102 protein-coding genes (1 of these 102 only partly in view) are annotated in these 112,782 nt (G+C 68.3%); 61 read left to right on the top strand and 41 right to left on the bottom strand.

The genetic code is table 11. From position 1 onward, the window contains the following. The 8 genes from ACE3SG_RS23420 to ACE3SG_RS23385 form a co-directional block, all read right to left on the bottom strand. On the bottom strand, positions 1–1,841 hold the 5' portion of the coding sequence (locus tag ACE3SG_RS23420; protein ID WP_374568643.1) for a PAS domain S-box protein. The gene continues 913 nt to the left of window position 1, outside the view; only the first 1,841 of its 2,754 coding nucleotides appear in the window; its start codon is at positions 1,839–1,841; its stop codon lies off the left edge, out of view. A 112-nt stretch (positions 1,842–1,953) separates the two neighbouring features. Further along, positions 1,954–2,757: a TenA family transcriptional regulator gene (locus ACE3SG_RS23415; protein ID WP_374568642.1), complete on the bottom strand. Its 804-nt coding sequence runs from the start codon at positions 2,755–2,757 to the stop codon at positions 1,954–1,956. Between the two features lie 146 nt (positions 2,758–2,903). Next, complete coding sequence (locus ACE3SG_RS23410) at positions 2,904–3,785, bottom strand: 3-keto-5-aminohexanoate cleavage protein (RefSeq protein ID WP_374568641.1); 882 nt, start codon at positions 3,783–3,785, stop codon at positions 2,904–2,906. 31 nt (positions 3,786–3,816) lie between these two features. Beyond that, positions 3,817–5,829 carry a biotin carboxylase N-terminal domain-containing protein gene (locus ACE3SG_RS23405; protein WP_374568640.1) on the bottom strand — a complete coding sequence of 671 codons (2,013 nt, stop codon included), beginning with the start codon at positions 5,827–5,829 and terminating at the stop codon, positions 3,817–3,819. Continuing rightward, a complete protein-coding gene (locus tag ACE3SG_RS23400) occupies positions 5,826–6,629 on the bottom strand; it encodes an enoyl-CoA hydratase/isomerase family protein (RefSeq protein WP_374568639.1) in 804 nt (267 codons plus the stop codon). The genes ACE3SG_RS23405 and ACE3SG_RS23400 overlap by 4 nt, the downstream gene beginning before the upstream one ends. Beyond that, entirely contained in the window at positions 6,629–7,786 is a 1,158-nt protein-coding gene (locus tag ACE3SG_RS23395; RefSeq protein WP_374568638.1) for an acyl-CoA dehydrogenase family protein, read from the bottom strand. The genes ACE3SG_RS23400 and ACE3SG_RS23395 overlap by 1 nt, the downstream gene beginning before the upstream one ends. A 29-nt stretch (positions 7,787–7,815) precedes the next feature. Further along, complete coding sequence (locus ACE3SG_RS23390; RefSeq protein WP_374568637.1) at positions 7,816–9,426, bottom strand: acyl-CoA carboxylase subunit beta; 1,611 nt, start codon at positions 9,424–9,426, stop codon at positions 7,816–7,818. A gap of 318 nt (positions 9,427–9,744) precedes the next feature. Beyond that, the gene (locus ACE3SG_RS23385; RefSeq protein ID WP_374568636.1) at positions 9,745–10,644 is read right to left on the bottom strand and encodes an SDR family oxidoreductase; all 900 of its coding nucleotides are present in this window, start codon (positions 10,642–10,644) and stop codon (positions 9,745–9,747) included. 139 nt (positions 10,645–10,783) lie between these two features. On the opposite strand from ACE3SG_RS23385, the gene ACE3SG_RS23380 reads away from it, so the two are divergent. The 3 genes from ACE3SG_RS23380 to ACE3SG_RS23370 all read left to right on the top strand — a co-directional run bounded on the left by ACE3SG_RS23380 (position 10,784) and on the right by ACE3SG_RS23370 (position 12,826). Beyond that, on the top strand, positions 10,784–11,080 hold the full coding sequence (locus ACE3SG_RS23380; RefSeq protein ID WP_374568635.1) for an SCP2 sterol-binding domain-containing protein: 297 nt from the start codon (positions 10,784–10,786) through the stop codon (positions 11,078–11,080). A gap of 14 nt (positions 11,081–11,094) precedes the next feature. Continuing rightward, positions 11,095–11,538, top strand: a complete 444-nt coding sequence (locus ACE3SG_RS23375; RefSeq protein ID WP_374568634.1) for a MerR family DNA-binding transcriptional regulator — start codon at positions 11,095–11,097, stop codon at positions 11,536–11,538. Positions 11,539–11,671: 133 nt separating this feature from the next. Beyond that, on the top strand, positions 11,672–12,826 hold the full coding sequence (locus ACE3SG_RS23370) for an acyl-CoA dehydrogenase family protein (RefSeq protein ID WP_374568633.1): 1,155 nt from the start codon (positions 11,672–11,674) through the stop codon (positions 12,824–12,826). Between the two features lie 146 nt (positions 12,827–12,972). On the opposite strand, the gene ACE3SG_RS23365 is transcribed toward ACE3SG_RS23370, so the two are convergent. Then, complete coding sequence (locus tag ACE3SG_RS23365; RefSeq protein WP_374568632.1) at positions 12,973–13,653, bottom strand: choice-of-anchor R domain-containing protein; 681 nt, start codon at positions 13,651–13,653, stop codon at positions 12,973–12,975. A gap of 404 nt (positions 13,654–14,057) precedes the next feature. Here ACE3SG_RS23365 and ACE3SG_RS23360 point away from each other — a divergent pair, with 404 nt between their 5' ends. The 3 genes from ACE3SG_RS23360 to ACE3SG_RS23350 are packed head-to-tail and all read left to right on the top strand — an operon-like array spanning position 14,058 to position 17,681. Then, positions 14,058–14,306, top strand: a complete 249-nt coding sequence (locus ACE3SG_RS23360) for a hypothetical protein (RefSeq protein ID WP_374568631.1) — start codon at positions 14,058–14,060, stop codon at positions 14,304–14,306. A gap of 5 nt (positions 14,307–14,311) precedes the next feature. Then, positions 14,312–15,517 (top strand): acetyl-CoA C-acetyltransferase, encoded by a 1,206-nt coding sequence (locus tag ACE3SG_RS23355; RefSeq protein WP_374568630.1) that lies wholly within the window; start codon positions 14,312–14,314, stop codon positions 15,515–15,517. A 52-nt stretch (positions 15,518–15,569) separates the two neighbouring features. Next, positions 15,570–17,681, top strand: coding sequence for a 3-hydroxyacyl-CoA dehydrogenase NAD-binding domain-containing protein (locus ACE3SG_RS23350; RefSeq protein ID WP_374568656.1), 2,112 nt, complete (start codon positions 15,570–15,572; stop codon positions 17,679–17,681). Positions 17,682–17,699: 18 nt separating this feature from the next. Here the strand turns inward: ACE3SG_RS23350 and ACE3SG_RS23345 are convergent, their stop codons facing one another. The 3 genes from ACE3SG_RS23345 to ACE3SG_RS23335 form a co-directional block, all read right to left on the bottom strand. Further along, positions 17,700–18,434, bottom strand: a complete 735-nt coding sequence (locus ACE3SG_RS23345; RefSeq protein ID WP_374568629.1) for a site-2 protease family protein — start codon at positions 18,432–18,434, stop codon at positions 17,700–17,702. A gap of 10 nt (positions 18,435–18,444) precedes the next feature. Beyond that, entirely contained in the window at positions 18,445–19,341 is an 897-nt protein-coding gene (locus tag ACE3SG_RS23340; RefSeq protein WP_374568628.1) for a DUF2167 domain-containing protein, read from the bottom strand. Positions 19,342–19,450: 109 nt separating this feature from the next. Further along, positions 19,451–21,373 carry a cellulase family glycosylhydrolase gene (locus tag ACE3SG_RS23335; protein ID WP_374568627.1) on the bottom strand — a complete coding sequence of 641 codons (1,923 nt, stop codon included), beginning with the start codon at positions 21,371–21,373 and terminating at the stop codon, positions 19,451–19,453. Positions 21,374–21,610: 237 nt separating this feature from the next. Between ACE3SG_RS23335 and ACE3SG_RS23330 the strand changes: the two genes are divergently transcribed. From ACE3SG_RS23330 to ACE3SG_RS23315, 4 genes are all read left to right on the top strand, one after another. Next, positions 21,611–22,387, top strand: coding sequence for a DUF1624 domain-containing protein (locus ACE3SG_RS23330; RefSeq protein WP_374568626.1), 777 nt, complete (start codon positions 21,611–21,613; stop codon positions 22,385–22,387). Between the two features lie 146 nt (positions 22,388–22,533). Further along, complete coding sequence (locus ACE3SG_RS23325) at positions 22,534–24,243, top strand: serine hydrolase domain-containing protein (RefSeq protein WP_374568625.1); 1,710 nt, start codon at positions 22,534–22,536, stop codon at positions 24,241–24,243. Positions 24,244–24,305: 62 nt separating this feature from the next. Continuing rightward, entirely contained in the window at positions 24,306–25,058 is a 753-nt protein-coding gene (gene rlmB / locus ACE3SG_RS23320) for a 23S rRNA (guanosine(2251)-2'-O)-methyltransferase RlmB (RefSeq protein WP_374568624.1), read from the top strand. Between the two features lie 7 nt (positions 25,059–25,065). After that, positions 25,066–25,827, top strand: a complete 762-nt coding sequence (locus ACE3SG_RS23315) for an NAD-dependent protein deacylase (RefSeq protein ID WP_374568623.1) — start codon at positions 25,066–25,068, stop codon at positions 25,825–25,827. 13 nt (positions 25,828–25,840) lie between these two features. Here the strand turns inward: ACE3SG_RS23315 and ACE3SG_RS23310 are convergent, their stop codons facing one another. Further along, entirely contained in the window at positions 25,841–26,329 is a 489-nt protein-coding gene (locus ACE3SG_RS23310; RefSeq protein WP_374568622.1) for a YfbM family protein, read from the bottom strand. A 224-nt stretch (positions 26,330–26,553) separates the two neighbouring features. On the opposite strand from ACE3SG_RS23310, the gene ACE3SG_RS23305 reads away from it, so the two are divergent. Further along, the gene (locus tag ACE3SG_RS23305) at positions 26,554–28,545 is read left to right on the top strand and encodes a calcium-binding protein (protein WP_374568621.1); all 1,992 of its coding nucleotides are present in this window, start codon (positions 26,554–26,556) and stop codon (positions 28,543–28,545) included. 16 nt (positions 28,546–28,561) lie between these two features. Here ACE3SG_RS23305 and ACE3SG_RS23300 read toward each other — a convergent pair whose 3' ends face one another. Further along, positions 28,562–29,833, bottom strand: a complete 1,272-nt coding sequence (locus ACE3SG_RS23300; RefSeq protein WP_374568620.1) for a serine hydrolase domain-containing protein — start codon at positions 29,831–29,833, stop codon at positions 28,562–28,564. Positions 29,834–30,065: 232 nt separating this feature from the next. Here ACE3SG_RS23300 and upp point away from each other — a divergent pair, with 232 nt between their 5' ends. The 28 genes from upp (at position 30,066) to ACE3SG_RS23160 (ending at position 59,346) form a co-directional block, all read left to right on the top strand. Further along, complete coding sequence (gene upp / locus ACE3SG_RS23295) at positions 30,066–30,707, top strand: uracil phosphoribosyltransferase (RefSeq protein ID WP_374568619.1); 642 nt, start codon at positions 30,066–30,068, stop codon at positions 30,705–30,707. 47 nt (positions 30,708–30,754) lie between these two features. Further along, complete coding sequence (locus tag ACE3SG_RS23290; RefSeq protein ID WP_374568618.1) at positions 30,755–31,165, top strand: low affinity iron permease family protein; 411 nt, start codon at positions 30,755–30,757, stop codon at positions 31,163–31,165. 95 nt (positions 31,166–31,260) lie between these two features. Continuing rightward, complete coding sequence (locus ACE3SG_RS23285) at positions 31,261–32,025, top strand: response regulator (RefSeq protein WP_374568655.1); 765 nt, start codon at positions 31,261–31,263, stop codon at positions 32,023–32,025. Between the two features lie 25 nt (positions 32,026–32,050). Further along, positions 32,051–33,904, top strand: a complete 1,854-nt coding sequence (locus ACE3SG_RS23280; protein ID WP_374568617.1) for an ATP-binding protein — start codon at positions 32,051–32,053, stop codon at positions 33,902–33,904. A gap of 116 nt (positions 33,905–34,020) precedes the next feature. Next, the gene (tssA, locus tag ACE3SG_RS23275) at positions 34,021–35,028 is read left to right on the top strand and encodes a type VI secretion system protein TssA (RefSeq protein WP_374568616.1); all 1,008 of its coding nucleotides are present in this window, start codon (positions 34,021–34,023) and stop codon (positions 35,026–35,028) included. A gap of 36 nt (positions 35,029–35,064) precedes the next feature. Beyond that, positions 35,065–35,574: a type VI secretion system contractile sheath small subunit gene (gene tssB, locus ACE3SG_RS23270; RefSeq protein WP_374568615.1), complete on the top strand. Its 510-nt coding sequence runs from the start codon at positions 35,065–35,067 to the stop codon at positions 35,572–35,574. A 28-nt stretch (positions 35,575–35,602) separates the two neighbouring features. Then, positions 35,603–37,099: a type VI secretion system contractile sheath large subunit gene (tssC, locus tag ACE3SG_RS23265; RefSeq protein WP_374568614.1), complete on the top strand. Its 1,497-nt coding sequence runs from the start codon at positions 35,603–35,605 to the stop codon at positions 37,097–37,099. 95 nt (positions 37,100–37,194) lie between these two features. Beyond that, complete coding sequence (locus ACE3SG_RS23260) at positions 37,195–37,674, top strand: Hcp family type VI secretion system effector (protein ID WP_374568613.1); 480 nt, start codon at positions 37,195–37,197, stop codon at positions 37,672–37,674. Positions 37,675–37,690: 16 nt separating this feature from the next. After that, a complete protein-coding gene (locus tag ACE3SG_RS23255; RefSeq protein WP_374568612.1) occupies positions 37,691–38,203 on the top strand; it encodes an Hcp family type VI secretion system effector in 513 nt (170 codons plus the stop codon). Between the two features lie 42 nt (positions 38,204–38,245). Then, complete coding sequence (locus ACE3SG_RS23250) at positions 38,246–39,040, top strand: type VI secretion system accessory protein TagJ (protein ID WP_374568611.1); 795 nt, start codon at positions 38,246–38,248, stop codon at positions 39,038–39,040. Then, positions 39,037–39,531: a type VI secretion system baseplate subunit TssE gene (gene tssE, locus ACE3SG_RS23245; RefSeq protein WP_374568610.1), complete on the top strand. Its 495-nt coding sequence runs from the start codon at positions 39,037–39,039 to the stop codon at positions 39,529–39,531. Before ACE3SG_RS23250 ends, tssE begins: the two co-directional genes overlap by 4 nt. Before the next feature lie 32 nt (positions 39,532–39,563). Beyond that, entirely contained in the window at positions 39,564–40,067 is a 504-nt protein-coding gene (locus ACE3SG_RS23240) for an F-box protein (protein ID WP_374568609.1), read from the top strand. An 11-nt stretch (positions 40,068–40,078) separates the two neighbouring features. Beyond that, entirely contained in the window at positions 40,079–40,714 is a 636-nt protein-coding gene (locus ACE3SG_RS23235) for a hypothetical protein (protein ID WP_374568608.1), read from the top strand. A gap of 175 nt (positions 40,715–40,889) precedes the next feature. Next, positions 40,890–42,782 carry a type VI secretion system baseplate subunit TssF gene (gene tssF, locus ACE3SG_RS23230; RefSeq protein ID WP_374568607.1) on the top strand — a complete coding sequence of 631 codons (1,893 nt, stop codon included), beginning with the start codon at positions 40,890–40,892 and terminating at the stop codon, positions 42,780–42,782. After that, positions 42,779–43,879, top strand: a complete 1,101-nt coding sequence (tssG, locus tag ACE3SG_RS23225; RefSeq protein WP_374568606.1) for a type VI secretion system baseplate subunit TssG — start codon at positions 42,779–42,781, stop codon at positions 43,877–43,879. Before tssF ends, tssG begins: the two co-directional genes overlap by 4 nt. Further along, positions 43,876–46,530 (top strand): type VI secretion system ATPase TssH, encoded by a 2,655-nt coding sequence (tssH, locus tag ACE3SG_RS23220; RefSeq protein WP_374568605.1) that lies wholly within the window; start codon positions 43,876–43,878, stop codon positions 46,528–46,530. The genes tssG and tssH overlap by 4 nt, the downstream gene beginning before the upstream one ends. Before the next feature lie 27 nt (positions 46,531–46,557). Further along, positions 46,558–47,139: a hypothetical protein gene (locus ACE3SG_RS23215; protein ID WP_374568604.1), complete on the top strand. Its 582-nt coding sequence runs from the start codon at positions 46,558–46,560 to the stop codon at positions 47,137–47,139. Between the two features lie 70 nt (positions 47,140–47,209). Beyond that, the gene (locus ACE3SG_RS23210; RefSeq protein ID WP_374568603.1) at positions 47,210–47,713 is read left to right on the top strand and encodes a hypothetical protein; all 504 of its coding nucleotides are present in this window, start codon (positions 47,210–47,212) and stop codon (positions 47,711–47,713) included. Between the two features lie 173 nt (positions 47,714–47,886). Beyond that, on the top strand, positions 47,887–50,193 hold the full coding sequence (locus ACE3SG_RS23205) for a type VI secretion system Vgr family protein (protein WP_374568602.1): 2,307 nt from the start codon (positions 47,887–47,889) through the stop codon (positions 50,191–50,193). A gap of 68 nt (positions 50,194–50,261) precedes the next feature. Further along, positions 50,262–50,849, top strand: coding sequence for a DUF6484 domain-containing protein (locus tag ACE3SG_RS23200; protein ID WP_374568601.1), 588 nt, complete (start codon positions 50,262–50,264; stop codon positions 50,847–50,849). A 23-nt stretch (positions 50,850–50,872) separates the two neighbouring features. Next, positions 50,873–51,922 carry a DUF2169 domain-containing protein gene (locus ACE3SG_RS23195; protein WP_374568600.1) on the top strand — a complete coding sequence of 350 codons (1,050 nt, stop codon included), beginning with the start codon at positions 50,873–50,875 and terminating at the stop codon, positions 51,920–51,922. After that, the gene (locus tag ACE3SG_RS23190; protein ID WP_374568599.1) at positions 51,909–52,982 is read left to right on the top strand and encodes a beta-ketoacyl synthase N-terminal-like domain-containing protein; all 1,074 of its coding nucleotides are present in this window, start codon (positions 51,909–51,911) and stop codon (positions 52,980–52,982) included. The genes ACE3SG_RS23195 and ACE3SG_RS23190 overlap by 14 nt, the downstream gene beginning before the upstream one ends. A 14-nt stretch (positions 52,983–52,996) precedes the next feature. Beyond that, positions 52,997–53,854, top strand: a complete 858-nt coding sequence (locus ACE3SG_RS23185) for a DUF4150 domain-containing protein (RefSeq protein WP_374568598.1) — start codon at positions 52,997–52,999, stop codon at positions 53,852–53,854. A 23-nt stretch (positions 53,855–53,877) separates the two neighbouring features. Continuing rightward, positions 53,878–54,396: a hypothetical protein gene (locus tag ACE3SG_RS23180; protein WP_374568597.1), complete on the top strand. Its 519-nt coding sequence runs from the start codon at positions 53,878–53,880 to the stop codon at positions 54,394–54,396. A 62-nt stretch (positions 54,397–54,458) separates the two neighbouring features. Further along, a complete protein-coding gene (locus ACE3SG_RS23175; RefSeq protein ID WP_374568596.1) occupies positions 54,459–55,502 on the top strand; it encodes a hypothetical protein in 1,044 nt (347 codons plus the stop codon). Positions 55,503–55,641: 139 nt separating this feature from the next. Next, a complete protein-coding gene (locus ACE3SG_RS23170; protein WP_374568595.1) occupies positions 55,642–57,585 on the top strand; it encodes a protein kinase in 1,944 nt (647 codons plus the stop codon). 67 nt (positions 57,586–57,652) lie between these two features. Further along, complete coding sequence (locus ACE3SG_RS23165) at positions 57,653–58,687, top strand: polysaccharide deacetylase family protein (protein WP_374568594.1); 1,035 nt, start codon at positions 57,653–57,655, stop codon at positions 58,685–58,687. Beyond that, complete coding sequence (locus tag ACE3SG_RS23160; protein ID WP_374568593.1) at positions 58,684–59,346, top strand: hypothetical protein; 663 nt, start codon at positions 58,684–58,686, stop codon at positions 59,344–59,346. Before ACE3SG_RS23165 ends, ACE3SG_RS23160 begins: the two co-directional genes overlap by 4 nt. A 66-nt stretch (positions 59,347–59,412) precedes the next feature. Here the strand turns inward: ACE3SG_RS23160 and ACE3SG_RS23155 are convergent, their stop codons facing one another. After that, the gene (locus ACE3SG_RS23155; RefSeq protein ID WP_374568592.1) at positions 59,413–60,156 is read right to left on the bottom strand and encodes a LysM peptidoglycan-binding domain-containing protein; all 744 of its coding nucleotides are present in this window, start codon (positions 60,154–60,156) and stop codon (positions 59,413–59,415) included. Between the two features lie 324 nt (positions 60,157–60,480). Here ACE3SG_RS23155 and ACE3SG_RS23150 point away from each other — a divergent pair, with 324 nt between their 5' ends. The 3 genes from ACE3SG_RS23150 (at position 60,481) to ACE3SG_RS23140 (ending at position 64,181) form a co-directional block, all read left to right on the top strand. After that, on the top strand, positions 60,481–61,782 hold the full coding sequence (locus ACE3SG_RS23150; RefSeq protein WP_374568591.1) for a TIGR02270 family protein: 1,302 nt from the start codon (positions 60,481–60,483) through the stop codon (positions 61,780–61,782). 82 nt (positions 61,783–61,864) lie between these two features. Next, on the top strand, positions 61,865–63,406 hold the full coding sequence (gene tagH, locus ACE3SG_RS23145; RefSeq protein WP_374568590.1) for a type VI secretion system-associated FHA domain protein TagH: 1,542 nt from the start codon (positions 61,865–61,867) through the stop codon (positions 63,404–63,406). Then, on the top strand, positions 63,396–64,181 hold the full coding sequence (locus ACE3SG_RS23140; RefSeq protein WP_374568589.1) for a PP2C family serine/threonine-protein phosphatase: 786 nt from the start codon (positions 63,396–63,398) through the stop codon (positions 64,179–64,181). The genes tagH and ACE3SG_RS23140 overlap by 11 nt, the downstream gene beginning before the upstream one ends. A gap of 6 nt (positions 64,182–64,187) precedes the next feature. On the opposite strand, the gene ACE3SG_RS23135 is transcribed toward ACE3SG_RS23140, so the two are convergent. Both ACE3SG_RS23135 and ACE3SG_RS23130 read right to left on the bottom strand, forming a co-directional pair. Continuing rightward, positions 64,188–64,931 (bottom strand): AAA family ATPase, encoded by a 744-nt coding sequence (locus ACE3SG_RS23135; protein WP_374568588.1) that lies wholly within the window; start codon positions 64,929–64,931, stop codon positions 64,188–64,190. Between the two features lie 66 nt (positions 64,932–64,997). Then, positions 64,998–65,639: an N-methyl-D-aspartate receptor NMDAR2C subunit gene (locus ACE3SG_RS23130; protein WP_374568587.1), complete on the bottom strand. Its 642-nt coding sequence runs from the start codon at positions 65,637–65,639 to the stop codon at positions 64,998–65,000. A gap of 339 nt (positions 65,640–65,978) precedes the next feature. On the opposite strand from ACE3SG_RS23130, the gene ACE3SG_RS23125 reads away from it, so the two are divergent. Next, the gene (locus tag ACE3SG_RS23125) at positions 65,979–66,473 is read left to right on the top strand and encodes a hypothetical protein (RefSeq protein WP_374568586.1); all 495 of its coding nucleotides are present in this window, start codon (positions 65,979–65,981) and stop codon (positions 66,471–66,473) included. 35 nt (positions 66,474–66,508) lie between these two features. Here ACE3SG_RS23125 and ACE3SG_RS23120 read toward each other — a convergent pair whose 3' ends face one another. Further along, the gene (locus tag ACE3SG_RS23120; protein WP_374568585.1) at positions 66,509–66,901 is read right to left on the bottom strand and encodes an SgcJ/EcaC family oxidoreductase; all 393 of its coding nucleotides are present in this window, start codon (positions 66,899–66,901) and stop codon (positions 66,509–66,511) included. 260 nt (positions 66,902–67,161) lie between these two features. Between ACE3SG_RS23120 and ACE3SG_RS23115 the strand changes: the two genes are divergently transcribed. The 7 genes from ACE3SG_RS23115 (at position 67,162) to ACE3SG_RS23085 (ending at position 78,921) form a co-directional block, all read left to right on the top strand. Next, positions 67,162–68,301, top strand: a complete 1,140-nt coding sequence (locus ACE3SG_RS23115) for a WD40/YVTN/BNR-like repeat-containing protein (RefSeq protein ID WP_374568584.1) — start codon at positions 67,162–67,164, stop codon at positions 68,299–68,301. Then, positions 68,298–68,555, top strand: a complete 258-nt coding sequence (locus ACE3SG_RS23110; RefSeq protein ID WP_374568583.1) for a MoaD/ThiS family protein — start codon at positions 68,298–68,300, stop codon at positions 68,553–68,555. Before ACE3SG_RS23115 ends, ACE3SG_RS23110 begins: the two co-directional genes overlap by 4 nt. Continuing rightward, positions 68,552–69,676, top strand: coding sequence for a hypothetical protein (locus ACE3SG_RS23105; RefSeq protein ID WP_374568582.1), 1,125 nt, complete (start codon positions 68,552–68,554; stop codon positions 69,674–69,676). The genes ACE3SG_RS23110 and ACE3SG_RS23105 overlap by 4 nt, the downstream gene beginning before the upstream one ends. Before the next feature lie 432 nt (positions 69,677–70,108). Next, positions 70,109–71,344 carry a hypothetical protein gene (locus tag ACE3SG_RS23100; RefSeq protein WP_374568581.1) on the top strand — a complete coding sequence of 412 codons (1,236 nt, stop codon included), beginning with the start codon at positions 70,109–70,111 and terminating at the stop codon, positions 71,342–71,344. Then, positions 71,341–73,596, top strand: a complete 2,256-nt coding sequence (locus ACE3SG_RS23095; RefSeq protein ID WP_374568580.1) for a hypothetical protein — start codon at positions 71,341–71,343, stop codon at positions 73,594–73,596. The genes ACE3SG_RS23100 and ACE3SG_RS23095 overlap by 4 nt, the downstream gene beginning before the upstream one ends. A gap of 28 nt (positions 73,597–73,624) precedes the next feature. Beyond that, positions 73,625–77,836 (top strand): radical SAM protein, encoded by a 4,212-nt coding sequence (locus ACE3SG_RS23090; protein ID WP_374568579.1) that lies wholly within the window; start codon positions 73,625–73,627, stop codon positions 77,834–77,836. A 683-nt stretch (positions 77,837–78,519) separates the two neighbouring features. After that, on the top strand, positions 78,520–78,921 hold the full coding sequence (locus ACE3SG_RS23085) for a hypothetical protein (protein WP_374568578.1): 402 nt from the start codon (positions 78,520–78,522) through the stop codon (positions 78,919–78,921). 174 nt (positions 78,922–79,095) lie between these two features. Here the strand turns inward: ACE3SG_RS23085 and tagF are convergent, their stop codons facing one another. The 8 genes from tagF to ACE3SG_RS23045 form a co-directional block, all read right to left on the bottom strand. Next, entirely contained in the window at positions 79,096–79,785 is a 690-nt protein-coding gene (tagF, locus tag ACE3SG_RS23080) for a type VI secretion system-associated protein TagF (RefSeq protein WP_374568577.1), read from the bottom strand. A gap of 23 nt (positions 79,786–79,808) precedes the next feature. Beyond that, positions 79,809–83,384, bottom strand: coding sequence for a type VI secretion system membrane subunit TssM (gene tssM, locus ACE3SG_RS23075; protein ID WP_374568576.1), 3,576 nt, complete (start codon positions 83,382–83,384; stop codon positions 79,809–79,811). Beyond that, positions 83,381–84,736 (bottom strand): DotU family type VI secretion system protein, encoded by a 1,356-nt coding sequence (locus tag ACE3SG_RS23070; RefSeq protein ID WP_374568575.1) that lies wholly within the window; start codon positions 84,734–84,736, stop codon positions 83,381–83,383. The genes tssM and ACE3SG_RS23070 overlap by 4 nt, the downstream gene beginning before the upstream one ends. 26 nt (positions 84,737–84,762) lie before the next feature. Further along, complete coding sequence (gene tssK / locus ACE3SG_RS23065; protein ID WP_374568574.1) at positions 84,763–86,097, bottom strand: type VI secretion system baseplate subunit TssK; 1,335 nt, start codon at positions 86,095–86,097, stop codon at positions 84,763–84,765. A 75-nt stretch (positions 86,098–86,172) separates the two neighbouring features. Beyond that, on the bottom strand, positions 86,173–86,649 hold the full coding sequence (tssJ, locus tag ACE3SG_RS23060; protein ID WP_374568573.1) for a type VI secretion system lipoprotein TssJ: 477 nt from the start codon (positions 86,647–86,649) through the stop codon (positions 86,173–86,175). A 98-nt stretch (positions 86,650–86,747) separates the two neighbouring features. Then, complete coding sequence (locus ACE3SG_RS23055; protein ID WP_374568572.1) at positions 86,748–87,755, bottom strand: D-2-hydroxyacid dehydrogenase family protein; 1,008 nt, start codon at positions 87,753–87,755, stop codon at positions 86,748–86,750. 48 nt (positions 87,756–87,803) lie between these two features. Next, positions 87,804–88,211, bottom strand: a complete 408-nt coding sequence (locus tag ACE3SG_RS23050) for a hypothetical protein (protein ID WP_374568571.1) — start codon at positions 88,209–88,211, stop codon at positions 87,804–87,806. Between the two features lie 7 nt (positions 88,212–88,218). Then, the gene (locus ACE3SG_RS23045; protein ID WP_374568570.1) at positions 88,219–88,698 is read right to left on the bottom strand and encodes a hypothetical protein; all 480 of its coding nucleotides are present in this window, start codon (positions 88,696–88,698) and stop codon (positions 88,219–88,221) included. A 252-nt stretch (positions 88,699–88,950) separates the two neighbouring features. On the opposite strand from ACE3SG_RS23045, the gene ACE3SG_RS23040 reads away from it, so the two are divergent. From ACE3SG_RS23040 to ACE3SG_RS23000, 9 genes are all read left to right on the top strand, one after another. Further along, positions 88,951–89,823 (top strand): MlaE family ABC transporter permease, encoded by an 873-nt coding sequence (locus ACE3SG_RS23040; protein ID WP_374568569.1) that lies wholly within the window; start codon positions 88,951–88,953, stop codon positions 89,821–89,823. After that, positions 89,823–90,614 (top strand): ABC transporter ATP-binding protein, encoded by a 792-nt coding sequence (locus ACE3SG_RS23035; RefSeq protein ID WP_374568568.1) that lies wholly within the window; start codon positions 89,823–89,825, stop codon positions 90,612–90,614. The genes ACE3SG_RS23040 and ACE3SG_RS23035 overlap by 1 nt, the downstream gene beginning before the upstream one ends. Continuing rightward, positions 90,611–91,684: an MlaD family protein gene (locus ACE3SG_RS23030; RefSeq protein WP_374568567.1), complete on the top strand. Its 1,074-nt coding sequence runs from the start codon at positions 90,611–90,613 to the stop codon at positions 91,682–91,684. The genes ACE3SG_RS23035 and ACE3SG_RS23030 overlap by 4 nt, the downstream gene beginning before the upstream one ends. After that, positions 91,681–92,319 carry a membrane integrity-associated transporter subunit PqiC gene (locus ACE3SG_RS23025; RefSeq protein WP_374568566.1) on the top strand — a complete coding sequence of 213 codons (639 nt, stop codon included), beginning with the start codon at positions 91,681–91,683 and terminating at the stop codon, positions 92,317–92,319. The genes ACE3SG_RS23030 and ACE3SG_RS23025 overlap by 4 nt, the downstream gene beginning before the upstream one ends. Positions 92,320–92,553: 234 nt before the next feature. Continuing rightward, positions 92,554–93,000 carry a DUF4148 domain-containing protein gene (locus tag ACE3SG_RS23020; protein WP_374568565.1) on the top strand — a complete coding sequence of 149 codons (447 nt, stop codon included), beginning with the start codon at positions 92,554–92,556 and terminating at the stop codon, positions 92,998–93,000. 179 nt (positions 93,001–93,179) lie between these two features. Continuing rightward, positions 93,180–93,569, top strand: a complete 390-nt coding sequence (locus ACE3SG_RS23015) for a hypothetical protein (protein WP_374568564.1) — start codon at positions 93,180–93,182, stop codon at positions 93,567–93,569. Positions 93,570–93,688: 119 nt separating this feature from the next. Beyond that, on the top strand, positions 93,689–94,435 hold the full coding sequence (locus tag ACE3SG_RS23010; RefSeq protein WP_374568563.1) for a hypothetical protein: 747 nt from the start codon (positions 93,689–93,691) through the stop codon (positions 94,433–94,435). Beyond that, positions 94,422–94,730 carry a hypothetical protein gene (locus ACE3SG_RS23005; protein ID WP_374568562.1) on the top strand — a complete coding sequence of 103 codons (309 nt, stop codon included), beginning with the start codon at positions 94,422–94,424 and terminating at the stop codon, positions 94,728–94,730. The genes ACE3SG_RS23010 and ACE3SG_RS23005 overlap by 14 nt, the downstream gene beginning before the upstream one ends. Positions 94,731–94,734: 4 nt before the next feature. Beyond that, positions 94,735–95,190, top strand: coding sequence for a hypothetical protein (locus tag ACE3SG_RS23000; protein WP_374568561.1), 456 nt, complete (start codon positions 94,735–94,737; stop codon positions 95,188–95,190). A gap of 6 nt (positions 95,191–95,196) precedes the next feature. On the opposite strand, the gene ACE3SG_RS22995 is transcribed toward ACE3SG_RS23000, so the two are convergent. The 13 genes from ACE3SG_RS22995 to ACE3SG_RS22935 form a co-directional block, all read right to left on the bottom strand. Further along, on the bottom strand, positions 95,197–96,630 hold the full coding sequence (locus tag ACE3SG_RS22995) for a wax ester/triacylglycerol synthase family O-acyltransferase (protein ID WP_374568560.1): 1,434 nt from the start codon (positions 96,628–96,630) through the stop codon (positions 95,197–95,199). Between the two features lie 211 nt (positions 96,631–96,841). After that, positions 96,842–97,978 carry a hypothetical protein gene (locus tag ACE3SG_RS22990; RefSeq protein ID WP_374568559.1) on the bottom strand — a complete coding sequence of 379 codons (1,137 nt, stop codon included), beginning with the start codon at positions 97,976–97,978 and terminating at the stop codon, positions 96,842–96,844. A 32-nt stretch (positions 97,979–98,010) separates the two neighbouring features. Further along, positions 98,011–98,859: a cobalamin-binding protein gene (locus tag ACE3SG_RS22985; RefSeq protein ID WP_374568558.1), complete on the bottom strand. Its 849-nt coding sequence runs from the start codon at positions 98,857–98,859 to the stop codon at positions 98,011–98,013. Positions 98,860–98,870: 11 nt separating this feature from the next. Continuing rightward, positions 98,871–99,509: an endonuclease III gene (gene nth / locus ACE3SG_RS22980; protein WP_374568557.1), complete on the bottom strand. Its 639-nt coding sequence runs from the start codon at positions 99,507–99,509 to the stop codon at positions 98,871–98,873. Further along, the gene (gene rsxB / locus ACE3SG_RS22975; RefSeq protein ID WP_374568556.1) at positions 99,506–100,258 is read right to left on the bottom strand and encodes an electron transport complex subunit RsxB; all 753 of its coding nucleotides are present in this window, start codon (positions 100,256–100,258) and stop codon (positions 99,506–99,508) included. The genes nth and rsxB overlap by 4 nt, the downstream gene beginning before the upstream one ends. Positions 100,259–100,286: 28 nt before the next feature. Next, entirely contained in the window at positions 100,287–101,039 is a 753-nt protein-coding gene (locus ACE3SG_RS22970) for a substrate-binding periplasmic protein (RefSeq protein ID WP_374568555.1), read from the bottom strand. 21 nt (positions 101,040–101,060) lie between these two features. Further along, a complete protein-coding gene (locus ACE3SG_RS22965; RefSeq protein WP_374568554.1) occupies positions 101,061–102,416 on the bottom strand; it encodes a GGDEF domain-containing protein in 1,356 nt (451 codons plus the stop codon). A 21-nt stretch (positions 102,417–102,437) separates the two neighbouring features. Then, a complete protein-coding gene (locus tag ACE3SG_RS22960; protein ID WP_374568553.1) occupies positions 102,438–103,211 on the bottom strand; it encodes a substrate-binding periplasmic protein in 774 nt (257 codons plus the stop codon). A 162-nt stretch (positions 103,212–103,373) separates the two neighbouring features. Continuing rightward, complete coding sequence (locus ACE3SG_RS22955) at positions 103,374–104,726, bottom strand: polyhydroxyalkanoate depolymerase (RefSeq protein WP_374568552.1); 1,353 nt, start codon at positions 104,724–104,726, stop codon at positions 103,374–103,376. A 296-nt stretch (positions 104,727–105,022) separates the two neighbouring features. After that, positions 105,023–105,733: a DUF6445 family protein gene (locus ACE3SG_RS22950; protein ID WP_374568551.1), complete on the bottom strand. Its 711-nt coding sequence runs from the start codon at positions 105,731–105,733 to the stop codon at positions 105,023–105,025. Between the two features lie 26 nt (positions 105,734–105,759). After that, positions 105,760–106,383, bottom strand: a complete 624-nt coding sequence (locus ACE3SG_RS22945) for a helix-turn-helix transcriptional regulator (protein ID WP_374568550.1) — start codon at positions 106,381–106,383, stop codon at positions 105,760–105,762. Positions 106,384–106,388: 5 nt separating this feature from the next. After that, positions 106,389–107,642, bottom strand: coding sequence for an MFS transporter (locus tag ACE3SG_RS22940; protein WP_374568549.1), 1,254 nt, complete (start codon positions 107,640–107,642; stop codon positions 106,389–106,391). Further along, the gene (locus tag ACE3SG_RS22935) at positions 107,639–108,646 is read right to left on the bottom strand and encodes a questin oxidase family protein (protein ID WP_374568548.1); all 1,008 of its coding nucleotides are present in this window, start codon (positions 108,644–108,646) and stop codon (positions 107,639–107,641) included. The genes ACE3SG_RS22940 and ACE3SG_RS22935 overlap by 4 nt, the downstream gene beginning before the upstream one ends. A 290-nt stretch (positions 108,647–108,936) precedes the next feature. On the opposite strand from ACE3SG_RS22935, the gene ACE3SG_RS22930 reads away from it, so the two are divergent. Beyond that, a complete protein-coding gene (locus ACE3SG_RS22930; protein WP_374568547.1) occupies positions 108,937–110,418 on the top strand; it encodes a glycosyl hydrolase in 1,482 nt (493 codons plus the stop codon). Between the two features lie 21 nt (positions 110,419–110,439). On the opposite strand, the gene ACE3SG_RS22925 is transcribed toward ACE3SG_RS22930, so the two are convergent. Together ACE3SG_RS22925 and ACE3SG_RS22920 are read right to left on the bottom strand one after the other, a co-directional pair. Beyond that, entirely contained in the window at positions 110,440–110,868 is a 429-nt protein-coding gene (locus ACE3SG_RS22925) for a VOC family protein (protein WP_374568546.1), read from the bottom strand. A 123-nt stretch (positions 110,869–110,991) separates the two neighbouring features. After that, positions 110,992–112,188, bottom strand: a complete 1,197-nt coding sequence (locus ACE3SG_RS22920) for an amino acid aminotransferase (RefSeq protein WP_374568545.1) — start codon at positions 112,186–112,188, stop codon at positions 110,992–110,994. A gap of 149 nt (positions 112,189–112,337) precedes the next feature. Between ACE3SG_RS22920 and ACE3SG_RS22915 the strand changes: the two genes are divergently transcribed. Further along, a partial coding sequence (locus ACE3SG_RS22915) for a DEAD/DEAH box helicase family protein (protein ID WP_374568544.1) occupies positions 112,338–112,782 on the top strand: 445 nt, incomplete at its 3' end.

The following is a 112,782-nucleotide window of genomic DNA, read 5'->3' as shown; positions in this document are numbered from 1 at the left end:
TGCGTGAGCAGGGTTTCGAGCGTGATGCCGTTGTCGCGCGCCAGCGGCGCGACAACGGTCAACGCCTCTTCGGCCACCAGGCGGGCGTCCACCGTTTCGAGCGACAGCGACAGCCGGCCCGACTCGACCATCGACAGGTCGAGCACGTCGTTGACCAGCGCCAGCAGGTGGCTGCCGGCTTTCTCGATGTGCTTGACGCGGGACCGGTTCTCGGTGTCGAGCGTGCGGCTGGTGTCAATGCTCATCAGCTGGGCGAATCCGAGCACCGCGTTCAGCGGCGTGCGCAGCTCGTGGCTCATGCGCGAGAGGAAATGGGTCTTCGCGCGGCTGGAGTTTTCCAGCGCTTCGCGCGCCTCGCGCTCGCGCCGGGCGGCCAGCTGCTCGCTCACATCGCGCAGCACGATCGTCACCAACACGCCCTGGTCGATCTCGATCTTGGACACGGTGGCCTCGGCGGGAAACTCTTCGCCGTCCGACCGGATGCAGGTCAGCTCTTGCACCGCGCCGGGCGCCACGCCGCTGGCGCCCACCGGGCGCACCAGGTCTTGCATCAGCGTGGCCAGCTTCGCGCCCGAGGCCGGCGCAGTCAACACGTTGAAGGGCAGGCCGACGGTGTCGGCCAGCGCACGGCGGAAGATGCGCTCGGCCGAGCGGTTGAAGAAGACGATGTCGCCCGAGCCGTCCATCGACACCACCGCATCGGCCACCGTGTCGATCAGCTTGGCCAGGCGCACCTCGCTCTTGCGCAGCGCCTCTTGGGTGCGCAGCCGCTCGCTGATGTCGAAGAAGGTGACCACCACGCCGTTGGGCCGGCCGTCTTCGGACATCGGGTACGACCAGTACTCGACCGAGAACGCATGCCCGTCGCGGTGGCGGAAGCTGTCGCCCAGCTCGTGCGTGGCCTCGCGCAGCAAGAACGCGTCGTGAAGCCGGCAGGCCGAGCTGGCGCGCACCCCATCGGCCGCGCAACCGGGGTGGATCAGCGCATGCATCGGGCGGCCCACCAGCTCGGCGGCCGATGAGTAGCCGAGCAGGCTCAGGGCCGACCGGTTGATGAAGGTGCAGCGGCCCTCGGTGTCGACGCCGAACAGGCCCTCGGCCGCCGAGTCGAGCAGCTGTTGCAGCAGGTGCTGGCGGCGGCGGATCTCGAGGTCAGCCGACTCGCGCTCGTGCAGGCTCTGGCGGATGATCCACAGGCCCACCAGCGCCAGCAGCGCGGCCACGGCGATGTTCATGCCGATGACCCAGCGCTGCGCGTCGCGCGCCGCGGTGGCGAGCTGGGCCGAGAAGCGCCGCTCGAGCTCGGTCAGGCGCAGGTTGATGCGGGCCGACTGGGCGCGCAGCTGCGCCGCCTGCTCGGCGCTGGGCGCCCGGCCTTGCAGCGCGGTGTGGGTCGATTCGGCCAGCGCCAGCATCTCGGTGATGGCCTGGTCGCCTTCTTTCCAGCTGGCGATCGCGTCGGCCATCAGCGACGAGTCATGGAACCAGCGGTAGAGCCAGACCAGGCCGTCGATGTCGCTCGGGTGGTTGCCGCCGGCCAGAAACCCTGCGCGCGCGGCCGCCACGTCGGGCTGCGGCTGGTCGAGCGCTTCGCGCGCGGCGCGGTCGCCCAGCGGCGCCGCCAGTGCGCGCAGAAAGCTGCGGTAGTCTTCTTCGCGCGAGAACTCGACATAGTCGAGCAGGTGGATCTGCGCGTCTTTCTGGCCCTTGGAGTACAGGCTTTCGCCGACCACGTAAGAGCGCACCGCCGACATCAGCTCGATGCTGAAGATCGCCAGCGCAACCTGCAGGACGATCACCGTGCCCAGCGAGACGACGACCGGCCACGATCGACGGCGCATGGGTGAAGGGGCTTGCATGGCATGACCCGTCGGTCGGACGGGCGTCCTTCAAAAGGCGTGACGGCGGATGCAGATCATCTTCAGGGTCCGTTCGTGGGCGCGTGCGCCGGGCTCAATGGCGCAGGCGCTCGGTGGTGTCGGGCCGGGGGATCTCTGGCGGCAGCGCGTGCAGCGAGCCGGTGCCCAGGCACTTGTCGAGCGCCATCTTCATGTAGCCGTAGCTGGTCATCACGCGCGAGCGGATCAGCTCGAAGTAGCGGCGGTTGGGGTTGGGGCCGACCAGCGTGCAGATGATCTCGAGCGCCTCCCACGGGTGGGTGTCGTCGTACTTGGCATGCAGCTTCAGCCATTTCATCGCCTTGGCCCGCACCTCGGGGTCGAGCGTGCGTTCGTAGGCGTCGTCTGAGCAGACGAGGCTCGACCAATCGCCGGTGGCGCCTTCGATCGCGTAGTTGGTGGCCGCCATGCCCGCTGCGAGCGAATCGCGCTCGCAGGTGTGCCAGCACCAGTGCGACAGCGCATGGGTTTCGGGCGGCATCTGGGCGTAGAGCAGGTCGTCGCGCCCCACGCCCACCGCGTGGGCCCAATGCAGCCAGTGGTCGGCATGGTTCTGCTCGACCCGGATGTTGCGGATCAGGTAGCGGCGGGCTTCTTCGTGGCCGTGCGCGCGGCCGAAGCCGACCTTGAGCAGGTTCAGCGCCATGTACTGCGGAAACTGCTCGATCACCGGCCAGATGCCGACGAGGAAGCTGCGGCACTGGTCGGCCTGCAGGTCACCGGTGCGCATCAGCTGGAACAGCTCATGCTGCGTCACGCCGTGCCGGGCTTCGGCACAGTCGTCGACAAGGTCTTGCGCCCAGCGCGGGTAGCTGCCGATATCGGTCAGCTCACCGTTTCGGGTGAACGTGTCATTCATTTTTCGACCCCCTGTGGCCGACGAAAACGATATGACAGCGAGGCCACTGCCGTTGACTCTACTCAAACGGGGTCGACGATGCAATCATGCCCGGTTCGAACCGCAGGCCTCGCAGGCCCTTGCGGTTGACGGCCGTCAAACCCGCGTCAAGCGGCGTGCCGAAGTTCGAGCAGGGTGCGGGCCTCGTCGGGCGTGGCGATGCTGCGGCCGGCGCGCTGCGCGCAGGCGGCGAGCTGCTCGATCAGCGCGCCGTTGCCGCTGGCGCGCGAGCCGTCGGGCAGGTAGAAGGTGTCTTCGAGCCCGGTGCGCAGCATGCCGCCCAGCTCGGCCGTGCGCTGGTGCACCGGCCAGATCTCGGCGCGGCCGATCAGCGTGGTCTGCCAGACGGCGCCCGGCGCCAGCCAGCGCGGCAACAGGGCCAGCAGGTCGGCATCACAAGGCATACCCGAGGCCACGCCCATTACAAAGTTGCATTCGGGTCGTCCCATCTCGGGCGTGAGCATGCCGGCCTTCAGGTACATCGCCACCGAGCGCACGATGCCGACATCGAAGCACTCGAACTCGGGGTGCGTGCCGCACTCGGCCATCACGTCGAGAAACTGCTGCACCTTGGCGACGGGGTTGTCGAACACCATCGGCGGCCAGGCCCATTGGCCGTTGTCCTTGATCTTCAGGTAGTTCAGGCTGCCGGCGTTGCAGGCCGCGATCTCGGGCTTGACGCGGCGGATGCAGGCGGCGGGGCCCGAGATGTCCTTGCCGATCACGCCGGTGGTCAGGTTGATGATCACGCCGGGGCAGGCGGCGCGGATCGCCTGGGTCACCGCTTCGGCCACGTCGGGGTCCCAGCTGGGCAAGTGGCCCTGGCCGGGCTCTTGCGAGCGGATGTGGACGTGCATGACCGAGGCGCCGGCGTTGAACGCGTCGCGCGCCTCGGCCGCCATCTGCGCCGGTGTCACCGGCACGGGGTGCTGCTTCGGGTCGGTCAGCACGCCGGTCAGCGCGCAGGTGAGGATGGCCTTGTCCGTCATGTTTGCCCTTTGTGTGTCGCGTCGGGTCGCGTCAGATCACGGTCGAGACCGTGTCGATGTCCAGTTCCACCACCAGCGCGCCGGCCGAGACGGCCTCGCGCTCGCGGATGTGCACGGCACGCACGGTGCCGCCGGCCTGGGCGTTGAGCCACATCTCCATCTTCATCGCCTCGACGCACACCAGCGGCTGGCCGGCGCTGACCGCGTCACCCGGCTTGACCAGCACCTGCGCCACCACGCCGGCCACCGGCGCATGGGCGCGGCCCGGGTCGGCCTGGCGGCGCTGGTCGGGCGCGGCCGAGGGCTCGGTGAAGACGAAGCCGGCGCCCTGGTGCGCCAGGTGCCAACCGCCGGCGTGGCGCAGCGCCACCAGCTCACGCGTGACGCCGTCGATGGCCAGGCGCCAGCGATGGCCCTCCTGGCCCAGCAGCTGCACCGATGGCCCGCCATCGAACTCGACCAGGTCGCCGGCCAGCCGCACACGCCAGCGGCGTGTGTCGCTGCCGCATTGCAGCGCGATCGTCTGCCAGGCCACGCTGGCCGGGCGCAGGCCGGCGGGGGCACTGGTGGGAACATCACCGCGCGCGGCCAGCGCCGCGGCGGCCAGCCAGCAGGCGTCGTCGGGCGCAGGGCGCTGCAGCAGGGGCGCCCCCGCGGCGGCCCACTCGTCCAGGCGGGTGGTCGTCAGCCGGGCGGCGGCGAAGTCGGGGTGCTGCAGCAGGTCGCGCAGAAAACGGCCGTTGTTGGCCACGCCCAGCAGCGGCGAGTCTTCGATCGCGGCCACCAGCCGGCGCACCGCGTCGGCCCGGTCGCGGCCGTGCACGATCAGCTTGGCGACCATCGCGTCGTACCAGGGCGTCACGCTGCCGCCTTCGGCGATGCCATCGTCGATGCGCACCGACGACGCGGCGGCGCCCGGTGCCCGGCCGGCCTGGGTGGCATGCGCCGGCTGCCAGTGCAGGATGCGGCCGGTCTGCGGCTTGAAGCCGTCGTACGGGTCTTCGGCGTACAGCCGCGCTTCGATCGCGTGGCCGCTGAAGCGGATGTCGGCTTGCCCGTTCGGCAACCAGGCCGACAGCGGTTCGCCGGCGGCCACGCGCAGCTGCCACTCGACCAGGTCGAAGCCGGTGATGCACTCGGTGACCGGGTGTTCCACCTGCAGCCGCGTGTTCATCTCGAGAAAGTAGTGCGTCAGCCCGGCATCGACGATGAACTCGACCGTGCCGGCGCCCACGTAGCCCACCGCCAGCGCGGCGGCCACCGCATCGGCGCCCATGCGCTCGCGCATCGCGGCGCTGACGACCGGCGAGGGCGCTTCTTCGATCACCTTCTGGCGCCGGCGCTGCGCGGTGCAGTCGCGCTCGCCCAGGTGCACGGCATGGCCGTGCGCGTCGGCAAAGACCTGGATCTCGATGTGGCGGCCGTGCTCGATCAACCGCTCGAGCATCAGGCGGCCGTCGCCGAACGCGCTCTCGGCCTCCCGCCGCGCGCCGGCGATCGCGCCGGCCAGCTCGTGAGTGCCATGTACCAGCCGCATGCCGCGCCCGCCGCCGCCGGCCACGGCCTTGACCAGCAGCGGGTAGCCCAGGCGCTCGGCCTCGGCCAGCAGGCGCTCGTCGCTGTCGTCGTCACTGCCCAGGTAACCCGGCGCGCAGGGCACGCCGGCGGCCAGCATGCGGCGCTTGGCGCCGGCCTTGTCGCCCATCGCCTCGATCGCGCTTGCGGGCGGGCCGATGAAGACGAGGCCGGCCTCGGCGCATGCGGCGGCAAAGTCGGCCCGCTCGGAGAGAAAGCCGTAGCCGGGGTGCACCGCGTCAGCGCCGGTGCGGCGCGCCGCGTCGAGCAGGGCGGGGATGCTCAGGTAGCTCTGCGCCGCGGGCGGTGGGCCGATGCACACGGCCTCGTCGGCCAGCCGGGCGTGCGGGGCCTGGGCATCTGCGTCGCTGTAGACCGCCACGGTGCGGTAGCCCAGCGCCCGGGCGGTTCGAACGACCCGAGTGGCGATCTCACCTCGGTTGGCCACGAGGATCTTGCGAAAGCTCATTGCGGTGCCCAGGCTGGTGCGCGCTTTTGCAGGAACGCGGTGGTGCCCTCGGTGCCCTCGGGGCCGAGCACCGCCTGCGCGAACACGGCGGCGGCTTCGCCAACCAGGTTTGCCGCCGGTTGCAGGCGCGCACGGGCGATCAGCGCCTTGCTGGCGGCCACCGCGTGCGGCGCGCAACGCAACACCTCGCCCACCACGCGGGCGACGGCCGCGTCCAGCGCGTCAGCCGCATGCACCTCGTGCACCAGGCGCAGCATCAGGGCTTCGTGCGCGTCGAGCCGGCCACCGGTCACGGCCAGCCGGCGGGCCTCGGCATAACCCAGGCGTTCGACCAGGAACGGCGCGATCTGCGCCGGCACCACGCCGAGCGAGGTTTCGGGCAGGCGGAACTGCGCCGTCTCGCTGGCCAGCACCACGTCGGCCACGCAGGCCAGGCCGAAGCCGCCACCCATTACCGTGCCTTCGACCACCGCGATCACCGCGATGCCGGTGCGGGCAAAGGCCACGCACAGCTCACCGAAGCGGGCGTTGACCGCGGCCATCGCGTTGGCGCCGTCGGGCGACATGCGGGCGGCTGCCATGTCCTTCAGGTCGCCGCCGGCACAGAAGTGGCCGCCGCTGCCGCGCAGCACGATGGCACGCACGTCGCCGGCCTCTTCGGCCGCGCTCAGCGCCGCGCGCAGCTCGCCCACCATCGCCAGCGACATCGCATTGCGCGCCTCTGGGCGGTTGAGCGTCAGGTGCAAGACCCGGCCGGTGGCACCGCCGGGGGCTTGTTCGTAGCGCACCAGCAGCACCATCAATGGGCTCCCTTGGGGAGCGTGCCTTCGAGCTTGCAAATGATGCCGAGCATCACCTCGTCGGCGCCGGCACCGATCGACACCAGCCGGTTGTCGCGCCAGGCTTGCGAGATCGGGTTGTCCTTGGTGTAGCCCATGCCGCCCCAGTACTGCAGGCAGCTGTCGGCCACCTCGCGGCCGAGGCGGCCGCATTTCAGCTTGGCCATCGACGCGAGGCGCGTCACGTCCTTGCCCGAGATGTATTGCTCGACGGCCGAGTAGGTGAGTGCGCGCAGCGCCTCGACCTCGGTGCGCAACTCGGCCAGCCGAAAGTGCACCACCTGGTTGTCGAGGATGCTCTTGCCAAAGGCCTGGCGCTGGCGCGTGTAGTCGATCGTCAGGTCGATCAGCCGGTCCAGCCCGCGCAGCGAGGTGGCGGCGCCCCACAGCCGCTCTTCCTGAAACTGCATCATCTGGAACATGAAGCCCAGGCCCTCTTGGCCGATCAGGTGGCGCTGGGGCACGCGCACGTTGTCGAAGAACAGCTGCGCGGTGTCCGACGAATCCATGCCGACCTTGTGGATCTTCTGCTTGGTGATGCCGGGCGCATCCATCGGCACGACGATCAGGCTCTTGTTCTTGTGCGGGCCGCCTTGCTCGCTGGTGTTGGCCAGCAGGCAGCACCAGTCGGCCTTAAGGCCGTTGGTGATCCACATCTTGCTGCCGTTGATGACGTAGTCGCTGCCCTCTTTGCGCGCGGTGGTCTTCACGGCGGCCACGTCCGAGCCGCCACCGGGCTCGCTGACGCCCAGGCAGCCCACGTAGTCGCCGGCGATCGTCGGCGCGAGGTATTCGCGGCGCAGTTCGTCGGTGCCGAAGCGGGCCAGCGCGGGGGTGCACATGTCGGTCTGCACGCCGATGGCCATCGGCACGCCGCCGCAGTTGCATTCGCCCAGCGCTTCGGCCATCACCATCGAGTAGCTGAAGTCGAGCCCGGCGCCGCCGAATTCTTCGGGGTACTTCAGGCCCAGCAGGCCCAGGTCGCCCAGCTTCTTGAACAGCGCATGGCTGGGAAACTCCTCGGCCTTTTCCCATTCGGCGACGAACGGGTTGATCTCTTCGCGCACGAAGCGAACGACGGTGTCTTGCAGCGCGCGGTGTTCCTGGGTCAGCTTCATCGGGGTCTCCTGTTGTCTTGTGGTCTTGATCAGAGGCGTGCCACGCCAAACGTATTCGGGCGCAGCGCTCGTTGTTCTGCTTCCGCAGCGAGTTGAAGGCACAGCGTGAGGATGCGGCGCGTGTCGCGCGGGTCGATCACGCCGTCGTCCCACAGCCGCGCGGTGCCGAACAGCACGCTGGATTCACGGTCGATGCGCAGGCGGAGCTGGTCGCTCATCGCCTTGAGAGCGTCGGGGTTGGGCGTGTGGCCTTCGCGCACGAGCTTGGCGGCGCTCACGATCTCCATCACCTGCGCGGCCTGTGCGCCGCCCATCACCGCGGTGCGCGCGCTCGGCCAGCTGAAGATGAAGCGCGGGTCGAACCCGCGGCCGCACATGCCGTAGTTGCCGGCGCCGAACGAGCCGCCGAGCACGATGGTGAACTTGGGCACGCGGGCATTGGCCACGGCCTGGATCATCTTGCTGCCATGCTTGATGGCGCCGCCGCGCTCGGCCGCGCGGCCGACCATGTAGCCGGTGGTGTTCTGCAGAAAGACGAGCGGTGTGCCGCTCTGGTCGCACAGCTGGATGAACTGCGCCGCCTTGGTCGAGCCGGTGGGCTGGATCGGGCCGTTGTTGCCGATGATGCCGATGCGGTGGCCGCCCAGCCGCGCGTGGCCGCAAACGGTGTCGGTGGCGTAGGGCGCCTTGAATTCGAGGAAGTCGGAGCCATCGACCAGCCGGGCGATGACCTCGCGCACGTCGTAGGGCTCGCGGTCGTCGGCGGGCACGACGCCCATCAACTCGTCGGCCGGGTAGAGCGGCTCGGGCGCTGGCGGCGCAGGGGGCACGTCGTCCCACGGCAGGGCGCCCAGCAGCTCGCGCGTCAGGGCGATCGCATGGGCGTCGTTCTCGGCCAGGTACTCGCCCAGGCCGGTGATCTCGGCGTGGGTGCTGGCGCCGCCCAGCTCTTCGTCGGTGGCGTCTTCGCCGATCGCGGCCTTCACCAGCGGTGGGCCGGCCAGGTAGATGCTGGAGCGGTCGCGCACCAGCACCACGTAGTCCGCCAAGCCTGGCAGGTAGGCCCCACCGGCCGTCGAGGAGCCGTGCACCACGGCCACCTGCGGAATGCCCGCAGCCGACAGCCGCGCCTGGTTGGCAAAGCTGCGCCCGCCTTCGACGAACATCTCGCTCTGGTACATCAGGTTGGCGCCACCCGACTCGACCAGGTAGACCAGCGGCAGCTTGTTTTCGCGCGCAATCTCTTGCGCCCGCAGCGCCTTCTTCAGCCCCATCGGCGGCACGGTGCCACCTTTGATCGCCGAATCGCTCGCCGAGACCAGCACGCGCCGACCCGCCACCACGCCGATGCCGACGACCGAGCCACCGCCCATCACGGCTTTCTTGCCGTCGTCGTCGTGCATGCCCAGGCCGGCGAGTGGTGACAGTTCGAGGAAGACGGTGCCACGGTCCAGCAAGCGAGCCACGCGCTCGCGCGGCAGCAACTGACCGCGTTGCTCGAACTTGGCGGCCTTGCCGGCCGACTCGGCGATGACCTTGTCCTGCAGCGCCAGCACCTCGGCCAGACGCTCTTGCATGCGGGCTGTGTTGGCAGCGAAGCGGTCTGAGCGTGGTTCGATCTGGCTGGTCAGTGTGGGCATGTCGAAGGCCTTCTTGTGGTGGTTTTGGGGGCCGCGCGTGATCGGGGCGACGGGGCGCTCTGCTCCGCTCGTGTCCCCCGCCGCCAGCCTGCGGCTGCCGGCTCCTCCTTTACCTCGCTGCGCAGAGCGCCCCGCCGCCCCGATCGGTCACCGTTCTGCCACTTCAACGCAAACCAACCCACCGTGATTGCCAAGAGCGCCGGGTGAGCGGCGCAACGAAGTAAAGGAGGAGGGCGGGGCGCAGCCCGGCCCGGGGGACATGAGTGGAGCCGGTCGCCCGGTGCTCTTGGCGCGCGCCAACGCGCTGCCCGGCGTTGTTCATGCATTCGCATCACCTTGCGAATCGGCCGCCTGTGTCAACACCGCCGGCGTCACCGCCCGATGAAAGCCGTTGTAGGTGGGCGAACCTGCGTGATCGATGCTCGGGTAGATCGCACTGCCGAGTGACGCGCCCCCATCGATCTGCAACGTCACGCCAGTGATGAACGACGCACCGGGCGATAGCAAGAAAACGATTGCTGACGCGATCTCGGCCTCGGTCGCCAAGCGCCGCAGTGGCACATGGTTGCGCAGCTTGGGGATCATCGCTTTCACCGCGCCGCCGTAGGTGTCCATGCCGCTGCTGGCCACCCAGCCCGGCGCCACCGCATTGACCCGCACATGGGCGTGGGCCCATTCGTAGGCGGCTGTCTGCGTCAGGTTGGCCATGCCGGCGCGCGCGGCACCCGAGTGGGCCATGCCCGGCATGCCGTTGCGAAAGTCGGCCGTCATGTTGACGATCGCGCCGCCGTGCTGCTGCATGCTCTGCGTGAACACCTCGCGCATCATCAGGAAGCCGCCGGTCAGGTTGTTGGCCACCACCGCATCGAAGCCGCGCTTGCTGATCGCCAGCATCGGCGACGGGAACTGGCCGCCGGCGTTGTTGACCAGCCCCGCAATGGGGCCGTGCTTGGCCACTTCGGCAACCTGGGTTTTGACAGCCTCCTCATCGCGGATGTCGAATGCGCGCCATTCGCACTGGCCACCGTCTTCGGCGATCTCGGCGGCCACGCGTTGGAGCTTGTCTTCCGAGCGGCCGCTGATGATGACCTGCGCGCCGAGCGCGGCCAGCTCGTGGGCGACGCAGCGGCCGATGCCGGAGCCGCCGCCGGTCACCCACAGGCGCTGCCCGGTGAACAGGCCGGGGCGGAAAACGCTGTCGTAGTGCGCAGCGGGCATGCAGGCGTCTCCTCGGTTTTCGGAACTTGGCCGGCAGGGTAACGTTAACGTCACCTCGATGGCTAATAGGGAATTTCGCTAATACCGCCGGCAGCCCGGCAGCCTAAAGTGCGGCGAACCGATCAACCCGGAGACAAGCATGGACCTGAACGCCGCCACCAAGGTGCTGCGCGAAAAAGTGGGCAGCGACAGCGGCCTGGGCACGACCCTGAAGTTCGACTGCGGCAGCGAGGGCGTGGTGCTGATCGACGGCAACGCCGTGCCCAACTCGGTCACCAACGACGACGGCGACGCCGCCTGCACGATTGCGCTGAGCCTGGACACGCTCAACCGCCTGATCCTGCGCGAGCTGGAGCCGACGACCGCCTTCATGATGGGCAAGCTCAAGGTCAGCGGCGACATGAGCGTCGCGATGAAGCTGCAGCACCTGCTCTGAGCCCTGCCGCCACCATGGCCCGGCAGGACGAGATGGCCGCCCTGTCACCGCAAGACGCGGTGGCGGCCCACCGCGACGACACCACGAGCGATCTGTTCGGCATCACCGAGCTGTGCCGCGAATTCGGCATCTCGCTGCGGGCCATCCGCTTTTATGAAGACAAGGGCATGCTGCACCCGCGGCGTGTCAACGGCACGCGCGTCTACACGCGGCGCGACCGGGCCCGGCTGGCACTGATCTTGCGCGCCAAGGCCATCGGCTCGTCGCTGGCCGAGATCAAGCACTACCTCGACCTCTACGGTTCGCACGGCGAAGGCCGCGTGCAGCAGATGCGCTACGTGCTGTCGCGCACCGACGAGGCCATTGCCGAGCTGCAGCAGAAGCGTGACCACATCGACGCGACGCTGGCCGAGTTGCGGGTTATCAACGATGCGGTGCGCAAGGGGTTGAATCGTTAGCCCCCACGCCCCCTCCGGGGGCTGCCCCCCGAGGGGGCTCGCGCAGCGGACCGGCCAAGCCGGATCCGCGCACGCCACTTGGGGTGGGCGGCGCTGCGCGCGCCCGTGAACACAAGGGACTTTGAGGACTCCGATGTCATTGCCACTTTTTCCGTCGGTCTGGATGACTGATGAGCACCGCATGCAGCAGGACAGCGTGCGGCGGTTCATGAACGATCGCTGGGTGCCGCGGGCGGCAGAGTTTCGCGAGGCTGGTCTGATGGGGCCGGACACTTGGCGGGATGCAGGTGCGAACGGGCTGCTGTGCGTGGGCTTGCCTGAGGAATACGGCGGGGGTGGTGGTGACTTTGGTCACGAGGCGGTGATCCTGCTCGAGCAGGGGCGTGCCAATTTGAGTGGCTGGGGTGGTGGCCTGCACTCGGCCATCGTCGGGCCTTACATCCTGCACTACGGCAGTGAAGAGCAGAAGCAGCGCTGGTTGCCGAAGATGGCCACCGGCGAGCTGATCGGCGCGATCGCGATGACCGAGCCCGGCACTGGCAGCGATCTGCAGAACGTGCGCACCAACGCGCGGCGCGATGGCGACCACTATGTGCTGAACGGCGCCAAGACCTTCATCACCAACGGGCAGAACGCCAATCTGATCATCGTCGTCTGCCGCACCGGCCCCGAGTCGGGTGCCAAGGGCATGTCGCTGCTGGTGGTCGAGACAGACAAGGCCGAAGGCTTCCGCCGTGGTCGCAACCTCGACAAGGTCGGCATGAAGGCGCAGGACACGTCGGAGCTGTTCTTCGACGACGTGCGCGTGCCGGTGGCCAACCGCTTGGGCGCCGACGAGGGCGCCGGCTTCACACAGCTGATGCAGCAGCTGCCGCAAGAGCGCCTGATCATCGCCGTCAGCGCGATCGGTGCGATGGAGCGGGCGCTCGACGAGACCGTTGCCTACGTGAAGCAGCGCCAGGCTTTCGGCAAGACGGTGTGGGACTTCCAGAACACCCGCTTCAAGCTGGCCGAGGTGCAGGCCACCGTGCTGGCCACCCGCGCCTTTGTCGACGCCTGCCTGGCCGCGCACCTGAAGGGCGAGCTCGACCCGGCGCGCGCCGCGCTGGCCAAGGCCTGGGTCACCGAGCAGCAATGCCAGGTGATGGACGAGTGCCTGCAGCTGTTCGGCGGCTACGGCTACATGATGGAGTACCCGATCGCCGAGCTGTATGCCGATGCCCGCGTGCAGCGCATCTACGGCGGCACCAACGAAATCATGAAGGAGCTGGCGTCACGCTTCATGTGACGCCGATAGCGCCATGAGCGACAGCGGCCAAGACAACGGCGAGCCCCGTGTCGAAAGCGCGTGAGGGGCGGCTGCCCCGCCGGGCTGCGGGCGACATGCGCATCGCCCGCGAGCACCTCGAGGAAGCCGCCCTGGTCAAGGCCTGGTTACTTGGAGACGCCCAGCAACTCGAACATCTGGTCTCCCGGCATCGGGCCCACGCAGTCCTTGATGGGGGTCCAGTTGGGGCAGCCGATCCCGTAGCCATCGCCCGGGTTCTGGATGACGGCCCTGCTGCCCGAGAAGCCCTTCGACGCGTTCCACATCCAAACCGTGCCGACTTCCTTCGTCTTGCCTTGCACCGACAACCAGTAATGGCCGGCCTTCAGCTTCACCGGCGTGGAGAGCTTGACGGCAAAGTTGCCGTCGACGTTCTTGGCGATCGGGGCCGCCAGCAGTTCGGCGACGACCTTGCCGGGCATGCCGTTCTGGTCCTTGAAGAAGGTGAGGTTGGCGCTGGCCAATTCACCGCCGGCCGAGCCCATGCCGCCGTAGGCGTGAACCTCGGAGATCTTCCACGTGGCGCCTTCGGGCACGGTGAAGTCGTCCGCGATGCGGATGTCCATCTCGTCGTAGTCGCTGTCCCAGTCGGTGGACACGACGCCCGCCAGCCAGTTGCCGGTATGGCCATACAGCACCTCTTTGGCCGTCAGCGACGGTGCCGGCGTTTCGATGCGCTGGTCCGCGGCGGAGCGGGTTTGCATCAGCTCGGGCGCCGCCATGGTGGCACCGGTTGCGGCCAGGCAGGCAGCCGCGGTCAATACGCGAAGTTGAACCAGGTTTTTCATGCTGATCTCCAACAAAGTTTATGTGTTCAAGCCCGACCCGCGGACTGCGGGCCTGGCAGGGATCTCAAGCGAATTGCCGGCGGAGGTGATCGTAGCCACCGGTCCGCGAGGCAATCAAGGGCCTGGAGTGTTTCCCGCAATCGCGGACGGAAGGCAGGGTTCGCGACGGCTTCGCAGTGCACCCTGATGTCTCGCATCTCACGCGTTATGCAGGCGGCATCCGTGTGCCTCGAATTGCATCCGATCGCGTCTCACCGAGCCGCATTCATGGCCGCTGTTCCGATGGGCGACGGCACCCTATCGGCGCATGCGGGGCATGATGGCTGCGCTGTTCAGCGCCGGCACCTTTGCCCCTGATGAAAGGAAAGGACGAGCGTTGTACTTTTTGTGACAACGCCACCCGCATGCAAGACGATTCCGACGACACTGGCGACCTGGGCTTCACCTGGCAACGCATGAAAAATGGCGATGTGCGGGTGCTGCACCACGGCAAGCTGGCCAGCACGCTGCGCGGCCGCGATGCCGACGAGTTCCTGGCCGAGGCTGACGGCGCCGACGATGCGGCCATGCAGCAATCGATGGCCCGCCTGACCGGCAACTACAAGCACGGCAACGAACGCACCGCTGCCGACCATCCACGCAATCGGCGTTGACCAACATGACAGAAGCCTTCATCTACGACCACGTGCGCACACCGCGTGGCAAGGGCAAGAAAGACGGCGGCCTGCACCAGGCCAGCCCCGTGTGGCTGCTGCGCGGCCTGCTGCAGGCGCTGCGCCAGCGCAACCACCTGGACACCGCGTTGGTCGACGACGTGGTGCTGGGCTGCGTGACGCCGGTGGGCGAGCAGGGCGCCGACATCGCCCGCACGGCGGTGCTCGACGCCGACTGGGCGCAGACGGTGGCCGGCGTCACGCTGAGCCGCTTCTGCGCCTCGGGCCTCGAGGCCATCAACCTGGCCGCGGCCAAGGTGCGCGGCGGGCTGGAAGACTTGGTCGTGGCCGGCGGCGTCGAGAGCATGAGCCGCTGGCCGATGGGCAGTGACGGCGGCGCCTGGGTGATGGACCCGCGCGTCAACCAGCACCTGGGCTTCGTGCCGCAAGGCATCGGGGCCGATCTGATCGCCACGCTCGAGGGTTGGGGCCGCGCCGACGTGGATGCCTTCGCCGTGCGCTCGCACAAGCTGGCCGCCGCGGCGCGCCAGCGCGGCGCGTTCAAGAAGTCGATCGTGCCGGTGGCCGACATCGCCGGCCTGCCGCTGCTGGCCGAAGACGAAACCGTCCGCCCCGGCACGACCGCCGAGACACTGGCCAAGCTGCAGCCCAGCTTCGCGATGATGGGCCAGATGGGGTTCGACGCGACGGCGCTGCGCAAGTACACGACGATCGAGCAGATCGACCATGTGCACCACGCCGGCAACTCGTCCGGCATCGTCGACGGCGCCGCGCTGATGCTGATCGGCTCGGCCGAGGCCGGCCAGCGGGCCGGCCTGAAGGCACGCGCGCGCATCCGCAGCATGGCGGTGATCGGCTCCGAGCCGACCATCATGCTGACCGGCCCCGCGCCCGCCTGCCGCAAGGCGCTGGGCAAGGCCGGTATGGCCGCGGCCGACATCGACCTGTGGGAGATCAACGAGGCCTTTGCCGCGGTGCCGCTGAAGTGTGCGCGCGAGTTGGCGATCGACATCGAGCGCGTCAACGTCAACGGCGGCGCGATCGCCATGGGCCACCCGCTCGGCGCCACCGGCTGCATCATCCTCGGCACGATGCTCGACGAGCTCGAGCGCCGCAACCAGAGCACCGGCTGCGCCACCTTGTGTGTCGGCGGCGGCATGGGCATTGCCACCATCATCGAAAGGGTTTGAAGTGGCAGCGATAGCAATCGACAAGAGCGCCGACGGCGTCGTGCTGGCCACGATGGACCTGGCCGGCAAACCGATGAACGTGATCGACGCCGAGATGGCCGCGGCGCTGGCCGGGCTGGTCGAAGCGCTGGAGAGCGATGCCTCGATCACCGGCCTGATCCTCGCCTCGGGCAAGAAAGACTTCTTCGCCGGTGCCGACGTGGACCACCTGTGGGAGATCGACACGGCCGAGCAGGCCTTCGAAGAGTCGATGCACTTCAAGTCCTGGCTGCGCCGGCTCGAGCAGGCCGGCAAGCCGGTGGTCGCGGCCATCCACGGCCGCTGCCTCGGGGGCGGGCTGGAGATCGCGCTGGCCTGCCACCACCGCATCGTGCTGGACGACGGCAAGGCGCGCCTGGGCCTGCCCGAGGTGAAGCTGGGCCTGTTGCCCGGTGGCGGCGGCACCCAGCGCCTGCCGCGCCTGGTGGGCATGCAGCAGGCGCTGCAGTGGATGAGCGAGGGCACCGAGGTGCGCGCCGCGCAGGCGCTGAGCAGCGGCCTGGTGCATGCGCTGGCGAAGACGCCGGAAGACATGCTGGCCCAGGCGCGCGCCTGGATCGCCGCCCACCCGAAGCCGCAGCAGCCGTGGGACGCACCGAAGTTTCGCTACCCCGGCGGTGACTCGCGCTCGCCGGCGATCGCGCAGCTGCTGGCGATCGGCCCGTCGATGGCGAGCGCCAAGAGCTGGGGCAACTATCCGGCGCTGACGCACATCATGAGCAGCGTGTTCGAAGGCGGCCTGGTCGACTTCGACAACGCGCTGGCCATCGAGAGCCGCTACTTCGCGGCCTGCGTCGTCAGCCCCGAAAGCCGCAACCTCATCGGCACGCTGTGGTACCAGCTGAACGCGATCAAGAAGGGCGCTTCACGGCCGAGCGGGCCGGCGCCGTCGAAGGTCAAGAAGCTGGGCATTCTGGGCGCCGGCATGATGGGCGCGGGCATCGCCTACGTCAGCGCCAAGGCCGGCATCGAGGTGGTGCTGCTGGACACCACGCAGGCCAACGCCGACAAGGGCAAGGCCTACAGCCAGGCCCTGCTCGACAAGGCGGTGAAGAAGGGCGGCCGCACGGCCGAGCAGCGCGACGCCACCTTGGCGCGCATCACGCCGACCACCGACTACGCCGCGCTGAAAGACTGCCAGCTGGTCATCGAGGCGGTGTTCGAAGACCGCGCGGTGAAGGCCGAGGTCACCAAGCTGGCCGAGGCGCAGTTGAGCGCGAAGGCGGTGTTCGCGTCGAACACCTCGACCTTGCCGATCACCGGCCTGGCCCAGGCCAGCGAACGGCCCGCCAACTTCATCGGCCTGCACTTCTTCTCGCCGGTCGACAAGATGCCGCTGGTCGAGATCATCGTCGGCGAGCAGACCAGCGACGAGACGCTGGCCAAGGGCTTCGACTTCGTGCAGCAGATCGGCCAGACGCCGATCGTCGTCAACGACAGCCGCGGCTTCTACACCAGCCGCGTGTTCGCCACCTACGTGATGGAAGGGCTGGCGATGCTGAAAGAGGGGGTGCACCCGCGCAGCATCGAAGTGGCCGGCCTGCAGGCGGGCATGCCGATGCCGCCGCTGGCGCTGCAGGACGAGGTCAGCCTCTCGCTCGGCGTGCACGTGGCCGACCAGACCCGCAAAGACCTGGCGGCCGAAGGCAAGCCCTACGAGGCCCACCCGGGCGAGGCGGTGTTGCGCCAGCTGTGCGAGATCGGCCGCATCGGCAAGAAGGCCGGCCAGGGCTTCTACGACTGGCCGGCCGAAGGCGAGCGGGGCGAAAAGCGCCTCTGGCCGGGGCTGAAAGAGATGTTCCCTGTGGCGGCCGAGCAGCCGACGCAAGAGCAGATGATCGAACGCCTGCTCTACGCCCAGGCCAACGAAGCCGCGCGCTGCCTGGAAGAAGGCGTGCTGCGCTCGGTGGCCGACGGCAACGTCGGCTCGATCCTGGGCTGGGGCTTTGCGCCGTTCTTCGGCGGCGCGCTGCAGTTCATCAACACAGTGGGGCCAGCGCACTTCGTGGCCCGCTCGCGCGAGCTGGCGGCGGCGCACGGCAAGCGCTTCAAGCCGGCCAAGCTGGTGATCGAGCTGGCGAAGAAGGGTGAACTGCTGGAGGTGGGCGGCCCGGCTTCAGCCTGAGGCCGCCCTGGTTGAAGATCAGGCGCCGCCGGTGACGGCCGCGGCGCCCTTCAGCATCTCGTGCACGTCGTTGACCATCACTGCCAGGAAGCCCAGCAGCGCGACGTAGTAGATGCCGTATTCCCACTTCACCTTGGCCGACACGTTGTAGTAGGTGGCGGCCTCGGGGCTGTCCTTGCGGTAGGTGATGGCCTTCCAGACCTGCGGCGCGGCCAGCACCGCGATCAGGATCAGCATCGGGCTGGGGCGGTAGTAGAACAGCGCGCCCAGCACCGGCACCCCGAGCAGCCAGATCCGCGGTGACAGCACCGCGGTGATGCGGCCACCGTCGAACGGCGACAGCGGGATCAGGTTGAACAGGTTCAGGAAGAAGCCCGAGTACGCGACCGCCAGCAGCCAGTTGCTGCCCTCGTTGCGCGCCAGGAAGTAGCAGCCGATCGCCCCCATCGTGCCCAGCAGCGGGCCGCCCAGGCCGACATAGGCCTCGGTCTCGGCGTCGTGCGGCATGTCTTTCAGCTCGACCCAGGCGCCGACGAACGGGATAAAGGTCGGCGCGCCCACCTTCAGGCCGCGCTGGCGGGCTGCGATGTAGTGGCCCATCTCGTGCACGAACAGCAGCGCGACGAAACCCACCGCATACCGCCAGCCGTAGACGAAGGCGTAGAGCACCACCGACAGCAGCATCGTGCCGCCGGTGGTCAGCAGCTTGCCCAGCTTGACGCCGGACAGCAGCAGCAAGAGCAGCTTGATCATGGCGCGGTCGTCAGGCCTGCTTCTTGCGCCCGAAGAGCTTGCCGATGGCGGCCAGGCCGCCGATGCCGCCCAGGATGATCAGCTTGGCGAACTTGGCGAAGAACAGGCCGGCCGCGGCCAGCAAGCCCAGCTTCTTGGCGCCCACACCCAGCACCAGCGCGGCCAGGCCGTACTCGGCCAGGTGGTCGGTCTTCTCGTTGAAGTCGCCGTAGCGCTGGCCTTCGTTGAAGTTCAGCGCCGCCAGCATCGCCTGGCCATCGGGCTTGTGCGCCGGCAGGTCTTTCAGGCCGGTCACCAGGTTCATGCTGAAGTAGCCTTCGCGGCCCAGCAGGTAGGTGTTGTAGTTGACGCCCTGGTCGTCGGTGTCGGTCGAGCCCTTCTCGCGCGACGACATGGCCCACACCAGGCGGTGCGTGCTGGCCTCGTAGGCCGGCTTCTCGGCCCAGCCGATGATCTCGAGCGCCGGCACGCCCATCTTGGCGCGCTCTTCGTTCGATTCTTCGGTGCCTTCCTTGAAGCTCTTCAGCAGGTCGTCGGCGTTCCATTCCTTGGCGTCGTCGTCCTTGATGTGGCCCGAGTCTTCGTAGCGCACCGTCATGAACCAGCCTTGCTCTTCGCCCTTGGGGAAGACCAGGCCCTGCAGGCGCGGGTCTTCGCCCGGGTTGCCCATGGCCTGCAACAGTTTGGTGGCTTGCGGATTCGGGATGAAGACGCGGCCTTCGGGCAGCTTCAGCACCGCCTTGTCGAGCAGCTTGATGTCGGTGGGGCCGGACTGGGCGACCTTGGCCGCTTCGTCCCAGGCTTTCTGCCCATCGGGCGGTGCATCGGCCAAGGCGGCGGTGCCGCCGGCGAGCAAGGTGAGTTTGAGTGCCAGGCGCAGCAGCGCGGCGGCGAACGATCGCGTCATGGATCCCTCCCGAGAACCGTCGTTGTTAGAGGCGCGATTTTCCCACGCCGGCCTGTGCCGGCGGCGGGCCGGCCGGGTTTCTACCTGCGTTGCCGCCTCAAGCTGCCAACTACTGAACGACCTGGACCCACCACGCCTGGTTGGCCTGGGCCGGGCTGGCGCAGGGCCATTGCTGCAGCCAGGCGCCGTTGCCGGTGGACCAGTTGTTGTCGTCCAGGCAGGCGTTGCTGTGGGTGAAGACCAGGTGGAAGGTGTTGCCGCCCAGGTGGTCGAGGCGGATGCGCTGGCTGGGGTGTGTGTCGCTGCAGGGTGACTGGATGATGCCGCGGCCCTTGCCAAGGCCGTCGCCGCGCACGCTCAGGCACAGGCCGCTGTTGACCGACACGAAGCTCCAGGTGCCCTGGCCTCGGGCGACCGCTTTCCACTGCTGGTTGGCGCCGCCGACGTATTCCCACTGGTGCACCGAGTCGCCGGGGTTCTTCGACCAGTTCGCCACGTCGGCCACCAGGCCGGTGTGCTGGTTGGTCAGCCGGTAGACCACGCCGTCGACCAGCGGTTGCGCCAGCGCGAAGTCGACCGAGCTGCGCGCCGCTTCGGGCCCGCTGCAGCGCAGGATCTGCTGGTCCAGCGGGCGTTCCACCCGGCAGGTCAGCGACGAGGGCGTTGTGGTGACGATGGCCTGGCTCACGTCGTAGCCGGCCGGGATGAAGACCTCGGTGCTGCCGCTTCGCGGGTCGTGGGCCCAGGTGTACGAGAACGACGTGGCCTGGGTGCGAAAGGCGATCGGCGTGCCGGCCGTGGCGCGGGGAAAGTAGCGCGGGTGGTACAGCTGCGACCGCAGCCGGCCCTCGGCCACGACGCTGAAGTCTTCGGTGTCCCAGCCGTCGAGCTTGGCCGCCGTCCACAGCGGGGTGTAGCCCCACTGCGCGCCGGACATGAAGCGGGCGTCCATGGTGTCGTAGATCGACTCCATGTACCCGTTCACGTGCGCGGTGTTGGCCCATTCGCCCATCTCGCCGAGGAAATGGCCCGAGCCGTTGGCGGCGGCCTGCGCCTGCTGGGCCGCGAAGGTGCCGTCGGGCGAGGCGCCCATCCAGTTCTTCAGCACGTTGGCCGAGAACTCGTAATAGTGCGGTGCCCAGACCGTGTTGTCGTAGCGGTGGGGCTGGCCGTTGGCGTCGGTCCATTGCGGCGCGGCCACCACGGCGGCGTCGGCCGAGGGCTCGTAGAACAGGATCGCGCCCGGGTGACGCTCGCGGATGACGGCCGACGCGCGGTTGTAGACATCCGCCATCTCGTGGTCGTAGCCCCAGGGCTCGTTCATCAGGTCGTAGCCGATCACGTTGCCGTGCTGGGCCATCGCCTCGGCGACCGAGGCGACCATCTCGATGAAGCGGCTCTTGATGCCTTGCGCATCGGCGTGAAAGGCGTGCCAGGTGGCGTGGTAGTTCGCGTCGAGGAACGCGCTGACGCCCCACCAGCCCGGGATCAGGAACTGGCAGCTCGGCCCGTTGTCGGGCTGGTAGCGGGTGAGGTCGGCGGCGATCGCCCACGACGGGAAGCCGTCGCCGCAGCCGTGGTTGGCGTAGCGCGAATACGTGTCCTGGTGAAAGTCGACCAGCACGTAGATGCCGGCGGCCTCGGCCCAGCGGGCGATGGTTTCGTAGGCGCCGAGGTAGCCCGCGTCGTATTGGCAGCGCGTGGGCTCGTAGGCCTCCCAGTTGAACGTCAGCCGGATGATGTTGACGCCCCAGGTCTTCAGCTGCGTCATCTGCGCCGCATCCGACAACAGCGTGAACGGCGGCACCTTGCCGGTGCCGCTGACGTTCATGCCCCTGAGCAGCACGACGCGGTTCTGCGCGTCCTTGAAGTACGGGCCGTCGACATGCAACGGGGCCGGCGCGGCCGGCATGGCCGCATGCGGCGGGGCCGCGCATTGCGCGTGCAACGGCGGGTGGGCCAGGCATAGGCCGGCCGCGGCGAACAGCGCGCGTTGGCGCCACCAAGAGCAGGGCTTGGACGAGCGAGGCATGCAGGGGTCTCCCAAGCCGCCAGACACGCGCCACACGGGCGCCGGCGGCAGGCACCACAGCGGGCAGAACCGGGAACGGGCAGGGCGCGAGCCGTCGGTGGTTCGCGCCTCGGTCTTCCCTCGATATTCTTTTGGTAGCGGCGACTATCTGGTAGTCATCACTACCGTTGCATCGGGACTTACCCATGGCCACCCGCCGGGCCGGGGCGCCGCGGGCCGTGAGGTATCGTCGCCGCCGTGTCACCGCCGCCCCTGTCTGCCACCCCCTCACTGCCCGCGCAACGTTTCGATCGGCTGGACGCCTTGCGCGGCCTGGCCATCGTCTGGATGGCGGTCTTCCACTTCTGTTTCGACCTCAACTACTACGGCTACTTCCAGCCGCGCCAGCGTTTCCAGTTCGACCCGTTCTGGACGGTGCAGCGCACCTGCATCGTCACGCTGTTCCTGCTGTGCGCGGGCATGGGCCAGGCGGTGGCGATCGAGGCGGGCCAGCGCTGGTCGCGCTTCTGGCGCCGCTGGGCCCAGGTGGCCGGCTGCGCGGCGCTGGTGTCGATCGGCTCGGCGCAGATGTTCCCGAACACCTGGATCAGCTTCGGCGTGCTGCACGGCATTGCGGTGATGCTGGTCGTCGTGCGCCTGGTGGCGCCGCGCCTGCTGGCACAAGGCGCGCTGGGTAGCGGCGCGCTGCTGGGCCTGGCGCTGGCGGCGCTGGTGCTGCCGCGGGTGTGGCATGACCCGCTGTTCGACAGCCGCTGGACCAACTGGGTGGGGCTGGTGACGCGCCTGCCGCGCGCCGAAGACTACGTGCCGGTGCTGCCCTGGCTGGGCGTGATGCTGCCCGGCGTGGTGCTCGGCACCTGGCTGCTGAGGCACCGGCGGCACTGGCTGGCCGGCGACGTGCCGGCGGCACTGCGGCCGCTGGCCGTGCTGGGCACCTGGTCGCTGACCTTCTACATGCTGCACCAGCCGGTGCTGATCGGCGCGATCCAGGCCTGGCGCTTCGTCGCAGGCTGAGGGATGTTGGGGGGAGGCGTTGTGGGGGGATGAGGCCCCTAGGCTTCGGGCTACGCGCGGGGTGAGGGCGCTTCTACGATCACGCTCCTTCGCTGCAGCTGCCCCACCGGCCTGCCGCCACCCCAACAAACCCCAGGAGACCCGCTTTGGCTTCACGCAATTCTTCGACCTCGTCGCTGCGCACCCGCGCCGTTCGCCTCGTTGCCGCATTGGCGATGGGGGGCTTCGCCAGCCTCGCGCTGGCCCAAGCGGGGCCATTGCCGCCGGGGGTGGAAGAGCTCGCGCGCTCGCTCGAATCGGCCAAGATCTACCGCGCGCCGAAGGACAGCACGCCGCCCACCACCGCCATCGACCTGACCGCACCCTCGGCCCGGCTGCCGGCGCAGATCGACCAGCTGACGCGCCTGCTGAAGACCTCGGCGCCGAACGTGAAGCCGTCCGTGCGGCTGGCGCTGGCGAATGTGCGGCAGGCCTGGGCTGCTTTCTATGGCGGCGCGCCGGACGAAAGCCTGTCGCACCTGAACGCCTGCCTGGCCGCGCTGCAACCCGCCGAGCAAGCGCTCGACGACGCGGTGGCCGCGGCCGACAGCAGCGCCGACGTGGCGTTGATCGAAGTCCAGCGCCAGCTGAGCCTGACGGCGCAGCGCATCGCCGACGACGTGTACGGCCAGGCCAAGCTGGCCGGTGTCTCGAAAGAGCGGCTGAAGCCCGCCAAGACCGAGCTGGACGCCGGTGACCGCCTGCTCGACGCCGGCTCGCACACCGGCGCCGTCGGCCGCTTTGCCAGCGGCCTGGGCCTGGCGGCGAACACCATCGTGTTCAGCCTCGACCGCTTCGAAAGCAACATCCACGCGACGTTCGACCCGATGTCGGTCGGCAACGCCTACGCCGTGTCGCTGGGCGGCGTGCTGAAGAAGTTCGGCCACCACGGCCAGGCCCGCACCGCGGCCGACGCGCCGGTGCTGGACCAGTCCGACACCAAGCCGATGCACATCGCCAGCGCCAGCAAGCTGCTGACGGCGATCGTGACGATGCGGCTGCTGGCCGACAAGGGCCTGTCGCCGGACACGCCGATCGCCGGCTACCTGCCGAGCAACTGGGTGCTGGGCGACGGTGTCGATCAGCTGACCTTTGCCGACGTGATGACCCACAAGACCGGCTTTGCGCAGAAGAAAGACCAGGTCAAGGGCGAAGACTACGCGCCGCTGCGCGACCGCATCGCGCTGCCGGTGGGCGACCATGGCGCGAAGTACAGCAACGCCAACTTCGCGCTGCTGCGGGTGCTGTCGTCGCGGCTGCAGGGCGCCGACCCGGTGGACTACGCCGAGTTCGATGCCGGTGCCTTCACGACCGCGATGTTCCTGATCAAGGCGCAGTCGCTGTTCGCCTCGGTCGGCGCCTCGGCCTCGTGCCACAGCGAAGACCCCACGCCCACCGTGCAGTACCGCTTCCCGGACACCGGCGCGGCCGGCTACCAGGAGCCGGCCCGCGACCTGAGCTGCGGCGGCTACGGCTGGCAGATCAGCGCGCGCGACTACACCCGCGTGCTGGCCAACCTGCGCTACACCGGCAACCTGATGCCGCCGGCGTCGCTGGCCGAAATGCGCAGCCGCTACCTGGGGCTGATGAGCCCGACGATGTTCTCGGCCTATGTCAACGGCAAGTTCGGCGTCTACCACGGCCACGGTGGCGACTGGAGCCACGGCGAGGGCGGGCTGGACACCTGCGCCTACATGTTCCCGATCGTCGTGGAGGCCGCCGTCTGGGCCAACTCGAATTCGGGCAACTACGGCGGCGTGGGCCACCAGTGCAAGGCCCTGATCAAGGCATTCGACGACGCCTGGGTGCCGAACTGAGCGGTTGAGCCCGCGGGCGGGGCGGCGCGGGCCGCGTGGCGTTGGGGCATGATGCGCGCACCATGACCCAGCGAATCCTCTTCGGCTTCCATGCCGTCACCGTGCGCCTGAAAACCGCGCCGGGCTCCATCACTGAAATCCACGTCGACGCGACCCGCCGCGACGCCCGCATGCGCGGCTTCGTCGAGCGGGCGCGCGAAGCCGGCATGCGCCTCATCGACAGCGACGACGCCCGGCTGTCCAAGCTCGCCGGCAACAGCCGCCACCAGGGCGTGGTGGCGCGCGTCGAGCCGCTGGCGCCCACCCACTCGCTGGACGAGGTGCTCGAAGGCGTCGAAGCTGCCAAGGAAGACCCGCCGCTCGTGCTGGTGCTGGACGGCGTGACCGACCCGCACAACCTGGGCGCCTGCCTGCGCGTGGCCGACGGTGCCGGCACGCACGCGGTGGTCGCGCCGAAGGACCACGCGGTCGGCCTGAACGCGACGGTGGCCAAGGTCGCCTCTGGCGCTGCCGAGACCGTGCCCTACCTGATGGTGACCAACCTCGCGCGGAGCCTGAACGAGATGAAGGAGCGCGGCGTCCGCATCATCGGCACCAGCGACGACGCGACGCAGACGCTGTACGACGTCGACCTGAGCGGCCCGGTGGCGCTGGTGCTGGGCGCCGAAGGCGCGGGCATGCGCCAGCTGACGCGCAAGACCTGCGACGAGCTGGTCAGCATCCCGATGGCTGGTGCGGTGGAAAGCCTGAACGTGTCGGTGGCCGCCGGCGTGTGTCTGTACGAGGCACGGCGCCAACGGCGGGCCAAGGGCTGAAGCAACCATGGGCGCAGCCGCTGACCTGGCCCCGCTGCGCCAGCGCATTCAGCGGGCCGGCCGCATCGCCGTGATGACCGGCGCCGGCATGTCGGCCGAGAGCGGCATCCCGACCTTTCGCGATGCGCGCACCGGCTACTGGGCGCGCTTCGACCCGATGCAGCTGGCCAGCGAGCAGGGCTTTCGGGCCGACCCCGGCCGTGTCTGGCGCTGGTATGCCGAGCGCCGCGAGGGCGTGCGTGCCGCGCAGCCGAACGCGGGCCACCTGGCGCTGGGGGCGTTCGCCCAGCGCCACCCGGGGCGGCTGAGCGTCATCACGCAAAACGTCGACGACCTGCACCAGCGGGCCGGCAACGCCGACACGATCCGGCTGCATGGCGACATCTTGCGCGACCTGTGGCTCGAAGAGTGCCCGCGCCGCGCGCACGGCCGGCCCTGCGACACGGCCTGGGCAGCGCCGGGCGAGCCGCCGGTCTGCGGCGACTGCGGCAACCAGCTGCGCCCGGGGGTGGTGTGGTTCGGCGAAAACCTGCCGCTGGCGGCGTTGACCGCGGCAGAAGAGGCGGCCGACCGCTGCGACGTGATGCTGGTCGTCGGCACCTCGGGCGCCGTGTGGCCCGCGGCGGGCCTGGCCGCGCGCGCCCGCGGCGCCGGCGCCTGGGTGGCGATCGTCAACCCCGAGGCCAGCGAGATCGACGCCGACGCGCAGCAGCTGGTGCGCGGCACGGCGGCCGGCGTGCTGCCACAGTTGTTCGCCGATCAGGCCTGACCCCCGCGCCGGGTCAGCACATCCACTGCAGCACGCCGTCGCCGCGGGCGGCGGCGTCGCGGTAGAACTCGGCCATGCGCTCGAAGTTGTCGAGCAGGTAGGCCAGCGCGTCGTTGCCGTCGCGCACCCAGATCACGTCGGGGTAGATGGCCCGGGCCTGCATGTCCTGCGGGTCGAAGCGTGCCGTCAGCTCGTCGGTCGTCAGGCTGTCGAGCGCGGCGGCCAGTCGCACGACCTGTTCCGGCGTCAGCAGCCGCGCCGGCCCCAGGCCGATGTCGGGCCCGAGCTCGGCGCCGCCGTAGATCGCCAGCGAGAAGGGCTCGCGGCCACCGTCGGCGCGGCCCGTCAACAGGTAGTGCAGGCCATGCCAGGCCTTGTCGACGTCGGTCTCGAAGGGCGGGCCCTCACCGTCGTCGGGTTGCAGATAGTTCTCGATCTCGCCCGGTGCCGCGCGCAGCCGCGCGAGCGTGTCCGGCGCCACGGCCGCAAAACAGACCGCCATGCCCATGTTTTATCCCCTCCAGCGAGCATGGATTATCAAAGGCGCAGCCGGCGGGCCCGCTGCGCGGTGACCACCGAACCGTCAACCATCTTCATCGGTGCCGGGCCCGCCGGACCTTGCGCTGCGCCCGCGCACTCTGTTCAATCGCCGTTGGCTCCCTGGCCAACGCCTGCGTTCGCGGGCCGCCGAGAGGCCCGTGGTACTTCCAGAGCGAAGGAGACAGCATGGCCCATTCAATGGCGGGCTGGCAGCAAGCCCAATCCCTGGCGCTGCGCGCCGCAACCCAGTGGCGGTGGATGGAGGAGGCGGTCACCGGTGGGGCCTTCGCTTCACTCGCCGCGTGGCCCGACGCCTGGAGCCCGCTCGACGCGGTGGCCTCGCGGGCCTCTCCCGCCGATGTCATCGTCGGCACCAAAGGCGATGACAGCCTGGCCGGCACCGACGCTGCCGACCTGATCAACGGCCGCCAAGGCGCCGACACGATGGCCGGCGCGGGCGGCCACGACGTCTATGTCGTCGACAACCTGGGCGACGTGGTCGAGGAGGCGGCGGGCGGCGGCATCGACACCGTGCTCTCGCGCGTCAGCTACAGCCTGGCGGCCAACATCGAGAACCTGCGCTTGACCGGCGCCGACAACCTGCAGGGCACCGGCAACGAGCTCGACAACTTCATCTCGGGCAACCAAGGCAGCAACCAGCTGCAAGGCGCAGAAGGCCGGGACACGATCTACGGTGGCCGTGGCAACGACAGCCTCGATGGCGGCGCGGGTGCCGACCTGATGGTGGGCGGCGAGGGCGACGACACCTTCAACGTCGACGATCCCGGCGACGTCACGGTGGAGCTGCAAGGCGGTGGCAACGACACCGTGTACGCCACGGTCACCTGGACGCTGGCGCCGCACATCGAGAACCTGACCCTGGGCTACGCCTACACCCAGATCGATGGCTACGGCAACGCGTTGGACAACCTGATCGCCGGCGGGCCCACCGTCAATCTGATCGACGGCGGCGCCGGCAACGACACGATCACCGGCACCAACGATCTGAGCCCCTATGTCGCCGACACCTTGATCGGCGGCGCGGGCGACGACTCGATCACGGGCGGCGGCCTGCTGGGCAACGACCTCGTCTACGGTGGCACCGGCAACGACACGCTGACGGGCTCGAACGCTAGCTTGTACGGGGAAGACGGCAACGACTACCTGCAGGGTGGCCAGATGGATGGCCACCACGCACCCGGCAACATCGTGTCCGGCGGCGCGGGGCAGGACACCCTGCTGGGCGGCGGCAGCATGGATGGTGGCGACGGCGACGACTGGCTCGAGTCGGGCATTTTTGTTTCCGCCGTGGGGGGTGACGGCAACGACACGATCTCGGGCATCGGCGGCGGCGGGTACTACGATTTCAGCCTCGATGCCGGTTCAGGCGATGACGTGATCGACATCTCGGCGTTCAGCAAGCTCACGCTGCAAGCCGGCAGCGGCAACGACAAGATCGATTGCTACTACATGCGCCAGGCCAGCCTCGATGCCGGCAGTGGTGACGACGAGGTGACGCTCAGCGGCGGCGCTGGCGAGCCCTACGCCGTGCAAGGCGGCTCGGGCAACGACACCATCCGGGCGGATGGCTTCGGCGGCAGCGTCAATGGCGGCGTTGGCGACGACTGGGTCTTCGCCGCGGCCAGAAATGGCCTGGCGGCCGAGGCCAGGGGCGGGCAGGGCAACGACACGCTGACCGGCGGTGGCGGCCTGGCCACCTTGATCGGCGGCGACGGCCACGACACCTTCGTGCTCACCATGAAGGAGGTGCTCTACGAGGACATGCTCGCCGTCCGCGATTTCTCGGCCGGTACCGACCACCTCGAGGTGAGCCAGGCCAGCCTGGGCGTCGGCAACGGCGACCTGCAGGTCGACGGGGCCACGACGATCGATGGGCCGGGTGGCTTCGACAGCAGCGCCGAGCTGGTGATCGTGGCGGCCGACATCTTCGGCGACCTGTCGCTCGATGCCGCGGCGGCGGCCATCGGCAGTGCGAACCAGGGCTACGCGGCCGGCCAGACCGCGGTCTTCGTCGTCGACAACGGCGTGGACTCGTGGCTGCTGTACTTCGAGTCGTCGGGCAGCGATGCGGCGGTCAGCGCCGCCGAATTGAGCATCGCCGCTCGGCTCAACCAGAGCGTGGGCGTGCAGGTGGGCGACGTCACCTGGAGTGCGTGACCCGGGTCGCGGCGCGTCACCGCTCGACCGCCGCGTAGACCATGTTCATCAGCAGCGAGCGGTAGTGGTCGCGCTGCTTGACCGACTGGATCATCAGCACCACCCACAGATCGGTCTTGGGGTCGACCCAGAACAGCGTGCCGGCCGCGCCGCCCCAGTGGTAGGTGCCGGGCTCGGACGGGTTGACCGCTTCGCCCGGCGCCAGCCGCACGGCAAAGCCCAGGCCGAAGCCGTAACCCGGGCCGGGCAGGTACAGCGGTGTGCGGGCGATGTGCGGGCTGACGTGGTCGCTGGTCATGAAGGCGATCGTCTTCGGGCTCAGGATGCGCTTGCCGTCCAGCGTGCCGCCGTTGCGCAGCATCTGCACGAAGCGGGCGTAGTCCATCGCGGTGGACATCAGCCCGCCGCCGCCCGATTCGCCCTTGCGCAGCACCCGCGGGTCGCCCATGTCGGCGTTCAGCCCCAGGTTGCGGTCGTGCTCGAAAGGCTCGGCGATGCGGCCGAATTTCTTGCGGTCGGTGACATAGAACGAGGTGTCGTTCATGCCCAGCGGGTCAAAGAGGCGCGCCTTCAAGAAAGCGCCCAGCGACTGGCCCGACACGACCTCGATCACGCGGCCCAGGATGTCGGTGGAGTGGCCGTAGTCCCAGGTGCTGCCCGGCTGCGCGGCCAGCGGCAAAGTGGCCAGCCGGTCGGCGAACTGGGCGTTGTCGAGGTCTTCGAACAGCTTGGCCTGGTCGTAGGCGGTGCGCACCAGCGAGTTGCCGAAGAAGCCGTAGGTCAGGCCCGAGGTGTGGCGCAGCAGGTCTTGCACCGTCATGCTGCGTTGGGTGGGCACCAGCTCGAGCGTCGGCTTGCCGTCCGGGCCTGGCTTCTCGACGCCGACCTTCACCTTGCCGAAGGCCGGGATGTACTTCTCCACCGGGTCGTCGAGCTTCAACTTGCCGTCTTCGACCAGCATCATCGCGGCCACGCTGGTGACCGGCTTGCTCATCGAGTAGATGCGGAAGATCGCGTTGCGCTCCATCGGGATGCCGGGCTCCGGGCCCAGGTCGCCGACCGCGTCGTACTGCACCACCTTGCCGTGGCGCGCGACCATCAGCACCGCGCCGGGGATCTTGCCGTCCTGCACGCCGGCCATCAGCATGGCGGTGATGCGCTGCAGCCGCTCGGTCGACAGGCCCTCGGCCTCGGGCTTGCTGCGCGGCAGCTCGGCCGCCTGCAACGGCGCCAGCAGCAGGCTGCCGGCCAGGCACAGCGCCGTGGCCAGGGTCTTGAAATGCCTCATGGGGTCTCCTGCGGGCGCCGTGCGCTGGGTGGTTCGAAGGGCGCAAAGCATCGCACAGCCCATGCCTGCCAAGCGGGCGGGTCGGTTACTAACGGGTTACCGAGAGCGTCGGGGGCCAAGCACGCGGGCCCGCCACCCCGATCCAGAGAACTCGCGGCGCAGGCGTGGGGCTGGGCGGCCCGGCGGCGCTCTCACTACACTGCCGGCATCACCCACTGACCGCCCCACCACCATGTCCGTCACCGCCGTCTCGCACCCGCTGGTGCGCCACAAGATCGGCCTGCTGCGCGAGGCCGACATCTCGACCAAGAAGTTCCGCGAGCTGACCGGCGAGCTGGCCCGCTTGCTGGCCTACGAGGCCACCGCCGACTTCCCGCTGGAAAAGGCCACGATCAACTGCTGGAGCGGGCTGACCGAGATCGAGCAGATCGCCGGGCGCAAGGTCACCGTCGTGCCGATCTTGCGCGCCGGGCTGGGCATGCTCGACGGCGTGCTCGACATGATCCCGAACGCCAAGGTCAGCGTGGTGGGCCTGAGCCGCAACCACGAGACGCTGCAGCCCGAACACTATTTCGAGCGCTTCGTCGGCAAGCTCGAAGAGCGCACCGCGCTGATCATCGACCCGATGCTCGCCACCGCGGGCTCGATGATCGCCACCGTCGACCTGCTCAAGCGCCGCGGCTGCAAGGACATCCGCGCGCTGGTGCTGGTGGCCGCCCCCGAGGGCATCGCCGCGCTTGACAAGGCCCACCCCGACGTGCGCTGCTGGACGGCCGCGATCGACCACCACCTGAACGAGCTCGGCTACATCATCCCGGGCCTGGGCGACGCCGGCGACAAGATCTTCGGCACCAAAGATGAGGGGACACTTTGAGCCCCACGCCCCCTGTTGCGGGGCGGTAAGTTGAATCGGAGTTGAGGATGGGCAGCAACAACTGGTATTCGCGTTTCGCCAAGTCGGCCGCGCGTTTTTGTGGCCGGCCCCGGGTGTTCACGTTGGCGGTCGCGGTGATCCTGGTCTGGGGCATCACGGGCCCGCTGTTCGGCTTCAGCGACACCTGGCAGCTGGTGATCAACACCAGCACCACGATCATCACCTTCCTGATGGTGTTCCTGATCCAGAACACCCAGAACCGCGACACCGAGGCCATCCAGATCAAGCTCGACGAGCTGATCCGCGCCACCAAGGGCGCCCACAACGCGCTGCTCGATCTCGAGGAGATGGACGACGAGATGCTCAACGAGTTTCGCGCCCGTTACGCGCAGCTGGCCGGCGCTGCGCGCAAGATCGTCGAAGAAGGCGGCCCGGACACCGGCACGCCCGAACCCTGACGACTCAGTTGCACTGACACAGCACGACTGACCCTACTTGTCGAGTAGGTAATCCCTCCCTATTTTGTGGGGTGCCGCTGGGCGAGGGCGAGCATATGATCCACGCCGTAACGCCAGTTTCAGGTGCTCACCGAAGCGCCATGGCTGGTGAGGGAGTGCCAATGCAAGAAGCTTTTCGCCAAAGTAGCGAGAGCTCGTTGTCGGTTGCAGTTGCCCCCGTCTATGGGTCGGCCATTTCGCCGAAACGAGTTCTCTTAGTCGACGACCACGAGTTGGTTCGCGTCGGCGTCAAATCGATGTTTGTCGAGCTGGACGGTACGCCCATCGTCTGGCTGGACGCCAGTTCGCTTCAAGAAGCGCTGAGCGTCTATGCCAGTGACGAGGGGATCGATGCCGTGCTGCTCGACCTCAACCTCGCCGACTGCAAGGGCCTGCAAGGCCTGCGGCAGTTCATCCACGCCTATCCGGCCGCGCGGATCGCTGTTTTCAGCGGCACGCAGGACGAATTCGTCGTGCGCCAGGCGCGGGCGCTGGGGGCCGTGGGCTATGTGCCCAAGGGGGCCACGGTGAGCGAGGTCAAGAACACGCTGGCGTCGCTGTTGTGGCCGCAGCGCAGCCGGGGCCAGATGGCCGCCGGCCCGCTGTTCCCGCGCTTTCCGGCCTCGGCCATGTATGACCGCGTGGCCGAGCTGGGCTCGCGCCACCTGGACATCCTCGAGCAGGTGCTGTCGGGCTGCAGCAACCAGGAGATCAGCACCTCCACCGGGCTGTCGCTGGGCACCGTCAAGAACTACGTGTCATCGCTGTTGCTGGCGCTGGACGTGAAGTCGCGCTCGCACATGATCAGCCTGTTCCGCTGACCACCGCGGTACCCGGTTCACCCTGGTGAGCGCTCTGCTGCGCAGCGCCGGCCCGCCTGTCGCCGCCTCGATGCCGGCGCCGGCGGCCGACTATGTCGCCGTGTCCGGCGGCGGCGCTGTCGTGCCCGGCGATGTGGGGCCTGCCCACACCGAGCGGCGCGCCGTCGAGCGGCGCCTGCGCGACGCTGCGCTGCAGGCGGTGGCCAGCGGCACGCCGATCTCTGCGGTGCCGCTGCTGTTGCTGCTGCCCGGCCTGCTGGTGCTCAAAGGCGCCACCGCGGTGGCGCTGGGCGCGGCCTTGTGCGCCGGCCTGCTGGGCCTGGCTTGGTCGGCGTTCGCGTGGGTGGTGAGCCGCCGTGCCGGCGGCATCGGTGACACGCGCCAGCAGCGCCTGGTGATCGGCGCGCTGGCGGCCGGCTGCGTGGCGGCGACGCTGCTGCTGGCCAGCCTGCCCGATCGGGCGCAGGGGCTGCATCCGCCTTTTGCGCCGGCCTTGCTGGTGCTGGCCACGCTGGCGCCGCTGGCGGCTTTCGTGCTGGCGCCGATGCAGGAGAGCCGGCTGCCGGTAGCGTTGCTGATGATGATCCCGTCGGTGCTGGCGGTGTGGCCCGACGGCGGCGGCATCGACTGGTTCGAGCTGCTGGCCTGCCTGGCGCTGGGCGCCGGCTCGACGCTTTTGGCGGGCTGGCGCGCGCGCCACTGGGCCGAAGACCAGCGGGCGCTGATCCGGCGCGACGATCGCATCCGCGAGCTCGAAACCGCCTGCGACCAGGCCCGCCGCGCCGAGCAGGAGAAGACACGCTTTCTCGCCTCGGCCAGCCATGACTTGCGCCAGCCGATGCATGCGCTGGGCTTGTTCGCCGCCACGCTCGAAAAGCGGTTGATCGGCTCGGCCGAAGAGCCGCTGGTGCACAACGTGATGCGCTCGGTCGACGGGCTGGAGCGCTCGTTCAACGTGATGCTGGACGTGTCGCGGCTGGACGCCGGCACCATCGACCCGAACATCCAGCACTTTCCGCTGCGCGACCTGTTCCGCCGCCTGCACATGCAGTATTCCGGTCAGGCCGAGCAGGCGGGCCTGGGCCTGCGCTTTTCGCCCGGCGGCAAGTCGGTCAGCAGCGACCCGCAGCTGCTGGAGCGCATCCTGGGCAACCTGATCCAGAACGCGATCAAGTACACCGACGCTGGCGGCATCGTGGTGGTGGCGCGCAGCACCGCCACCCACGTCAACATCGAGGTGTGGGACACGGGGGTCGGCATCTCGGCCGACGACCTGCCGCGCGTGTTCGACGAGTTCTGCCAGGTCGGCCACGACCGGCGCGCCCGGGCGCAGGGCCTGGGCATGGGGCTGGCGATCGTCAAGCGCCTGGCCCGGCTGCTGGGGCACCGGCTGAGCGTGCGGTCGCGGCCCGGCGGCGGCACGATGTTTCGCATCGGCATCCAGATCGGCGGGCTGCCCGGCATCCAGGACGCGACCGCCGCCGCCGACACGTTGCCAATGCCGATCCTGGAGCCGTGCTCGGTGCTGGTCATCGACGACGAGGCGCCGATCCGCGAGAGCCTGCGCATCCTGCTCGAGGAGTGGGGCTACGAGGTCGTCTGCGCCGCCACCGCGCAGCAGGCCGAGGCGGCGGTGCACACGCTGCAGCTGCCGCCCGACCTGATCCTCAGCGACCTGCACCTGGGCCCGGGGCCCGACGGCATCGCCGCGATCGACGCGGTGCGGCGCGTCTACGGCTACGAGGTGCCCGCCATCCTGGTCACCGGCGACACCTCGCACGAAGAAATGCGCCGCGCCACCGACAGCGGCCACCTGGTGCTGTTCAAGCCGCTGCAGGCCCGCAAGCTGTTCAACGCGCTGCACGGCCTGGGCCGCTGAAGGCCGCGGCGCGATGCGCCGCCCCCCCTCGGATTGAAATGACTTTCGGCTACTGCGCGGCGCGCGGTCGGCACCTAGAGTGGCCGCACGAACAAAAGGATCGTGCGGAACCAGGTATGCCTGACTTCGACGTGGAGTCACTGTTGTCGCCTCTGGCGGGTGACGCCCCTTGCGGCGCCGACCTGGAGTACGACCCTGCGTTTCTCGCGCTGCAGGCCGCCGGCAGCGGCCGCGCCGAGCAGCAGTATGGCGACACGGTGATCGCCGCCGAAGAGCCCGACTGGCCGGCGGTGCACGAAGGCGCCTTGCAACTGGCCGGGCGCACCCGCGACCTGCGGCTGGCCGTCTGGCTGGCCCGCTGCGGCGCCCGCCTCGACGGCTGGGCCGGCGCCGTGCGCGGGCTGCAGATGGTGCGCGGGCTGCTCGAGCGGCACTGGGACCACGTCCACCCGCAGCTCGATGCGAGCGAGAACAACGACCCCACCGCACGCCTGAACGCGCTGATGCCGCTGGTGCATGCCGAGGGCCTGGCCGACCTGCGCGCGGCCGTGCTGACCGGCGCCCGTGGCGGCCCCACGGTGCGCCAGGTCGAGCTGGCCACCGGCCGCGCCGACGCGCTGCCCGGCGAGGCGGTGCCCACGGCGCAGGGGCTGGACGAAGCGCTGGCCGCCGCGGCGGCGCAGTCACCCGCGCTGGCTGCAAGCTGGCAGGCCGGGCTGGCGGCGGTGCAGGGCATCGAGGCGGCGATCGACCAACACGCGCCGGCGCAAGGCCCCGATTTCGCCCCCTTGCGCAAGCTGATGCAGTACGTGGCCGAAGCCGGCGGCCAGGCGGCGCAATCCAGCGCGCCGGCAGGGCAGGACGCCGCAGTGAGCGGGCCGGCAGCGCCGAACGGCCCGGCCGCCGCCGCCATGCCCGCCGGCATCGGCTCGCGCGAAGACGCGATCCGCGCGCTGACCCGCGTCTGCGAGTGGTTCGAGCGCAATGAGCCCGGCCATCCGGCCCCGCTGCTGATCCGCCGCGCGCAGCGGTTGATGAGCAAGAACTTCATCGACATCGTCCGCGACCTGGTGCCCGACGGGGTCAGCCAGATCGAGCGGCTCGCCGGCATCGGCAACGAATAGGCCCGACCTCACAGGCCACCCACCAGGAGCTCGTTCATGGCAACCAGCAGTCAGAAATTCATTGCCCGCAACCGCGCCCCGCGGGTGCAGATCGAGTACGACGTGGAGCTGTACGGCGCCGAGAAGAAGGTGCAGCTGCCGTTCGTGATGGGCGTGCTGTCCGACCTGTCGGGCAAGCCGGCCGAGCCGCTGCCGCCGGTGGCCGACCGCAAGTTCCTCGACATCGACGTCGACAACTTCGATGCCCGCATGAAGGCGATGAAGCCGCGCGTGGCGTTCCCAGTGCCCAACACGCTGACCGGCGAAGGCAACCTGGCGGTTGAGATCACCTTCGAGAGCATGGACGACTTCTCGCCCGCCGCGGTGGCGCGCAAGGTCGACGGCCTGCGCCAGCTGCTCGAAGCGCGCCAGCAACTGGCCAATCTCATCACCTACATGGACGGCAAGACCGGCGCCGAGGGCCTGATCGCCAAGGTGATCAAGGACGAGGCGCTGCTCAAGTCGCTGGCCGCGGCGGTGCCGAAGCCTGCAGCCGAGAACCAGTGAACGACCAGCCCCCCAGCGGAGACCGACCATGGCCGAAGAAACCCTAGTCCAGCAGAACGCGCTGAGCGGCATCGAGTACGAAGGCGGCGAGTTCGCGTCGCTGCTGAACCGCGAGTTCAAGCCCAAGACCGACGACGCCAAGACCGCCGTCGAAGCGGCGGTGCTCACCCTGGCGCAGCAAGCGCTGTCGCAGACGCAACTGATCGGCAGTGACGTGATCATGTCGATCGAGGCGATGATCGCCGAGCTCGACAAGAAGCTGTCGCAGCAGATCAACGCGATCCTGCACCACCCCGACTTCCAGCAGATCGAAAGCGCCTGGCGCGGGCTGCACCACCTCGTCAACAACACCGAAACCGACGAGATGCTGAAGATCCGCGTGATGAGCATCAGCAAGGCCGATCTCGGCAAGACGCTCAAGCGCTACAAGGGCACGGCCTGGGACCAGAGCCCGCTGTTCAAGAAGGTCTACGAAGAAGAGTACGGCCAGTTCGGTGGCGAGCCCTTCGGCTGCCTCGTCGGCGACTACTACTTCGACCACAGCCCGCCCGACGTGGAGCTGCTGGGCGAGATGAGCAAGGTGGCCGCCTCGGCCCACGCGCCGTTCATCGCCGCGGCCAACCCCTCGCTGATGCAGATGGGCTCGTGGCAAGAGCTGGCCAACCCGCGCGACCTGACCAAGATCTTCACCACGCCCGAGTACGCCGCGTGGAAATCGCTGCGCGAGTCCGACGACGCGCGCTACCTGGGCCTGGCGATGCCGCGCTTCCTGGCGCGCTTGCCCTACGGCGCCAAGACCAGCCCGGTCGAAGAGTTCAACTTCGAGGAAGAAACCGCCGGCGGCGACCACGCCAGCTACACCTGGGCCAACTCGGCCTACGCGATGGCGGTCAACATCAACCGCTCGTTCAAGCTCTACGGCTGGTGCACGCGCATCCGCGGCATCGAATCGGGCGGCGCGGTCGAGGGCCTGCCGGCCCACACCTTCCCGACCGACGAGGGCGGCGTGGCGATGAAGTGCCCGACCGAGATCGCGATCAGCGACCGGCGCGAGGCCGAGCTGGCCAAGAACGGCTTCATGCCGCTGGTGCACCGCAAGAACTCGGACTTCGCCGCTTTCATCGGCGCGCAGTCGCTGCAAAAGCCGTTCGAGTACGACGACCCCGACGCCACCGCCAACGCCAACCTGGCCGCGCGGCTGCCGTACCTGTTCGCCTGCAACCGCTTCGCCCACTACCTCAAGTGCATCGTGCGCGACAAGGTGGGCTCGTTCAAGGAGCGGGCCGACATGGAGAAGTGGCTCAACAAGTGGATCATGAACTACGTCGACGGCGATCCGGCCAACTCGTCCGAGATCACCAAGTCGCAAAAGCCGCTGGCAGCGGCCGAGGTGACGGTCGAAGAGATCCCCGGCAACCCGGGCTACTACTCGTCGAAGTTCTTCCTGCGGCCGCACTACCAGCTCGAAGGGCTGACAGTGTCGCTGCGGCTGGTGTCCAAGCTGCCTTCGCAGAAGCAGGCGTGACGACCCCTCACTGACCCATCCGTTTCCCGCCCCGTTCGCTGAAGCCAGGGGCCCGTTCCCACGCACCCGACGATTCCATCAAGGAGAGACCCATCATGACGATCGACACCCACCTGAAGCTCGCTGGCGTTGAAGGCGAATCCACCCACAAGGACCACAAGGGCGAAATCGACCTGCTGGCCTGGTCGTGGGACGTCCGGCAGGAAAGCACCGCCGCCTCGGGCTCGGGCTCGGGCAAGGGCAAGGGCATCCCCGGCCAGATGGTCTTCGCGCACTACTACGACAAGGCTTCGCCGGTGCTGGCCAAGAACTGCGCCAATGGCAAGCACTTCGACTCGGCCATCATCACCTGCCGCAAGGCCGGCGAAGGCCAGCTCGACTTCCTGAAGATCACGCTCAAGCAGGTGCTGGTCACCTCGGTCGCCCCGTCGGCCAGCAGCGGCGGCGAGATCTCTGAAAGCGTGGCGCTGAGCTACGCCGACATCGAGTTCGAATACAAGCCGCAAGACGAGAAGGGCGCGCTGGGCGGCGCCGTCAAGTTTGGCTGGAACGTCGCGACCACCGAAACCCGCTGATCGCAGGGGGCGCACGATGCCGTCAAGCCTCAGCGTGGCGGCGCCGGCCGATGCGGCCGGCGCCGACATGTACCTCGACCTCACGCTCAAGCGCGCGGGCAAGGCCAAGGGCGAGTCGGTCGCCGCGGGCCACCAGGACGACATCGTGGTGCTCGGCTTCAGCTGGGGCGTGGGGGCGGCAGGCGACGCGGTCGCAGCGCTGTCCACCGGCCGGCGCAGCTACCGCCACCTGGTGGTCTGCAAGCGGCTGGACACCGCGAGCACGGCCCTGATGAGCGCCGTGGCCACCAACGACGAAGTGCGCAGCGCCAAGCTGTCGCTGCGCAAGGCCGGCGGCGAGCAAGAAGACTTCTTCTCGCTCACGCTCGAAAAAGCCCGCGTCGTGGCCTACGACATCGACACCGATGCGAGCGGCAGCCCGGTCGAAAAAGTGACGCTGAGCTTCCAGAAGGTGGCCGCCGACTACCGGCTGCAAAGCGCCACCGGCCAACTCGGCGCGAGCCACAGCTTCACGGACGACCTGAGCTGAGGTGAGGCCCGCGACGGGCCCGCGCCGCAACAGGGGAGCAACATGAATCCGGTCAAGGACATGGTGTCGGACGGCCAGCCCGTGCAGGCGCTGGCCGCCGCACAGGCCCAGGCTCGTGCCCGGCCCGACGATGTGGAACTGCGGGTGCTGCTGTTCCAGCTGATGGTCGTGGCCGGCCAATGGCAGCGGGCCGCCACGCAGCTGGAGCTCTGCGGCGAGCTCGACGACGGTGCGCTGGCGATGGTGCACACCTACCGCGAGGCGCTGCAGTGCGAGCTGGCGCGCGAGGCGGTGTTCGACGGCAAGACCACACCGATGGTGCTGGGGCAGCCGGCCGAATGGGTGGCGCTGCTGGTGCAGGCGCTGCAGGCCCAGTCGTCGGGCGACGCCGCCGGCGCGCGGCAACTGCGCGACCAGGCACTGCAGCAGGCACCGACGACCGCCGGCACGATCGACGGCCGGGCCTTCGAGTGGATCTGCGATGCCGACTCGCGCTTGGGGCCCGTGCTCGAAGCGGTGGTCAACGGCCGCTACTGCTGGGTGCCGTTTGCGGCGCTGCAGCGGGTGCAGATCGAGGCGCCGCAAGACCTGCGCGATCTGGTCTGGACGCCGGCGCACCTCGAGTTTCCGAACGGCGGCGATTCGATCGCGCTGATCCCGACGCGCTATGTGGGCAGCACCGCGTCGCAAGACGAGCGCGTCTGGATGGCCCGGCGCACCGAGTGGCAACCGTTGGGGGCCGAGCAGTTCGCCGGCCTGGGCCAGCGCGTGTTCGCGACCGACGCGGACGAGCATTCGCTGCTCGACATCCGGTCGATCGAGTTGCACTCACCGTGAGTGCGAACCTTAAAGACCGCCTGCAGCCGGCCCTGCTGGATCGGCTGACCGACGACAACCCGCAGCAGCGCGACGAGGCCGACGACCGGCGCGTGATGTCCAAGTCGCAGCTGCGCCAGGCGGTGCTGCGCGACCTGGGCTGGCTGCTCAACGCCGTGCAGCCGCTGGGCAAGCTGGCCGACGCCTACCCGGCGCTGGCCGGCAGCGTGCTGAACTTCGGCCTGCCGGCGCTGTCGGGCCAACTGGCTTCGAAGGTCGATGTCAGCGTGCTCGAAAAAGCGATCCGCCAAACGCTCATCCGCTACGAGCCACGCATCCTGCCCGACACGCTGGAGGTGCACGCAGTCGAGGCCAACAGCGTGCTCGACACCCACAACGTCATCGAATTCGAAATCCGCGGCCATTTGTGGTCTCAGCCGGTGCCGCTGGAGATTCTGCTGCGCACGCAGCTGGATCTGGAGGCGGGGCAAGTCCAGGTGCGTGAGGCTTGACCGAGCGGAACTTCAACGCCAAGGAGCGAGCTATGGAATCCAACGATAAGGGCAGTGGCCATGATGGGCCGGGCGACTTCATGACGCGCCTGGATGATCTGCCCGACGAGCTGAAGTTGCAGATCTTCGGGCACCTCGACTTGGTCACGCTGCGGTCGCTTCTGCGGGTCGATCACGCCAATGCGATGCTCGCTAACGACGCCATCGAGAAGAAGTTCGAACACCCGGCAACGGCGCGGCTCGCCAGAAGCATGCTGAAGTATGGGCACCTGGCCGAATGGCTGTTGAAGGCGGACTTCCTCTGGAGCGAGACGCTCGCGCTATCGACCAACATCGCGCAGTGGCAGGCACGGCTCGAACAATGCCTGATCGAGGGCGGCGCTTTGATCAAGGCTGCCGAGGCATCCAACGATCCCAGTGAGAAGCAGATGCTGCTAGACCACAAATTCTGGGACGTCTATCTGGCTATGCAGCGCAAGCTGGTTGTCAGGCTGGGCGATGCCCGGCGAGCCAGTAAGTCCGCCAACAACGCCTGAGGAAGACAGACATGACCTTGATTCGAAGCAGGGAGTTCGCGAGGCAGAAACGCTCGCTCGACGTTTTTGCCCGCGCCAACCGCGGCTACGTCTATGCGATTTCGCGATTTGACGACGACGACTCGACCATATGTACCTTCGGCAGCATGGGCTACCGCGACGACCCCATCAAGACGGGCATTGGCGGTGTCGCACCGGTCACGCTCCTGTCGATGAAGAACAACAACAAAGTGAAAGCCAGCGACCAGATCATGGGCGGCTTCGTGGCCGGCACCGAGAACATCGGCCTGGGCAAATCGGCGGTGCGCAACGAGCAGCAAGGTGGCGCGCATGCCGAAGAACTCTTCCTGCGCAAACTGCCGCAGATGTTCGACGAGTTCGGCGAGGCCTCGAAGATCGACCTGTTCATTTCGCGTATCCCTTGCGCGAACACCTCGGCGTCTTGGTCATTGGCCGCGCCGGGAGGCAATGTGCTGCTGCCCTGCGGTTGCGGCAACAAGCTGACGGCCGTCATCCAGGCCAACCCCGGCATCACCTGGCGCATCTGGTGGGAAGAGGAGTACCCGAATGCCACGACGCAGGCGGCGTGCGTCGCCGCGCTGAACGGCCTGAGGGGTCGCGCCATCGTCGAGCGCTACCGCGGCTAGTGGCTTGTGACGTGAAATATGCGTAGCAAGGCGCGGAGGACGGCGATGACCGGTGGCATAGCAGGTGTTCGCAGCGCCGAGGCGTGTGCCGTGTCGCGCCGACTGACGGTTGCGGCTTCAACGTCATGGGCCAGTGTCCCCGCGTTGGGTCTTGAGTGCCTGCAAGTCTGACGCCATGGACCCCCGCCTCCTTCGCCTCTACACCGACGAGCTGACCCACCTGCAAGAGGTGGGCGCGGAGTTCGCGCGCCAGTTCCCCAAGATCGCGTCGCGCCTGGGGCTGGAGGGGGCCGAGGTCGCCGACCCGTATGTCGAACGGCTGCTCGAAGGCTTTGCGTTTCTCGCCGCCCGGGTGCAACTGAAGCTCGATGCCGAGCAGCCGCGCCTGATCGCGCACCTGCTCGAGTCGATCTACCCGAATTTCCTGGCGCCGGTGCCATCGATGATGGTGGCGCGCTTCAGTGTCGACACGACCGACCCGAACCTGATCAAGGGCTACCCGGTGCCGCGCGGCAGCGCGCTGCATGCCGAGCTGCCGCGCGGGCGGGACACGCGCTGCGAGTTCCGCACCGCGCATGCGGTGACGCTGTGGCCGATCGAGCTGGCCAGCGCGCAGTACTTCAGCCACGCGCCAGACCTGCCGCTGAACCAGTTGCCGCCGGCGCTGGGCGCCAAGGGTGGCCTGCGCCTGCGCCTGCGGGCGGGTGGCGGCATCGCGTTCAACCAGCTCAACCTGGACCGGCTGGCCTTCTACATCAGCGCACCAGACGATGTGGCCTTCAGGCTGCACGAGTTGGTGCTGGGTGCTTCACTAGGCAGCTGGGTGGTGGGCGAGCCGGGCCAGGCGCTGGCGCAGTGGCGCGGCCCCGAGAGCGTGCAGCCACTGGGTTTTGCGGCCGACGAGGCGCTGCTGCCTGAAGCGCACCGCAGCTTCTCGGGCTGCCGGCTGCTGCAAGAGGCAGCGGCGATGCCGCAGCGCTTTTTGTTCTTCGAGATTTCCGGCCTGGCCGAGCGGCTGGCGCGCGTGAGCGGCAGCGAGGCCGAGCTGGTGCTGCTGTTCAACCGTGGCGACGCGGCGCTGGAGGCCTTGGTCGACGCCGACAGCCTGGCGCTGAACTGCACGCCGGCGATCAACCTGTTCGCCAAAAGGCTGGACCGCATCCAGCTCGGCCCCGGCAGCTGGGAATACCACGTGGTGCCCGATCGCACCCGCCCGATGGACTACGAGGTGCACAGCCTGCAGTCGGTGGTCGGCTTCGGCAGCGGCCAACTGGGCCAGCAGACCTTCTGGCCGCTGTACGCCACCTACCACGAGGCGCCGCGCGAGGTGCCGGGCTACTACACCGCCCGACGCGAGCCGCGCCTGCTGTCGGCCGGGCAGAAGCAGCACGGCCCGCGCTCGTCGTACGTCGGTGAAGAGGTGTTCCTCTCGCTGGTCGACCCGCAGCATGCGCCGTACCGCGAAGACATCCGCCAGCTGTCGATCTCGGCCTGGGTCACCAACCGCGACCTGCCCACGCTGCTGCCCCACAACGGCCATGCCGCCGCGGCACCCGTCTGGAAGCTGGACGCACCCGGCCCGGTGCAACGGGTGGACGCGCTGCGTGGCCCGACGCGGCCAGTCAGCCGCCGGCCGGTGGGCGAGCTGGGCTGGAGCCTCGTCAGCCTGTTGACGATGAACCAGCTGCCCTGGGCTGACGAGCCGCCGGCGCAGGCCGCGGCCACGCTGCGCCGCCTGCTGGCACTGTATGGCCCGCCGGAAGACGCCACGTGGCGACGCCAGGTCGACGGGGTGCGATCGGTGAGCGCGCGCTCGGTGGTGCGCCGCCTGCCGTATGGCGGGCCCTTGACCTTCGGCACCGGCAGCGAGATCACGCTGGAGCTGGACGAGTTGGCCTTCCAGGGCAGCAGCGCGTTCCTCTTTGCCAGTGTGCTGGAGCGTTACTTCGCGCGCCACGCGGCGATCAACACCTTCACGCAGCTGAACCTGGTGTCTGCGCAGCGCGGGCCGCTGAAGCGCTGGCCGGCCCGCGTGGGCCCGGGTGCCGCGCCGGAGCATGCGGCATGACAGCGCGCGAGCCGGCCGCGCAGCGCGCGGCCGCGTTGCAGGCCCTGTTCGAGCAGCTCGAGGCGGCGCCGTGGGCGCATGATTTTTTCGCGTTGCTGCGCCGCGTTGAAGGCTTGTCGCCCGAAGTGCCGCGCCTGGGCCGCGCGCTGCGGCCCACGCAAGAGCCGGTGCGCCTGGGCCAGGAGCCCGAGCTGGACTTTGCGCCGGCCGCGCTGGCCAGCTTCACGCCCGGCCGCGTGGCGCCGCGGTTGGGGGTGCGCTTCTTCGGCCTGCTCGGCCCGCAGGGGCCGATGCCGCTGCACCTGACCGAGTACACCCGCGAGCGCCTGCACCAGCGCGGCGACCCGACGCTGGCCCGCTTTCTCGATGTGTTCCACCACCGGCTGCTGCTGTTCTTCTACCGCGCCTGGGCCCAGGCCCAGCCGACGGTGCAGCACGACCGGCCGGCCGAAGACCGCTATGCCGCCTGGCTGGGTGCCGCCGTGGGCTTGAGCGGTGCGCTGCGCCCGCAAGACGCGGTGCCGCAGAGCGCACGCCTGTTCCACGCCGGGTTGATGGGCGGCACGGGGCGTCACCCCGAGGGTCTGGCGAAGATCTTGTCGATGCACTTCGGCGTGCCGGTGCGCATCGAGCAGCATGTGCCGCACTGGCTGCCGATCGAGCCCGAAGACCGCAGCCGCCTGGGCCATGCGCGCAACCGGCCCGAACGGGTGGGCGCCACGCTGGCCCGGCTGGGCCGCAACACCAGCGCCGGCAACAAGCTGTGGGACCGGCAGAACCGGTTCCGCGTCGTGCTGGGCCCGTTGACGCTCGCGCAGTACGAGAGCTTTCTGCCCGATGGCTCGGCCTGGCGGCCGCTGAACGATTGGGTGCGGCAGTACGTGGGCCCCGGGCTGCAGTGGAGCGTGCAACCGCTGCTGGCGCGCGCCGAGGTGCCCGCCCCGCAGTTGGGCGGCCCGGCGCGCCTGGGCCTGACGACCTGGGGCGGCCGCGCCGGCCGACGCCCGCATCTGCAAGACCGGGGCGATCTGCACCTGCGGCCCGGCGCCAAGCTGCGGCCGGCCGCGCCATCCACAACACAGGGGGCCACACCATGACCGAGATCGCACGCACCGCCTTGTTCGGCAAACTGAACCCGCTGGCCTACAAGGCCATCGAGGGCGCCACCGTCTTCTGCAAGCTGCGCGGCAACCCGTTCGTCGAGCTGCAGCACTGGCTCTACCAGATCCTCAACACGCAGGACTCGGACCTGCACCGCATCGTCAAGCACTACGGTCTCGACGCCTCGGTGCTGGCCAGCGACCTGACCAGCTCGCTCGACCGCCTGCCGCGCGGCGCCACCTCGATCACCGACCTGTCGAGCTGGGTCGAGAACGCGGTCGAGCGCGCGTGGGTCTACGGCTCGCTGATGTTCGGTGACAGCCAGGTGCGCACCGGCCACCTGATCGTCGGGCTGCTGAAGACCGCGTCGATGCGCAACGCGCTGCTGTCGATCTCGAAGCAGTTCGAGCGCATCAAGGTTGACGACCTGGCGGACAACTTTCACCGCGTGCTCGAAGGCTCGCCCGAGCAGAACCTGCGCGCCACCGACGGCGCCGCCGAGCCGGGCGAGGCCAGTGGCGCGCTCGCACCGGCCGCGATGGGCAAGCAAGAGGCGCTCAAGCGCTACGCGGTGGACCTGACCGAGCGCGCCCGCTACGGCGAGATAGACCCGATCGCCGGCCGCGACGAAGAGATCCGCCAGATCGTCGACATCCTGATGCGCAGGCGCCAGAACAACCCCATCCTCACCGGCGAGGCGGGTGTCGGCAAGACGGCGGTGGTCGAAGGCTTTGCGTTGCGCCTGGCCCAGGGCGACGTGCCGCCGCAGCTGAAAGACGTGTCGCTGTACGCGCTCGACATCGGCCTGCTGCAGGCTGGCGCCAGCATGAAGGGCGAGTTCGAAAGCCGGCTGCGCGCGGTGATCGACGAGGTGCAGGCGTCGGCCAAGCCCATCATCCTGTTCATCGACGAAGCGCACACGCTGATCGGCGCAGGTGGCGCCGCGGGCACCGGCGACGCGGCCAACCTGCTGAAGCCGGCCCTGGCGCGAGGCAAGCTGCGCACGATCGCCGCCACCACCTGGGCCGAGTACAAGAAGCACATCGAGAAAGACCCGGCGCTGACGCGGCGCTTCCAGGTGGTGCAGGTGGGCGAGCCGAGCGAGGAGCGCGCGGTGCTGATGCTGCGTGGCGTGGCCAGCATTCTCGAAAAGCACCACCGAGTCGCGCTGCTGGACGAAGGCATCGAGGCGGCGGTGCGCTTGTCTCACCGCTACATCCCGGCGCGCCAACTGCCCGACAAGGCGGTGAGCCTGCTCGACACCGCCTGCGCGCGGGTGGCGATCAGCCAGCACGCCACGCCCCCCGAGCTCGAAGACTGCAAGCACCGCATCACTGCGCTGCAGGTGGAGCAGGGCATCGTCGACCGCGAAGGCGCGATCGGCATCGACGTGGCCGACCGCCGGCGCAAGGTGGCCGCGGCGCTGGACGACGAACAGACCCGCCTGGCCGTGCTGCAAGAGCGCTACGCGAAGGAGAAGGCGCTGGTCGACCGGGTGCTCGAGATTCGCGCCGCGCTGCGGGGTGAAGAGGGCGTCGAGCCGTTGCCACCCGCCGAACGCGACCAGTTGCTGGCCGAGCTGACGGGGCTGCAAAGCCAGCTGCACACGCTGCAAGGCGACGCACCGCTGATCCTGCCGACGGTGGACGAACAGGCCGTGGCCAGCGTGGTGCAAGACTGGACCGGCATCCCCGTCGGCCGCATGGTGAAGAACGAGGTCGAATCGGTGCTGAAGCTGGCCGACACGCTGAACCAGCGCGTCGTCGGCCAGACGCATGCGCTGGAGACCATCGCCCGGCGCATCCAGACCTCGCGCGCCCGGCTGGACAACCCGAACAAGCCGATCGGCGTGTTCATGCTCTGCGGCACCTCGGGCGTCGGCAAGACCGAGACCGCGCTGGCGCTGGCCGAGGCGCTGTACGGCGGCGAGCAGAACGTCATCACCATCAACATGAGCGAGTACCAAGAGGCGCACACGGTGTCCACGCTCAAGGGCGCCCCCCCGGGCTACGTGGGCTACGGCGAGGGCGGCGTGCTGACCGAGGCGGTGCGCCGCCGGCCCTACAGCGTGGTGCTGCTCGACGAGGTGGAGAAGGCCCACCCCGATGTGCACGAGCTGTTCTTCCAGGTCTTCGACAAAGGCTGGATGGAAGACGGCGAGGGCCGCTACATCGACTTCAAGAACACCATCATCCTGCTGACCAGCAACGCCGGCAGCGAGCTGATCATGAAGCTCTGCAAAGACCCCGAGCTGATGCCCGAGCCCGAGGCCCTGGCCAAGGCGCTGCGCGAGCCGCTGCTGAAGATCTTTCCCGCGGCCTTGCTGGGCCGCCTGATGACGGTGCCCTATGTGCCGCTGAGCGAGCAGATGATGGGCCAGATCGTGCGCCTGCAACTCGGCCGCATCGCCCGCCGCGTGCAAGACAACCACGGCGTGCCCTTCAGCTACGGCGACGACGTGGTGCAACTCGTCGTCGGCCGCTGCAACGAGGTCGAAAGCGGCGGCCGCGTCATCGACGCGATCCTCACCAACACCGTGCTGCCCACCATCAGCCGCGAATACCTGACCCGGCTGTCGCAAGGGCAGGCGATCAAGCAGGTGGCCTTGAGCGTGAAGGATGGGGACTTCGACTACGCGTTCGATTGAGGCGCTTTCTAGAAAAAGGGGGTCGCCATGGCCACTGCCAATATTCCGGGGCCCCTGGGCCTGGGTGAGAACAAGCCGTCGGTCGACGCGGGCACGCTCGTGCTGGCCGAATCGCCCGCGCCGCAGGCGAGCGGCGCAGCCGATGCGCCCGCACTCGACACCGAGATCGAGGCGCTGGACTTGTCAGCCACCGCTCGGGCGGCTGCCTACGCCCTGAAGAAGGCCCACCCCGCCGTGAGCTTTACCAGCGGCCGCCGCGACAAATCAGACCAGGCACGGGCGATGGCCAGCAACGTGGTCAAGAACCGCAAGTGGATCGAAGAGACCTACGCCAAGAGCGATTTGCGCAAACAGTGCCAGGACTGGGTGGATGCAAATCCTGACAAGAAAACCCAGGCCGAGATCGCCGAAGGCCTGCTGTCGGTGTTCAATAACGCGACCGACGCCGATCTGGGCAAGTTCAGCAAACACCTGTCGGGCGACGCGTTCGATGTGCAGCCGGTCGACAAGGACGCCGATGCGATCAAGAAGACGATTCGTGGGCTCGCGGGCCTGGACAAGTTTCTCGACACCGAGGGTGGCCTCGTCCGCTGGCACGCGCAGTTCTGAGCCTGGCCGCCACCCATGGGTGTGGTGCGGCGCGCTGGGTTGTGTGCTGGGCATGTCTGCCTGCACGCCGATGGCGCCAGCGACAGTGGCGGGTGGCGAGCCGCCGGCCTGCGAGTCATTGGGTGATGTGACCAGCGCCAACCGGCAGGCGGCGGGCGAGCTGCAGCGCAGTGTCGAGGCCGGTGCCTTGTTCAGCGCCGCCGCTGCGGGCACCGGCGTTCAGGGCTGCAGCGTCTGGCATGCCGGAGGCTCGGTCGAACTGCTGTACCGCTTTCGCAGCGGTGGCCAGTTCACCGCCAAGCGAGATCCGGCCATCGAGCTGACCGAGCAACGCGCCAAGCTGGCGTTGCCACCCGCAGAAGACCCGTTGCGTGTGCTGCGCCGCGCCGAGCGGCAGGCCTTTGGCGAGCAAGGTTGCGGCATCGATTGGGCCCACCCCGACACCGATGCCGCCCAGGGCGAACCCGGCGCGATCGACACCGTCTGGCAGGGCCAGACGTGCAACTGCCGCGCCCGGGCCCGGCGCGATGCCTTGGGCGCGGTGATCGAGCTGGCATTGTCCAGCGCCTGTTGACACGCGCCCAAGGGCTGGTCAAGGCCGGGCCCGCGGCCGAGGGGATCCAGCAACTCTGGGGCGGCCCTTCGTTCCTTGAGCCAGCCTGTCAGGGCGAGTGACTTTCGTCGCTTTACCCGCCGGGTGGCGGGCAGCTACCGTCGGGCCACACGCCGCGTCGTGCTCGACACGCCATGCCCAGCCCCTGCCTGCTCAAGACACCACTCGCCCCCGACCTGCTGCGTGTGCAGTCGTGCGTCTCGCGCGAGGGCCTGAGCGAGCTGGGCGAGATGCAGCTGGTGCTGCTGAGCGAAAAGAAGGACATCGCGCCCGATGACCTGCTGGGCAAGCCGGTCACGCTGACGCTGGCGTTTCGCGACGATGCCAAACGCCACCTGAACGGTTATGTCGCGCGGTTCTCGCAAGGCGGCTTCGAGGGCAAGTACTTCGTCTATGAGATGACGCTGCGGCCCTGGCTGTGGCTGCTGACGCGCACGGCCGATTGCCGCATCTTCCAGGACATGACCGTGCCCGACATCGTCAAGGCGGTGTTCGGCGACCACCCGGTGGCGCGCTTCGAGCAGAAGCTGTTTCGCAGCTACCGGCCGTGGACGTATTGCGTGCAGTACCGCGAGACCGATTTCAACTTCGTCGCCCGGCTGCTGGAGCACGAAGGCATCTACTGGTTCTTCGAGCACACCGACGGCGACCACAAGCTGGTGCTGTGCGATTCGGCCAGCGCGCACGATGCGGCGCCCGGCTGCGAATCGCTGCCGTTCTACGGCAACGTGGGCCAGGCGCCACCGCTGCTGGAGCATGTGAACCAGTGGTCGATGGCGCGCCACGTCAAGCCCGGCAAGGTGGTCATCACCGACTACGACTTCGAGCGCCCGTCCACCTCGCTGCAGACGAACCAGTCGCGCAGCCGCAGCTACGACCTGTCGGACGGCGAAGTGTTCGACTACCCAGGCGGCTACATCCAGGCGGCGCACGGCACGCAATACGCTGAAGACCGGCTCGACGAGATGCAGAGCGGCTACGAGGTCTTCAACGCCGGCACCAACGCGCAGGGCGTGTGCACCGGCAGCCTGCTGACCCTCACGCGCCACCCGCGCGACGACCAGAACGCCGAGTACCTCGTCACCTCGACCCAGCTGCAGGTGCAGCAGCCCGCCAACGAAGCCGGCGAGGGCGGAGAAGCCCGCCTGATGTGCGGCTTCGGCGCGATCGTCTCGAGCCAGCAATACCGCCCACCGCGCCGAACCCCCAAGCCCCACGTGGCCGGGCCGCAGACGGCCACCGTCACCGGCCCGGGCGGCGAAGAGATCTTCACCGACAAGTACGGCAGGGTGAAGGTGCAGTTTCATTGGGACCGGCGCGGCGAGCGCAACGAGAAGAGCTCATGCTGGGTCAGCGTGGCCTACCCCTGGGCCGGCTCGAACTTCGGCGGCATCCACATCCCGCGCATCGGCCAGGAGGTGGTGGTCAGCTTCCTCGAAGGCGACCCCGACGCGCCGCTGATTATCGGCCGTACCTACAACGGCGAGAACCTGCCGCCCTGGGACCTGCCCGCCAACGCCACGCAAAGCGGCTTTCTCACCCGCTCCAGCAAGGGCGGCGGTTATGGCAACGCCAACGCGATCCGCTTCGAAGACAAGGCTGGCAGCGAACAGCTGTGGATCCACGCTGAGAAGAACCAGGACATCGAGGTCGAGAACGACGAGACTCATTCGGTCGGGCACGACCGCAAGAAGACGGTGGGCAACGACGAAACCACGGACGTCAGCCACGACCGCACCGAGACGGTCGGCAACAACGAGACGATCACGATCGGCGTCGACCGGACCGAGAAGGTGGGCAGCAGCGAGAAGATCAGCATCGGGGCCAACCGCACAGAAGACGTCGGGGCCAACGAAGACATCAAGATCGCGGCCAACCGCACCGAGAGCGTGGGTGGCAACGAGACCATCAGTGTCACCGGCAACCGGTCAATCAAGGTGAGCGGTAGCGAGACCGCTGTGGTGACCCTGCAGCGCACGCACGCGGTGGGCATCAACGAAACCATTGCGATCGGCGCCGCGCAGGAAATTGGCATCGGTGCCGCCCAGGTGGTGGTGGTCGGTGCCGCACAAACAATCAAGGTCGGTCTTCATCAATCGACCAGCGTCGCCGTCAACCAGAGCACCGATGTAGGTGCCAAGCAAAGCAATTCCATCGGCGCCGACCGCACCCTCAAAGTGGGCGGCGGGCAGACCACCTCGGTCGGCAAGGCTCGAACGACGTCGGTGACGCAGGACGACTCGCTGAAGGTCGGCAAGAACTTCGTTGTCGACGCGGGCGACTCGGTCACCATCAAGACGGGCAGTGCCAGCATCACGATGAAGAAGGACGGAACGATCGAGATCAAGGGCAAGAACATCGAGCTCGACGGGTCGGGCAAGATCAACGTCAAGGCGTCGAGCGACGTGGTGGTCAAGGGATCCAAGGTCGGGATCAACTGACCTGTTCGAGAACTCGACCTGCCCATTCATTCGTCCGCGAAACCACTCGTGCCTTCAACAACAACGCCATGAACCGCAGCGACGATCCGTTTCTGGCGCACGGCGCCCCGAGCTTGGTCGAGGCCTTGGCGGCGGGGGCTGGTGCGCCCGTCGTCACGGCCTTGGCGGGTCTGACCGCGCCGGCCACGGGTCGACTGCATGGCTTCGGGCCAGACGAGCGCCCCCTGGTGGCAGGGTTGTCCGCGACGGCTGGTCGCATCGTTGCGGCACGCAGCACCGTCTTGTTGCGCGGCTCGCAGGTGGGGCGCGAGGTTCTTGTCGTGTTCGACGGTGGCGACGTGACGAGGCCGATCATCGTGGGTGTGCTCGAACCGGCGCCCATGGTGCGCGACGATGCCGCCCCCTTGTCCGGGCAGGATCGGGTTGTCATCGAGAGCGAGCCGCACGCCGACCGCGACGCGAATCGTTTGATTCAATGGCGAGTCGATGGTGAAGGTCGCCTCGTCATCGAGGCCCAACGTGAACTGGTCCTTCGTTGCGGCGCCGCGAGCATCACGCTCACGCGCGCCGGCAAGGTTGTCGTCGACGGTACCTATGTCTTGAGTCGTTCGAGCGGCTACAACAAGATCAAGGGCGCCGCCATCGACATCAACTGAAGCGGAGTAAGCCCGTCGGCGCCATGTGGCAACTCGACAACCGAACGCCCTTTGCCGCGGGGCAATGCTGGATTCGTGATCGCCTCGGCGCCGAGGTGTGGCTCGTCGTCGTTCACGCGAGTTTCGATATCGGCGAAGACGGGGTGCTCACCGTTTCCAAAGAGCAGACGCCGCCTCTTTACGTTCCGGAGTTCAGAGGAGAGCCTGGCGCGAGCAGCCTGCGCCGCGATACCGACTTCGTGCTCGAGAAGCGCTGTACCGACATCCTGCTCGAGGGGCATGCCTGCGCCCCATATGGCCGCACCGTGGGTTCGTTGGACGTGGCGATGCGCGTCGGGCCGGTGCAAAAGGTCTTGCGCGTCTTTGGTGACCGCACGTGGGGTGTCCTAGGCCCGTCGGAGCCGGTGCCGTTCTCGCAGATGCCGCTCACCTTCGAGCGTGCCTATGGCGGCCGCAGCCGCCGGTCGACCAAGGACGCCGACGATCACTACTGGCCGAATCCGGTGGGCACTGGCTACGCGGCCGATGGGCGCGAGGCCGATGAGGTGGCGCTTCCCAACATCGAGTTTCCCGACGCGCTGCTTCACTCCTGGCGAGACAGGCCTCGGCCCGCAGGCTTCGGGCCGATCGCATCGCATTGGCAGTCTCGCGCCGTGCTGGCCGGTACCTACGGCGAGCGCTGGCAGGAGCAGGAAGCGCCGCTGCTGCCATCAGACCTGGACCCTGGCTTCTTCCAGTGCGCGCCGCCCGATCAGCAGGCGCCGGGCTTCTTGCAGGGCGGTGAACCGGTGACCCTTCTGAACCTCACCCCGTCGGGGCGATTGGACTTTTTGCTCCCACGCATGGCACTCGAACTGGAGACTCGCTTTCACGACGGCGAGCGCCGGCCCGGCGAGGCCCATCTGCACACCGTGCTCTTGCAGCCAGACTCACGCCGCGTTTCGCTCGTGTGGCACTTGGCGCAGGAGTGCCACGCAAAGGCCTACCAACTGGACCACACCCGCATTGGGTGGGGGCTGGTCGGCGAAGCGAAGCCTGCGGCAGCCGTGGAGAGCCTTCTTGATCTCCTCTGAGTCGGCGATGCAGGTGGTCGGGCTCGGCGCAACCACGGCTGTCGGGCGGGACGTGTGGTCCACGGCTGCAGCGGTGCGTGCAGGGGTGGCCGGATTCCAGCACCATGGCTTCATGGTCGACGAGGTGGGCCGGCCGCTGACCGTGGCAGCCATGCCAGGTGTGGGAGACGACAGGTCAGTTGCGCAGCGCATGACGCTGGCGTTGCAGTCGGTGATTGACGAGGCGACGACGATGGTGGCGGGGCTGCGCAGCCCATCGTCGCTGCGGCTCGTTGTCAATCTGCCGAGTGCACGACCGGGCCTGCCGACAGATTTGGTGAAGCGCGTGCGGCAGGCGATCGACACCCTGTTCTCCGGCCGGTTCCGCCAGGTGGTGGTGACTGCAGGCGGGCACGCAGGTGGGCTCGCAGCGCTGACCACCGCCAGGGCATGGCTGTCGGACGAGCCGACGACGGCGGTGGTGGTGGCGGGCGTCGACTCCTACCTCGACCCCGACATGCTCGAATGGCTCGACCGGACCGGCCAACTCCATGGTGCGGGTCGGCGCAACAACGCATGGGGCTTCGTGCCCGGCGAGGGGGCGGGCGCAGTCGTGGTGATGTGTGCCGGTGAGGCTGCCGTTGCAAGCCGCGAGGGCGCGTCGTTCGGGCGCGTGCTGAGTGTGGGCGTCGGCGCGGAAGAGCGGCTGATCGGTACTGGCGAGGTGTGCACGGGCAGAGGTTTGACGCAGGCCGTTCGTGCGGCGCTCGCAGAGCTGCCTGTCTCCGAAACGCTCGGCGAGGTCTACTGCGACATGAACGGCGAGCCCTACCGCGCCGACGAATATGCCTTTCTGATCACCCGCACGCGCGAGCGCTATGCGTCGGCGTCCGACTTCCTGGCGCCGGCCGATTGTTGGGGTGATGTGGGTGCCGCCTCCGGCCCGCTGTTGTTGGCGCTGGCCTGCGTCGCAGGCGCCAAGCGTTATGCACGAGGCGAGCGTGCGCTCGTATGGGCCAGCTCGGTGGCGGGCGAGCGAGCTGCGGTGGTGATCGATACCTCGGCCACGGCCAGCATCTGACGGCCGCAAGACACATGGCCACCATCAAAGTCAACGGCACGCTCAACGGTTTTGTCCACAAGGGTGACAAGTGGATGTCGATCGCCACTGCCCCGGACGTTTGCAAGACGCCGTCACCTGGCGGGCCGGTGCCACTGCCGTACCCGAACATGTCGGATTCGAGCAGCCTGTCGGATGGCACCACCACCGTGAAGGTGGACGGCGGCAACATGGCCGCCATCAAGGGCTCGAAGTTCGCCACCAGCACCGGCGATGAGCCCGGCACGGCGGGCGGCGGCGTCAAGTCCAGCAAGACCAAGGGAGCTTCGACCTGGATTCTTTACTCCTTCGACGTGAAGCTCGACGGCGCGAATGCGTGTCGCTTCACCGACAAGAAGATGCAGAACGACGAGAACACGATCGATGCGATGGGGGTGATCCCCAAGATCGTGGAAGTCGAGCTCGACGAGGTCGAGATGAAGTGCGGCGAGCTGGGCCAATACGGCGAGCAGCAAAAGGTTTCCGGCGGCGGAAAGAGCGACCGGGATCACGTGCCAGCGAAGAGCTCACTGCTCGAGCGCGCCGTGCAACTGCGCCGCGGGAAGGCCTTGAAGGATTGCCAGAAGGCGGCCATCGTGAAGGGGGCTTTGGCGATCGTCATCCCGAAGGCTGTCCACCAGCAGTTCAGCGAGACCTATGGGGGCCGCGCGACGCCTGAGTCTGACGCCAAGGACCTTCAGAAGGCGGCCAAGAGCAACCTCAAGGAGATCCAGGATTCGGGTGAGCTGGACGAGGCCTGTGCAGAGGCTTACAAGAAGGCGGCTGAGAAGATCGAGCAGATCACCAACGAGCAATACGATAGCTGGCTGAAGAAGATGATCGCCAGCTGCTGAGGGTGAGCTCGGGTGATGCTGTTGTGAAGCTCGCGCACGTCACCCCACCTGAAGACAATGGCATTCCCCAATCGATCGAAAAAGGACGAACAAAAATGGATAGCGCAGACCTCGTTGCATGCGTGGGCAAGCCTCTTGAATCGGCCGAGGTGCAGTCCCTGCTGGCCCGCCTGGGCGTGACTCAGCAGATCCGGATTCCCAAGGACGACAACGAAGCACGGGTGAGCCTGCACTCGCAAGGTTTGTCGCTGATCTTCAAGGCAGAGGGGAGCAAGTCCAGTCGACTCAAGCTTGACACTGTTCAGTTTATTTCGTCTGAAGAAGAGGGTTTCACAAGCTTTTCCGGGCCGCTGCCGGGTGGGCTCTCCTTCAGCGATGTTCAGGCGGACGCTCAGCGCAAGCTGGGCGAGTCGATCCATTCGGACGACGAGATGCGCCTGGAGATCTGGTCATACGGTGCGCTGGAATTGAGCATCGACTACGGGAAGGACGCACCGCATCGGGCATCGACCATCGGCGTGTCACCGCCCTACGAAGGTTGATGCTGTCAAAGGGTTCTTAAGGGTATTCAAGCGTGCCTGCTGCGACTGCTCCTCTGCATGCGGTGCCCGTCGAGCCTCCGACGGGGGATGCTCTGCTGCCGCTGCTGGGTCGAACGGTGGCCGATGGCGCTGTGCAGGCTGGGTTGGCGCAGTTCGCACGTGGCTTGCAGCCCGAGCTCGATCCCGACGACGAGGATTCGTACGTCGACTGGATCACCATCAACGAGATCGGCCTCGAGTTCGGCTTCGAGGACGAGGGGTATGTTCTCGGCAAAGATCTTGACCAGCGCCGCTTGGGCGTGCTGCTGCTGACGCAGCTGTACTTCTACGGGGACACGCCGCGCACACAGCCGTTCCCGTATGCGTTGCCTTTCGGCCTTGAATTCGATGATGACCGCGCTGCAGTCAGAGCGAAGCTGTTGGCGTACGAGGCGTCCCGGCGCAGCTATGTCCGCGACGCTTGGCGGCTGCCCAAGTTCACGGTCGTGGCCGCCTATCGCAGCGACAACGGCCTGCTCGAGTCGGTGCTGTGCTTCGTGCCGGCTTCGCCGCGCACACCGCTGCCGGGCGCGGCGGATCGGGCGCGGCCTTTCACGCCGGATGCACTGGCTGCGCTCTTTGGCCAGCGATGGTCTTCTGATGTCCTGCGTGAACGCCTCGAACCGCTCGGCTATGTGCGCGTTCTGCCCGAGGTGCGGGCTCATCACTGTGCTGATCTGCGTATCCACCACGGTATCGAGTTCACCTTCGCCGCCGGCCGCAAGGTCCCGGCGGCCGACCCGCTTTATCCGGATGCGTACGCGCTGGCGGGCGTCACGTTTTACGGCCCGCGCGTGTACGACGCACGCCAGTGGGCAGGCGCGCTGCCGTTCGGTCTCGACTTCGAGGACTCTCAGGCCGACATTGCGGCCAAGATTGCGCGCCGTCCTGACGAGCGCCTCGACATGGACCGTGTCGGCTTCGTGATGTGGCACCTGGACGCCTACACGTTGCGCGCCGAGTTCTCGAACATCGAGAACAAATTGCTCAAGGTGACGATCATGGCGCCGGGTTTCTGGGCGTTGAGCGGGGCGAGCGAGCACCGCACGGGTGATCGCCGGGGTTGATGGTGCCGCCCCGATGGCGTGGCGGCTGGTCGCTGCGTGTCGAGTCATCTGTCTGAGGTGACTTTCGTAAATTGCCTGCACGCGATTTCGGTCGGACCATGCCGCATGGCGGCGGCATTCGCCGCGTTGAGGCGTTCCGATGTCGCAGCCCGAAGACCCCTTTCGACAGCCGCCTGCAGCCGCAGGTGATGGCTCGTCGCCGACCTCGACGCCTGACGCCGATGACGACGCCACCCGCATCGCCCCGGTCAAGCCCGCCGTTGCACTGAAGCCGCCCACCCGCCGCGAGACCCCGCGGGTGCAGGGCGGCGAAACGCTGCCCGGTGGCGCCAACGCCAGCGACCCCGCGGTGCGCCAGGTGGGCCGCTATGAGATTCGCGAGCGATTGGGGCGCGGGGGCATGGCCACGGTGTTCAAGGCGCACGATCCGCAGATCGGGCGTGATGTGGCGATCAAGTTCCTGCATGCGTCGCTGTGTGAAGACGACGAGTACCGCTCGCGCTTTTTGCGCGAGGCGCGGGCCGCGGGGGGCTTGTCTCACCCGAACATAGTCACCGTGCATGACGTGGGCGAGATCGAGGGCCGGCCGTACATGGCGATGGAGCTGCTGGCCGGCGATTCGCTGAGCGACCTGATGGTCAGCGGCCCGCTGCTGCCGCTGCGCGAGGTGGTGATCATCGGCATCCAGCTGGCCCGGGCGCTGGACTATGCGCATGCGCGCGGCATCGTTCACCGCGACATCAAGCCCGGCAACATCATGCGGTTGAAGGGCACGCAGACCATCAAGGTCACCGATTTCGGCATCGCGCACATGGATGTGCCGGCCGGCACCGGTGGCGAGCACCGCACGCGGGTGGGCGACATCCTCGGCACGCCGCAGTACATGTCGCCCGAGCAGACGCAGGGCGAAAAGATCGATGGCCGGTCGGACCTGTTCTCGGCCGGCATCGTGCTGTACCAGTTGCTGACCGGGCAGCGGCCGTTCCAGGGCGACAGCCTGGTGACGCTGGCACTGAAGATCGCGAAGGAAGACCCGCCGCCGATGGACAAGCTGCGGCCGGGGCTGCCCGCCGCGCTGCGCCGCGTGGTCGACCGGTGCCTGGCCAAGGCGCCCGACCGCCGCTTTGCCACCGGCCGTGAGCTGGCCGACGCGCTGACGCGCGTGTTGGCCGGCATCGACGAGGCCACGCGCGGCGAGAACAAGCCGCGCATCGTGCCCTTGCGCGTGAAGTGGGCGGCGACGATGGCGCTGGTGGTCGCGGTGGTGATGGGGCTGACCGCGTCGGTCATCACTCAGCGCCAGTACGCCGCGATGATGGGGCAGGTGAGCGACTACGGCGCCACCCTGGCGCGCTTCATTGCCGCGCAGAACGCGGTGCCGGCGCTGGCCGAAGACTGGGTCGTGGTCGACGTGGCGCTGCAAGAGATCATGAAGACCAAGGACTTCGACAGCGTGGCGGTGATCGACCGCCAGGGTGTCGTGCGCTCGGCCAGTGACCCGGCCTGGGTCGGCCAGGCCTACCAGCCGCCGGCGGGCGAGTCGCTGGGCGCGCCCGCCGGTGGCGTGGCCGTCTCGCGCTACCGCGCCCATGGCGAGCCGATGCTGGGCTTCGAGTCGCCGATCACGTTCCAGGGCAAGCAGGTGGGCCGCGTCGCGCTCGGCCTGCCCGAGCGGCCGCTGGAGCGTGTGGCCCAGCTGTCGATGGTGCTGATGGGGGTGCTGGTGGTGGTGACCGTGCTGGCGGTGGCGGTGGCGATGTACTTCGTCGCCAACTGGTTCGCCAAGCCGATCCAGCTGCTCAGCGACTCGATGGACGAGATCGCCAAGGGCCGTTTCGACTACCGCATCCGCGAGCAGCGCAAGGACGAGTTCGGGCTGCTGTACGCCGCGTTCGACCGCATGGCCCAGGCCCTGCAGGACGCGTCCGGCGGCACGGCGGCCGCCGAGTTGACGGGGCCCGAGACACCGGCGCGTGTGGGCTCGGCATCGACGCCTGCAACCGCCGCGCGTGCGGCGCCGGCCGACGAGGCCGACGAGGCCGCACCGCAGACCGCTGCGCGCAGCGACCAGAGCCCGGTGTGAGGTCGCGATGAATGCAGGCGGTTCGTGCCGTCGCCCCCGCCCGTGGGCGGGCCCGGCGAATAGCGTGTTGACGAGAGCGCTGAAGGGCGCAGCCGTTGGCCTCGCGGTGGCCTGGCTGGCGGGTTGTTCCACCCCCTCGCTCGCGCCGCCTGCGCCACCGCCCGTGCCGCCGCAGGCCCAGGCGGCGGCGGCCGGCGAGGTGATCGCGCGCAACGACCGGTTCGCCGTGTACCTGCCGGCCGCGGGCGACGACCTGCGCTCGATCGCGGCCCGCGTGCTGGGCAGCGAAGAGCGCGACTGGGTGATCGCCGAGTACAACCAGGTCGACCGTGTCGAGCCCGGCCAACCCTTGGTGGTGCCGCTCAAGAGCCCGAACCCGATGGGTGTGCGCGGCGGCGAATACCAGACCGTGCCCATCCTGTGCTACCACCGCTTCGGCGCAGGCGGCGGCAAGATGACCGTGTCCGCGGCCAACTTCGCCGCGCAGCTCGACTGGCTGGGCCGCAACGGCTACCGCGTGATCCGCCTGGCCGATCTAGTGGCCTATCTCAAAGGCGAGCAGGGCTTGCCCAAGCGCTCGGTCGTCATCACGATCGACGACGGCTACGAGTCGGTCTACCGGGTGGCCTACCCGCTGTTGCGCAAGCACGGCTACCCGGCCACGGTCTTCGTCTACACCGACTTCATCGGCGCTGGCGACGCGCTGAACTGGGCGCAGCTGCAAGAGCTCAGCGCGTCGGGCCTGGTCGACATCCAGTCGCATTCGAAATCGCACCGCAACCTGATCGAGCGCGGTGCCGACGAAACCGACGAGCTCTACCGCCAATCGCTGGACACCGAGACCCGCGTTCCGCGCGAGCTGCTCGAACGCCGGCTGGCCGAGCCAGTGAAGCACTATGCGTTGCCGTTTGGTGATGCGAACGAGGCGGTGCTGGCCTCGCTGGCCAAGCAGAACTACACGCTGGCGGTCACCGTCAACCCCGGCGGCAACGCCTTCTTCGCGCAGCCTCTGATGCTGCACCGGACGATGATCTTTGGCGACCATGACCTGGAGGCCTTCAAGGCGAAGCTGGAAACCTCCAGGAAGTTTGGCAAGCCATGACGGCCAACCCAAGCTTCGACCGCCGGCTGGGCTGGATGGCGTTGAGCCTGTGGTTGGCGGCCTGCAGCAGCACGCCGCCGCGCGAGCCTGCAGACGCCACCGCGGTGCCCGCCGAAAGCCGTGTCGATTCGCCGATGGTGGCGTTCGAGCGTGCCCAGCTCGAGCGGGCGCTTCAGCTCGTGCAGCAGGGCCGCCACGCCGAGGCTGCCAACGCCTGGGAGGTGCTGACGCTGTTGCGGCCCGAAGTGATGGCCTATCAAGACCGGCTGGAGCAGGCGCGGGCACGCGCCGACGCCGACGCCGGCGAGCACCTGCGCCGGGCCGAGCTGGCGCGCCGGCGCGGCGACCTCGACGGCGCGCAGACCCAGTACCTGCTCGCGCTGCAGCTTCAACCCGAGCAGGCGCAGGCGGCCGACGGCCTGCGCGCGATCGAGCGTGAACGCAACAAGCGCTACTACCTGGGCCGGCTCTCGCGCGTCACACTGGGCAAGCGGGGTGGCGTGGGGACCGAGATGGTGCCAGCGCCCAAGCCCGCCGCGTCGGCACCGCAAGGCAGCGCCGATGCAGGCAAGGGCAGCGCCAGTGGGGCAGGCAGTGGCACTGGCAGCGGCCGTGCGGCCGAGGTGTTGAAGCCGCTCAAGCGCGCCACGCCGCCCTGACCGGGCCGCCGTTCAAGGGCGCTGGCGTGGCCGCGCAACGCGCAATGGGCGCCGCGCGCGAGGCCGTTACTTCAAGCCCTCGACCTTCTTCTGCAGCATCAGGGCCTTCTGGCGCTCGAGCTTGGCGGTGTCGTTGTTGGGGTCCAGCTCCAACACCTTGTCCCAGGCGCGGATCGAGCCGGCCAGGTCTTGCTTGACGAAGGCCGTGCGGGCACTGACGGTGTAGCGCGAGACCAGGCGCTTGCGCACCTCCTCGGCCTTGCCGGCGGAGGCGGGCTGGTCCAGGCTGGCGGCGCGCTTGTACTCGGCCGCGGCGCGCTCCAGATCACCGGCGCGCTCGGCGGCCTCGGCTGCGCGTAGCGCCAGCATGCCGGCGGTGGGCTCGGGCACCGGCGGCGGGGCAGGGGGCGGCGGCGGCGCGGTGGGGGCCGGGGCCGGCGCCGGTGGCGGCGCGGCCGCCTCGGCGCGGCGGGTGTCGCGCTCCAGCGTGCCGGGGGGCGGCGCCTTGCCGGGGATGCGGATGACCTGGCCACCCGCCACCTGGCGCGGCACCTTGATGTCGTTGTAGCGCGCCAGGATGTAGAAGGCGTAGATGTCGCCGAGGAACCGGCCGGCGATCTGCGACAGCGTGTCGCTCGGCCGCACCGTGTAGGCAAACGACTCGCGCCCCAGCGTGGCCACCGGGTCGACGGTGAGCTGGCGCGTCAGGTTCAGCGCCAGCTTGTTGTTAGGGTCCAGCGCCAGCGCGTTCTGCAGCTCGACGCGGGCCTGGTCTTCATGGCCGGTCTCGAGCAGGTTCACGGCCGACATCGCAGTCTTCTGGGCCTGGGCTTGCGCAGCTGGCGAGGCCGGGCCGGGTGGCGGCGGGGGCGGTGGTGGCTCCACCGGGCGCGGCGCCGGCGGGGCCGCGGGGGCGGGCACGGCATCGGCCGCGGGGGCCGGGGGCGGGGTCTGGCACGCCACGAGCAAGCATGCCGCGGTGCTGAGCAGCAAGGCGTGCTTGGTTTTCGTCGGCGTGAAAAGCATGGCGCTCCAAAGTCTGGCCTGGGCGCGACGGAGTGTGCGACAAGCCGGGCCGCTTGGCAGGTGACTTTCGGACATTGCGGCACCCGGCGCGCCGGCCGAGCATGGCTTGTGTCTTCTGCCGCCCCCCTGCACAGCGCACCCGGCGCCCCGCAGCGCCCACCCATTGCCGCCATCGTGCAGCAGCACGCCGAAGAGAGCGCCATGCTGCGGCATGTGCGGTCGGTGCTGGTGCGCGCGCCGCATGTGGGGCTGCGTCAACTTCGCCGGCTCGATGACCGGCTGGCGGCGCACCTTGATGGGTTGATGGTCGCCGGCCCATTTGGCGCCGAGTGTGCGGCCGCAGGCTTGGCGCGCGCGGGCGCCGGCGAGGTCTTTGCCGCCGCGGCCTGCGCGATCGAAGCGCAGGACGAGCCGACGCTCGACCGACTGCTGGCCTTGAGTGCGGCCATGCCGGACGCGGCGCGTGGCCTGTTGTCGGCCTTCGGCTGGGTCTCGGCGCCACTGCTGCAGGGCACGGTGCGGCGCCTGCTGGCCTCGCCGCAGCCGCACTGGCGCGCATTGGGGCTGGGGGCCTGCCGCCTGCACCGTGTCGACCCCGGCCCGGTGCTGGCCACCGCGCTTGCCGACCCCGCCCCGCCGCTGCGGGCCGAGGCGCTGCGCACCGCCGCGGCGCTGGGCCGGGTCGATCTGCTGGGCCCGGTGCTGGCAAGCCTCGGCGACGAGGACGCAGCGGTGGCCCGCCAGGCCGCCCACGCCGCCTGCCTGCTGGGCGACCGTACTGTGGCGCTGCGGTGGCTGGAGTCGGCGGCCCTGAGCGAGGCGCATGAAGACGCCGACAGCATGCTGCTGCTGGTGCTGGCCTCGCGCTGGGAGCGCGCGGCCGAGCTGGTGCGCACCGTGGCCCAGCGCACCAGCGAGCCGCAGCGAATCGTGATCCGCGCCTGCGGCTGGCTGGGCGACACGCGGCTGGTGCCGTGGCTGATCGAGCTGATGGCGATCGACCGGTTCGCGCGACTGGCCGGCGAAGCCTTCAGCATGATCACCGGGGCCGACCTGGCCGCGCTGGGCCTGGAGCGCCCGCGACCCCATGGCCTGCAAACCGGCCCCTCAGACAATCCCGAAGATGATGACGTGGCGCTCGACCAGGACGACGACTTGCCCTGGCCTAATGCAGAGCGTGTGGCGCAGTGGTGGGTCACGCGCTCGGCACAGTGGCCGTCGGGCACGCGCAGTTTCATGGGCGTGGTGCCCGGCGTGCGGCATTGCGAGCAAGTGTTGCGTGACGAGACACAGCGCCAGCGAGCCGTGGCAGCATGGCAGCGCAGCTTGCTGCAACCCGGCACGTTGTTGTTTCCCATCGCCGCGCCGGCCTGGCGCCAGCAGCGCCTGCTGGCCGCAGGGGTGGTGTGACTTTTAGGTATTGATAGAGAACCAGCTCCCCGTGACCATCCATGCAAGGCCCGTCGTGGCGGCAACGAGGGGGTGAGAGACCATGAGCCTGACATTACGCGTGCTCTCGCTGAACGAGCAACCCCTCACCCAGCCCATCACCGCGCAGTTCGGTGCCCAGGGCGGCACGATCGGCCGGGCCGACCACAACACCATGGCGCTGCCCGACCCGGAGCGCCACATCTCGCGCCAGCATGCGCAGATCTCGGCCACCGGCAGCGGCTTCGTCATCCGCAATGTCGGCAGCGCCAACCCGATCACCGTGGGCGGGCGATCGCTGGCGCAAGGCGAGTCTGCCCCGTTGCGCCACGGCGAGCGGCTGCTGATCGGTGGCTACCTGCTCGAGGTGAGCGACGACGCACGCACCCTCACCGAGGGCCCCACGCTGCTGCGGCGTGACCCGCAAACACCCACCCGCCGGCCGGCGCCGGCGCCCGCAGGCGCCAACCCGTTCGCTGATCTGTTCGGCGACTCCACGCTCTCAGAAGGCACGCCGCCCTCGCTCAGCCCGCGGCTGCCGGACGACTTCGACCCCTTTGCCACCGCGCCGCGGCCGGCCCCGCCACCCCGGGTGGCCCCCGCAGCGGCCGGCGCGTTTGCCGACCTGGTGCCCAGCAGCGAATCGTCGTCGATCGACGACCTGTTCGGCCTGCGCGGCGGCAGCACTGGCGACCCGCTGGCCGCCTTCATGGCGGGCGCGGCGCCGGTGGCTGCAAGTGCGCCCCCGGCCAGCGCTGCCCCGGCAGCCTGGGCCGACCACACGCCCGAGCTGAACGCCGCCTACCGGCCGCCGCCGATCCGCCCGATGCAGGCCGACCCGGTGACCGTGCCCGCTTCGCTGTCGACCGTGCCAATGCCGATGCCGGCGCCCATGCCTGCGCCCCCACCAGTGCCCACACCGGCGCCGATGGCCGCACCCCAGCCGATGCCGGCGGCGCCCCGGTCGGCCCCGGCCGCCGTGGCGCCCGCGGCGATGACGGCCGACGCGGCCGCGCTGTGGCAGGCCTTTTGCGAGGGCGCTGGCATCCGGCTCGACCCGCCGCAAGGCCTGACGCCCGAGCTGATGCGCGTGATCGGCAGCGTGCTGCGCACGGCCGTGGGCGGCAGCCTGCAGTTGATGGCGGTGCGCGCCGCCACCAAGCACGAGCTGCGCGCCGAGGTCACCGTGATCCAGCCGCGCAACAACAACCCGCTGAAGTTCTCGCCCGACGCGCAATCGGCGCTCGAGCAGTTGCTGCAGCCGCCGGTGCGCGGCTTCTTGGACGGGCCGGCGGCGATGGACGATGCGATGCACGACCTGATCGGCCACGCCATCGGCTCGATGGCCGGCACGCGCGCCGCCCTCGAAGGCGTGCTGCGGCGCTTCTCGCCGACCGAGCTCGAAAACAAGCTGGTGGCTCGCTCGGTGCTCGACAGCGTGCTGCCGATCAACCGCAAGGCCAAGCTGTGGGAGCTGTACCTGCAGCACTTCGAGGCGATCCGCGACGAGGCGCAGGACGACTTCCACACCCTGTTCGGCAAGGCTTTCCTGTCGGCCTACGAGCAGCAGCTGGAACGCTTGGAGCGCGAAAAGAGTGTTGCTTGAAGCCCGCACGCGTGCGATGCCGCGCATCAGCCTGGCCAGTTGCAGCGAGATAGGTGCTCGCCGCGCCAATGAAGACGACGTGCGCAGCGGCCACGTCGGCTCGGCCTGGTATGCCGTGCTGGCCGACGGCGCCGGCGGCCACCGCAACGGCGCGGTGGCGTCGGCGCGCGCCGTGCAGGCGCTCGAGGCGCGCTCGGTCGAGGGGCTGCCGTTCTGGTCGCCCGAGGTGCTGACGGCGGCGCTGCACGGTGCCCACGCCGAGGTCTTGGCGGGGCAGGGCAACCTGCCGCTGAGCGAACGTATGCTGACCACCGTGGTGGTGCTGTGGGTGGATGCGGCGCGCCAGCAGGCGCTGTGGTCGCATGTCGGTGATTCGCGCCTGTACCGGCTTCGCCGCGGCAGCGTCGATTTCGTGAGCCGCGACGACAGCGTGGTGCAAGACCTGCTCGACGCCGGGCTGCTCACCGCCAGCCAGGCGCGCAAGCACCCGCACAAGAACCAGCTCGTCGCGGCCCTGGGGCTCGATGAGCAGCTGGAGCCTCACACCCTGGCCAGCCCGGCGCCGGTCGAAGAGGGCGATGCCTACCTGCTGTGCAGCGACGGCTGGTGGGACAGCCTGAGCGAGCCGCAGATCATCGAGACCCTGAACAACGCCGACACGCCGCAGCACTGGCTGCAGCTGATGGGCGACTGCATCCGCGCGCAGCACACGCCGAACCAGGACAACTACAGCGCGATCGCGTTGTGGGTCGGCGACCCCTGGGACCGCTCGTAGCCCGGGTCAGGCCTCGGCATCGTCTTGCAGCAGCTGCTGCAGGCGCTTCGGGTAGTGGTTGAGAAAGTCGCGCGTCACCGCGAAATGCTCGGTGTCTTCGAAGGCGATCTCGCTCACGCCGGTGCTGTCGAACTGGATGATCCTGGCGTGCGGGTACGACAGCAGGATGGGCGAGTGCGTGGCGATGATGAACTGGGAGTGGTCTTCCACCAACTGGTGAATGGCGCTCAGCGCGGCCAGCTGCCGGTTGGGTGACAAGGCGGCCTCGGGTTCGTCCAGCAGGTAGATGCCGTTGCCGCGCAGCTTGTTCAGCAGCACCGCCATGAAAGATTCGCCGTGGGACTGATGGTGCAGCGAGCGGCCGCCATAACCGCCCAGGTAGCCGGTCGTGTCCATGTAGCTGGCGACGTTGAAAAAGCTCTCTGCCCTGAGGAAATAGCCATCGCGCGGGCTGGGCACGCCGCGGGCCAGCCGCAGGCTGTCGTGCAGTGCCGAAACCGAGTCTGCGGTCCTGAACTGAACGTTCTTCGTGCCGCCCTCGGGCCCGAAGCCCAGTGCCACCGCCAGGCCCTCCATCACGGTGGACTTGCCCGACCCGTTCTCGCCGACGAAGAAGGTCACGTTCGGGTGAAAGTCGATGTTGCCCAGTTCACGAACGGCCGGGATGCTGAACGGATACGCCTCCTCGTCGATCTCGGCGTCGGGGCGAAACGTGGCATGCAGCAGATAGGGCTTCGTGCGTCGGGGCATGGCGCGACCTCGGTCGATGAAAGCGGTTCAACGGCCACGCATTTGACCTGACCGTGTTGGGCGCGCCTACCCACCGAGCGCGGCCAGTGCCGCGGCCAGGTTGCGCCGGGCTTGCGCTTCCAGCTCGTTGAACGCGGCCTCGGTGGCGTAGATGCGGGGCCGCTGCAAGAAGCGCTGCAGCACCTCGGCGCGCTTGCGCCGGTACAGCGCGTCGGGCACCCAGGCGTATTCCTGCCGCACGTCGGCGTCGTAGACTTCAAAGCGCGCGGGCGGCGCGCCGAGCACGGCCAGGTCGATGTCGATCAGCAGCTGCTCGTCGGGCGTGGCCGCCGGTGCGTCGTGGCAGGTGGCCATGATCAAGGCGTGCACCCGCTCGGCAGCCCGGCCGCCGAGCCCCGCCTCGCCCAGGGCCCGCACCGCCCAGTCGGCACTCTGGCGCTCGTTGTCGCCGGCCTGCGGCAGGTAGACCGCGTCGTGGTACCAAAGGGCCAGCGCCACCTCGCCCGGGCGCTCGGCCAGGTGTTGCCAGGCCGACCACCGGCCCAGGCATTCGCGCAGGTGGCGCAGGTCGTGGTAGTGGCGCTGTGGCTCGCTCCAGGCCGCGAGCACCGCGCCCAGTTCGGTCGCCGCGGGCTCGGCGCCCAGCAGCGCCCAGGTCTGCTGCCACAGCGGCAGCAAGTCAGCGGGCTCGGTCTTCAGGGTCGACATGGTGGGTGGCTCGTGTCAGTGCGGTGCTTGCGCCACCCGCTTGGCGATCTGCACCGCGCCGGCGGGGGCGAACTTCGGTGCCGAAGAGTTGGCCACTGTACGGTGTCGCGGCCGTGATGGTGGTTGATGCACCGAGTCGGGGCGGGTCGCGTCAGGCGGGCGGGGCAGCACCCGCCTCGCAGGCAAAGCGGGGTGCGTTGTCGACCACCGGTCGGCGCCCATCGGCCAATTGGCTGCAATGGCTGGACGGTCGCGCGGTCTTCGCGCGAAGGTTGCGCCCCTGCCTGCCGCCGCCTAATATGCCCCGCGATTTCGTCAATCATCTTGGGGAGTTATGTCATGGCAACCAGCACGTCAGTCGAATCGAAGGCGGTCGAGGCACTGTTGCGCAACGCGCAATTGCCGGCCGAAGCGCAAGACAGCCTGAAGGCCCAGTTCAGCCAGTCCACCTTGATGCTGGGGGCCGGCTGGCACGGCCCGTCGGACATCAAGACGCTGTCGGGCCTGGAAGGCCTGTTCCTGTGGCCCGAAGACGTGTTCAACGTCGGCACCATTCGCTTCACGTTCGACGCGGGCAAGGTGGGCTACGACGGCCGCTACGAGCTCACCCGCGGCTGGAGCGTGGCCGAGCAGGGGCAGTTCCACAGCGTGCCCAACAACCCGGCGATCGGCTTTGCGGCGGTCATGCTGATGCCCGACGGCGGCGAGCCGCGCTCGTTCGTGGTCAACGGCATGATGACCGACAACGAATGGAAGATCTATGTCGGCGTGCTGAACAAGCTCGGCCCGAGCGGCCCGGTGCAACCGCCGATGTCCATCGTGCGGATCAGCTGAAGCCGGCGTCGCCCACCCCGAAGGCGGCGCGCCATTCAGCCCGCCGTCGGCGTCAGCGTGTGGGCGTCGCGCGCCAGCAGCCAACGACCGTCGGGCTGCTGGCGGTAGACGGTGAGCCGGTCACCGGCGAACTGGGTGGTGTGCCCGCCGGCGTGTGGCGTGATGGTCAACGCATCGCGGCTCAGCGTGTAGGCGATGTCACCGACCACCGTGACCTCTTGCAGCTCGCTGATGCAGTTGAGCTGAAACCGTTGGTGGGCGGCCGAGAAGCCGTCGGGAAACCCGTCGCGGCCGAACGGCGCGCGGCCCGGGTTAAGAAGCACGACATCGTCTGCCATCAAGCTGAGCAGGCGGGCCAGGTTGCCGGCGTTGACCGCCTCGATCCAGGTCTCATGCACCTCGCGGATGGCTTGTTCGTCGGGTCCCATCTGCAACCTCCACCGTCCATCAGGTTGGCCACACGATCGGCAGGGCGCCGGTCGGCCGTGATTGTCGTCTTGGGGCCGTCGTTCTGCATCGGGGGCGGTGCTACGGTTCGTGGCGCCGGCGATGGTTGTGACCTGCCGTATCGAAGGGCAGGGTATGCCCCATGTCGGTCGATTCGCAGCGGGCTCGTTCGTTGTAGCGTTGGGGTGGCGCGCGCCGCCCCGCCGCGCTGCACGGTGGCAGCTTTCACGGAGCAACTTTCATGACCTCATCCGCAACCAGCCTGGTGCTGCTCGTGGCCACGCGCAAGGGCGCCTGGCTGTTTCACGGCGGCCCGCAGCGCGACGCCTGGGCGGTCGACGGCCCGCACTTCCTGGGGCACACCATCAGCCACATGCGGCTCGACCCGCGCGACGGGCGCACGCTGCTGGCCGCGGCCAAGACCGGCCACCTGGGGCCCACGGTGTTCCGATCCACCGACCTCGGCAAGACCTGGAAAGAGGCGAGCCGCCCGCCCGCGTTCGACAAGCCGTCGAACAACCTGCCGGCACGCGCGGTGGACCACACCTTCTGGCTCACCCCCGGCCACGCCAGCGAGCGCGACACCTGGTATGCCGGCACCTCGCCGCAAGGCCTGTTCCGGTCTGAAGACGGCGGGGACAGCTGGGCTCCGCTGCCGGCCGTCAACGACGACCCGCAGTTTCGCGAGTGGATGGGCACGGTGCAAGACGGCACGCCCGACGGCCCCAAGCTGCACTCCATCATCGTCGACCCCCGCGACCCGCAGCACCTGCTGTTCGGCATGTCGGGCGGCGGCGTGCACGAGTCGCGCGATGGGGGCCGCAGCTGGGCGACGCTGATCGAAGGCATGCAGGTGGTGGAGGGCTTCGACGCGGCAAACGTGACCTTTCACGACCCCCATTGCGTGCGCATCTGCCCCGCCAACCCCGACCGCCTGTACCAGCAGAACCACTGCGGCATCTACCGGCTCGACCGGCCGGGCACCGCCTGGCAACGCATCGGCCGCCACATGCCCGCCGAGGTGGGCGACATCGGCTTCCCGATGGTGGTGCACCCGCGCGACCCCGACACCGCCTGGGTGTTCCCGATGGACGGCACCGACGTCTGGCCGCGCACCAGCCCGGCCGGCCGCCCGGCGGCCTACGTCACCCGTGATGGGGGCGAATCGTGGCAACGGCTCGACCAGGGCTTGCCGCAGCAGCAGGCCTGGTGGACCGTCAAGCGCCAGGCGATGACGGCCGATGCCCTGCCGGCGCCGGCGCTGTACCTGGGCACCACCAGCGGCGAGCTATGGATCGGGCACGACGGCGGCTCGCGCTGGGCCAACATCGCCAGCCACCTGCCAGAGATCTACGCGGTCGAAGTCGCGGAGCTGGCGTGAAGGTGCTGGTGCCCAGCGCACTGCGCTCGTACACCGGCGCGACGCAGGTCGACGCCGTCGGCACGACGCTGCTCGCGCTCTTTGCCGACCTCGACCAGCGCTACCCCGGCCTGCGCTTTCGCGTGGTCGACGAGCAGCAGCAACTGCGGCCCAACATGCGCATCTTCGTCAACGGCCAGGGCGTGCGCGACCTCAACCATGCGCTGCAGCCAGACGACGACGTGGCGATCGTGCTGGCGCTCAGTGGGGGTTGAGTGCCTACGATGGCCGCTTCGCTGCGAAGATGGTCCTCGTCTTTCGCGCCAACTCAGGGGTCTGCTCATGTCGACAACATTGCCCGGATCTCAACGCGGGGCTGCGACTCGCAGCAACGACAGCCACCCCGCTCGTCGGCATCAACGGGCCAAGCCCGCCTTGCATGTCGTGGCGCTTGTCATCGCTGCGCTGTGGTATGGCGCAGGCATCGCCTCGGCTGCCGGTCTACCACGTGGCGCCCGTGCAGCAGGATTGGCGCGATGGCTTTCTGTACTCGGTCAACGTCAACGGCGTGGCTGCAGGGTACTTGGGCAGCGTGAGCCAGGCGATCGTTTGGCAAGACGGCGTGCTGCGTCAACTTAACTGCAAGAACGAGGGCTCGCCGTACGCGCATGGGTATGCGATCAACGCCGCGATGCAGGTGGCGGGGTCTTGTTATCGCACCGGCGGGAACTACGCCGTGGTCTGGGATGCCCAGGGGAACCCAATCCGCGTGCAAGACGACGCCGTCCTGGCCGATACGGCGCTGGGCATCAACAACTTCGGCCACGTCGTCGGTGCCGCAGGGCGCATCGCGTATGTCTGGAAGGGGGCCAAGGTCAAGCTGATCGGCACCCTTGGCGGAACCTACAGCACCCCGCAGGACATCAACGACAAAGGCGCCATCGTAGCCGCGTCCGCGCTGCCGGGCGACACGGCCGTGGACGCGTTCGTCTACAGGAACGGGCAGATGAAGGACCTCAACTGGCCATGGGCCAACTCGTATGCGCGAGCGGTCAATGCCCACGGACACATCGCCGGCTGGTCGGCCGACACGCCTTATACGACCTACGCGATCCTCGACAACGGAATCACCATCACCGACCTCGGCCGGCATTCATCGACTATGGGCATCAACAATCTGGACCAGGTCGTGGGCACCAAGACGGTGAACGGAGACGTCCGCGCATTCATCTACACCCACGGGCGCGTCTACGACCTCAACACGCTGATGAATACGACCAGCGATCCCGACTGGGAGATCCACGTCGCCTATGACATCAACGACGCCGGCGTGATCGTCGGCTGGGGGATCCTGCATGGCTCCTACCAGCCCGTCGTGATGACGCCGCTGACCTGAGCGGGTGAAGCACGTAACGCGACTGGCAAGGCCTTCGATGCTCGCTCAGTCCGTCAGGCCAGCTTTCGTGGCGCGCGCCTGAGTGCCAGGAACCCGCTGAAAACGACCCGCTGCCATCAGTGGCATCTGACGGCTGAACGGCCGCTCGGCAGTGGCTGCCCACCTGGATCGCGGGCAGCTGTACTCACGCTGACTGGAACCAAGCAGCCGCTCGGCCCAACGACTCACTGTCCCGAGTGGCGACTGTAGGAGGTGCAGCAGGCGTAGGACTCTCGCGCGGCCATCCATGGTGCCGGCGACCGCTGCCTTACGACTCGAACTTGCGGTGCTGCAGCGACATCGACTTTGTGAATCCGGCAGGCTGAGTGCGGTCCGTCGAGAGAGCTGTACCGTTGGCGACGCCTCCTTCGTCGAGCTGCCGTAGGATGCGCCATGGCCGAGCATCGAGCAACCTTCAACCTGTCGCTTTCGGACCTCGCCGCGGTCGTCGCGTTGCCAGAGCCCGGGCGTGATGTCGTCATCGAGGTTCCAGACAGCTACTTGACCGACGAGCGCTTCGCGCTGCCGGGGGTCGAGGGGCTTGCCATCCAGCGCCTTGTGACTCTGGCCCACGATGCGGCGTCCCTGAAGGTCGTGTGGCACACAGCTGCTACGCGGCGCTTGCTCGAGTCACCCACCGTCAACCCGTTGGTCGCAGTGACGTTGTGCTTGAACAATGCGCAGCACGTCGCGCCGGCGGGTACTAAGCTTGCTCCGGACGCCTTTGAACGCGCCAGGACTAGGGTACTGAGTCATCGGCTCGACGCCGATATGTTTACGGAACGGCAGGTCGTCATCTGCCTGGACTTTGAGCGTCCGAGCCTTCCCGTCGATCTCTACGAACCTTCCACACGCAGGTTGAGGCCAGAGACTGATTTCGAGTCCCTAGTCGACGATCTTGTGTACGCCCAGCGCGGCGCGGGATTCAAGCCTGAGAAGCTGTCCAAGCTGCGCATGGCGCTGGCGGTCATTCTTCGAGAGCTTCTAGAGAACACAGACGATCACGCCAAGACGGACTCCGAGGGCAAGGTGCTCAAGCCGAACTCCGTTCGCGGTTTGCTGGTCAAGCGAATCGACGAAAAGCGTCGGTTGCCAAAACCCAACGCCACCAATTTGCCCCCGGTCCCGTGCCTGGAGTTCACCATCTTCGACTCGGGCATCGGCTACTACAACTCTTATCGACGTCAGCTGCTGCGTGGCCAGGCTAGGGGCGAGCCGGTCGTCGTCGGGGACAAGCAGGTCGACACGGTCCGCCAGTTCGAGCTCGGCCCAGATGTGTCCGTCGAGACCGAATACGCCATCGTTTTGAAGTGTCTCGGACGGCACTCCGAAAATGCAAAGGCGATACCTGACCCGCGCCTTGGCCACCGGGGGATGGGCCTCTACGAGGTGCTTCGAGCGCTGAAGATGATGCAGGGGATGCTCGAAGTCCGCACAGGTCGCATTCACGGCTACCGGAGCTTCCTTGAAGGGGAGCTTCGGATTCAACTTGAGCCTGACACCTCCGAGACTCGGCCCGGCATGCCCAAGGCATCCCTGCTGGATGTGGACAGAAAGGTGGCGTTTTACCCGTCGCCACGTGACCTAGTGCGTGGCTCCGTCGTACGCGTTGTCGTGCCGCTAGCATGAGCGAACAGACCGAGACGCAAGGCCTTTGGCTCCACACGAGGTACCGGGAATCCCAGTACGACGGTGAGGCGTGCTTGCTGGTTTATGACGTGGACTCCTTCGACGACGCCTTGGTCGGCGGTGACGTCAAGCAGGTGTTCGAGCAGCGTGCTGGAACAGCCAACATCTTCATCGCAGCGCCGTTCCTGAGCAACGAAACCTGCCGAGACGAGCTCAAGACTGGCGTTGCGCTGCAGCGAGCCACAGCATACATGACAGCCAAGAGCGGCCACGTGTACTTGCTCGAGACCCAAGTCGCGGCCGAGACGCGAGCAGTCTCGATAACCACAAGCAAGCTGCGCTGGGACGACGCGACGGCGCAAGTCCAGTTTGAGGCTCGGAAGCCTCTTGACCCGGCCCTGAGCGAAGGGTGGCTATTCCATCTGTTTGACTCCAACCAGGGCCTGGTGATCGCGCCGCCGGGAGTCCACTTCCGAAAAAGCTCAAACAAGCACGCCGACAAGTTTCTGCGGGCGGCCAACACCCTCACGTCTTCAAGTGCATGCGGCCTGCTTGCGATGTTCGCCCTGGCGGTACTGGCCCCGCGTAGCCCCAAACGTATCCTGGTCGACACGGCGCCCCTACTGTCGCTGGCTTACGCCATGATGCGTGTGGCGAAAGTGCATGGCATCTGGGACGCCGATGTCCCGACACGGTCGTTCAGCTCGTACGGCGGCCAGTCGAAGATGCGCCGCCTGTCGGTCAACGATGTAATCCTCATTTCGGCAACGACATCTGGTTCGCTTGCCGAGAGTCTCAAGGCACAGCAAGCGAACGAAGATTCGGTGGTCACGCTCTTCTTTCTGTGCTCAAGAGGTGCGACGCGCCCACGCAACGTCCTCTGCGATTTGACCGTGACGGCCGAGCGCGGTTTCGGCTACCAGATGGTGGAGAACTATCCCGCTGTTGGTTGCTCGCTGTGCAAGTCGGAGTTCATTCTTGCCGAACTCGAGGGCGACCAGTTCCTTCTGCAACAACGCCAGCATCGGCTGCTGAAGTTTGTGCGAACGACGCAGTCCGGCGATAGCCGTTCCACGCTCACAGAGCTGTATGCCGCCAAGGCAATTGAAGTCGTTCTGCAGCCTGACACGACACGACCGTCATCCATCGAGATCAACGACGCGCATCTGCTCAGATGCTCGGCAACTCGCAAGGACCTTATTCGACATCTGCGCCGCTACGTGCCTCAGCCGCTCGCCCTGGTAGTGCGTGTGCGCATCACCGAGGAACAGCTGACGAGCTTGATAGCCGAAGCAGGGATCGGCGCGGCGGTCGCAAACGCCAGCATCATCGACTGGCCTGACCTCGCCGCTCACTCCGCGCTGGGTGATGGCCAGGGCGTGCTCGTCGTCTTCGGCTGCCTCTCTAGCCACTCGGTGGCTCGGCAGATCAACGCGTCGCTTCGGTCAAAGGTCAACCAAGGGAACGTCGCGTATGTGTCGGCGCTGACGCTTGCAGAGACGCCGGACCAGTACCAGGACCTCAAGACGTTCCTTGGCTTCGGGGAGAGAGGTGCTGACACATTCACCTACCGCGAAGCGCGCAGACTGGCACTACCAGTTCGCTGCGCCGACAAGAATCCGTGGGAAGAGGAACGCGACTTACTAAATAGCCTCGCAGGTCAATGTGTCAGCGAACTGGAAGCGCGACGTGAGACGTTGTCGACAGTGGTTACGGCCAGGGACGACATCTTCTGGCCTGGGCTCCACGGCCCGTTGGCCATTCAGCGGGACTTCGTCTACCTCGACACTGCTGCGGGCACTCGCGACATCTCGCAAGCCGACGTATTCGCAGTCGTGACCAACCTGTTCGCCGCCGATCGCTCCGGCAGTAGTGACCTAGCCAAGAAGCCGCAAGGTAACAACGTTGTCCCACTGCAGCAGTCAGTCTACGGACACATTCTTTTGACGCCCGAAGCCTTCACGACGTACAACGACAGCGTGCTGAAGGCAAGCCTGTTGCGAGCAGCCCGGAAAAGCGACCTGATGTATGAGGTGGACGCCGGCTACAGCAATCGCATGTCGGAAATCGTGCTTGTCGAACTTGCGGGATGGCATGCCGGAACCGGCGATGCGCTGCCGGAAATGCTCTTGGCGCTCGCCACCAAGCGGCTGCGCCTCCGGGACTCGGACCGGTCAGCAATTCGTACCAAGGCGCTCGCCGCGGGCCTACCCGAATATCTCTCAGCACTGGCGCAGGCTATTGAGCCCTGACGCGGGCCGCGCTATCAGGAGGACGAGAATGGCCTATGTCGTGGTCTGCATTGCAACTCGCTGGGGCAGTGCCCTTGGCGGTATCAACGTATTCAATACGGGCCTAGCGCAAGGCTTTGCGAGCGTCTTGCCAAAACCCGGCCAGTGTTTTTGCGTAGTGCAAGAGTTTCCGGCGGCTGAACCGGAGGCGAAAGTCAAGCTTTTGAAACCCGAGAAATGGGAGTTGGCACCGATTACGGATGTCGTCTTCCAGCAGGTTGAGACACTGCCCTTGAGGGACATTGAAGAGGTTCTAATCATCGGCCACGACATTCATACTGGAACCCTGGCGATCGACTGTGCGAAGCAGCTCAAGGCCCGGTGGCCGCGCGGCACGAAAGTGCGGTCCGCGGTGATCAGTCACATGTCCTACCTCGAGTACGCGCGTCGGAAAGGTCAAGCCTTAACCGAGGTCTTGAACAAGTCTCGTAGTCAGCATGAGATTGTCGCAAGCGCCGATCACGCATTCGCGGTGGGGCCGCTCCTTGCGAACAGCTTTCAGAGCTCTCGTATCGAACACAACGATCGTGTCATCGCCTTGACACCGGGCGCTGCGGATATCCAAGCGGAGCCCGAGAAGGCCGACTCGCTCACGTTCTACATCGGCGGCCGACTTGGCCTGGAGGACGACACGATCAAGAACGGGGTCCTGAGTGTCCGCGCCGTCATCGCTGCCTACGAAACCGAGCGGAAGACTGGGCAAGTAGGCCGCTGGACAACGCGTGGCCACTTCTACGCTTGTGGCGTGGACCCGGCGAAAGATGCTGATCTTCTGAGCCTGCTAAAGAAGGACGCACAGAAGAATGCGATGTTCGTCATCGAGGCGACCCCATTCTCCGACAAACAGGATGAGGTGCACGAGCACCTCGCTCGGTCCGACGTGGCGATCATGCCATCGTGGCACGAAGGCTTCGGTCTCACGGGCTGGGAAGCAATCTGCGCCGGCGTGCCGCTCGTGTGCTCAAGCCAGTCAGGGCTCGCGTTGCTGATTGATCAGTTGCGAAGAACTCTTGCAGACGCTGACTTTCGCAGCATTGAGGTGGTTCAGCTGACGGGCGGAGCGCCCGCCGGTATGCCGAGCGCTTCCGATGTCGAGACGCTGTCCATCGCCCTCAGAGCGGTGGTGGCAGACTACCCCGCACGAAAGAAGGCCGCGCTCGCGCTGGCACTGCGCATCAAGCGTCACTTCACCTGGGAGCGGTGCGCAGAAGAACTGATCGCGCCGTTCAAGTGGCCGTGGGCGAACTCGGCGGATTGGCATCAACGCCAGCAGGCTGCCGAGCTTGCCGTGGAACTGAGCGACAGCGTGGCTAGTGCAGGCGTCGTACTTGAGGCTCTGGCTGCGTGTCGGGCGGGCAAGGCTGAGCAGAAGTGGGCCCTAGTGTGCTCGGCGCTCAACTACTTCAGCGACGTCGGCGCCAAGGCAACGATTCGGGAGCGTCGCACCCTGAGGGACGATTTGCTAACCGTTGCCCAGGCAGTGTCAGCATCACTGAAGGCGCGCGCGACTGCCGGTCGTCTTCTGATCGCCGATACGGTCTTCTTGGATCTGTGCTGGCGATACATGGCTGCGGCATCGCGAGTTGCCACGACGTTCAGCGAGTTCGTGGCGATGCTGCCCGCCCCTATGCGTGACGCCATCTTCGGCGATGGCTTCCTGCGTCGCGAGCTGTTGTTCTATGTCTGCCGCTTTTCCTCCGACTTCGAGGACAACGCCGACGAGTTGGCACTGAGCTTCCTCTCTCCACTACGTCAGTATCTAGGCACAGATGCCGGGTTGGTCATCCGAGTTGCGCGACTGACCGCGGTATATGCAAGCCTTCGTCGGCTTATTCCTGTCGCCGGCAGTGTCGCGTTCGAGGCTGAGATCGACCGATGCCAGCGGGCGCTTGCGCGCCCGTTCGACAGCCGCTTAGTGCTCGAGGAATCACCCGACTTGGCGCCGACGATGCTCGCTCTTTCCAGCTTGAAGCCAGACCTCTCGCGGCAACCCATCGACCAGCCGATCGGGTTCTTCAAGCGCTTGAGTCCGAAGAATGTTACGGGTACATGGCGTGGCGACAAGCGTCTGACTGCAGGTATGGCGACGGTGGTGCTGTCGTGCAGAAAGGTTGAAGCCGTACTGGAAGCGATGGCGAACGACGAGGAGGAGGCAATTCGATGGGCGGCTCTAGATCTGGCGTTCTCACCGGTACTACGAGCGCGTCTGCACGCGTTGGAAACTGACTCTGACGGCGCCAGGACGCTTTGTGCCATGCTCGGACGCATAGTGGACATGGCCGTAAGTAAGGACGAGGGTCATCCGTGGCTTGCGCGGGAGTTCCTCAACCACTACTGCGACGAGCTTGCCGCGCCGCGAGATCATCACCCGCAGCTCGCGCGTTTTACGTTGACGGACTTCCCCGTCTCACGTGAACTGTTTGGCCCGGCAGTGAATGCAGAAGTCAGCCGGTTCTCCCGAGCGATGCACCCTGAGGTCGAGGATGCACGTGCACGGGGGGCGCAGAGCGTCCAGCGTGTGCTGCTTGTGCTGCCACCGATCTCCATCGACCCCGCCGCAGGACGCGCGGCATCGAAGACCAGCACGCCGCCACTCGGGTTGGGCGTTCTAGCCACTCATCTGTCCAAGCTCGGGCACGACGTGCACTTGGTGGATTGCCACCGTTTCCCGGAGCTTGCTGAAGAGATCTTCTGCCGCGCAAAGACCTTTGATCTGATCGGTTTCAACACCGTTTTCAGCACCATCAAGTCCACCCGGCAGATGCTGACCAGGATACGTAGTGCGACGCAACGGCCTGTTTTGGTCGTAGGGGGCCCGGCTGCGAACCTGGACGCATGGCGCTTCTCTGCACTGGACGAGAACGACCTGGCCAACTGGGACTTCGCAATTTCCAACGACGCTGTGGGGAATCTGCAGTTGCTTGTGGAGGCGCTCAAATCGCCAACCCCTTGGCCCGTGAGCGATGGCGTAGTGGCAAATCCCCGGAGCACGGTCGTTGCGCTAAGGGATGTTGCTACCGCCAAGGCGAGCGTTGTGGGCGAGACGGGCAGCCCCCCAAGCGACGAGGGTTGGATGAAGATCCACGTGGATCGTCGCCTCTATGCGGGGCCGGCCGGGCAGTACGAGCCGACGCGGACTCGCGATCTAAAGGGACGGGTTCACGAGGCGCACATCGTCATGTCCAAGGGCTGCGACTGGAACTGCAGTTTCTGTACGGAGCGCCGCATCCTCAGTCATGGTGAGCGCCGACGCGACGTCGAGTCGGTTCTCGATGAAGTGCGCCAACTGGCGAAGCGGTACCCCGATTTGCGCATCCAGTTCATCGACGACAACTTGCTGCCTCAGATCGCCTCACCGCACAACAGCAGTGGGGTGCGTCGGGAGGAGGGCAAGGCTTGGGCAGTGCGGTTCCTGGCCGGGATGAAAGAGATTCGAGACGAATTTGGCGGCAAGTTGAGTTGGCGGGGCATCTTTCGCCTTGAGGACTTCGCGGCCTACGAGGCGCTTGGGGAGGCGGGTGGTTTCGTGCGCGCTCTGGCTGAAGCGGGCTGCAACATGCTGGCGTTCGGAGTCGAGTCCGGCGACGCCGCCAGTCGGCATTCCCTCAAGGCCGGCGGGCGTGAGTTCACGAACGACGCGATCCAGCAACTCTTTCGACGCCTGCGTCAGGCCAAGATCTTTACCAAAGCGTACTTCATCATCGGTGGTCACAAAGAGAGCGCCCAGTCCACCGAGCGCACCATCTCCTTCGCTGTGGAATGCGGTGCAACGCTTGCTTACTTCGCCCTCTACAAAGACTTCGTGGACGCGCAGAAGGAGCTGCGCAAGGACAGGGGAACAGGACATCCAGAGACGGCGAGCTTGCTTGACTACGAGCAGTTGCTGTTTGGATGGGATGAAGCTTTCTCGGGTGACCGCAGAGCAGGCGATCTCGGAACCGCCCGCAGGCTAATCGAACCGTCGGACGTGGTCGAGCGCCGTACCTATCGGCTGCTCGCCAAGATGGGCTTCCGGTTCGATGACCTTGTGAAGTACAACGACTATCACGCGCAGGCGGGGCACGCCAAGGCACGCCTGCACAGCGTCACCTGGCAGCGTCCCAACGAGTTCTTTGGCTTGGTCGAGAAGGCCTATCGAAAGTTTTACCTGCGGCCTGAGTTCGTTGCAGATTTCAAGGAACTGGTTGCTGCCGGCTACTAGAAGAACGTCGACAACCTCTCGTCGTTCCATTCGGCGAACTGGTGCTCCACAGATCATTGCCGCGGCTTGCTCCTGGACCTTTTCGGCTCATCGCGAATGACAGCAGTCTCCTTCGGCTCTCGTACGACACTGGCACAGACACGACATCGATCGACATGCAGCTAACAGCGAGCCTCAAGCCGAGGCACCCGATGGGCAGCAAACGCCGGTGCGCAGGACAGCAAACGTTCGCAGCTTCTGGCTGAGCATCATCGATGGGACGGGGGGCGTGTTTGGCGGTTCACGGAAGCTGTCGTCGATTGCCCCACTTGGCAGCTTGCAAGCCACACCTGTCACTCGCCCGGTTCGCCCGCGAACAGCAGGTTTAGAAGACTGCTGTCGTTCAGTTCCTGGGTGCGAGTGACTGAGTTCAGTCTTGACCAGTCAGCGGCAAGACTGCGCGGGGCGCGGTCGGTCGATTCCATCAACTGCGGTTGGGCGCATGTCTCGCGCCTGTGCCGCTGAGGCTGCCCGGCGGTCTATGAATTGGCCCGTCCATTCATGTCACCGTGTCGGAAACTCCGGCGAATCTTTCCAGCTAGTCCATGCGCATAACTTGGTATTTGATGATCACAATTGCGTCTGACATACTGGTCTGTCGCTGCAAATTGGTGCACGGCATAACGTCAATCAGGAGGCATTTAGTGAGATTCCGTACTGTCGCTCTGGCGATCACGTCACTGATCGCAACCGCCGCCGCCCACGCTGGTATCGTGGCCTCTCCGAACCCCGTCAACTTCACTGGTCAGGGTGGGCGGGTGTACTTCAAAACCGTCACCGTCACCAACCAGGGGCCGGGCTTTGCTTCGAATCTGAACGCAAGCCTGAACTGGCTGAGTGGAAGCATCGGTGACATCAACATCGGCTTCGACACCTGCACGGGCGCCACGCTGGCGGTCGGCGGCAGCTGCACCGTTCGATTGGTGTTTGATTCGGGCTGCCCCTATGCCGGCTGGATCAGCTACAACCTGGCGATCACGTCGTCGACGCTGCCGACGTTGACTGTCCCGACAACGGGCACTACCAAGGCCGGTATTTGCGTCTAAGAACGTGGTCAGGCTGGTCTGGGCGTTAGCCGCGGCCAGCTTGGCAGCGCGCGTTCGGCGCGCCACTGGCGATGAACACCGTCCCTCGGGCAACCAGCTGAACCCGCTCTTGGCAACAGGATCGAGCGCCAGGGGATTCGTTTCTTCTCTTGGCCTCATCGCGGCTGATTCCCCTCAGCCCGCCCGCCCCGCCAGCAACTCCACAAACGTCTCCGCCCCCGGCAGCCGGTGCACCAGGCTGACCGATGCGCCGGTGCCGTCGTCGGCGGTGCGCCACCACAGCGTGCAGCCGGCCACGCGGGCGAGCAGCTCGGTGGTGGCGAGTGAGGGCAGCCAGCGGGACAGGGGCACCGCGGCGGGCATTTCGTAGCGTTCGGCGGTGGGGGTGCTGCGGGTGTTCAGTGGCGAGGTCGGGCCGGCGGTGGGCCAGGGGGGCGCTTCGGCCAGGGCCCGTTCGAACGCGTCGAGCGAGGTGTGGTCGCCGAGTGTTTGCAGCGCGGCGTTGGCAAGGTGGGTGTACCAGAGCTCGAGGTGGTCGAGCGCGATGCGGTCGACCGGTGGCCGCGCGCGGGGCTGGGCGATCAGCAGCGGGTAGTAGCGGCCGACGTTGTCGCAGCTGGGCATCAGCAGGCCGAACCACCATTGGTTGTCGAGCACGCCCGGGGCCCAGGCAAAGCGCAGCACCGGGGCCGTGAGGTAGGTCTGCAGCCAGCGCTCGCCGAGCTGTTCGCTGCTGCGTTGCATCACATGCGACAGCCACGCGTCGCAGTTCTGCACCCAGGCGGGTGGCAGCCGGCGCTGGGCAAAGTCGCCCAGCGAAGAGAGCTTGCCGTACCAGCCCGGCAGGGCGCTGGTGTCGCTCATGGTCGTCGGGGCGCTGGCGTCCATCACAGCCCCGCCGGGCAGGCGAACTCGTTCAGCTCGCGCAGCCTGAAGGGGTTGCGCACGCTGCTGGTGGTGACCTCGAACACGGCCTTGCGGCCGTCGACGTCGAAGGTGGCGCGAAAGCGCTCGGGCGCGCTGGTGGGGTCGATCTTCACGCGCTCGAACAGGCGGAACAGCGCCCAAGGCCCATCGGTGACCATGCCGGACGGGCTGCCGCTGGCGCTGGGTGGGCTGACCTGCACACGCACCTGCGAGCTGCCGCGCGGGCCGGGCCATTGCACCGCCATCGGGATCTGCGGGCCGTGGGCGTAGCGCACGATCTGGCCGTCGACGTCGAGAATGAACTGGGTCAACGACGCGTCCATCTCGATCGGCTTGAATTCGAGCCTGAGCGACGGCGCGTTGCCGGCCGGGAAGAAGGTCTCGCGGATCGCCGCGGCGCGCTGGAACTGCGGCAGCGAACCGCCGTCGAGCCCCAGCGGCGTGCCCTCGACGGGGCGAAACTTCCACGGCCGCGTGGTCGTGTCGACATACGGCGCGAGCTTTTGCTGGAACAACTGGTCGATCTTGCCGCCGGGGCCGAACAGCATCGCAAAGTCGGCCTGCGTCGCGTCGCGGGTGGCCGTGCGATCCAGCGGGTAGCGGCCGGCGACCGCTTGCTGGCAGAACTCGCCGACCTGTGCGCGCACCTCTTGCCCCAGGTTTTGCCTGACGCCCAGTTGTGACGCATTGGCGCTGCTTTGCGACAGGTTGTCGAGCATCGCCCGCAGCGGTTGCGGCATGCGGGCCGCCTCGGCCTTGACGCGGTTGGGCAGCGGCGAGGCCGGTGGCGCAGAGCCGCCCTGGATGGCGGTGGCCACCGCATTGAGCAGCACGTTGACCTCGGCGATCAGGCCGAGCGTGTCGTCCAGCGGCGCCTTGCCGCCTTGCGGGGAAGAGACGAGAAAGCGCAGGCCGGCGAAACGGTCGTCGACGACGCTTTCGGGCCGCGGCGCCGTGCCCGAGCCGCCGGCCGCGGGCTTGGCCGAGAGCAGGTCGGCGATGCGGTCTCGCGATTTGCGCACCACGCCGGCGGCCTTGTCACTGGCCTTGTCGACCACCGACTCGCCGCCGGCCAGGGTGGTCTCGCGCGAGATGGCTTTCATCAGCAGTGGCAGCGGGCTGTCGGGCGCCGACAGCAGCCGCGACATCTGCACCGACTGCGCCAGGCTGGTCATCGGCTGCAGGCGGATGTCGGCGATGTAGGCCTCCCAGGTGGCGGCATAGTCGTCGAGGTACAGGCGGCGCGCGTCGTCGGCCGGGGTGCGGCCCCCGCGCACGACGGTGGCGGCATCTTGCTGCGGCTCGGCCACGCCGAGCACCCAGCCTTGTTCGCGCGCCAGTTCGTCGGCCACGTCGTCGACCTGGGCCTCGAAGCCGCGGTGGTAGCCGTCGCGGGTGTACAGCCCCGGCACGCCCTGGGTCAGCGGGGCGCCGCTGGCGCGGGTGAAGACCAGCGCCGCGTTGTTGCCGGCGGCGCGCACCGCGTTGAACTCGGGAAACTCCTGGCCCAGGCCGCGGTAGCGCATGCGGTTGTAGATGCGCTGAGGCAGCGTCAGGCTGGCCAGGCGCAGGCGGCTGGCGGTGACGATGTCTTTGTCGCTGGCGATCGGCGAGACCACCGCGCCTTGCGACAGCAGCGCGCCGAGGTGGGCCGAGAGCTGGGCACGCTGGTCCGGCGTCAGCTCGCGGCGCTGGTTGTCCAGGTCGGCCTCGATGTGCCGCTGCAGTGTCTCGGCATCGAAATGCTCGGGGTCGTGCAGCATCAGGTAGGCCTTGAGCGCCTCGTACTGGGTCTCGGGCGCTTCGTCTGACTGGCGCAACTGCTCTTCGATGCGCAGCGCCAGGCGGGGCAGCACCGCGTCGGCCAGCATGCGCTGGTAGGCGGCGCGCGCGGCGCTGTCGAGCTTGTGGCCCTGGAACAGGCCGTAGCCGAGCGACCAGGGCACGTCGTCCAGCTGGCCGGCCAGGCCGCGCGTGGCGTTCAGCGCCGGCACGATCGGCAGGATGTCGGCCGTCGCGCGGTTGGGCGTGGCCTGCAGCAGCTTGCGGACATCGTCCGAACGCGCGGCCACGTCGGCCACATAACGCCGGTTGTTGACGTAGCTGGTGCTCCACATCGCCACCAGGCCGACGCTGACCACACCCACGGCGGCATAGCCGGCCGCGGCGAGCACGGTGCGCCGGCGCTCCCACTTGGGGTTGGTGCCGCCCAGGCCCGCTTCGGCAAACACCACCTCGCCCAGCAGCCGGTTGAGGAAGTAGCTCTTGCCACTGGCCTGGTTGGGCGCGATCACCGCGCGCTCGAGCCGGTAGCTGCGGGCCACGGCGCCGAGCACGCGGTCGATCGGCGTGCCTTCTTGCGTGCCGCTGATGAAGTAGACGCCGCGCAGCAGCGGGTCGGCTTCGTAAGGCGAGGGCGAGAAGACCGCGTTGACGAACTCCTGCAGCATCGGCCGCAGGCCGGCGAACTGCGTGGGGAAGCCGTAGATGCGCGAGCGGCGCTGCGCGTCGCGCTCGGTTTGCAGACGGTCGATCAGGCCGTCGGTCAGGCGCTGGCGCAGCGCGTCGAACTCGGGGCCGAAGCCTTGCAGCGCCGCCTTGCCGCCGGCCTGCAGCGGGAAGGTGAAGCCCCAGGGTGTGGCGCGCTGGTCTTTGTCGACCGTGGCGAAATAGTCCATGAAGCCGGCCAGCAGATCGCTCTTGGTGACCAGCAGGTAGATCGGGAAGCGGATGCCGAGGTCTTCGTGCAGCTCTTGCACGCGCTGGCGCACGGTGGCGGCGTGTTGCGCGCGCTCGGCCGGGCTGCGCGTGAGCAGGTCGGTGACCGAGACGGTGACCAGCACACCGTTCAGCGGCTGGCGCGGGCGCGAGCGCTTGAGCAGGCCGAGAAAACCGCTCCAGGTGGCGCGGTCGTTCTCGCGGTCGCTGTCTTGCGTGGTGAAGCGGCCGGCGGTGTCGATCAGCACCGCGCGGTCGGTGAACCACCAGTCGCAGTTGCGCGTGCCGCCGACACCGTGGATGGCGGTTTGCGTGCCGGTCGCATCGGCGAGCGGAAAGTTCAGCCCGCTGTGGCGCAGCGCGGTGGTCTTGCCCGAGCCCGGCGCGCCGATGATCAGGTACCACGGCAGCTCGTACAGGTAGCGCCCACCCAGCTTGGCGGACCAGCCCGAGAGCAGACCGCCGGCACCGAAGCGCACGCGCCGCAGCGTCACCAGCGCCTTTTCGAAGCGCTCGCGCACGGCGGCCATGTCGGGCGTTTCGGCCGGTTGGTCGGCACCGCTTTTCGGCGCGGCGATCAGCTGGTTGACCACCGCCTGGTTGCCGCGCTGCGCACGCCAGCGCGCCACCAGCATCCAGGCGAACACGATCGCGACCAGCACGCCGATCGTGATCCAGCGGGCACGCTCGCTTTCGAGCGGGCGCCACTCGCCGATCGACACCATCGGCCCGACGATGTGGATCACCAGCGCCAGCGCCAGCAGCACGATGGCCGCGAGCACCCAGCGGTTGAAGATCCAGCCCAGCACGCGCTTCATCGTGCGCCCCCAGGTGTCGATGCCGCTGACTGCGCCGGTTGGGGAACGGGCTCGCCGCTGCGGCCGACGAACAGCGTCACCTCGACGCGGCGGTTCTGCGCGCGTTGGGCGGGGTCGTTGTCGGGCGCCACGGGCTCGCTGTCGGCGCGGCCTTCGGCGCGCACACGATCGGCCGAGACGGCGTGCGCCACCAGCAGTTGCTTCACCGACTGCGCCCGCGCCTCGGACAAATGCCAGTTCGACGGGAAACGCACGGTGCGCACGGGCGTCTTGTCGGTGTGGCCGGTCACGAGGATCGGCCCGCTGACCTTGGCCAGTGCGTCGGCGATGCGCGTCATCAGCGCTTCACGCTCGGACACCAGCGTGTCGCTGCCCGAGGCGAACAGGCCGTCGCCGCGGATCGTGACGACGCTGCGGTCGACCTCGTCGCGCACCGTCACCAGATTGGCCTTGATGTCGGACTGCAGGAACTGCGCCAGCCGGGGCTTGGCCATCACCGGCGGTGCCACTGTGACCGGCGGCGACAGGCGCAGCGCCTGGATCTGGTTGAACACCGGGTCGGAGCGTTCACCGAGCGAGAACGTCAGCGCCAGGTAGACGCCGCTGAGCACCAGCGCCGCCACCGCGGCCGTGGCCGCCAGCGGCAGCCAGCTGCTGAAGCGGCGCTGGCTTGCCGGCTCGCCCTGCCAGTGCTGGGCCAGCGCGGGGGCATGGTCGCCACGCTGCTGCTTGATGATCTGCGCGAGCCGGTCGCGCACCGCCTCGATCTGCGCGCGGCCGTTGTCGACCACGCGGTAGCGGCCTTCGAAGCCGAGCACCAGCGCGCAGTAGATCAATTCCAGCAGGTCGAGGTTGGCCTCGGGCTTCTCGGCCAGCCGCGCCATCAGCTGGAAGACCTTCTCGCCGCCCCAGGTCTCGTTGTGGAACATCGCCAGCAGGCTGTTGCGCGCCCACTCGCCCGAGCCGCCCCAGGGCGTGTCGGCGGCGGCCTCGTCGATCATCGTGCACAGCACATAACGCGCGGCCATCACGCGCTCGCCCGGGATGCCGGCCGCCGCGGCCTGCGCCGCGAACTCGCGAACGCCTTGCGCCAGCGCGTTGCGCAGCGCGACCGGGTCGTCGACATGGCGCGTGGCGCGCAGCGGCGGCACGGCCATCAGCAGTTTGTTGGCCAGCGCCACCAGCGGGTTCAGGCCGTGGTCGGGCAGGGCGGCGTCGGCGTTGCTGCCCGCATCGCGCGTGGTGTCGACTGGCATCGGCACCGTCGGCGTGCGGCCACCCGGGTTGGGCCGGATGAAGGTGCGCTGGTCGTCCAGCTGCGCGAACGGGTCGTTGAGTGCCGAGGGTTCCATCGCGGCTCCGTGCGTCACCAGACCATTCACTGGCGGATGGCCCAGAGCTCGAGTTCGAGCCCGGGGAAGTCGCCCGCCACATGCAGCGCCAAGCTGCCATTGCGTTCCAGCTGCTTCCAGAGCTCGCCGCCGCGGTCGAGCTCGAAGTAGTGGTAGCCGGCGTGGAAGGGCAGCTGCCGCGGCGCAACCGGCAGCGAGCGCAGGTTCACGCCCGGCAGCTGCAGGTTGACGAGGTCGCGGATGCGGTCGACCGGCCCCAGCTTCGATTGCGCCGGGAAGCGCGAGCGCAGCTGCTCGGCCGGCATCTGCGCGTTGACCGCGATCACGAAGTTGGCACTGCGCGCCAGCTCGGGGTCGGGGATCACCGCGGTGCGCACGCCGTGGCTGCGGTCGGTCAGCTCGATCTGCTGCGCATTGCGCTCGAGCACGGTCGACAGCATGCGGCGCAGGTCGACCAACAAGGGCGCGAAGCTGAGCTGCAGGTCGTCGTGCTGGTACAGCGGGTAATCGGGCGGGTGGCGGTTGGCGGTCGAAAAGGTGGCCAGATCACCGGCCAGTTGCAGGCAGGCCAGGTGCAGCTCGCGCGGGTGGCCATGCGGCGCATTGGCATGCTGCTGGAAGACCGGCGAGGCGCGGTTCAGCGCCTGCAGCATCAGGAAGTCCGCCATCTCGGACACGCCGTGGCTCAGCTGGCCCATGCGGCCGGCCAGCATCTGCGCGCGCTGCTGGACCAGCCCGTGCAGCAGCGAGGCCATGGCCGAGAGCTGCGCGGTCGCGTCCAGCCGCGTCTGCGGCGCCACATAGGCACGGTCGAGCACCACCTGGTGGTCGCCGCGGCGCTCGGCCACGCGGGCGATGCCGAGCGTGGCGTAGCCGTCGGTCGCGTCACGCGCGCGCATCAGGCGCAGGCGCAGGGCGCCGGTCTGGATGGGCTCGGGCTCGTCGTTGGCGCTGGTGTGGTCGCGCAGGGTTTCGTCGTTGACCTGGTAGCGGGCCATGTCGCCGGCCGCGCTGCCGTTGAAGCTGACCTCGGTCTGCCCCTCGCGCGACAGCGGTGCGGCCAGCACGACCAGCTCGCCCTTCATGTCGGCCGGCACCTCCAGCGGCGCCGGCAGCGCGTCGATCTGCGGCAGCAGGAACGGCGTGCCGTCGGGCAGCACGCCGCTGGCGCGTGTCAGGCCGATGCGGCCGAGTTCGAGCTGGCTCTCGTCCAGCGTCAGGGCCGAGAAGCCCCAGGCGAACGGGCCGGTGGCGCGCACCCGCATCTCGATCAGGTGCTCGACATAACGCGCTTCCTGCTGAAAGTGGTGCGGCAGCAGGAACATGCCCTGCGTCCACACGACCTTGCTGCGCCAGCTCATCGGTGCCCCCTTGGCGGTGTGCGCCGCCTGGGCATGCCGGGGCGGGCCTCTTCGGGCCGGTGGGTGCGGGGCATGTCAACGTGACACGGTGACGGTGACCGCCAGCGCATCGGCACGAATCACGACCTTCTGCGCCTTGCCCGGCTCGACCGCGGCGATGGCACGCCAGCGTGCATGCTCCAGGTCGCGGTAGGCGGCGACCACGCCGATGAACTTGGTGTCGGGCGACAGCATCTTGGCCCAGGGCTTCGATTCGCCGGGGGCCAGCGTCATCTCCTCGCGGGCGACGAGCTCGGCGGCGAGCTCGGCCTGGTCGCGCTGGTAGAGCGACATGAAGTCTGCGCCGTTGAAGGCGGTGGCCGTCTTCAACTCGTATACACGCAGCATCAGCGGCGATGGCCGCATGCTGGCGCTGGGGTTGACCGTGGCCGTGGCCACGACCGTGCCGCTGACTTTGGTGGGCTTGGGCGCGCTCGCGCAGCCCACCATCAGCACGGCGGCCACACAGGCCGAGCCGAACCACCACCCGCGTTTCTCACCGAGAAAGGTCACCTGACTGCTCCTGGCTCTCGGGCCAAGAATACGCAGCGCCGCCCCGCGAACGGGGTGACTTAGGTAACCCGAAGGAAAGCCGGCCGCCTACCGGCGGGTCAGCGCAGCACCTTCAGGGCGTCGGGGTTGACGATGTTGGTCGGGTGGCCGGCCACGAAGGCGGCCACGTTGTCGAAGGCGGCGCCGAAATACAACTCGTAGCTGTCTTGCTCGACATAGCCGATGTGCGGCGTGCAGACGGCGTTTTCCAGCCGCAGCAGCGGGTGGCCCTGCAGGATGGGCTCGGTCTCGAACACGTCGACCGCCGCCAGGCCGGGCCGGCCGCGGTTCAGCGCCGAGACCAGCGCCGCATCTTCGACCAGCTCGGCGCGCGAGGTGTTGACGAACAGGGCCGTCGGCTTCATGCGGCCCAGGTCGGACAGCGTGACGGCGTGGCGGGTGCGGTCCGACAGGCGCAGGTGCAGGCTGAGCACGTCGCTTTCTTCGAACGCCTGCTCGCGGCTGGCGAACACCGCGTAACCCTCGGCCACCGCGCGCTCGCGCGATTCGTCGCTGGCCCAGATGCGCACGTCCATGCCGAACGCGCGGCCGTAGCCGGCCACCAGCGCGCCGATCTTGCCGTAGCCCCAGATGCCCAGCACCTTGCCGCGCAGCTGCATGCCGATGCTGAAGTTGGGCGGCATCGAGGCCGATTTCAGGCCCGACTGCTGCCAGGCGCCGTGCTTGAGGTTGCCGATGTACTGCGGCAGCCGGCGCATCGCGGCCATGATCAGCGCCCAGGTCAGCTCGGCCGGCGCGTGCGGCGAGCCCACGCCCTCGGCCACCGCGATGCCCAGGCGGGTGCAGGCGTCGATGTCGATGTGCGGGCCAACCTTGCCGGTCTGCGCGATCAGGCGCAACTTGGGCAGTTTTTCGAGCAGTTGGCGGTTGAACTGCGTGCGTTCGCGGATGGCGACCAGCACCTCGGCGTCTCGCAGGCGGATGGAAAGCTGGCCCAGGCCCTTGACGGTGTTGGTGAACACCTTGGCATTCAGGTCCTGCAGCTTGCTGGCGCAGCGCAGCTTGCGCACCGCGTCCTGGTAGTCGTCGAGGATGATGATGTTCACGCCCCCGATTTTGCACCGGGGGTTCGGCCCTGCCGGGCCGCCAAGCCGTCAGCGAATGTAGCCGCTGGTTCGGCGCTCGCCGGCCATTGCCTCCCAGGGGGCGGGCATGGTGGGCGGCAGCGTGGCGCCGGGGTCGAAGCCGAAGGCCTCGGGGAAGATGTTGTCCAGGCTGCGGTACAGCTCGGCCCGCAGGCCGCGGTGCAGGCGGCCGTCGTCCTGGCTCAGCGCGCGCAGCACCGGGCCGCGCAGGATCCACAGGTCGATCGGGTCGCTGGCCAGGCGCACTTGGTTGCGCAGCCACTCGCCCTTGCGGTCTTCCAGCGGGCCGGTGGCACGCAGGAACAACAATTTCATCTCGACGAACGCGCGTCGCGCAGCCAGGCGGGCCGAGCGGTCCTGCGGCAGGCCGCTGATGTTGAACTGCGTGTCATAGGCCGTGTCTTCGAAGTCGTCCATGGCTGGCTCAGGCATCGAGGCGTTGCCCCTGCCGCGGTGCGGCAGCGGTGGTGGTCGGCTTGGTGCTCGTCGGGAAATGGCGGTTCACCAGTTGCAGCCGGCTGTCGGCTTCACCCTGGCTGCGGTAGCGGGCGACCATGCTGTACAGGTCGGCGCGAAGGTGCCACAGCTCGCGCAGCGAGCGGGCCGATTGGCCGCGGCGGCGCAGGTCGACGGCGTCTTCGGTCGTCAGGTCGGCCAGCGCGTTGGCAAAGTCGCGCCGTGCGCCTTCCAGTGTGAGCGTGCGGCGCTCGGCGGGCTGCGGCCGGTTCGGGCGCAGCCAGTTCAGCAGCGATTTCCAGACGGGCTCGGCCTGGCCCCACACCGCAGGTGGCCGGATGGCCGTGCGGTTGGGCAGCGTGCTGGGCGCAGGCGCTGAGCTGAGGATGCGGCGGAAGAGGCGAGGGGCCTTCATCTCCCTTACATCGGACATCGCGGTGTTCAACATGAGGGCATTGTTTGGCCGGAGGCCCTGATCGAACGCTTGAAAAGCCACTCAAGTGCCGCCTTGTTTCCAGTCGTGTCGGCCAACCGACAGCTTGGCGTGTCGCCCCGCGGGTTGGCGCGGCCCGCTTGCCGGCGGCGGGCGGGTGCTGGAAGATGCCGCTGCTGTCGGAGCCGTCCGACAGGCGACCCCGCCCAGGGCCGATGGTGCTGGCGGGTGCGGATTCTTAGACTTCCGGAGGAACCAAGGCGCCCGATGACGACGTCACCCGCGATCCCGCAGCCACCATCGACTTCCCCTGCCGCACCGCCCGCCCGGCTGCCGCGCCGCCGGCCGGGCTGGGTCACCGCCTTGGGCCTGCGCGCCAGGGCCTGGTGGGCCGACGCGGGCCTGACGCTGCAGTTCGTCGGCGAGGTGTTGTTGTCGCTCAGGCGCTTGTTCGCCGGCAAGGCGGCGATGCGAGCGAGCGACCTGTTCTGGCAGATTGAGCAGGCGGGGCCGCGCAGCGTGGCGATCGTGGCGCTGGTCAGCGGGCTGGTCGGGGTGATCCTGGCGTACATGGGCGCCGTCCAGCTGCAGCGGGTGGGGGCGCAGGCCTACATCGCCGACCTGGTGACGATCGGCGCGGTGCGCGAGGTGGCGGCGCTGATGACGGGCGTGATCCTGTCTGGCCGCCTGGGTGCGGCCTTTGCGGCGCAGCTGGGCAGCATGCAGGCCAACGAAGAGATCGACGCCTTGCGGGTGCTCGGCATCGACCCGGTCGACCACCTGGTGCTGCCGCGCATGCTGGCGCTGGTGATGATGGCGCCGCTGCTGACCGCCTTTGCCGCGCTGACGGCCATCGCGGCCGGTGGCATGGTGGCGCTGCTCATCTTCGCGGTGCCGCCGACGGAATACCTCTACAAGTGCATGGACGCGCTGACTCTGCCGCACGTGTGGATCGGGCTCGGCAAGGGCACGGTCTATTGCCTGCTGGTGGCCTTGTCGGGCTGCCGCCAGGGCCTGAACGCCGGGCGCAGCGCGCAGGCGGTGGGCGCGGCGGTGACCGCGTCGGTCGTGCAGTCGATCGTCTGGATCGTGGTCGCCGCGTCGGCGTTGACGGTCGCACTGCAGCGGTTGGACTGGTGATGGACGACACCACCGCCAGCGCCACGGCGCCGAGCGAGCCGCAGGGCCCGCCCCAGGTGCAGGTCGAAGGGCTGACGATGGCCTTTGGCTCCAAGGTGATCCAGCGCGACCTCGATTTCGACATCCGGCGCGGCGAGGTGCTGGCCATCGTGGGCGCCAGCGGCTGCGGCAAGAGCACCTTGCTGCGCCACCTGATCGGGCTGCAGGCGCCGGCGGCGGGCCGGGTGCGCTACGGGGGCGACGACATCCACACCGACGACGCCGAGCTGCAGGCGCGTCTGCGCCGGCGCTTTGGCGTGGCGTTCCAGTCCGGTGCGCTGTGGAGCTCGATGACCGTGGGCGAGAACGTGATGCTGCCGATGGAGATGTTCTCGAAGGCAGAAGCCCCCGAGCGGGAGGAAAAGGCCCGCGCCAAGCTGGCGCTGGTGGGCCTGGGCGACCAGTTCGACGCCGAACCGCCGGCGCTGAGCGGCGGCATGCGCAAGCGCGCCGCCATCGCCCGCGCGCTGGCGCTGGAGCCCGAGCTGCTCTACCTCGACGAGCCCTCGGCCGGGCTGGACCCGTTGGCCGCGGCGCAGCTGGACGAGCTGATGCTGCAGCTGCGCGACGGGCAGGGCACGACGGTGGTGCTGGTGTCGCACGAGCTGCACAGCATCTTCGCGGTCGCCGACCGCCTTCTTTTTCTGGATGCCGACGACAAGACGATGACCGCACTCGACACGCCGCAGGCGCTGCTGGACCACGGGCCCGACAAGGTGCGGCGCTTTCTGAGCCGGGGGCAGCAACCATGAAGCGGCGCGCCAGCGCCACCACGATCGGCATCTTCGTCGTCGCCGGCATCACGCTGCTGCTGACCGGCATCATCCTGGCCGGCGGCGGCCGGCTGTTCGCCCACAAGGAGCGTGTCGTGATGCACTTCGGCGGCTCGATCTACGGCCTGCAGCTGGGCGCGCCGGTGGTGTTTCGCGGCGTGCGGCTGGGCAGCGTCAGCTCGATCGGCCTGCTGTACGACAAGGCCAGCGACGACTACACGATCCCGGTCGTGGCCGAGCTGGAGGCGGCCTCGATCCGCGGGCTGGCCGAATCGAAGAGCGACAGCAGTGCCACGGCGCTGGCCGCCTTGGTCGAGCGGGGCCTGACGGCGCAGCTGTCGATGCAGAGCCTGCTCACCGGCCAGCTCTATGTCGATCTGGACCTGCGGCCGCAGAAGGCCCCGGTGCCGCGCGGCAACCCCGACGAGATGCTGGAGATCCCCACCACCGCAACGGCGATCCAGAACCTGAAGAACCAGTTCGACGGGCTCGATTTCCGGCGCCTGTTCGACGACGTGTCGGCGATCGCCGCCTCGGCCCGCGCGGTGGTTTCCGGCCCGCAGCTGAAGAAGGCGATGGACGACCTGGCGGTCATCACGGACCACCTTCGCACGCTGACCGGGCGGATGGACGCTCGCTTCGACCCCCTGGCCGATGCCGCGACGAAGACGCTGGGCGATACGCGTGACGCCGCCGCCCGCGTGGGCAAGGCGGCCGATGACGTGAGCGGCACCGCGCGCCGCTTCAGCGGCACGGCCGACAACGTCAACGCCCTGGTCGCACCCGACTCGGCGCTGGTGCAGAAGGTGCAACGCACGATGGACGAGCTGGCGCAAATGGCCGGCTCGCTGCAGCGGCAAACCGGCGAGGACTCGGCGCTGGTGCAAAACGCCAACCAGGCGCTGCAAGACGTGTCGCGCGCCGCGCGGGCGCTGCGCGAATTGGCTGATCTGCTGGAGCGCCAGCCGAGCGCCTTGATCCGCGGGCGTTCGCCGGCGACCGACGACAACGGTGCGCCCACCGCACCGGCACAGGGGGGCTCGCGATGAGGCGCGGTGATTGGGGTTGGGTGCTCTTGACGGTGGCGGGCCTGGCGGCCTGTGCCGGCTCGCCGGCGCCGCCGGTGCGCTACTACCAGCTGCGGGTCGACCCGCCCGCTGCCGCGGCTGCGGCCGCCTCGGCGGCCAAACCGACCGAGGCAAGCGCAGCGCAGATCTGGCAGTTGGTCTCGCCGATCCACCTGCCCGACTACCTGGACCGCGACGCGCTGTGGGTGGCCGTGGGGAGCAACGCACTGCAGCCGCTCGACGGCCATCGCTGGGCCGAGCCGCTGCGCAGCGCGGTGCCACGAACTTTGGCCCACGACCTGGGCGTGCTGCTGGGCGGCGCCGACCGCGTCTACAGCGGCAGCGTGCCCAGCGGGGTGGTGGTGGCGCGGCAGCTGCGGCTCGACCTGCTCGAATTCGGCCCGACCGTGGATCGCCGGGCCGTGCACCTGCGCGCGCGCTGGACGGCGAGCGACCTGCAGGGCGCGGCGGCCGCGTTGGTGGACGAGGCGCAGATCGAGGTGCCGAGCGCGGGCTCGTCGCCCGAGCAACTGGTGGACGCGCACCGGCTGGCGCTGTGGCGCCTGGCCGAACGCATGGCGCAAGCACCACCCGCCCGGCGCCCGTCGGGCTCTTGACCGCAGCCGCCGCAGGCGGCGGCCCGACACCGGCGTGGTCCTATTGTTCTTGTTTTGGCAACGCTTTATGTTTGTGCTGATTGTTTATTCCTGAATCGTGAATCTCTACAGTTGAGTCCATCGATGAGCCGCAACCAAACAAACGACTCACCGAGGCAGGACAGACGGCCCGGATCACCCCACCCAGACCGCCAGCCCGGAACCCCGTTTCAACGATTCAAAGGAATGACCACCATGTTCGCCAAGCAAGCCCAAATCGCCGTTGCCGCCATCGCCCTGACCATCGCCGGCGGCGCCTTCGCCCAGTCGACCGAGCGCAATGTGTTCGATACCGAAACCAACCTGCGCATGCCCGCTGCCGCGTCGGCCGAAGGCCTGACCCGCGACGCCGTGCAAGCCCAGTACATCGCCAAGCGCGACGCCAGCAACATCGCCAGCTTCAACCCCGAAGCGGCCTACTTCGCCCAGAACAACGATTCGAGCCGCGCGATCGCCGCGCTGTTCACTGGCAAGCCGGCCCAAGCGCAAGCGTCGGCCAGCGGCCTGAGCCGCGACGAAGTGCGCGCTGAAGTCATCGCCGCCCGTGCCCACGGCGAGATGAACGTGTTCGACACCGAGACGAACCTGCGCGTCGCGCCGAGCGTTCGCCAGCCCGCCGCCACGCAACTGGCGCAGCGCTGATCGGGTCGGCCGGCCCGACCGGCCAACGAACTAGAGGGGGGCGAACCGACGGTTCGCCCCTTTTTGCATGCCACGCCTGCCAACAAGGTAAGTACCACAAACCCGGTTCAAACGTGGTCTTGGCCCCGGCCTGTCGGTCGGATAGATTGCCCTGAGCTCAAGCGAGGGAGAGTCCGGGCATGGCCATGCAGCAAGACAGCCTGACCATCGAACTTCAGGCCGGCGTGCTCACCTGCCGCCACGCCAAGCGCGTCAAGGCCGTGGTGGTCGCGGCCGCACTGGGCAGTTGGCTGATTCCCATTGCCGCCAGCCTTGGCGCCGTCACGGCGACGCGGCCCTACGCTGTCGCCGGCGTCGCCGCCTGCGTCGTCAGTTGGGGAGTCTCGGTGTTGCTGGCCTGGCGGCTCTACTGCCCGTGGTGCTGCGAGCGCCTGTTCTTTGCGTCGGGCGTGGCCAACTCGCCCAGCTGGCGGCAGCTCGCACGGCAGTTCGTCCCCTACGAAACGGTGGCGCACGGCAGGCTCACCTGCCCACATTGCCGCTCGCGCTTCGCGCTGGGCCGCCCGTAGCCAGCAAGGCCTCGGCCCGGTTCCCGGGCCACCCATTGGGGCCGGCAGGCGTTCTTCCCTCGCGCTCGTCAACCTCGCTGTCGGGTCATTCCATCGATGCCGGTGCTGCGTGGCGCAGGTTGATTCACCTCAACTTCGGCCTGCTGCTGCCGCGCGATGCTCGCTTCATTGCGCCGCCTGCGACGCTGCGACTGGCGCAGGCTCGTGCCGGGCTGCCGGCCGCCGACCGAAGGGACCCCAAGGTGGACGTGAATCTCGTCATGCCGTTGCTGGTGGCCGCTTGTCTGCTGCTGGTTCCGCTCATCCCTGCGGCGGTGCTGTACCTCGTGCTCACGCCGCGGCGCGACCGGGGCGCCGGCGGCGGCAACACTGCCAGCGGCGAAGCAGACGCAGGTCGGGTGAAGTTCCGATTCAACGTGGTCGGCTCAACGGCGACCTACGTCATCCTTCTCGGTGCGGCCACGTGGATCTATCGCGACAGCGAAGCGATGAGGCTCGAGCGGGCGCGGCAGCGCGCGGATGCGGTCAGGGAACAGCAGGCCTGGCTGGTCGAGGTGCCGGTCTATCTGCGCTCGCCTGGTGGCGAGGTGATACCGGCCAACAAGGGCGAGATGCAACAGGTGCGCGTGGAGCTGGAGCCGAGCTTGACGCTCGCGTCGTCCAACGCGGTGCAGTTCTGGGTCATTCCCAACAACGGCAAGTTCCCCACCGCGCGGCTCAGCCTGTCGCCACTGAGCACCAGGCCCGAGATCCTCGACTTGAACGACACCCGCCGCATGCAGCACGACTATGCAGGCCGGAAGATGAGCGGCGTTGCGCCGGTGTGGCTCGAGATCGGCAGGAGGTATGGCGATGAACACCCATAAGCTCGGCGTGGCCACGGCCCTGGTGCTGGCCTCGGCCGCGGCGTGCGCCGTCAACGTGCGCGGTCGGGTCGATTTCGTCACCCCTGGCGGGGCCTTCCCGATGAACCAGGCGTTCGTCGAGCTGTGTTTCGCGCCGACGAACCAGTGCCTGAGCTACCGCACGGGCTACGACGGGATGTACTACTTCTATGCCGTGCCCGGCCCCCACTATGTCCGCATCAACGGGGTGGTTCGCCATCAACTGGACATCCCAAATGTGTTGTCGCTGGACATCCAGCCGCTACAGGGCAACTGACGCGATGGTCGCCTGCACTGCGGCGGCGTGGCTGGCGGCGGTTGCGTTGGCGGCCGGCGCGGCGCCGCAGGCGGCATCGGCGCCCGCGTCCGCGGCGACTGGCTCGCACGCTTGCGTCAAGAACATCGACGGTGCGCAGTTCCTGGCCGCTGCGCAGGCGAGGGGTCTCGAGCCGGTGTCGGATTGCCTGCTTGTCGACGTGGCCGACAACCACTTCTTTGCGCCGCCGGAGGTGGCCTGCAGCGTCACGTTCGCCTCCAGGGCGTGGTTGGAGGCCAGTTGGGAATTCGTGCGGTTGAAAGGCGTGGGGGGCTTCACCTCCCGCCACGAGGCCGGCGCGCTGATCGTGACGATCGAGGCCAAGGGCGGCTTCTCGGCGACCGAGTTCACGCTGCGTTCGAAAGAGCCGATGCCGCCGGGCGACTGCGAGGCGGCCCGGCTGGCAGACATTCTGAAGTGAGCGGCGTCAGACAGCCCAGGGCATCATCAACGTCATCAGGAGCAGCTTCTCGAACTCCGGCGCGAAGCGGTCGAGCACGGCCTGCGGCTCGGTGCAGCGCTGCCTGTCGGTGATCAGGCCCAACTGCACGCCACCGGCATACGACATGATGCTGACGCCCAGCCCGATGTGGCCCGACAGGGGTGCCCAGAACGTCGCCTGGCGCAGCGTCGAACCGCAGAGCCTGAGTGGCCTCTGCGGGCCGGGCACGTTGGTCATCACGGCCGTGGTCTTGTCGAGAAAGTGGTTGCTGAGCAGATCCTGCCCACCCTGCGTCAGGCTGCCCGTCAGCGCCATCATCGCGTAGGCGAGCAGCGGCTGGTAGTGGCCCTTGAGCTCGCTCATGCGCGCATGCACGGCGTACACGCGCGCAACGGGGTGCTCGATGCCGATGGGTACCAGCAGCGGGGCCAGGCCGAATCGATTGCCCAGTGACCAGGCCTCGTCCAGCGGCCGCAGATTCACCGGCACCATCGCGCGGATCTCCTGCCCGCGGGTATCGTCGCCCAGGTCGCGCAGATAGCCGCCAATCGCGCCGGCCGCGCAAGCGACGAGCACGTCGTTGACCGAGCAGGCCAGCGCCTTGCCGACTGCCTTCACGTGTTCCAGCGGCAGCGGCTCGCTCCAGGCCACGCACTTGTGGCCGTCGAGCGGCCCCCTGAAGCGCGTCGGTGCGTCGTCTGCCATCAGGGCGATGGTCGCTGCGTCGGCGGCGATCTGGCGCGCCGCCTGGCCCAGCGCCAGCGTACGCCCCAGCGTCTGGCGGGGGCGTTCCAGCGCCGCGAGCGAGCGCACCACGCCGTCGCCGGCGCCTTCGATGGCCTGTATCGCCAAGGCGGTGAGCGGCTGGAGCATCGAGTCGTTCAGCCATTGCGCGAGGTCCCGGTCGTGCAGGTGGGGCTGCGCGATCTCCTCGGGCCCAGGTGCCTCGGCACCGTCGTCCATCAGCGACATCAGCACCGCGCTCAGCGCGATGCCGTCGGCCATGCAGTGGTGCACGCGCACGATCACCGCGCTGCCGTTGTCGTACTGCTCGACGAGGTGGAACTGCCACAGAGGATGCGCACGGTCCAGCGGCTGCGAGATCAGCTCGCCCACGCGCGATTGCAGGGCTGCCCGCGCGCTCTGGCCCCGCCGGCATACAAGGCGCTCGCGCACCACGTGGCGGTGCAGGTCGAAGGCCTCCTCGTCCACCCATTCCGCGCCCAGCGTGCCTTGCACCGCCTTCTGCCGGAAGCGCGGGATCTTCAGCAGCCGGTTGCGCAACCGATTGGACAGCGCTGCGAGCGTGACCGCCGGCTGCAGCAGCCACAAGCCCACCACCATCGGACGGTTGACGTCGCTGTCCAGGCGCAGCCACGCCGTGTCGACTCGGCTCATTGGCGTGCGGCGCGGCGTCATCGGTGGCTCCTTGGTGATCGGCGTGCCCCGTCCTGACCACTGCGCGGCTTCGTACGAGCACTTCGTCAGTGGGGTCGAGCGGCCACTGTGCGCCGCCGTGGCGCGGCTTCGCGTGAGCCAGATCAAGCGGGCGGTCGTGTCGGCCACGCAAACGCCGGCCTCGGGCTGGGGGCGTCTGGCGGGCGGCTTGGTCACCGCCCGACGCGGGCCGCTACTTCGGCTTGGCGCAAAGCTCGATGATCTTCACCGAGCCTTCCAGGCTGAGGGTCGCCGGGTCTTGGGTGATCGGCCAGCGGGCGTCGAAGGCGGCGCGGCAGCCGTCTGGCGAAACCTCGATCGCCGACATGATGCGGAACGATTCGTGGTCTGGCGCACCGGCGAACCAGATGCGCGAGCTCTTGCCGTCGCGTGTCAGGTACAGCCCGCCGCCGGCGGCGGATGAGCCTGCAACGATCACCAGGCTGCCGCCGGCCACGGGCAGCAGCAGCGCGTCCGACGACAGCCGGCGCTCGGTGAAATACGCCGCCAGCGCTGGCGGAAAAGGCGCCCGTTCGATCTGGCCGTTCGCGCGCAGCAGCAGCGCCGCGAACCGCTGTTCGCCCCGCTTGTCGGTCCAGCGGTAGAGCCCGGCGCTCAGCAGGTGCGCGCCCAGGAAAGGCAGGTGGGTGATGTTCAGCCCGATCCTGTCGCTGGTGACGTCGAGGGCGATCTCCCGATCGCCCGATATCAGCCGCACCGGCTGCGGCTCGTTGCCGAACGCGCGGTGCCAGGTGATGAAGCCTTCGCCCGGCTGCAGGTAGAGGCGCGGCTGGCCGTTGTCGGCCCCCGGCATGGGGTGCCTCACATCCTCGGCCAGGGTCTGGCGGCACAACGAGCTGTTCCAGTTCGGGTGCGCACGCTCCGGCCAGGGCACCAGGCGGTTCGCTGCACCGTCCCACTTGAACCATTGCGTGGCGGGGGCGGGGCCGAATTCGCTGCCCTGGAAGTAGGCGCGGGTGTCACCCACCACGGCGCTCACGACACCGGCCGGCGGGTTGGTGCAGCTCAGCCGCCCTTGGGGCACGAGGGTGTGCCGCTGCCGGTTGCGGGTGTCGAACGCGACCACCTGTTGCGACGTCCAGGCATTGGTGGCCCGCGGGTCGCCGGCGAACGTGGTGATGGCCAGTGTGTGCGCGTCCAGCCAGGCGAAAGGCCCGCGGGCGTTCGGCAGCATGGCCACGCCGGTTTCGATGACCGGCAGCTCGGCATCGGGGATCTTGGTCGCGCCGGCTGCCCAGGCGGTGCAGGTGGCCAGCAGCAGGGCCGGCGCCCAGGCAGCCTTGGCGAGATCGTTCCAGCGTGAGGTCATAGGGCTTGTTTTCGCTCGTTTCGCTGGGGTTTCTAGCGGGCCTTGTCGATCGCCTCGCACAGCTGCCGCGCGCCTTGCACGAAGCGCGGGCCCATGCGACCGATCAGGTCACCATCGATCAGCGCAAAGCGTTGATGCTTCACCGCCTCGACGCCCGGAAAGCGTGGCCATTGGCCTTGCTCGGGGTGGTCGCTCGGCGCGCCGGCCATCGCGATGACCTGCGGGTTGCGCTGCACCGCGGCCTCCCAGCTCACCGTGGGCGTGAAGGTCGGCAGCTCGCCGAAGATGTTGGTGCCGCCGCAGGCGGTGATGGCCTGGTGGATCAGGTGTTCGCGGTTGATCGTCATCAGCGGCTGGTGCCACAGCTGGTAGAAGACCCGCACCGGCTTGCGCGCCGCGTACTCGGCCTGCAACTGGGCCCATTGCTGCTCGACCTTCTTCGCCTCGGCATCGCCGGCCTCGGCCCGGCCCAGCAGCCGGCCGATCGTGCGCAGGCTGCGCGCCAGGTCGGCCACCGAGCGGATCTCGCTGTCGAACACCGGCACGCCCATTGCCTGCAGCGGCGCACGGGCGCGCTCGGGAAAGCCGGTGCGCCAGACGAGGATCAGATCGGGCTTCAGCGTGGCGATGGTCTCGTGGTGCACGGCCACGGCGTCGCCGACGATCGGCACCTGCTTGGCCTCGGCCGGGTAGTCGCTGTAGCGGCTGACGCCGACCACCTGCGCGCCGGCACCGATCGCGAACACCTGCTCGGTCAGGTGCGGGCCCAGCGTGATCACCCGCTGCGCGGGCCGGGGCAGGCTGATGGTGTGGCCGCTGTCGTCGACCACGCTGACAGGCTGCGCCTGGGCGCTGGCAGCCACCAGAAGCAGCAGGGCCATGGACGTGCGCATCACACCGCCGCGGTCTTGGGCTCGAACTCGCACAGGGCGCGCACCTGGCACGCGCCGCAGCGCGGCAGCCGGGCCTGGCAGACGTAGCGGCCGTGCAGGATCAGCCAGTGGTGCGCGTCGACGCGGTAGGCCTCGGGCACGCGCTGCAGCAGGGCCTGCTCGACCGCCAGCGGGGTCTTGCCCGGCGCCAGCCCGGTGCGGTTGCTGACGCGGAAGATGTGCGTGTCGACCGCCATCGTCGGCTCGCCGAAGGCCACGTTCAGCACCACGTTGGCGGTCTTGCGGCCGACGCCGGGCAGGGCCTCCAGCGCCTCGCGGTCGGGTGGCACCTTTCCGCCATGCTGCTCGACCAGGATGCGGCAGGTCTCGATCAGGTGGCGGGCCTTGGTGCGGTACAGGCCGATCGTCTTGATGTGGCGCTCGACACCTTCGACGCCCAGCGCGAGCATCTTGGCCGGCGTGGGCGCGGCGGCGAACAGCGCGCGGCTGGCCTTGTTGACGCTGACATCGGTGGCCTGCGCCGACAGCAGCACCGCCGCCAGCAGCTCGAACACGTTGGTGAACTCCAGCTCAGTCTCGGGCTGCGGGTTGGCGGCTTTCAGCGTGGCGAAGAAGCGTTCGATCGTGGCCGGGGTCATTCGGGTGGGGTGTCGTCGCGTGGGGTGGGTGCAGGGGCGGGTGGCGCTGCGCGTTGCGCGCGGGCACGCGCGAGTGCGGCCTCGATGACCGCGCGTTTGCGGTCGATCACCTCGGGGTCGGTGTGCTGGGTCTGGTTCGGCAGGTCGGCCAGCTTGTGGGCGGCCTTGGCGGCCAGCCGCTCGTCGTTCTCGCGCTTGTCGCGCGACACGCGCATCTGGCGAAAGGCGTATTGCTCACGCGCCCGGGCGGCTTGCTCGTCGCTCCAGGCGGCCCAGCCGGTGAGGGGCGGCGAAGTGCGGCCGCCGTGGTTCACCGGCTCCATCACGATGCAGTCGACCGGGCAGGCGGGCAGGCACAGCTCGCAGCCGGTGCAGTCGGCCTCGACGATGGTGTGCATCTTCTTGGGCGCGCCGACGATGCAGTCGACCGGGCAGGCCTTGATGCACAAGGTGCAGCCGATGCACCAGTTCTCGTCGATCACCGCCACGCCGCGTGGGCCTTCGTGGCCGTTTGCGGGGTTCAGCGCCAGCACGGGCTGGCCGGTCAACGAGGCCAAACGGGCAATGCCCTGGGCGCCACCGGGCGGGCACTGGTTGATCGCCGCTTCGCCGACGGCGATGGCTGCCGCGTAGCCGTGGCAATCGGGGTAGCTGCAGCGGGTGCACTGCGTCTGCGGCAGTGCGTCGTCGATGCGCGCGGCCAGCGCGGCCTGGGCGGGGGTGAGGTTCGTGGGCGCGGGGTGGATCACGGGGGCAATTATCCCCAGCGATCCTGGCCTACTTCTTGACGCCGCCGACCATCAGCCTGGCCACCATGCCTTCGGCCTTCAGGTGGTCGAAGGCGGCGCGGGTGCGGGCCACGGTGTCGTCCGGCGTGCTGCGGCTGTAGGCCATGTAGATGCCGGTGGTCATCTCGTTGAGCGTCAGCACCTTTTCGAGCGAGTTAGGGTCGACGTTGGCTTCTTTGCAGAAGCGCACCACGTCGTTGTCGGGCAGCGGCAGCAGGTGCACCTTGCGATCGAGCAGCATGCGCAGGCTGTCGGGGTTGCGGGCCGAGACCACGAGCTTGTCGAAGCCGCGCGACTGCAGGTACTGCTGGCGCACGTCGTCGCGCATCACGCCCACGCTGTAGGCCTTGGCGTCTTGCAGGTTGTGCACCACCACGTCGTCGCGGCCACGCAGCTTGTACAGGTGGTATTCGATGCGCATGAACTCGCCGGCCCATTTGAACTGCGCCTCGCGGGCCTGGGTGCGGGCGATCAGGAAGATCAGCACGTTCGGCTCCTGCAGCGCCAGGTCGTAGGCACGCGCCCAGGGGTAGAGCGCGAGCTTGTAGTCGGTCAGGCCGGCGCGTTTCATCGTCGCCTCGACGATCTCGGTGGCCGGGCCGGCGACCTTGCCGTCGCGCAGGTAGGTGTACGACGAGTCTTCGGTGACGGCCTTGATGCTGTCGGCCTGGGCACAGGCGCAGGCCAGGGCCATGGCGGCGGCGATCAGCGGCGCGAACAGGGAGCAAGGGCGAAGCGGCATCGGGCACCTTCCGTCGTCAAGTCAATCGGCAATCTGGTCGCGGCCCTGGCTCTTGGCGCGGTACAGCGCCTGGTCAGCCTGGTGCAGCAGCAGGTCGAAATGGTCCATCGTCGCCGGGTCGAACTGCGCCAGGCCGATGCTCAGCGTGACGTGGGCGCCGACCGCCGAGTCGCGGTGCGCGATGGCCATCGCGGCGACGCGCCGGCGCAGGCGCTCGGCCGCGGTGCGGGCCTGCGCGGCGTCGATGCCGGGCAGCAGCACGGCAAACTCTTCACCGCCGATGCGGGCGACGACCTCGCCGGCCCGGGCGAAGTTGTCTCTCAGCGCCTCGGCCAGCAACTGCAGGCAGCGGTCACCCTGGGCGTGGCCGTAGGCGTCGTTGTAGCGCTTGAAGAAGTCGACGTCGCACATCAGCACCGTCAGCGGCTGGCCCAGGCGCTGGGCGCGGCGGAACTCGATGTCTTTCAACTCGTCGAAGTGGCGCCGGTTGGCCAGGCCGGTCAGCGGGTCGGCGCGCGATTGCTCTTCGAGCCGCTTGTTGGCGGCGCGCAGCTCGGTGGTCTGCTCGTCGACCAGTTCGGCCAGGCGGTCGCGGTGGGCGGCCAGGTCGCGCTCGTCCTGCTTTTGCCGCTCGAGGTAGGTCGACAGCTTGTGCTGCAGGTCGTTGACACCGGCCTCCAGCAGCGTGAGTTCGTCGCCCTGGCGGGCCTGGCGGTTCAGCCGCAGCGCGTGGCCGAGCGTGCCGGGCGTCAGCTCGCTCAGGTGGCGGGCGATGTAGCGCACATGCACAGTGACCGAGCTGTTGAACAGCCACATGATCAGCCCGGCCAGCAGCAGCGATTGCACCAGCTGGGTCAGCACGATGTCCAGCACCTCGCCGCGCAGGCGGTCGCGCAGCACGCGTTCGTCGCCGACCAGTGTCAACTGGCCCACCACCTCGCTGGCGCCGGCGTAGGGCTCGTAGGTCAGCTCGCGGGTGATGACGGGCGTCATCGGCGAGACGGTCTGGCCTTCGCGGTGCGATTCGAGCACCTCGGGCGCGCGGCCGGCTTGCTGCACGCGCAACTCGATCCGCCCGACCGAGGCGACCTGGGCCGCGCTGTCGAGCTGGGTGCGCAGGGCGTCGCGGTCCATCTCCCAGATGGCCTTGGACAGGGTGCGCTGGAATACCTGGTCGATCAGCGTCAGCTCGGCCGTCATCGACGCCAGGTTGGCCTGCCAGGCCTGCCAGGTGCGCAGCGCCGCGGCGGCGAGCGTGAACACGATGCCGAAGGCCAGCGTCGCGATCACCAGCCGGCGGCCCAGCGAGCCGGTGCGCGGCACCGGCGGGGTCAGGGTGGGCGGGCTGCTGAGGCCGGCTTCTATCGGGTTGGACACGTGTTCAGCGGGCGAGCGGCTTCACAGCCACTTCTTCTTGATGGCGTCGTAGGTGCCGTTGCGGCGGATGGTTTCCAGCCCTTTGCGAAAGCGCTCGACCGTCGCGTCGGGCGTTTTCGTGCTGAAGGCCATGTTCAGCCCGTCGTCATTGGCCAGGTCGGGCAGGGACAGCACGCGCACCAGCATCGTGTCGGGGTCGTCGCCGGCCTGCCGGCTCAGGTAGGCCGCATTCGGCTCGTTCGCGATCCACAGGTCGACGCGGCCGAGCTTGAGCTTTTCGTAATTGAATTCGTACTTGTTGCTGGACTGCAGGTTCTTGCCCAGCACGAAGCCCTTGCTGACCAGGTACTGCTCACCGGCGTCTTCGTTGACGGTGGCGATCTGGAACTTGCGGGCGTCGTCGAGCTGCCGGATCGACAGGTTGCGACCGGTGCGGGTGTAAAGGGCCCAGTGCGTCGGCGCGATCACGCCAACCCACTTGAAGAGCTTCTCGCGCTGCGGCGTGCGGGTGATCGAATAGATCAGCACGTTCTCTTCGTTCAGCGCGATGTCGTAGGCGCGGGCCCAGGGCATGCTCTTGATCGGGGCCTGCAGGCCCACCTCTTTCAGCACCGCCTGGACCACCTCGGTGCTCAGGCCGGTGATCTGGCCGCCCTGGGTCATGTTGTAGGGCGGCAGCTCTTCGGTGACGATGCGCAGGTCGGCGCTGGTCGCGTGGGCGGCCAGGGCACACAGCGCCAGCGCCGCCAGGCTGAGCTGGCGGGCGTGTCTGGCGGCGGTCGAGAAGAGGCTCATGCGGTGGTGACCCGAAGTTGGGCGCCGCCGTTGGGGCAGCGCACTGCGCGGCTCGGGTGGAGCCGGGCATACGTCAGGTATCGACCACCGCTGCGGGGAGTTGAGCGGTCAGGCCATGCAACGGTGCGGCCTCAGCGTGCACCGTTTGGCATGAAAGCCGGTTCAGCCGGCTCGGCGGGCCCGTTTTGCCGTGGTCTTGGCGGTGGTCTTCGCCGTGGCCTGGGCGGGGCGGGCCTTGCGGGCGGGCGCCTTGGGCGTGCCGATGATCTCGTCCGGCTGGTTGAAGCGCTGGATGAACGCGCGCAGCTCCGGGTAGACCTTTTCGCGCCAGCGGCGGCCCGAGAAGATGCCGTAGTGGCCGGCGCCTTGCACGTCGTAGTGGAACTGGCGCGCCTTCGGGATGCCGGTGCACAGCTCGTGCGCGGCGCGGGTTTGGCCGGCGCCGGAGATGTCGTCCAGCTCGCCTTCGACCGTCAGCAGTGCGCTGGTCGAGATGTCTTGCGGGCGGACCGGGTGGCCGTCGACCTCCCAGGTGCCGTTGACGAGGGCGAAGTCCTGGAACACGGTCTTGATGGTGTCCAGGTAGTACTCGGCCGGCATGTCGAGCACGGCGTTGTACTCGTCGTAGAACTGGCGGTGGCCTTCGGCGCTGTCGTCGTCGCCGCGGACCAGGTCAAGGAAGTAGTCGTAGTGCGAGCTGAGGTGGCGGTCGGGGTTCATCGCCACGAAGCCGGTGTGCTGCAGGAAGCCCGGGTAGACCTGGCGGCCCGAGCCCGGAAAGTGCGGCGGCACCCGGTAGATGACGTTGTTCTCGAACCAGGAGTAGCTCTTGTTCATCGCCAGGTTGTTCACCGCGGTGGGTGAGCGGCGGGCGTCGATCGGGCCGCCCATCATCGTCAGCGTGCGCGGCGTGAACTCGCCGGCGCTGGCCAGCAGCGAGACGGCGGCCAGCACCGGCACCGTGGGCTGGCAGACCGAGATCACATGCACCTCGGGCCCGATGTGGCGGATGAACTCTTGCACGTAGTTCACGTAGTCGTCGAGGTGGAACGGGCCGGCCTCGGTGGGCACCATGCGGGCGTCGGTCCAGTCGGTGATGTAGACCTTGTGGTGCTGCAGCAGGCTCTTGACGGTGTCGCGCAGCAGCGTGCTGTGGTGGCCCGACAGCGGCGCCACGACCAGGACGGTCGGCTGGGCCTTCATGTCCATCAGCGCGGTCGGGTCGTCAGAGAAGCGCTTGAAGCGGATCAGCCGGCAGAACGGCTTCTCGACCGCCACCTGCTCCTGCACCGCGACATCGACGTTGTCGACGCGCACGGTCTTGATGTCGAACTGCGGCTTTTCGTAGTCCTTCGCCAGCCGGTGCATCAGGTCGAGGCCGGCGGCCACGCGCTGCGACATCGGCAGATGGGTGAACGGCGACAGCGGGTGGCTGTACAGCTTGGCCGAGGCACTGGCGAACTCGGAAAACGGCGCCAGCAGCGCGCGTTGGGTTTCATAAAGCTGATACAGCATGAGCAAGGCTCCGGCGGGGCTTCTGGTCTTTGTCAAACGTCAGGGCGTTCTCTGCACCGTTCAAGGCCGAGCCCAGTCTGACAAACGTTTTCATCACTATTGTGCATCGCAACATCGACGCCTGCATGCGTGGATACACGATTGGCATTCACCCTCATTAAACGCCTTGTGCAGGTGCAGCAAGCACCGGAAAAGGGCGGTGGGTGTGGGGTTGTTCCATTTCGTGGGTCGGCGCAGCGCTCGGCGGGTGCTCGGCTGCCCTCCAAGGCCACCGGGCAACCACCGCCCGGCGGGGCTCAACTCATCCAGAACAGCACCACGGCCATGCGCTGGTCGGCCGGTTCGTCGCCGCCCCAGTAGGCGGTGGCGCTGTGGATCAGGTCGGCGCGGTAGACCAGCAGGCGGTTGAAGCGGTGGTCGACCGCCTGGTCGAGCACGAACAGGTCGGGCGGCACGAAGCGCGTCTCGAGCGCCTCGACCAGGTTGTCGAAGCGACCGGGCAGGGTGTTGCCGCCCAGTTGGCCGTCTGGCAGGCGCACCCGGTAGAAGCCGGTGCCGCAGTGGTCCGGCACGTTCGGGTTCAGGTACAGCACCGCGGCATAGCGGCACAGGCGGCGCGCATCGGTGTGCGGGCGGGGCCCGGCGTCGTTGGCGCCCACGAGCTGCACGCAGTTGTGGTTCAGCAGGTTGCCGGTGCCGGCGGCAGCGGTGACCGCGAACAGGCGCTTCTGGCCGGTCTTGGCCCGGGCCCAGTTCTCCAGCGGGGTCAGCTCTTCGGGGGTCAGCGCCGGCTGGGTGCGCCGGCCCGGCCAGCTTTCCGGCCGCTTGGGCGCGCCTTGCACCCAGTCTTCACGGGCCAGCAGCCGCGCGCGCACGCCCATCGGGTCGGCCAGTGCGTCGTCGAGCACCCAGTAGTCCTTGCCCAGCGTGGGGGGGCGGTAGATCAGGCGGTGGGCCTTGGGGGCGGGCGGGCGCGCGTGATGAAGAGGTGGGCTGACGAGCGGCATGGCGCGATTGGAGCACGCCCGGCGCGTCAGCCCAGCGGCTGGATGCGGTAGGCGCAGCGGCGGGCACCGGCCAGCAAATGCTCGGTGCGCTGCACGTCGACGCCCGGGCCCAGGCAGCGCCGGAACAAGGCCAGCTCGGAGCGGCAGAAGCCCTGGCACTGCGTGGCGGCCGCGCAGATCGGGCAATGGTCTTCGATCAGCAGCCAGGTGTCACCGTCGGCCTGCGCGGTGGCCATGTAGCCCTCTTCGCTGCGGACCTGGGCCAGCGCCTGCACGCGCTCGCCGAGCTGCGTCAGCCCGGCCAGGCGGCGCTGGTACACCGATTCGGCCTCGGCTTCGCGGGCGGCGATCAGCGTGTCGAGCGCCTGCGGGCCCAGGTACTCGGCGGCATGGCGCAGCAGTTGCACGGCAAGGTCGCCATGCCGGTCGGGAAACCGGCCGTGGCCGCTGTCGGTCAGGCGCCAGATGCGGCGTGGGCGGCCCACGCCCTGCGCTTCGTCGTGAAAGCTCACCAGCCCTTGCGTGGCCAGCACCTGCAGCTGCTTGTGTGCGCCCATCGGCGTGATCGCGCAGGCGGCTGCCAGCGTGGCGGCGGTTTGCGGGCCTCGGCTCTTGAGCTGGAACAGCAGGCGGTCGGTGGATTGGGCCATGGGCGTCAGGCAAGGGCCGATGCGGCGGCGGGATTCTCTCTCGTGGCTTCGCGCCTGGCCCAGCGCCACAAGGCCCAGGCCGCGCCGCCGGCGCACAAGGTGCCCAGTGCCATCACCGCGCGCACGTTCCACAACGACAGGGCCCCGCCGGCCAGGGCGATCGCCACGTTGGCGAAGCAGAAGATCGTCGTCAGCAGGCCCATCACCCGGCCCTGGCCATGCCGGGCGAAGCGCGACGAGACCCAGGCCGGCATGAACGCGCTGTAGACCGCCAGCGGCATGCCCAGCAGGCCGATCGTGAGCACCCCGGGGGCACCGGGCAGCACCACCAGCAGGCCGAGGCCGGCGGCGCCGCACAGCGCGGCCAGCGCGGCGATCCGCAGCGGGTGGCTGGTGGCCGGCAGGCGGCCCGCCAGCCAGGTGCCGACCAGCATCGACGTGCTTTGCGCGGCGGTGACCCAGGCGATGCCGGTGCTGCTGAAGCCAGCTTCGGTGACACACCACAGCGGCGCGTAGTCGTACAGCGCCGTCACGCCGCACATGTAGGCCATCTGCAGCAGGAACAGGCGTCGCAGGTCGCGGTCGTGGATCAGCGGCGCGAGGGTCGAGCCCGAGATGGCATGGCCGGCCCCGGTGGGCGGGGCCGCCGGCGTTGCGGGCAGCGCGGTGCGGCCCCCGGGCACGCCGGCCATCACCAGCGCGATGCAGCCGAGCATTGCCAGCGCGGCGATCACGAACGGCACCGCGTTGCCCCAGCGCAGCAGCAGGCCGCCGAACAGCGGGCCGACCAGCCAGCCGCCGTACTGGAAGGCGTTGAGCCAGGCGAAGGCCCGCACGCGGGTTTCTTCGCCGTGGTGGTCGGCCAGCAGTGCGCGGGCGACGGCGATGTTGCCCTCGGTCAGGCCGGTGGCGAAACGGGCGAGCACGAACAGCAGGTACCAGCGGCCCTCCAGCGCGCCGGCCGTCAGCAGGTTGAACACCGCGCAGGCCAGCAGGCTGACGACCAGCACCCGGCGCCGGCCGAGCCGGTCGGACAACGGCCCCAGCACCAGGCTGCCCAGCAGGATGCCCGCCGGGTTGGCGGCCAGCGCCACGCCCAGCAGCCACTCGGGCGCCAGGCCGGCGAAATGGGTGAAGTCGTCCGCTGGGCCGTCGACGAAGATCGGCGCCAGGATCGGGTAGGGCATCGCCACGCCGACCGTGCACAGCAGCGTGACGGCGCAGACGGCGATCAGCAGGCGCAGCGAGGCGCCGTTCATGCGGTGGCCTCGGCGGCAGGCAGCACGCGCGCATAGCCCGGCCAGCCGCGGTGGCGCCATTCGTCGAGCGCCGTCCAGGCCAGCTTGATGCGGTGGTCGTCGCGCGAGGCGGCCAGCGCCGGCAGCGCCGCCTGCCAGTCGGCTTCGCTTGCCGGGCCGCCGAGGTAGACGGCCACCCAGTCCGGCCGCGGCCGGCCGATCGACAGCCATGCGGCAAGCCAAGCCCGCCAGACGCCGTGCAGAACAGCCTGGGTCTGTGCCGCGTCGAGCCTGGCGTGCGGCAAGACCTGGCGCAGCGCGTGGCAGCCGGTGACCAGGTGCAGTGCGGTGAAGTCGCGGCTGCCGAGGTAGACGGCCAGCGACGCCTCGGCCAGCGATTCCAGCGTCAGCGCTGCGGGGCTGGGCGAGGCCTCGCCGGAGACGGCAGCGTCGAAGCCGGGCAGGGCGGCGCACTGCAGCATGTCTTGCGTGATGGTGGTGTCATGTTGCGGCGTGAAAGCCAGCGCCGGTTGCTCGACGAGGGCGGCCAGCACATCGGCCAGCCGCAGGGCCTGCCCGGTGGGGGTGGCTGGCAGCATCGGGCCGATCGACTGGCGGTGGGTCTGCCAGGCGGCGAGTGCGTGGGCGATCTCACCTGGGTGATCGGCGTCCAGCGCATGGGCCAGGCGGATCAGGCCGTGGAAGGCGGCGGTTTCGGCGGCGCCGAGCAGGCCGGGCAGGTGCTGCGCCAGGACCGCCGGCAGGCCGTTGCGCTCGAGCTCGGCCGCGAACTGACGGGCGGCCAGCGCCTCGGCGCTGTCGGGCGTCAGCGGGTCGAGCCGGGCTGCGTGGCGTTGCAGCTGCGCCTGCAGCGCGCTCGGCGGGGCCTGTAAGCGGTGCAAGGCCGTCAACACCATCGGCAGGTGGTTGGACAGGCGAAGGCGGCCGGCGGGGTAGGTCGCGGCGTAGGCCAGGCTGGCGTCGAGGGCGCGGTGCAGGTCGCTGCGGGTGGCGGGGGCTGACATGGCGGGTGGCTCCGGGGAACGTGGGCACATCATGCCAACAAGCGCGTCATTTAATAAACCAGTAGTTTATAAACTGGGATGACGAGAGGGCCTTCGCACCGTGACAGCGCTTGCATACCAGTGAGGCCGATTCGATAAGACCAGTTTCGGCCGGCCTTGCGCCGCTTCGGTCACCGCAGAAACCTTCAAAACCCTGGGAAACCGGTGTTTCAACCAGTGTCCCGGCAGCCCCGGCTGGCGGCGGCGGGTGTACATAACCGGTCCCACATTGGTATTGAAGGAGAGGTCACATGCTGTCTCGCCGTTTCATTCTGGCGCTCGCCGCCGCGTGCCTGGGTGGCACGCTGGCCGCGCCGGCGCAGGCCAAGTCCATGCCGTACAACGGCAAGCCGGTGCTGGTGCCGGGCATCGTGCAGGCCGAGAACTTCGACCTCGGGGGCGACAACGTCGGATACCACACCAAGGACAACATCAACCACCTCGGCCAGTACCGCCCGACCGAAGGCGTGAGCCTCGAGAAGAGCACCGACACCGGTGGCGGCTACAACGTGGGCTGGGCGCGCGCCGGCGATTGGCTCAACTACACGATCAAGGTCGACAAGGCCGGCACCTACACGCTGCAGACCCGCGTGGCCTGCCTGGGCCAGGGCGGCAGCTTTCACTACAAGCTCGACTTCGTCGACGCGACACCGCAGCAGACGATCCCCGACACCGGAGGCTGGCAGAACTGGATCACGCTGACGACGACGATCCAGCTGCCCGCCGGCCGCCATGTGCTGCAGCTGCACGAAGACACGCCCGGGGCCGATGGCAGCGGCGATGTCGGCAACTTCAACTGGATCAAGCTCAAGAAGAGCGGCTCGGGCGGCGACGGGCGGCAGAAGATCCTGAACTTCCTGAACAGCACCTCGGGCGTGGCCACGGTGGTGGGCATCCACAACAAGTACTCGAGCACCCCGCATAGCTACACCGACGAGAACGACGCGATCGCCGGCCGGCCGTCGGCGCTGTGGGGCGGTGACTTCCTGTTCGGCGACCAGGTGCAGTACCGCGGCCGGATGATCAGCGAGGCCAAGGCGCAATACGCCAAGGGCGCGCTGGTGGCGCTGACCTACCACGCCTGCTCGCCCAAGCGCGACGAGTACTGCGAATGGGACGACATCGGCGGCAACAACCACGCGCAGCTGACCAACGAAGAATTCCGCCAGCTGACGACGCCGGGCAACGGCCTGTACAACACCTGGATCAGCCGGCTCGACACCTTGGCCGGCTACTTTCAAGACCTGAAGGACCAGGGCGTGGCGGTGGTGTTTCGGCCACTGCACGAGATGAACCAGTGCGTCTTCTGGTGGGCATGCCACACGGGACCCAACGGCAGTGCGCGGCTGTACCAGATCACCCACGACTACCTCACCTACACCAAGGGGCTGACCAACATCGTCTGGGCCTGGAACATCCAGGATTTCTCCAGCATGCCCAACGACCTGACCAAGTACGACCCGGGTGCCAGCTACTACGACGTGGTGACGCTCGACATCTATGAGAGCGCCTTCCGGCAGGACTTCTACGACGCGGTGGTCAATTTCGCGAAGGGCAAGCCGGTGGCGGTTGGCGAAGTGCAGTACATGCCGACGGCGGACAAGCTGAAGCAGCAACCCAAGTGGACCTGGGTGATGCAGTGGTCGGACTTCATCTACGACAACGACCACATGATCGCCAACCTGTACGCAGCGCCCAACGTCACGACGCTGGACGAGATGCCGGGTTGGTAGGCGCCTCGGGCCGGGCCCGCGTCAAGCGGGCTCGGCGTTGAGCCAGCCGGCGTTCTGCAGCACCACGCGGTAGCCATCGTGGTCGGCGAAGCTGCGGCCGCGTTCGTCCCAATACGGGTTGAACGACGGCACCTGCTGGAAGCCGGCGGCCAGCATGCGCTCGCAGCTGGCCTGCCACTCGGCAGCGTCGGGCAGGTACAGCACCACCAGGTCCTCGGGCGTCGGGGTCGGCGGCACCGGGTGGGTGTTCGAGCGGGTGAACTCGAAATGGTGGCCAGCGCCGGGCTGGCCTAGCATCACGCCGTCGAAACCGTCATGGTCTTGAAAGCTGCCCAGCACGGTCAGCCCGAGGCCATGGCGGTAGAGCTCGACGCTGCGGGCCAGGTTGTTGACCGGGCGGGCGATACGAAGATGCGGGATATGCGGCAGGTGGGGAGGGGGCGTCGGCATGGGTGCAAAGGTGTCGGGCTGAACCGTGCCCATCATGCCGCGTCACTGGAAATTTAAAAACTAGTAGTTTATAAACTATGCCAGCAAAAGGGCCTTGCGGCCCTTCGTGGGTGATCGAGCCGGTCAGATGACCTTGGCGATGCACTCGGCCACGTAGCCGATGTTCTTGTCGTTCAGGGCGGCCACGCAGATGCGGCCCGAGTCGACGCCGTAGACGCCGAATTCGCTGCGCAGGCGCTCCATCTGCGGCTTGGTCAGGCCCGAGTAGCTGAACATGCCGCGCTGGGTGGTGATGAACGAAATGTCCTGCTTCACGCCGGCGGCCTTGAGCTTCTCGACCAGCGCGCCGCGCATCGCCTTGATGCGGTTGCGCATGCCGGCCAGCTCTTGCTCCCACTGCTGGCGCAGCGCCGGCGTGGTCAGCACGGTGGCGACGACCTGCGCGCCGTGCGTCGGCGGGTTCGAGTAGTTGGTGCGAATGACGATCTTCAGCTGCGACAGCACGCGCGAGGCTTCTTCCTTGCTCTCGCAAACCACCGACAGCGTGCCGACGCGCTCGCCGTAGAGCGAGAAGCTCTTCGAGAACGAGGTCGAGACGAAGAAGTCGATGCCGGCTTGCACGAAGCGGCCGATGACGGCGCCGTCTTCGGCGATGCCGTCGCCAAAGCCCTGGTAGGCCATGTCGAGGAAGGCGACCAGCTTGCGCGCCTTGACCGCTTCGATCACGGCGTCCCATTGGGCGGGGCTGATGTCGTAGCCGGTCGGGTTGTGGCAGCAGGCGTGCAGCACGACGATGGTGCCGGCGGCGGCGCTGTTCAGCGCAGCCAGCATGGCGTCGAAGTTCACGCCCTGCTTGGCAGCGTCGTAGTACGGGTAGGCTTCGACCGTGAAGCCGGCGTTGGTGAAGAGGGCGCGGTGGTTTTCCCAGCTCGGGTCGCTGATCAGCACCTTGGCGCCCGGGTTGACCTTCTTCAGGAAGTCGGCGCCGACCTTCAGGCCGCCGGTGCCGCCCAGCGCTTGCACCGTGGCCACGCGGCCGGCGGCGACGAGCGGGCTGCCCTCGCCGAACACCAGGCCCTGCACGGCCTTGTCGTAGGCGGCGATGCCGTCGATCGGCAGGTAGCCGCGGGCGGCGGCAGCCTCAGCCATCTGCGCCTCGGCGGCTTTCACGCAGGCCAGCAGCGGCAGCTTGCCGTTTTCGTCGGTGTACACGCCGACCCCGAGGTTGACCTTGGCGGGGTTGGGGTCGGCATTGAACTGTTCGTTCAGGCCCAGGATCGGATCACGGGGGGCCATTTCGACGGCGGCAAACAAGGACATCGCAGAGCTTCCTGAAGGGACGGTGTCAGTAGGGCGCGCAGCTTGCCCCGGCAAAAGCCGCGCGGCTGCGCTACGCTGCAAGGTTCGACCCGTTGGGCAAGCCTGCTTGCAGCAGCGCCGATTTTAGAGGTTCATTCAGGGATAACCCCATGCCAGATTCTTCTGAGGTGATGCCGGTGGCCGAAGCGCCAGAAACGTCGCATGGCGAGTTCGTTTCTTTTCCCGATTCACCGTTTCAGCTCTTTCAACCGTACCCGCCGGCCGGTGACCAGCCGACCGCGATCAACCAGCTGGTGGAAGGTGTGAATGATGGCCTGGCCTACCAGACGCTGCTGGGCGTGACGGGCTCGGGCAAGACCTTCACGATGGCCAATGTGATCGCGCGGCTGGGGCGGCCGGCGATCGTCTTCGCGCCCAACAAGACGCTGGCGGCGCAGCTGTACAGCGAGTTCCGCGAGTTCTTTCCGAAGAACGCGGTCGAATACTTCGTCAGCTACTACGACTACTACCAGCCCGAGGCCTATGTGCCGCAGCGCGACCTGTTCATCGAGAAGGACTCGTCGATCAACGAGCACATCGAGCAGATGCGGCTGT

The organism is Ideonella sp., assembly GCF_041914305.1.
GTDB lineage: Bacteria > Pseudomonadota > Gammaproteobacteria > Burkholderiales > Burkholderiaceae_C > Ideonella.
This window is presented reverse-complemented; position numbering and strand designations above follow the sequence as displayed.

What these genes read in the sequence shown, in the direction of transcription:
- ACE3SG_RS23415 (WP_374568642.1), bottom strand. Translation starts at nt 2,757, where the DNA reads ATGAATGACACGTTCACCCGAAACGGTGAGCTGACCGATATCGGCAGC.
- ACE3SG_RS23410 (WP_374568641.1), bottom strand. Translation starts at nt 3,785, where the DNA reads ATGACGGACAAGGCCATCCTCACCTGCGCGCTGACCGGCGTGCTGACC.
- ACE3SG_RS23405 (WP_374568640.1), bottom strand. Translation starts at nt 5,829, where the DNA reads ATGAGCTTTCGCAAGATCCTCGTGGCCAACCGAGGTGAGATCGCCACT.
- ACE3SG_RS23400 (WP_374568639.1), bottom strand. Translation starts at nt 6,629, where the DNA reads ATGGTGCTGCTGGTGCGCTACGAACAAGCCCCCGGCGGTGCCACCGGC.
- ACE3SG_RS23395 (WP_374568638.1), bottom strand. Translation starts at nt 7,786, where the DNA reads ATGAAGCTGACCCAGGAACACCGCGCGCTGCAAGACACCGTCGTTCGC.
- ACE3SG_RS23390 (WP_374568637.1), bottom strand. Translation starts at nt 9,426, where the DNA reads ATGCCCACACTGACCAGCCAGATCGAACCACGCTCAGACCGCTTCGCT.
- ACE3SG_RS23385 (WP_374568636.1), bottom strand. Translation starts at nt 10,644, where the DNA reads ATGCCCGCTGCGCACTACGACAGCGTTTTCCGCCCCGGCCTGTTCACC.
- ACE3SG_RS23380 (WP_374568635.1), top strand. Translation starts at nt 10,784, where the DNA reads ATGGACCTGAACGCCGCCACCAAGGTGCTGCGCGAAAAAGTGGGCAGC.
- ACE3SG_RS23375 (WP_374568634.1), top strand. Translation starts at nt 11,095, where the DNA reads ATGGCCCGGCAGGACGAGATGGCCGCCCTGTCACCGCAAGACGCGGTG.
- ACE3SG_RS23370 (WP_374568633.1), top strand. Translation starts at nt 11,672, where the DNA reads ATGTCATTGCCACTTTTTCCGTCGGTCTGGATGACTGATGAGCACCGC.
- ACE3SG_RS23365 (WP_374568632.1), bottom strand. Translation starts at nt 13,653, where the DNA reads ATGAAAAACCTGGTTCAACTTCGCGTATTGACCGCGGCTGCCTGCCTG.
- ACE3SG_RS23360 (WP_374568631.1), top strand. Translation starts at nt 14,058, where the DNA reads ATGCAAGACGATTCCGACGACACTGGCGACCTGGGCTTCACCTGGCAA.
- ACE3SG_RS23355 (WP_374568630.1), top strand. Translation starts at nt 14,312, where the DNA reads ATGACAGAAGCCTTCATCTACGACCACGTGCGCACACCGCGTGGCAAG.
- ACE3SG_RS23350 (WP_374568656.1), top strand. Translation starts at nt 15,570, where the DNA reads ATGGACCTGGCCGGCAAACCGATGAACGTGATCGACGCCGAGATGGCC.
- ACE3SG_RS23345 (WP_374568629.1), bottom strand. Translation starts at nt 18,434, where the DNA reads ATGATCAAGCTGCTCTTGCTGCTGCTGTCCGGCGTCAAGCTGGGCAAG.
- ACE3SG_RS23340 (WP_374568628.1), bottom strand. Translation starts at nt 19,341, where the DNA reads ATGACGCGATCGTTCGCCGCCGCGCTGCTGCGCCTGGCACTCAAACTC.
- ACE3SG_RS23335 (WP_374568627.1), bottom strand. Translation starts at nt 21,373, where the DNA reads ATGCCTCGCTCGTCCAAGCCCTGCTCTTGGTGGCGCCAACGCGCGCTG.
- rlmB (WP_374568624.1), top strand. Translation starts at nt 24,306, where the DNA reads ATGACCCAGCGAATCCTCTTCGGCTTCCATGCCGTCACCGTGCGCCTG.
- ACE3SG_RS23315 (WP_374568623.1), top strand. Translation starts at nt 25,066, where the DNA reads ATGGGCGCAGCCGCTGACCTGGCCCCGCTGCGCCAGCGCATTCAGCGG.
- ACE3SG_RS23310 (WP_374568622.1), bottom strand. Translation starts at nt 26,329, where the DNA reads ATGGCGGTCTGTTTTGCGGCCGTGGCGCCGGACACGCTCGCGCGGCTG.
- ACE3SG_RS23305 (WP_374568621.1), top strand. Translation starts at nt 26,554, where the DNA reads ATGGCCCATTCAATGGCGGGCTGGCAGCAAGCCCAATCCCTGGCGCTG.
- ACE3SG_RS23300 (WP_374568620.1), bottom strand. Translation starts at nt 29,833, where the DNA reads ATGAGGCATTTCAAGACCCTGGCCACGGCGCTGTGCCTGGCCGGCAGC.
- upp (WP_374568619.1), top strand. Translation starts at nt 30,066, where the DNA reads ATGTCCGTCACCGCCGTCTCGCACCCGCTGGTGCGCCACAAGATCGGC.
- ACE3SG_RS23290 (WP_374568618.1), top strand. Translation starts at nt 30,755, where the DNA reads ATGGGCAGCAACAACTGGTATTCGCGTTTCGCCAAGTCGGCCGCGCGT.
- ACE3SG_RS23285 (WP_374568655.1), top strand. Translation starts at nt 31,261, where the DNA reads ATGATCCACGCCGTAACGCCAGTTTCAGGTGCTCACCGAAGCGCCATG.
- tssA (WP_374568616.1), top strand. Translation starts at nt 34,021, where the DNA reads ATGCCTGACTTCGACGTGGAGTCACTGTTGTCGCCTCTGGCGGGTGAC.
- tssB (WP_374568615.1), top strand. Translation starts at nt 35,065, where the DNA reads ATGGCAACCAGCAGTCAGAAATTCATTGCCCGCAACCGCGCCCCGCGG.
- tssC (WP_374568614.1), top strand. Translation starts at nt 35,603, where the DNA reads ATGGCCGAAGAAACCCTAGTCCAGCAGAACGCGCTGAGCGGCATCGAG.
- ACE3SG_RS23260 (WP_374568613.1), top strand. Translation starts at nt 37,195, where the DNA reads ATGACGATCGACACCCACCTGAAGCTCGCTGGCGTTGAAGGCGAATCC.
- ACE3SG_RS23255 (WP_374568612.1), top strand. Translation starts at nt 37,691, where the DNA reads ATGCCGTCAAGCCTCAGCGTGGCGGCGCCGGCCGATGCGGCCGGCGCC.
- ACE3SG_RS23250 (WP_374568611.1), top strand. Translation starts at nt 38,246, where the DNA reads ATGAATCCGGTCAAGGACATGGTGTCGGACGGCCAGCCCGTGCAGGCG.
- ACE3SG_RS23240 (WP_374568609.1), top strand. Translation starts at nt 39,564, where the DNA reads ATGGAATCCAACGATAAGGGCAGTGGCCATGATGGGCCGGGCGACTTC.
- ACE3SG_RS23235 (WP_374568608.1), top strand. Translation starts at nt 40,079, where the DNA reads ATGACCTTGATTCGAAGCAGGGAGTTCGCGAGGCAGAAACGCTCGCTC.
- tssF (WP_374568607.1), top strand. Translation starts at nt 40,890, where the DNA reads ATGGACCCCCGCCTCCTTCGCCTCTACACCGACGAGCTGACCCACCTG.
- tssG (WP_374568606.1), top strand. Translation starts at nt 42,779, where the DNA reads ATGACAGCGCGCGAGCCGGCCGCGCAGCGCGCGGCCGCGTTGCAGGCC.
- tssH (WP_374568605.1), top strand. Translation starts at nt 43,876, where the DNA reads ATGACCGAGATCGCACGCACCGCCTTGTTCGGCAAACTGAACCCGCTG.
- ACE3SG_RS23215 (WP_374568604.1), top strand. Translation starts at nt 46,558, where the DNA reads ATGGCCACTGCCAATATTCCGGGGCCCCTGGGCCTGGGTGAGAACAAG.
- ACE3SG_RS23210 (WP_374568603.1), top strand. Translation starts at nt 47,210, where the DNA reads ATGGCGCCAGCGACAGTGGCGGGTGGCGAGCCGCCGGCCTGCGAGTCA.
- ACE3SG_RS23205 (WP_374568602.1), top strand. Translation starts at nt 47,887, where the DNA reads ATGCCCAGCCCCTGCCTGCTCAAGACACCACTCGCCCCCGACCTGCTG.
- ACE3SG_RS23200 (WP_374568601.1), top strand. Translation starts at nt 50,262, where the DNA reads ATGAACCGCAGCGACGATCCGTTTCTGGCGCACGGCGCCCCGAGCTTG.
- ACE3SG_RS23195 (WP_374568600.1), top strand. Translation starts at nt 50,873, where the DNA reads ATGTGGCAACTCGACAACCGAACGCCCTTTGCCGCGGGGCAATGCTGG.
- ACE3SG_RS23185 (WP_374568598.1), top strand. Translation starts at nt 52,997, where the DNA reads ATGGCCACCATCAAAGTCAACGGCACGCTCAACGGTTTTGTCCACAAG.
- ACE3SG_RS23170 (WP_374568595.1), top strand. Translation starts at nt 55,642, where the DNA reads ATGTCGCAGCCCGAAGACCCCTTTCGACAGCCGCCTGCAGCCGCAGGT.
- ACE3SG_RS23160 (WP_374568593.1), top strand. Translation starts at nt 58,684, where the DNA reads ATGACGGCCAACCCAAGCTTCGACCGCCGGCTGGGCTGGATGGCGTTG.
- ACE3SG_RS23155 (WP_374568592.1), bottom strand. Translation starts at nt 60,156, where the DNA reads ATGTCGGCCGTGAACCTGCTCGAGACCGGCCATGAAGACCAGGCCCGC.
- tagH (WP_374568590.1), top strand. Translation starts at nt 61,865, where the DNA reads ATGAGCCTGACATTACGCGTGCTCTCGCTGAACGAGCAACCCCTCACC.
- ACE3SG_RS23135 (WP_374568588.1), bottom strand. Translation starts at nt 64,931, where the DNA reads ATGCCCCGACGCACGAAGCCCTATCTGCTGCATGCCACGTTTCGCCCC.
- ACE3SG_RS23130 (WP_374568587.1), bottom strand. Translation starts at nt 65,639, where the DNA reads ATGTCGACCCTGAAGACCGAGCCCGCTGACTTGCTGCCGCTGTGGCAG.
- ACE3SG_RS23125 (WP_374568586.1), top strand. Translation starts at nt 65,979, where the DNA reads ATGGCAACCAGCACGTCAGTCGAATCGAAGGCGGTCGAGGCACTGTTG.
- ACE3SG_RS23120 (WP_374568585.1), bottom strand. Translation starts at nt 66,901, where the DNA reads ATGGGACCCGACGAACAAGCCATCCGCGAGGTGCATGAGACCTGGATC.
- ACE3SG_RS23115 (WP_374568584.1), top strand. Translation starts at nt 67,162, where the DNA reads ATGACCTCATCCGCAACCAGCCTGGTGCTGCTCGTGGCCACGCGCAAG.
- ACE3SG_RS23100 (WP_374568581.1), top strand. Translation starts at nt 70,109, where the DNA reads ATGGCCGAGCATCGAGCAACCTTCAACCTGTCGCTTTCGGACCTCGCC.
- ACE3SG_RS23095 (WP_374568580.1), top strand. Translation starts at nt 71,341, where the DNA reads ATGAGCGAACAGACCGAGACGCAAGGCCTTTGGCTCCACACGAGGTAC.
- ACE3SG_RS23090 (WP_374568579.1), top strand. Translation starts at nt 73,625, where the DNA reads ATGGCCTATGTCGTGGTCTGCATTGCAACTCGCTGGGGCAGTGCCCTT.
- tagF (WP_374568577.1), bottom strand. Translation starts at nt 79,785, where the DNA reads ATGAGCGACACCAGCGCCCTGCCGGGCTGGTACGGCAAGCTCTCTTCG.
- tssM (WP_374568576.1), bottom strand. Translation starts at nt 83,384, where the DNA reads ATGAAGCGCGTGCTGGGCTGGATCTTCAACCGCTGGGTGCTCGCGGCC.
- ACE3SG_RS23070 (WP_374568575.1), bottom strand. Translation starts at nt 84,736, where the DNA reads ATGGAACCCTCGGCACTCAACGACCCGTTCGCGCAGCTGGACGACCAG.
- tssK (WP_374568574.1), bottom strand. Translation starts at nt 86,097, where the DNA reads ATGAGCTGGCGCAGCAAGGTCGTGTGGACGCAGGGCATGTTCCTGCTG.
- ACE3SG_RS23050 (WP_374568571.1), bottom strand. Translation starts at nt 88,211, where the DNA reads ATGGACGACTTCGAAGACACGGCCTATGACACGCAGTTCAACATCAGC.
- ACE3SG_RS23045 (WP_374568570.1), bottom strand. Translation starts at nt 88,698, where the DNA reads ATGTTGAACACCGCGATGTCCGATGTAAGGGAGATGAAGGCCCCTCGC.
- ACE3SG_RS23040 (WP_374568569.1), top strand. Translation starts at nt 88,951, where the DNA reads ATGACGACGTCACCCGCGATCCCGCAGCCACCATCGACTTCCCCTGCC.
- ACE3SG_RS23035 (WP_374568568.1), top strand. Translation starts at nt 89,823, where the DNA reads ATGGACGACACCACCGCCAGCGCCACGGCGCCGAGCGAGCCGCAGGGC.
- ACE3SG_RS23030 (WP_374568567.1), top strand. Translation starts at nt 90,611, where the DNA reads ATGAAGCGGCGCGCCAGCGCCACCACGATCGGCATCTTCGTCGTCGCC.
- ACE3SG_RS23025 (WP_374568566.1), top strand. Translation starts at nt 91,681, where the DNA reads ATGAGGCGCGGTGATTGGGGTTGGGTGCTCTTGACGGTGGCGGGCCTG.
- ACE3SG_RS23020 (WP_374568565.1), top strand. Translation starts at nt 92,554, where the DNA reads ATGTTCGCCAAGCAAGCCCAAATCGCCGTTGCCGCCATCGCCCTGACC.
- ACE3SG_RS23015 (WP_374568564.1), top strand. Translation starts at nt 93,180, where the DNA reads ATGGCCATGCAGCAAGACAGCCTGACCATCGAACTTCAGGCCGGCGTG.
- ACE3SG_RS23005 (WP_374568562.1), top strand. Translation starts at nt 94,422, where the DNA reads ATGAACACCCATAAGCTCGGCGTGGCCACGGCCCTGGTGCTGGCCTCG.
- ACE3SG_RS23000 (WP_374568561.1), top strand. Translation starts at nt 94,735, where the DNA reads ATGGTCGCCTGCACTGCGGCGGCGTGGCTGGCGGCGGTTGCGTTGGCG.
- ACE3SG_RS22995 (WP_374568560.1), bottom strand. Translation starts at nt 96,630, where the DNA reads ATGACGCCGCGCCGCACGCCAATGAGCCGAGTCGACACGGCGTGGCTG.
- ACE3SG_RS22990 (WP_374568559.1), bottom strand. Translation starts at nt 97,978, where the DNA reads ATGACCTCACGCTGGAACGATCTCGCCAAGGCTGCCTGGGCGCCGGCC.
- ACE3SG_RS22985 (WP_374568558.1), bottom strand. Translation starts at nt 98,859, where the DNA reads ATGGCCCTGCTGCTTCTGGTGGCTGCCAGCGCCCAGGCGCAGCCTGTC.
- nth (WP_374568557.1), bottom strand. Translation starts at nt 99,509, where the DNA reads ATGACCCCGGCCACGATCGAACGCTTCTTCGCCACGCTGAAAGCCGCC.
- ACE3SG_RS22970 (WP_374568555.1), bottom strand. Translation starts at nt 101,039, where the DNA reads ATGCCGCTTCGCCCTTGCTCCCTGTTCGCGCCGCTGATCGCCGCCGCC.
- ACE3SG_RS22960 (WP_374568553.1), bottom strand. Translation starts at nt 103,211, where the DNA reads ATGAGCCTCTTCTCGACCGCCGCCAGACACGCCCGCCAGCTCAGCCTG.
- ACE3SG_RS22955 (WP_374568552.1), bottom strand. Translation starts at nt 104,726, where the DNA reads ATGCTGTATCAGCTTTATGAAACCCAACGCGCGCTGCTGGCGCCGTTT.
- ACE3SG_RS22950 (WP_374568551.1), bottom strand. Translation starts at nt 105,733, where the DNA reads ATGCCGCTCGTCAGCCCACCTCTTCATCACGCGCGCCCGCCCGCCCCC.
- ACE3SG_RS22945 (WP_374568550.1), bottom strand. Translation starts at nt 106,383, where the DNA reads ATGGCCCAATCCACCGACCGCCTGCTGTTCCAGCTCAAGAGCCGAGGC.
- ACE3SG_RS22940 (WP_374568549.1), bottom strand. Translation starts at nt 107,642, where the DNA reads ATGAACGGCGCCTCGCTGCGCCTGCTGATCGCCGTCTGCGCCGTCACG.
- ACE3SG_RS22935 (WP_374568548.1), bottom strand. Translation starts at nt 108,646, where the DNA reads ATGTCAGCCCCCGCCACCCGCAGCGACCTGCACCGCGCCCTCGACGCC.
- ACE3SG_RS22930 (WP_374568547.1), top strand. Translation starts at nt 108,937, where the DNA reads ATGCTGTCTCGCCGTTTCATTCTGGCGCTCGCCGCCGCGTGCCTGGGT.
- ACE3SG_RS22925 (WP_374568546.1), bottom strand. Translation starts at nt 110,868, where the DNA reads ATGCCGACGCCCCCTCCCCACCTGCCGCATATCCCGCATCTTCGTATC.
- ACE3SG_RS22920 (WP_374568545.1), bottom strand. Translation starts at nt 112,188, where the DNA reads ATGTCCTTGTTTGCCGCCGTCGAAATGGCCCCCCGTGATCCGATCCTG.